Below are 112694 nucleotides of genomic sequence, written 5' to 3' on the forward strand. Positions count from 1 at the left end.
AGCCGTCTGGACCTGGACCGATCACAACTACGTGCGACTCGACGCCTTCGCCGAGCCGGTGCACATCCTGAAGGTGAGGGAGCGATCATGAGCTACACGGAAGACGTCGCCGCATCCACCGAATGGGAGGCGGTCTCATCAGCCACGTACCACGATCCTCACTCCGTTCTCGGAGCGCATGCCCACAAGGATGCGGCCGATCGCACCGTCACCGTGATCCGTGCCAGACGCCCGCTCGCAGAAGCAGTCGCAGCCGTCTTCGACGACGGCAGCAGGCAGGAGCTCGCCCACGTCGCCCACGGCATCTGGGAGGGCGAGCACAGCGGTCCCCCGGTCCCTTACCGCATCGCCACAAGGTACGCAGATCACGATGAGACAGTGTCGGGCGACCCGTATCGGCATCCGCCGACGCTCGGCGACCTCGACCTGCACCTGATCGCCGAGGGGCGTCACGAACGCCTCTGGGAGGCGTTGGGCGCTCATGTGCGCACGTTCGACGGAGAGATCGGCGTCTCGTTCGCGGTCTGGGCGCCCAACGCCACTGCCGTGCGGGTGGTCGGCGACCACAACGACTGGAACGGCGAGCCCCACGCCATGCGCTCGATGGGCGTCAGCGGCGTCTGGGAGCTCTTCGTTCCAGGGCTGCCGATCGGCACCAGATACAAGTACCAGATCCGCACCCGCGAGGGGGCGTGGATCCTCAAGGCCGACCCGATGGCGCTCGCTGCCGAGGTTCCGCCCGACACGGCATCGATCGTGACGGCATCGACGCACAGCTGGTCGGATGGCGCGTGGATGACGCGCCGGGCGGCCACCCACGCCGTGGCGCAGCCGTTGTCGATCTACGAGGTCCACGTCGGCTCATGGCGGGCGGGCCTCGGATACCGCGAGATCGCCGACCCGCTGATCCAGCATGTGACGGAATCGGGCTTCTCCCACGTCGAGTTCATGCCGCTGGCCGAGCATCCGTTCGGTGGATCGTGGGGCTATCAGGTCAGCGGATACTACGCCCCCACGAGCAGGTTCGGCACGCCCGACGACCTGCGCTATCTCATCGACCGTCTCCACCAGGCCGGCATCGGCGTGATCATGGACTGGGTTCCGGGCCACTTCCCCAAGGATGCCTTCGCACTCGCACGCTTCGACGGTCAGCCTCTCTACGAGCACCCGGACCCACGACGCGGAGAGCATCAGGACTGGGGCACACTCATCTTCGATTACGGCCGCCCGGAGGTCCGCGGATTCCTGGTCGCCAACGCCCTGTACTGGCTCCGAGAGTTCCATGTCGATGGGCTTCGTGTCGACGCCGTCGCCTCGATGCTCTACCTCGACTACTCCCGTCAACCGGGCGAATGGGAGCCGAACATCCATGGCGGGCGCGAGAACCTCGAGGCGATCCGTTTCCTGCAGGAGGTGAATGCCACCGCCTACCGGCTGCACCCGGGGATCCTGATGATCGCGGAGGAGTCCACCAGCTTCCCCGGCGTCACCGCTCCCACCGACCACGCAGGCCTGGGTTTCGGGTTCAAGTGGAACATGGGCTGGATGAACGACTCCCTGCAGTACATCTCACGCGACCCGATGTACCGCGGGCATCACGAGGGCGAGATGACCTTCTCCTTCGTCTACGCCTTCGGTGAGAACTATCTGCTTCCCATCAGCCACGACGAAGTCGTCCACGGCAAGGGCAGCCTGGTCGCAAAGATGCCGGGAGACCATTGGCACAAGCTGGCGAACGTGCGTGCGTACCTCGCCTACATGTGGGGGCACCCCGGCAAGAAGCTGCTGTTCATGGGGCAGGAGTTCGGCCAGCTGGCGGAGTGGTCGGAAGGGCGCGAGCTGGATTGGTGGCTCCTCGAGCAGCCCTCACATGCCCAGCTGCAGGACTTCATCGGCGAGATGAACCGTACCTACCGGGCGCAGGCCCCTCTCTGGGAACGCGACAACGACGGTTCGTCGTTCAGCCGCCTCGGTGCACCGAGTTGGGAATCCACGGTGATCGCGTTCGAGCGGCGTGACGCGCACGGCGGGCGCCTGGTCGTCGTGAGCAACTTCGCCGGGGTGGAACGCACCGGGTATCAGCTCACCCTTCCTCGAGAAGGAGTGTGGCAGGAGGTGCTCAACACGGACGCGGCGGACTACGGGGGTCGAGGATCGGGCAACCTCGGGTTGGTCTATGCGAAGCCCTCTGAAGGAGGAGCACCGCTCGCGACCCTGACGTTGCCCGCGCTCTCGACGCTGTGGCTGCGCTACCAGTCCGACCCTCACGTGCCGACGGTCAACCACGGCTGAGCGCGCCGGGGACTCGGCGCGTACCTCCCTAGAACAGCAGCGACGAAAGCCGGTTGCGCGCCGACACGACCCGCGGATCCTCCGCACCGATGAGCCCGAAGAGCTCGACCAGGCGCTCACGAACGGGCGTGCGCTGGTCGGACGGGAGCTGCGCGAACAGATCGAGCAGGCGACCGAAGGCGTCATCGACATGCCCGCCGGCGAGGTCGAGGTCGGCCACATCGAACTGCGCCTGGACGTCGAGCGGGCCCTCGGCCGCTGCGGCCCGTGCCGCCTGCAGATCGAGGCCCTGAACGCGGTCGAGCAGCCGTACCTGGCCGAGACCCGCGAGCGCGTCCGCATCCCGCGGGTTCTCCGCGAGCGCCTTCTCGTACGCCGTGATGGCGGCCGCGTAGTCGCCGACCTCGATCGCCGCGAACGCCTCAGCGTGCAGCGGGGGGAGCTCCGGCTCCACGGGAGGTTCCGGGTCCGCGCCCTCCTCGCCGACCGAGAGCGATCCGGTGACACCGTTCTGCGCCGCCACCTGCAGCAGCTGCGCGAAGACGTCGCGAACCTGCTGCTCCGGCACGGCCCCGGTGAACATCGGCACCGGCTGACCGGCGATCAGTGCCACCACCATCGGGATGGACTGGGCACGGAAGCTCTGCGCGAGCTGCGGATTCGCATCCACATCGACCTTGGCGAGCAGCACGCGTCCGCCGAGCTCGCGCGTCACCTTCTCGATGATCGGGCTCAGCTGCTTGCAGGGCCCGCACCACTCCGCCCAGAGGTCGACGACGACGGGAACGGTGCGCGAGAGCTCGAGGATCTGCCCGAACGTCTCGTCGGTCGCATCCACGACGACATCGGGCAGTCCCGGGGCGGGGGCGCCCTCTGCGGGAGATGCGGGCCGGTTGCGGAGACTCGACAGGTCGACGGCACCGCGCAGGGCGGCAGGAGAGATCTCACTCATTTGATCACCTTCACGGACAGGAGGTCCTGGTGGGCTGCCAGGAGCCGGATCTGCTCCGTCGAGCCCTTTGCCGGGACCGAGAAGAACAGCTGGAACTCGTAGGTCGTCTCGACGCCCTTCGCGGACTCGGTCGCGTCGGTGAGGGCCTTGGCTTGTGCATTGTCGCCGAAACGGATGGAGACGTCGTCTCCCGTCGGCGTCACCGTCTCGGTGTCGGTGAGGGTGACGGCGACGATCGCGCCGCTGTCCAGAGTCGTCATCGAGATGGAGGCATCCGTCGTCGGAGCCATGTCGAAGGCGGCCTTCGACGTGTCGGCGGCGCCCTTGTCGGCGAGAGCCTGGATCACGGCCTGACGGCTGTCGGTGATCGACTTGGCGTAGGTCAACGCCAGATCGTCGAACATGTCGTAGAACTCGCTCTGCTCCCCCTGGTCCACCACATCGGCGAAGGTCGAGGCGAGGTTCGCAGGCGGGATCGTCAGGAACGCGGAATCGGAGGGAACGAGCGATGTCCCGAGCCAGGATGCGGCGACCTCGGGAAAGACGGCGTCAGCAGACATCTCGGCGATGTTCGAGACCTTATAGTTCGACCAGGGGTCGGCCTGCGTCATCGTGAGGACCACCGGCGGCACCGTGTCATCCCCGGTCTTCGACAGCATCAGCACCGTGCGCGGCCACTGATCGGTCGCTTCCGGCAGCACGACCTCGACCTGATCGGTCGGGATCGCCGCGGGCGGAACGGTGTCCGGGAGCTTCGAGCGCAGCGCATATTCCGTGGTCCGTGCTGCGAGAGCGGGTCCCTCGAAGCGGGTAGCGAGCAGGTCGAGGTCGAGTGCCGCGTCGGCTTCGCTCACCGTGCCGGCGAGCGTCTTCAAGATGCGCTTGGCCTGCGCTTCGGTCACCGCAGGGGGCTTCTGGTTCTCCGGCGCGATCACCGTCGGACTCGGAGACGGGGTCGGCGAGGCGTCGCCCAGCTGCGGCCACGAGTCCGACGAGCACCCGGCGGCAAGAAGCGCCGTGAGCCCGAGAGCCGGAAGCGCGAGCATGCGACGACGGCGAGGCCGCGTCGCTGCGCGCATGGAGGTCTTCGCGTCGGGGTCCTTGCTCTCGTCCACGATCTCCGCCTCCTCGACGTCTCCGTCGGCCGGCGCCGCCGTTCCTGCCGAGGGTTCGCTGCGCGGAGTGCCGGACTCCTCGATCGCCGCGCGCTCAGACGGCGGAAGAACCGCGACGTCGATCGGTTCGGTCGCCGGGAGCGGACCCGGGCCCTTGCGCCGGGGGCCGCGGCCGCGGCGCTGATGGCGGATCGCGAGCACGTAGAGGATGAGGCCGAGCAGCAGCACGATTCCCCCGGCGACCATGAGAGGTCCCGCCCACGGCGTCGAGTTGTCCAGCGGCCAGGAGACCACGATGTCATCCGGCGCATCGGCTGTGCCGTCGTAGGCGACGAGCATGCTCGTGCCCTCGGGCAACTGCATGTTCTCGGCCGTGAGACGGTTGTCCTTGACGAACGAGTCGAGCCAGAGATCGGATCCCCGCGGATCACGCCCCGCGGACTCCGCGTCTGCGGAGTCGCCCTCAGCGCCGTCGCTCGGAGCATCGGTCTCGCCGTCGGCGGAGGGCGCCGTGACGTGCTCGACCACCAGATCGCCGTTCTTCTTCAGCGTGACCTGGTTGTAGTCGGAGTCGGCGAGCCAGGCCTCCATGTCGGCGGTGCGACCATAGCTGCCGAAGATCTCGCCCTCTCCCCGGACGATCAGCGTCTGCGCGCCTGGATTCGCCCGAAGCACGTCGCCGTCGATGAGCACGAAGGGTGCCGGTTCATCGATCTCGACCTGGGTCTGCTGAGTGTCCGGCCCCATGAAGATGGTGCGCTGAGCAATCCCCGCGCCGATCAGCACGGCAGCCAGCACGAAGGCCACCACGGCCCATACGAAACGCACGAATAGTCTCCTCACGCATCGCCGGCACTTGCCGGCGACGCAACACTCGACATTTCAGACTAGCGAAATCAGCTGTGTGTTGCCCACGAGCAGGTTCAGTGCGGGCCGGACCGGCACGTCGTCGGCACCGAGCCGGACGCTCTGGATAGCCTGGCTGCATCCGTCCTCGAGGAGCCTCCGAATGAAGATCCACAATCCCTTCCGCACCGCCCTGGTGGCGACGCTCGGCGTGGGATTGGGCATCCTGCTGATCAACAGCGTGCAGAACCTCTCCACGGTGCTGCTCTATCTCGGCACGGCACTCTTCCTCAGTCTCGGACTCGATCCGCTCGTCTCCTTCCTGGAGCGCCGGCGTCTCCCCCGATGGCTCGCTGTCATCGTCACGATTCTCGCGGTGCTCGGCATCTTCGTCGGCATCGTGCTCATCGTCCTTCCCGTGCTGGTCGACCAGATCTCCCAGCTGATCGCCCAGATCACGGCGATCGTGCAACGCGGTACCGCGATCGACGACCTCAAGCAGTGGATGACGGACGCGTTCCCCAACCTGAGGGTCGATGATGTCTTCACCTACGTCGAGGACTGGCTCACCACGAACCTGACCGAGATCGGCGGCTCCATCGGCCAAGGGTTCCTCGTGGCGAGTGGCGCCGTGCTCAGCGGCCTGTTCGGCGCGTTCATCGTCCTCATCCTGACGATCTATCTCACGGCTTCCACGCCGTCCCTCAAGCGGGCGGTCTACCAGCTGGCTCCGGCGTCGAAACGTGACAGGTTCATCGACCTGTCCGAACAGATCACGGATTCGGTCGGCTATTACGTCATGGGGCAGGTGACGCAGGGTGTCATCAACGGCGTGCTGAGCGCGATCTTCCTGTCGATCATCCAAGCACCGTTCCCCGCCGTCCTCGCGGTGATCGCGTTCTTCTTCTCCCTGATCCCGCTCGTCGGCACCCTGACCGGCTCCACGATCATCGTGCTGGTATGTCTCATCCCCGGACTGGGCTCTCCGGCGACAGCGATCGCCGCTGCGATCTACTACCTGATCTACATGCAGATCGAGGCCTACATCATCTCGCCGCGCATCATGAGCCGTGCGGTCTCGGTACCGGGGGCTGTCGTCGTGGTCGCGGCACTCGCCGGAGGAAGCCTTCTCGGTCTGCTGGGCGCGCTGATCGCCATCCCGGTCGCCGCGAGCATCCTGATCATCTACCGGCAGGTGCTCATCCCGCGGATGAACGAGCTCTGAGCCTGCTGCGCGTCAGTCGTCGGCCGGCCAGTGCGTGGTGAGAGGCAGCGCCGCAGGATTGACCGCGGCCACGATCTCCGTCAGCACGCGTCGCGTCTGGGTCTCGCCCACCCAGAGGTGCTTCCCTCCGTCCACCGCGATCAGCTGTGCGTGCGGGATCGCAGCGAACCTTTCGCGGGCCTCGGCGGGGCGCAGGTAGTCATCCAGCTCCGGTACCAGGACGACCACGCGTCGGTCGATCGTCGCCCACGCGGCGACCTCTTCCGGTGTCGCGCGGTGCAAGGGCGGCGAAAGGAGGATGATCCCCTCGATGTCGTGTTCCCGACCGTACTTCAACGCGAGTTCCGTGCCGAAGGACCATCCCAGCAGCCAGGGGCGAGGCAGAGCGCGCTCACGGGCGAAGTCCATCGCTGCCGCGACGTCGAACTGTTCGGACGCCCCGCCGTCGAAGGATCCGTCACTCGTCCCACGAGGTGAGGTGGTCCCCCTCGTGTTGAATCGCAGCACGGCCAGATCCGCCAGGGCCGGAAGACGTGCCGCCGCTTTGCGGATGATGTGCGAATCCATGAACCCGCCGGCCGTAGGCAGGGGATGAAGCGTCACGAGAGTCGCGACAGGCGTCGTGGTCTCCGGCACGGCGAGCTCTCCGACCAACGTGAGACCGTCGGCGGTCTTCAGCTCGATGTCTTCGCGTCGCGCCGGAAGCTCCAGTGGTCCTCGGATCTCGATGCTCATGCAAGCCTCCAACAGTGTGTGTGCCAATGACGCCGTGCGGCGAGGTCGGCCGCGTCGCCGAGCACGCCGTCCGCGCGCCAGGCGACGAGATGCGCGGTTCCGGCGACGATCGATCGACCGCAGCCCGGGCAGAGGTAGTCCTTCTGCGCCTGCGCCCCGGAAACCGGTTGCACGGTCCACTCACCGCCGCGGCGGGTCTCGGTACGCTTCCAGCCCGCGAGGAGGCGATCGAAGGATTCCTCGTGGTCAGGGCGCTCCGAAGGACGTCTGCGAGAGCGGGGCATACTGCCTGCTCACCACCAGTGGTTGTTGACCCAGAAGTTGTACGCACCGGCCCAGCTGCCGTAGCGGCCGGTGGCGTACCCGGTCGCCCAGCGAAGATTGTCGACCGGATTGTAGCCGTTGCCGGGCACCTTGCTGCACGGCAGGGCCTGCACCAGACCGCAGGCACCGGAGGACTTGTTCGTGGCGTTCGGGTTCCAACCGCTCTCGCGGGACACGACGTAGTCGACGTACTGCCAGTCGCTCTGCGCGATGCCGGCTGCCGCCATCCACTCTGCAGGAGCACCGCCTCCCGTGTAGGGAGGAAGGCTACCTCCGGAAGACTTTCCGGAGGATCCCCCACGGGGTGCTGCAGCCACGGTCGGGACCGGAGCCGGCTTCGGCTTCACATAGACCTCGAATCCTCCGCGCACGACGGGTGCGATCTCGGCACCTTCGACGGTGACGGTGAGGTTCTGAGTGTCCGCGAGCGCAAGCGAATAGGCGGAGTCCGGCGACTCCTCAGGGGCGGGTGCGGCCAATGCCACCCCGGTCGGTGCGACCAATGCACCGGCGAAACCCACGACGGCGAGGGCACTGAAGACCCCGACGACACCACGGCTGCGAGACCAGCGTCGTGTGCCCGTGCGCGCCGAACGAGCCTTCACCGCGGGCACCGGCGAGAGGTCGTTTCTTTCGAGATTCATGTCGTTTCGGGAGTTCACGATGAGGGACAGTCTACGCAAGAGTGCCTGGATCGACCATCAGGAACCTCAGCGAACGGCGAGAATCACGTCGATCGTGGCGTCCAGAAGGGCATCCACCTGCTCCTCGCGGTATCCCCCACGCTGCATCCGAAACGCCGCCGAGCGCAACTGCTCGGCGGTCAGCGCTTCGCCGTCACGGAGATACCGCACGATACGCGTCGACACATGATCGACCTCATCGAGACGGTACCCGAAGGTGAGCACTCCGGTACGGGCGAAGCGGTGGCGCCGTGGTCGCGCCAGATGATCCAGGATGACCTGCGCGTCTGCTCTGGCCTGCTCCACCCAGGCACCTGCTCCCGCGGATCGCACCGCGCGTTCGCGTTCTCGAGCGGCGAAGGCGTCTTCGACGCGGCCGAGCGCCGCGTCGACATCCGCGACGACGTATCCGTTCTTCACCAGCGGGAAGGAGGCCGTCCGCACATCATCCGCGCTGAGTTCATCGCCACCCGCCTCGAACGCGCGGCGGGCGGATGCGAGGAACGTGTCGACGGCTGCCCGGTGATAGCCGCGCACCCGACCGGAGGTGAGTGCGAATGCCGGCGGCGTCGACTCCGCCTGTTCGTCGAGCTGATCATCGTTCATCACAGAACCACCCAAGGAGAGAAGAGGAAGTAGAGGCAGAGCGCAGGGATCGTCGAGGGCAGAATGCTGTCGAGTCGATCGAGCAGCCCTCCGTGACCGGGGAGCCAGGAACTCATGTCCTTGATGCCGAGGTCGCGCTTGAGCATCGATTCACCGAGGTCCCCCAGCGTCGCGGAGAGCAGGATCGACGCGCCGAAGATCACGCCGCACCACCACGGCAGCTCCAGGAGGAAGATCGCGAGCAGCACGCCCGCAGCGAGCGAGGCGATGACGGCGCCGCCGAAGCCCTCCCAGGTCTTCTTCGGGCTGATCTTCGGAGCCATCGGGTGACGGCCGAAGGCGAGACCGGCGGCGTACGCGCCCGTGTCGGCCGCTACGGCGATCGCGATGAAGCTGAGGACCCACCATTGACCGCCCTCCTGCTTGAGGAGGATGAGCGCGATTCCCGCGAGGAAGGGGACGTAGACCTGCACGAACCCGCTCGTCACGGCGTCGGCGAGGACGTCCCCGTAGGTGCGGCCGTCCTTCTCCACCATCTGCGCGATGAGCCGCCACACGATGACGAACGCGACGGACACGAAGAGCATCACCCAGCACAACCAGGGCTCGGCGAAGTACGCAGAGAGCACGAGGAACGCGGCGGCGATCAGCTGAGGGACCACGTCGACGCGGCGACCCGAGCTCCGCAGCGCTCGGGAGAGCTCGTAGACACCGAGCAAGGCGGCCGCGAGAGCGAACGGGACGAAGAGCACCTTGAGGAAGAGCAACGATCCCAGGAGCGCAGCGCCGAAGGCGAGACCGATCAGAATGGCCAGGACGAGATCGCGGCCCGTGCGCTCCTTGATACGTTCGTTCGCCTGGTCGAGCTGGTCGCGTGCATGGGAGACATGGCTGCCGAGTTCATCCCGTGCTGCGCGCCACTGTTCCCGGATAGCGTTGTGATCCGCCGTGTCCAGGGGACCGACGCCGCCCGAGGGCATGCGCTCCGAAGCTGCGGGAAGCGGTGGGCGCGGAGGGACGGCAGCCGCGTCGAAAGACGGGAACGCGGCGTCAACGAGCGGGACGCCGTCGGATGGGGTCTTCCCGTTCCCGCCGTGACGCGTGAACGGCCCATCGTCGTCGGCATCTCGCGTTTCGTCAGACATCCCGACTACACCTCGAGGAGTTCTGCCTCTTTGCGCTTCAGCGCGTCATCGATGAGCTCGACGTGCTGACGTGTCAGGACGTCGAGCTCCTTCTCTCCGCGCGCGATCTCGTCCTCACCGAGCTCGCTCTTGAGGGCATCGAGCTCGTCCTTGGCCTTGCGACGGATACCACGGACGTGGACCTTCGCGTCCTCGGCCTTGGTCTTGACGAGCTTGACGTACTCCTTGCGGCGCTCGGCCGTGAGCTCCGGCATCGTCACGCGAACGAGGTTGCCGTCGTTCGTCGGGTTGGCTCCGAGGTTGGGCATGTCACGGATCGCCTGTTCGATCGCCTTCAGCGCCGACTTGTCGTACGGCGTGATGATGAGCGTGCGAGCTTCCTGGTTCGCCAGGGAGGCGAGCTGGGCGATCGGCGTGGGGGTGCCGTAGTAGTCCACGAGGACCTTCTGGAACATCTGCGGGTTCGCACGACCGGTGCGCACCGTGGAGAAGTCCTCCTTGGCAGCTTCGACCGCCCGGTTCATGCGAGTGGTGGTTTCAGCGAGGACGTCCGCGATCACGGTGACTCCTATCGTCGGGGTGTTCTGCAAATTCTATCGGGCGAAGTCGTCTCCGCCGTGTCACACACTCAGGCGGTGACGAGGGTTCCGATCGGCTCGCCGAGGAGCGCACGGGTCACGTTCCCGGCGGGCTCCATGCCGAACACGCGCATGTCCATGCTGTTGTCCATGCACAGGCTGAAGGCGGTCGAGTCGACGACCTTGAGACCACGCTGGAGCGCATCGCGATAGGTGACGCGCTCGATGCGCTCCGCGTCGGCATGCTTGTTGGGGTCGGCGGTGTAGATGGCGTCGACGCCGTTCTTGGCGACGAGGACCTCGTCCGCGCCGATCTCGAGCGCACGCTGTGCCGCGACGGTGTCAGTGGAGAAGTACGGGAGGCCGGCCCCGGCACCGAAGATGACGACCCGCCCCTTCTCGAGATGACGCTCAGCCCGGCGCGGAATGTACGGCTCGGCGACCTGGGTCATCGAGATGGCGGACTGCACACGGGTGGCGGCCCCGGCCTGCTCGAGGAAATCCTGCAGGGCGAGCGCGTTCATGACCGTGCCGAGCATGCCCATGTAGTCGGCGCGACCGCGGTCCATGCCTCGCTGGCTCAGTTCTGCGCCGCGGAAGAAGTTGCCCCCGCCGACGACGATCGCGACCTCGACACGGTCCACCGCAGCGGCGATGTCACGGGCGATCTGCGAGACCACGTCGGGACTGACACCCAGCTGTCCCGCTCCGAATGCCTCTCCGGAGAGCTTGAGAAGGACGCGTCGGCGTCCGGTGCGTTCAGTCATGGGTGGGTGTCCTCTCGTCCCGATTCAAGATAGTGCCTCGTGGGCATGAAGAAGGGGTTCGGATCTTGGCGATCCGAACCCCTTCGACGGTGCTACGCGCCGACCTTGAAGCGCGCGAAGTCCGTCACGGTGATACCGGCGTCCTTCGCCACCTGGGCGACCGACAGCTTGTTGTCCTTGGCATAGTCCTGCTCGAGCAGGGCGACCTGCTTGATGAACGCAGAGACGCGGCCTTCGACGATCTTCGGGAGAGCCGCTTCCGGCTTGCCCTCGTTGCGGGAGATCTCAGTGACGATCTCGCGCTCCTTCTCGACCGCGTCAGCCGGCACGTCTTCACGCGACAGGTAGGACGGGTTGGCGAACGAGATGTGCTGCGCAATGCTGCGCGCGGTCTCGGCATCGTCACCCGAGTAGGCGACGACGACGCCGATCTGCGGCGGAAGGTCCTTGCTCGTGCGGTGCAGGTAGACCTCGACCTTGTCGCCGGTGATCGTGCGCACGCGGCGCAGCTCGACCTTCTCGCCGATGATCGCGGCTTCTTCGGAGATGACCTGCTCGACGCTCTTGTCGCCGGCAGAGGCGGCGAGGGCGGCGTCGACCGAGTCGGCCTTGACCGCTGCTGCGGCGTCGGCGACCTTGTCGGCCAGCGCGATGAAGCGCTCGTTCTTCGCGACGAAGTCGGTCTCGCAGGCGAGCTCGATGAGCGTCACGGCGCCGTCCTGCTCGCGAGCGACGATCAGTCCCTCGCTCGTGGAACGGTCAGCGCGCTTCGCGTTGCCCTTCGCACCCTTGAGACGCAGGATCTCGGTGGCCTTCGCGACGTCTCCGTCGGCCTCCTCGAGCGCCTTCTTGGTGTCGACCATTCCGGTGCCGAGCTGCTCACGCAGCGCCTTGAGGTCAGCGATGGTGAAGTTGGCCATGTGTGGTGGCTCCTTGCTTCGTTAGGTGTGTGTACGAGGGATTACTTGGCGTCAGCAGCCTCGGCGGCGGCGACCTCAGCGGTCTCCTCACCGGAAGCGGCGGCGATCGCCTCGTCGTGCGCCTCAGCACCGGCCTCGTCGGCAGCGGTCTCGTCGGCGGCGGGCGTCTCGACGACGGCAGCGGCGTCGTCTGCCGTGACGACCTCGGCGGCGTCAGCGGACTCCTGAACCTCCTGTGCGGGAGTCTCGAGGAGCTCCTTCTCCCAGTCGGCCAGCGGCTCGGCGTCGCCGGTCTCCGGGTTGTGCTTCTGCTGCAGGCCCTCGGCCGCGGCGTCGGCGATGATGCGCGTCAGCAGCGAGACGGAGCGGATCGCGTCGTCGTTGCCGGGGATCGGGTACTGGAAGTCATCCGGGTCGGCGTTCGTGTCGAGGATGCCGATCACGGGGATGCCGAGCTTCTTGGCCTCATCGATCGCGAGGTGCTCACGCTTGGCGTCGACGACCCAGATGGCCGAGGGCGTCTTGGTGAGGTTGCGGATACCGCCCAGCGACTTGTGCAGCTTGTCGAGCTCGCGCTTCTTGAGCAGGAGCTCCTTCTTGGTGAAGCCGCTGTTCGCGGGGACCTCGTAGTCGAGCTCCTCGAGCTCCTTCATACGAGCGAGACGCTTGGAGATCGTCTGGAAGTTGGTGAGGAGTCCACCGAGCCAGCGCTGGTTGACGAAGGGCTGACCCACACGGGTCGCCTGCTCGGCGAGGATCTCCTGCGCCTGCTTCTTGGTGCCGACGAAGAGGATCGTGCCACCGTGGGCGACGGTCTCCTTGACGAAGTCGTAGGCCTTGTCGATGTAACCCAGCGACTGCTGCAGGTCGATGATGTGGATACCGCTGCGCTCGGTGAGGATGAAGCGCTTGACCTTCGGGTTCCACCGACGGGTCTGGTGTCCGAAGTGCACGCCGCTGTCGAGCAGCTGGCGGATGGTGACCACAGCCATGGTCGTCTCCTGGTTCTGGCGCGGTTCTGCGCCGTTGAGGTTGCAAGCCGATCGGATGATCGGACTTCCTGGTGCCCGGCTCACGCCCGCCTTATCGAGGAGAAGGACCTGTGGGAGTGGATGCCGCGAAGTGAATCGCTTTGGGCACGCGTAGTCACCTCGATTTCGAGGTGCTCCCCCAGCATACAGGATCGCGCGGGCACTCACCCTGCACGTCACGCCGCACGCCGGTCTTGTTCCGGTGTCCCGCGGCGGCCGACCATTCCGGTGCCCGCGACGGAGTGCATCCGACCAGACTCGCACCATGCGCACAGTCCCCCGAGCCCTTTCCGTTCTCGTTGTCGCTCTGCTGCTCGCTCTCACCGCGCCGGCTCCCGTGGCGGCGACGGAAGCTCCCTCGACAACCGAATGGCCTCGCTGGAGCTGGCCGGTGGCCGGGCCTCGCGCTGTCGCGGCTCCGTTTCGCGCGCCCGCGCACGAGTACGGTGCCGGCCATCGCGGCGTCGATCTGGCCGCCGTGGTCGGCGCAGAGGTGTCCGCCCCCGCGGACGGTGTGGTCGCCTTCCGCGGCACCGTGGTGGATCGGCCGCTCCTCACCATCGAGCACACCGGCGGCCTCGTGACGACTCTCGAACCCGTTCGGTCGACGCTCGTCGCGGGTGATGTCGTCACGGCCGGGCAGGCGCTCGGAGTTTTGGATATCGGCGGGCACACCGCCGCGGGTTCCCTCCACCTCGGCGTGCGGCTGGACGGCGACTACATCAATCCCCTGCTGCTCTTCGACGACGTTCCGAGAGCCGTCCTGCTCCCCTGCTGCGAAGCACGCTGAGCGACGGGGGCTTAGCGAGAGATCATGCGCGCGGATGGGCCAGTCGATAGGTCGCCGTCAGACGCTCGGTGGAGACGTGGGTGTATATCTGCGTCGTACCGAGGCTGGCGTGTCCGAGGATCTCCTGGACCGCCCTCAGATCGGCTCCCCCGTCGAGCAGATGAGTGGCCGCGGTGTGCCGCAGAGCGTGAGGACCGATCGTCTCGGCGCCCACGATCGGCGCGAGAACCCGTGCGACGAGTTCGTATACGGCCCGCGGCCCTACCCTGCCACCGCGGCTGCCCAGGATCACGGCAGGGGTGAAGGTTCGGGCGCGCGCGACGAGTACCGGCCTACCGCGCCTCAGGTACGCCGACAATGCGTCGCGCGCCGGAGTGCCGTAGGGCACGATCCGTTCCTTCGCGCCTTTGCCGAGCACTCGCGCCGTACCGCGGTCGAGATCGAGATCGTCGATGTCCAGTCCGCAGAGCTCGGAGACACGGATACCGGAGCCGTACAGCAGCTCGAGGATGGCGTGGTCTCTCAACGCGATCGGGTCGCCCTCTTCGGCGGCGTCGCGGTGAGAATCCAGAAGTGCCGACATCGCGTCCCGCGAGGCGACCGTCGGCAACGTCCTCCCCCTCTTCGGGGCGACCAGGCGCAGGCTCGGATCATGCGTGATGAGCGCCTGCTCCTGAGCCCAATTGAAGAATGAGCGGGCCGTGGCGGCGCGGCGCGCGAGGGTCGATCTGGCGTCGCCACGCTGAGTGGCGCGCCACAGCCAGTCCCGAAGCACCTCGAGGTCGACCGACTCGAGGGGAACACCACCCGCCGCGGCGTCGAGGTCTCGCAGGTCTGAGCGATAGGCCTTGACGGTCGCGGCGGACAGCCGGCGCACCTTCTCCAGGTGTTCGGCGAACGCCTCCGTCGCGGCAGCGAGATCCATGAGTCCAGCTTGCCCCGCGCATGCTCTGTCCGCGGCAGCCTCGCCGTTCATCGTGCACGGGAAGTCGATGCTCTCGCGGGGCGCTGACGATGCCACCCTCCGTCGTCGTGCGCGACGTCGCCCTCGAGATGAAGGAGCCCGAGTACGGCCCGAACCCGATCAGGAGACAGGCCGGAGCGACGCGCCACCTCTTCTATGGACAGACGCGTCCGGGTACCCAACGCATCGAGCACGCGGCTGTGGCTCGAGTCCCGCTCTGACGCGTCTTCCTCGACTCTTTCGTCGATCGCGCCGTACAACTCCCTCACCTCCTGCGCGGAGGTCACACAGTGTGCGTCGTACTCGCGGAGCAGACGATGACACCCCGCCGACGACGCAGACGTCACTGCACCGGGCACGGCGCCGAGTGGGCGACCGAGCGAGGCCGCGTGGCCCGCGGTGTTCAGCGATCCACTTCTCCACCCCGCCTCGACGACGACCGTCGCATGGCCGAGCGCCGCGATCAAACGGTTTCGAGCGAGGAATCGCCACTTGGTGGGCGCCGTCCCACACGGCGGCTCACTCACGAGAGCCCCTCGTTCCGCGATCTGACGCAGGAGACTCTGATGGCCGGCAGGATATGCGCGGTCCACGCCGCCGGCGAGGATCGCGATCGTGGCGCCCTGAACGCCGAGTGCGGCACGATGCGCGGCCCCATCGATCCCGTACGCACCACCGGAGACGATCACGGCGCCGGTGGCCGCGAGGTCACCCGCCAGTTCGGTCGCCACGTGCTCGCCGTACCCGCTGCAGGCTCGAGCCCCGACGATCGAGACTCGGGGCTCGCGGCCGAGCAACTCCACGCGGCCGCGCACCCACAGCACGCTCGGGGCGTGGGGGCCGAGATCCGTGAGACCGCGGGGCCATGCGGCATCTCCCGGGATCACGAGCTGCGTTCGCACGGCGACACCTCCGCGCAGCGCGGCCATGACCGCCCGAGGATCGGCGCGTGGGCGCCAGCGGACTCGACCGTCGACCAGTGCGCGCGTCGCCGTAGCGCTGGCACCGCCCGGAGGGAGAAGCGACGACGAATCTCCCACAGCGAGAGAAAGCGCATCCGCTGCACCGAGCGATTCGATCAACGATCCGGCCACCGCATCGCCGGGCTCGGCGATCACAGACCAGGCGACACGCGCGACGCAATCGGCCAGCTCATCACCGGGATGGAGGGTGCGGGCGAGGGCGAGGATCTCGGAATCAGCGAGGAGGACATCCATCATCGCGGGAGCCCCCTTCGGAGATGCAGCGCCCGTCCGACCTCGTCGATCCCGGGACGATCGAGCTCCGCCAGATCTGCCATCGTCCAAGCCACACGCAGAACGCGATCGTACCCACGGAGCGTGAGGGCGCCGCGCTCGAGGGCTCGATCGAGTGGAGCGCGCACCGCAGGAGCCAGTCGGAGTGCCCCCTGACGCAGACTGGTCCCCGGCGCTTCTGCATTGCGTCGCCACCGCATACTCATCCACCGATGGGCAGCTCGCTCTCGGGCCGCAGCGACGCGTTCTCGAGCCTGCGCCGTCGTCATCGATGGAGAATGATCGCCCATCGCTCGCGATGCCGCGACACGACTCACCTGCAGATCGATGTCGAGACGGTCGCGAAGCGGTCCGGACAAGCGCGTGGAGTATCGCCTGATCGACATGGGTGGGCAGACGCACTCCGCGCCGCGGACACCGTGGTTCCCGCACGGACAGGGATTCATCGCGAGCAGCAGCTGGAATCTCGCGGGAAACGTGGCGGTGAATCCCGCCCGATGCACCTCGATCGCCCCGGATTCGAGTGGCTGTCGGAGCGCATCGAGTGCGACCCGGGAGAACTCGGCAGCCTCGTCCAGGAACAGCACACCGCGGTGGGCACGTGCGATCGCTCCCGGTCGCGCCGTGCGCGAGCCCCCTCCGACCAGCGATGCGACAGACGCGCTGTGATGCGGCGCCTCGATCGGCGGGAGCACATCGAGCGCTGCGACGGGCTCTCCGCTGAGTGATCGCACCGACGCGACCTCTAGTGCCTCCTGCTCCGTGAGGGACGGCATGATGCCCGGAAGCCTGCGCGCGAGCATCGTCTTACCCGCGCCTGGAGGTCCGCTCAACAGCAGATGATGACCGCCGGCAGCGGCGACGACCAACGCTTCCACGGCATCCTCCTGACCGACGACATCGGCGAGGTCGAGCGTGTCACGTGGTCCGCTCTGAGTCGATGCCAGCACGACCGCCTCCACGTCGGGCACTTCGACATCGGCACCGTGCCAGACCGCGACCTCTGCGAGTGAAGCGGCTGCGCGCACATCGACACCCGGTACCAGACGTGCCTCGGCTTCGTTTCCCCGTGGCACGATCACCGATTCGAATCCGGCGCGTGCCGCTGCGAACACCGCCGGCAGAACCCCGAGCACCGGCCGGATCCTGCCGTCCAGACCCAGCTCGCCGATGTGGACCGTCGCCGAGATCGACCGCGGTGAGATGACACCGCCTGCAGCGAGGCAGGCCATGGCAATCCCCAGGTCGAACCCGGCGCCGTGCTTGGGGAGGCTCGCCGGCGACAGATTCACCGTGAGCCGTCGCCGTGGAAGATCCAGCCCGGCGTTCTTGCAGGCGTTGTGCACGCGCTGGACGGCTTCGCCGAGGGACTTGTCGGGGAGCCCGATGATCCGGAACTCCGGTGTCTGGTTCGACATGTCGGCTTCGACCTCGACGAGATGCCCATCGACGCCGGTGAGCGCGACCGCCCAGGTGCGCGAGGTCGTCACGCGATGTCCACGAGGTGCTCGAGCGAGCCGGAGGCCGGATCGGACCCGATGATGCCGATCGCTTCGAGCCGGAGGACGCGCCCTCGCGCCTCCTCCGGATTCTCCGTCGCCCATGCCTGAGCGAGCTGCCAGAGCCGACGTCGCTTGCGAGCGTCGATGGCCTCGAACGGGTGCCCGTAAACGGCGGTCCGTCTCGTCTTGACCTCAACCACCGCGAGGTGGTGGTCGCGCACGGCGACGATATCGATCTCTCCCTGCGCGCACCGCCAGTTCCTGGCGAGCACGGTGTACCCGCGACGCCTCAGATGCTGGGCGGCCCGCTCTTCCCCTGCTCTTCCGAGCTCGTCCTTCGCTGCCATACGGCCAGCTTCACGCGCATGCGGATCGCACGTGGCCGGCGCCGGCGCACAACCCCGGTGGTCGGGGAGAACTCGAACTCGCAGCGCGGGGTGCAGGAACACCGAGATCCGCAACGCGCCGAGAGAGCTCCCCGAGATGCTTCGTCGAGAGGCGCCGTCACTCGCCGTCGAGCGAGAGCTCCTGGGGGAGCTCGAACTCCCGACGCTGCAGTTCCTCGACGTTGACGTCCTTGAACGTCAGCACGCGCACGGCCTTCACGAAGCGGTCGGCTCGGTAGATGTCCCACACCCAGACGTCGGTCATCGAGATCTCGAAATAGAAATCATGCTCGGTGTCACGACGGACGACGTTGACCTCGTTCGCCAGGTAGAACCGCCGCTCGGTCTCGACGACGTACTGGAACTGCGACACCACATCCCGGTACTCCCGGAACAGTGCCAGCTCGAGCTCGCGGTCGTAGTCGTCGAAGGCTTCCTCATCCATGATGTGTCCATCCTAGAGTCGCGGACACCGGGGCGCGTCATCCAGCGGTCGGCCGTGCGCGCCGCGGTCGGCTCAGAAAAGGGTGGGAACGTCGGCGATCGCCCACGACGCGCGGTGGTAGCGGGAGAGCCCGATGGCGCGGATCGCGTCGCGATGCTCGAGGCTGGCATAGCCCTTGTTGCGGTTCCACTGATACGCGGGATACGTCTCGTGGAGCTCCGCCATGTGCTGGTCCCGCGCGACCTTCGCGATCACGGACGCCGCGGAGACGGATGCGCAGTCCCGGTCGGCTTTGATCACCGGGCGCACGTGGAGCGGCACCGGATGCGCCCTCGAAACATAGTCATGGTTGCCGTCAAGCAGGACGAGAGCGTCGTCGAGCGCGACCCCCTGATCCGCGACGGCCTGCACCGCACGCGACGCGGCAAGACCGAGCGCCCGCATGATGCCGACCTCGTCGACCTCCTCCGCACTCGCCCACCCGACGGCCGACGCCTGCACCCATGCGGCGGCGCGTGCTGCGACTTCAGGTCTGCGCTTCTCCGTCACGAGCTTGGAGTCGCGGAGGCCTTCCGGCACGCGCCGACGCGCGCCTGCGGCATTCATCGCGGCCGCGCCCACGGCGACAGGACCCGCGAGTGCCCCTCGGCCGACCTCGTCGAGCGAGATGATCACCTCGCACTCACCGAGGAGGCGCCTCTCGAGAGTGAGTTTCGGTGCGACGACGGTCATTCCGGATCCGGGACGCCGTTGAAGATCTCGTGGTGCCCGTCGATCGGTCCCAGCCTGTTCAACGGCCACGTCGTGAGGAACGCCTTTCCCACGATGTTCTCCATCGGCACGAATCCGCCACTGGGGAGATCCTGGTGCGCACGGGCGTCACGCGAGCGATCGCGGTTGTCTCCGAGCAGCCAGACGGAATCCTCCGGGACCACGACATCGAAGGGCTCGTTGGACGCGGCCGTGTCCCCGGGAGGCAGATTGAGGTAGCTGAGCTCGTCGATGGGCGCGCCGTTGATCGTGATCTGGCCGAGCGCGTTGCAGCACACCACATGATCGCCCGGCAGACCGATCACACGCTTGACGAGGTGGTCCTGCGAGTCCGTCGCGGAGATGCCCACGAAGTTCAGCACCCAGTCGACGGCCTCGACCAGCGGCGGCTGTGCGGGGGTCTGCGGCTGACCGTCGAGCCACCCGCCCGGATCCTTGAAGACGACCACGTCACCTCGCTCGTAGTCGGTCCATCGCGGCGTGAGCTCATCGACCAGGATGCGGTCGTTGATCAACAGGGTACGTTCCATCGATGCGGAGGGGATGTAGAACGAACGCACGACGAAGGTCTTCACCACGAACGAGACCAGCGCGGCGATCACGACGATCACGAGGACGTCGCGAAGGAATACGAGGAACCCGCGACGACGTCTGGACGTGGGCGCGGACGGGGATTCGGTCATCAGGTTCCTTCACGATCATGCACCGTCGTGCGGCGACGGTATCTAGGTTCGCACACCGGTGGGAGAACAAAGCACCCCGGGACATCGTGTCCCGGGGTGCTGTGGAGATGCTGCGACTCAGCGGTCGCGCTTCTCCTTGATCTTCGCCTTCTTGCCGCGCAGCTGGCGGAGGTAGTAGAGCTTCGCGCGACGCACGTCACCGCGGGTGACGACCTCGATGTGGTCGATCACCGGGGAGTGCACCGGGAAGGTACGCTCGACGCCGACCTGGAAGCTGATCTTGCGGACCGTGAAGGTCTCGCGCACGCTGTCGCCCTGGCGGCCGATGACGACGCCCTGGAAGACCTGGATACGAGAGCGGCTGCCCTCGGTGATGTTGACGTGCACCTTGACGGTGTCACCGGGGAAGAAGTCCGGGATGTCCGAACGGAGGGAAGCCGCGTCGACGGCGTCGAGGATCTGCATGATCGTCTCTCTCTGCACCCGCCACAGGTCGCATGCATGTATTCAAAGGAACAAGAAAAGGAGTGAGCTGTACGGAGCAGACGCGTCCGCGGGCTCCCCTGTGGCAGAGCCGGTCACAGCACAAACATTCATTCTGCCACGGATACGGCGCCCGGCCAAAACGACGACGTCAGTCGCGGGAGTCGGTCTCCCGGACCACGATGATCTCGTGCGCGCGCGTCGGGGGCGCCGGCTCATCGACCGTCGGGATCGTGGACCACGTGATGGTCTGGCGCAGTCGGGTACCGCTCCCCTTCGCCTCGTTCCACAGCTGCCACAGCTGCAACCAGATCAGGGCGATCCCCGCCACGATCGCACCGGTGAGCAACCAGGGGAACGCCCCGTCGATGAAGAATCCGACGGCGATCGTGAGCCCGTTCCACACGGTGAATCCCGCCACGTCCCACCAGGAGACGGCACGCTCGATGCGGACGGACGGCCGTGAACGCGTGAGCAGCGTGAGCAGGAGCTGGCCCAGGAAGACGGACGGCATCGCGATGAGCAGCACCCAGAGGATCGACCAGCCGCCCTGGAAGACTCCCCACCCGATCAGCAGCCAGAGCGGCAGCAGGAACGCCGCCGGAAGGAGCCAGCGGAAGAAGGCCTGTCGCAACCACATGCTCAGATCGTACGTCGCTGCGTCCCCGCGCGTCCCGGTGTTCGCTGAGAGCGGTCGGGGATCCACCGGTGCGGGATCAGGGAGAATGGAGATGACGAGAGGACACCCGATGATCGAACTGCGCACCCCCGCCGAGATCGATGAGATGCGCGCCGCCGGGCGTTTCGTGGCTGAGACCCTGGCGACGCTGCGCGACGAGACGAAGGTCGGGACCAATCTCCTCTCGATCGATAGACGCGCACACGACATGATCCGCAAAGCCGGAGCCGAGTCCTGCTACATCGACTACCACCCCTCGTTCGGTGCGAGCCCGTTCGGCAAGGTCATCTGCACCTCGGTCAACGACGCCGTCCTGCACGGGCTCCCCCACGACTACACGCTGCGCGACGGCGACCTCGTCACCCTCGACTTCGCCGTCTCCGTCGACGGATGGGTCGCGGACTCCGCAGTCTCGTTCGTCGTCGGAACCGCGCGCGAAGAAGATCTCCGACTCATCGACACCACCGAGCGCGCCTTGGTGGCAGCGATCGACGCCGCGACGGTCGGTAACCGCATCGGCGACATCTCCTCAGCTGTCGCTGCCGTCGCCCACGGAGACGGCTACTCGATCAACACCGACTTCGGCGGACACGGCGTGGGGCGCACGATGCACGGGGATCCGCATGTCCCGAACGACGGCCGCGCCGGACGGGGCTTCCCCCTGCGTGCGGGCCTGGTACTCGCGCTGGAGCCCTGGTTCCTTGCGACGACCGACGAACTGGTCACGGACCCGGATGGATGGACTCTGCGCAGCGTCGACGGCTCCCGCGGCGCACACTCGGAGCACACGATCGCCATCACCGAGGACGGACCCCTCATCCTCACGGACCGGTCGTTCCTCGGCGTCGACTGATCGAGTGCGGCCGTTCTCTCAGGCGCGGCGATAGACGTACACGTCCGTGACCTGCGGAAGGTCGAGCATCTCTCTTCCACGCGTGTCCGCTGAACTGTCGAGCACCGCCCCGATCTCCCCCAGCATCCGCGCACGCGTCGACTCCTCGGCGACGAGCAGGCTGCTCACCGTCGCCCATCGACGAAGATAGTGTTCGCGCGAGATGCGCTCGGCCCACTGGATCTCCTCCCGACGGACGAGTTCGAAATGGGGAAGCTCTTCAGCCGCACCGTCGGTCGTCGCGTCGGCCTCGGACACCGCCGGATGAGCGATGCGGTGACAAGCCCGGTCCCAGGTGCACGTCGGATCGGAGCGATTCCAGAGCAGCCCGAGCGCCCCTCGGGGGACCAGCACGCGAGCGATCTCGTCGCAGGCCGCGTCACGATCGAACCAGTGGAAGGCCTGGGCAACCGTGACGACGTCCACTGACGCGTCCCCGAGCGGAATCCGCTCCGCTGCTCCGATCTGAGCTTCCACGTCGGGGAGTTTGACTCGCAGCACCTGCAGCATGCGCTCCGACGGCTCCACGGCCACCGTGCGCCGCGCACGATCGACGAGCAGTTCGGTGAACTTGCCGGTCCCGGCACCCAGGTCCAGCCCGACGTCGACGGTTGTCGGAACGATCATGGCCGCCGCTGCCTCCGGGAATCCGGGGCGGTATCTGTCGTAATCGTCACCGATGATCTCGAACGACCTTGCGAGCGCATGTTCAGGCATGAATCGACGTTACCAAGGCTCATCTCACAACCCGCGGGTCCGGGAACTGCGGCGTATGCCATTCTGAATCCATGATTCCGCAGGACCGTCATGTGCCGGAGCGTGTGCTCCTCGCTCGGCACGGGCAGACCGTGTGGAACGTCGAGCACCGACTCCAAGGCCAGCTCGACTCTCCACTGACAGAGGCCGGTGTCGCCCACGCCCACGCGATCGCGGACAGACTCGTGGGCGCTCACGTGCTCACCGTGTGCACCAGCCCTCTCGGCAGAGCTATGCGGACGGCGATCATCATCGCCGATCGGATCGGAGCGGAACTGATCGAGGTGCCGGAGCTCGCAGAGCTCGACCACGGTGAGCTCGCCGGGATGACATGGGAAGAGATCGACGAGGTCTACCCGACCGCCAGAGAGGAACGTGCCGCCAACCGCTATGGCTGGGCATTCCCGGGCGGGGAGAGCTACGCGCAGGCCAGGTCTCGGGCGCGGAAGGCGCTCAGCAACTGCGGGTGGGCGGCCGAGGGCGTCCCCCTGCTCGTGAGCCACGAGATGATCGGACGCATGCTGCGCGCGGAGTTGCGAGGACTGGACGCATCGAGTGCGCTCGGTCTGCGGCATCCGCACGGTGTGGTCTTCGATATCGAACGCCGGTCCGAGCGGATTCTCTGAGGCGGACGTTGACGCCGGGCCCGACGGGATTCAGATCTGCCCGTCGATCACGAGGACGCGGCTTCGCCCTCCGCAAGCAGGTCGGGTCGACGGGTTCGGGTCCGCACGAACTGCTGCTCGCGACGCCAGGCGGCGATCGCGGCATGATTGCCGCTGAGCAGAACGTCCGGCACGGCACGCTCACGCCATGACGCGGGCTTCGTGTAGGACGGATACTCCAGCAGTCCGTCCTCGTGCGACTCCTCGACGAGGCTCTCGGGGTTGCCGACGACACCGGGGATGAGTCGGCCGATCGCCTCGATCATCGCCATGGTCGCGACCTCGCCCCCATTGAGGACGTAGTCGCCGAGGCTGATCAACCGGACCTCGCCGAGATCGGCGGCGAACTCGAACACGCGCTCGTCGATGCCCTCGTAACGACCGCAGCCGAAGACGAGATGCTCACGGGTCGCCAACTCACGTGCGGTCTTCTGGGTGAAGACCTCCCCCGCCGGCGACGGGAAGATGATGGTCGGTCGCTGCCCGTCCTCGGTGTCGGAGGAACCGGCGATCTCGTCGAGCGCGAGCCCCCAGGGCTCCGGCTTCATGACCATGCCGGCGCCGCCGCCGTACGGCGTGTCGTCCACCGTCCGGTGACGATCCGAGGTCCAGTCGCGCAGGTCTCGCACACGCAGGTCGATGAGACCCGTGCTCTGCGCCTTGCCGAGCAGGGACAGCGTCAGGCCGTCGAAGTAGGACGGGAAGATGGAGAGGACGTCGATGCGCACGGAGGAACCGTATCAGCGGTCACTCGGACGCGTCGGCGTCCGGGGCGACCTGCGGCTCGGCGTCCGCGATCTCTGCGACCTCTTCGAAGAGTCCCGGCGGCGGCGTCACGATGACGCGGCCCTCCTGCACATCGACGGTCGGGACGATGGCGGCGACGAACGGAACCATGACCTCGTCTTCGCCGGCCTTGACGATGAGGAGATCCTGTGCCGGGAAGTGCTCGACCCGTATGACCCGCCCGATGACCGTGTCGTCTCGGACGACATCGAGTCCGACGAGCTGATGGTCGAACCATGCGTCGTCCTCGACCTCGTCGGCGTCCTGGTCGATCCACAGGATCGCCCTGACGAGGCTGTCGGCGGCGTCACGGTCGTCGACGTCTTCGAAGAAGACGACGGGATTGCCGTTCATCACGCGGTACTCGCGCACCGTGACCTGCTTGCCGTGCCACGGAGATGCCTCGGGCACCTGCAAGGTGAATCCGGCACCGGGGGTGAAACGACCCTCGGGGTTGTCCGTGTACAGCTCGAGCTTGAGCCCACCCTTGAGTCCGTGCGCCTTGACGAGGCGTCCGACACGCAGCTGGTTCTTGCCCTGATTGCGGTCCTTCGGCACCACGTCAGTCGTCCGCGACATCGACGCGGACCCGACGCCCGTCAGCGAGTGCGCTGACGAGGGTGCGAAGGGCCTTCGCAGTGCGGCCGCCGCGCCCGATCACGCGTCCACGGTCATCGGGGTGCACGCGCACCTCGAGGAGGTCGCCTCGCGGCGACGTGGATTCGTTGATGCGAACATCCTCCGGGTGATCGACGATCCCCTTGACGATGTGTTCGAGCGCGGCGGCGAGCACGACGGATTACTCTGCGTCTGCTGCGGGAGCCTCAGCGGCCTCCGCGTCGGCCGCGGCGGGAGCCTCCTCAGCGGGAGCCTCGGCCTTCTTCTCGACCTTGGGCTTGACGACGGACTTCTTGGACGCGTCGATCTCGAAGGGGACCTTCGGCTCGGCGACCTTGAGCGTGGACTTCGCGTCCTTGTCGCCCTTGAACTTGCCCCAGTCGCCCGTGATCTTGAGGATGGCGGCGACCTGCTCGGTCGGCTGCGCGCCGACGGAGAGCCAGTACTGCGCCCGCTCGGAGTCGACCTCGATGAACGAGGGCTCCTCGGTGGGGTGGTACTTGCCGATCTCCTCGATCACGCGACCATCGCGCTTGGTCTTCGAGTCGGCGACGACGATGCGGTAGTACGGCGCACGGATCTTGCCCAGGCGCTTGAGACGAATCTTGACAGCCACGATTCTCCTGAATTGTGTGGAAGGAAACGAACCGGTCGCCTGGAGAGTGGGGTGCACACCCGGCGGAAGCTCAAATGAGTGTGGACACCTGCTGGATAGAGGGTCGAGCAGGTGGTCCAGCCCTCTATTCTGCCAGATGCGCGCGCCAGGCGCGAAACGTGGCGAAACCGCCGTTGCCGTGTCGCATGCCTCGCGTGCCAGACTGTGCGGGTGAAGCTCGAGTTCGCCTCATCCGCCCGGTCCACCGTCGGCCTCGAATGGGAGATCATGCTCGCGGACCCCGCGAGCGGTGACCTCGTCGGTCGCGCCCCCGAACTTCTCGCCGCGCTCGAGGCCGAGAGCGCCGACGAGCGTCATACGGTCACCGGCGAACTGCTCACCAACACGATCGAGGTCACGAGCGGTATCGGCGATTCCGTGGCTCATGCGGTCGACGACATCGCGAACGCCATCACCGCGGTGCGGGCCGCGACCGATCCGGCGGGTGTCGAGCTGCTCTCGGCCGGAAGCCACCCCTTCGCGCAGTGGTACGACCAACAGGTGACGGACAAGTCGCGCTACCACACCCTGATCGAGCGCACCCAGTGGTGGGGACGCAACATGATGATCTGGGGAATCCACGTGCACATCGGCGTCGAGGACCAGCGCAAGGTCTTCCCCATCATCAACGCTCTCGCCGGGTTCCTCCCGCACCTGCAGTCGCTGGCGGCGTCGAGCCCGTTCTGGGCGGGAGAACGCACCGGATATGCCTCCAACCGCGCACTCGTGTTCCAGCAGCTTCCCACCGCCGGCCTGCCGTGGCCGCTGCACGACTGGTCGCAGTACGAGTCCTACCTCGATGACATGGTGCGCACGGGTGTCATGGCCGACGCGACCGAAGTGCGCTGGGATATCCGTCCCGCTCCACGCTGGGGCACCATCGAGGTCCGCGCGTGCGACGGGCTCTCCACCCTGCCGGAACTTGCATCGGTCGCGGCGCTCGTCCAGGTGCTCGTCGAGGACTTCTCACGACAGCTCGACGAGGGGAAGGCACTTCCGGAGCTTCCCGCCTGGTTCCACCGCGAGAACAAGTGGCGCGCCGCGCGCTACGGGCTGGAGGCCCGCGTGATCGTCGACGCCGACGGCACGCAGCGCCCGGTGCGCGAGCATCTGACGGAGACGCTCGAAGCCCTCACCCCGACAGCCGTCGAGCTCGGCTGCGGTCGCGAGTTCGGCGGCATCGCCACGATCCTGGAGGGAGGCGCAAGCTACGCGCGACAACTCGCGGTGGCGGATGCCGCGGGGGGCGACCTCTCAGCGGTGGTGCACCACCTGATCCGCGAGTTCCGCTCCGGGCCGGAGTCCTCCACCGACGAGCCCTAGCGGTCGAGGGCAGCGAGCTCAGTCCTCGACGAGGCGCCTCGCGAGCCCTTCGTCCAGGACGACATCCGTGATCAGGCCAGCGGCCAGGGCCGCGCGGAGACTCACCAGCTTCGGGATTCCCGAGACGACACACACGCGACGCGGGACGCGACGCAGACGGTCGAGGCCGGGACCCGTGGCTCTGGCATTCACACGGATGTCGCGCCAGGACCCGTCGGACCGGAAGAAAACCGTCGCGACGTCGCCGATGGCATGGTCCTCCCGAAGGCTGCGATAGTCATCGCGTCCGAGATAGCCCCCGACGTAGACCCGACTCGGAACCTCGGCGGCCGGCGAGCCGAGGCTGAATACGGCGACGTCCATCTTCGCCTGCAGATCGAGCACACGACGAGTGCTGCGCTCACGCCACATGGCCTCGCGGGTGGCGGGGTCATCGAAGAACGCGGGAACGGGGAACTGCTGGACCTGTGCGCCGAAGGCGCTGCCGAACCGTTGCAGGATGTCACTGGAGTACTCCACGCCGGTCGTCTGCGTGTTCCCGGCCCCGTTGAGCTGCACGAAGGTCGTATTGTGCGTCTCCTTCTGCGTGAGCCCGCGACTCACCGCACTGATGGTCGAGCCCCATGCGACGCCGATCACCATGTTCGAGTCGACGAACTGCGACAGCAGCCGTCCGGCGGTGAGCGCAACGCGCTCGAGACGTTCGACCTCGCTGAGGATCTCCGGCATCGGCACGACGTGCGCCGCCACCCGATGCCTGTCGCGAATCCGATGCTCGAGCATGCCGAGGCGTTCGAGCGGGGAGTTGATCCGGATGTCGACCAGGCCGCTCTCCCGCGCGAAGCTCAGCAGCCGCGAGACCGAGGACCGGGAGGTGCCGAGCTCTTTCGCGATGACTTCCATCGTCTTGTCCTGCATGTAGTAGAGCTGCGCGGCGGTGAGCGCCGCGATCAGCTTGCTGTCGCGGGATTCCGCGCTTGCACCGGCCATGATGACCTCCTCGCCCTCGATCCTTGCACATATGTGCAGTGGGCTTGCGCGGGATGTCACACAGGTCGATGCTGGTTGGCAAGTAAGGAAGAGAGGGTCGACGATGATCGATTCGACACACTCGTCGGCGGAGCGCGCGGAGATTCGCGCCGTCCGTGAATCCGGACGCACCAGCGTCCTCGTCATCGGCGGGGGGATCAACGGCATCTCCACGTTCCGCGACCTGGCTCTGCAGGGCGTCGATGTCGTGCTCGTCGAGCGAGGGGACTTCGCCTCCGGCGCATCCTCCGCATCGAGCCACATGATCCACGGCGGGATCCGCTACCTCGAGAACGGTGAGTTCCGACTCGTGCGCGAGTCCGTCGAGGAGCGCAACGGCCTGCTCAAGATCGCCCCGCACTACGTCAAGCCGCTGCAGACGACCATCCCGATCTACTCGACATTCTCGGGCATCCTCTCCGCTCCCCTGCGCTTCCTCACGCACAAGAGCGGAAAGCCCCAGGAACGGGGCGCGTTCCTGATCAAGGTCGGCCTCACGATCTACGACACCTTCTCCCGTGACGGAGGGATGGTGCCTCGCCATCGGTTCCTCGGCCGCAAGAAGTCTCTCGCCGAGCTTCCCTCGCTCGACCCGAAGATCAAGTACACCGCCACGTACTACGACGCCTCGATGCACGACCCGGAGCGCCTCGCGCTCGACGTGCTGCAGGACGGACGCACGGCGCACCCGGGAGCCCACGCTCTCAACTACGTCGAGGCCATCGCCCGCGACGGCGACAAGGTCGTCCTCCGCGACCGCGAGAGCGGCACGGAGTTCACTGTGCAGGCTGACGTGGTCGTCAATGCCTCCGGCCCCTGGACCGACCTCACCAATGACGCGCTGGGCGCGGACACCCGCTTCATGGGCGGCACCAAGGGCTCGCACATCGTGCTGGATCACCCAGAGCTGCTCGAGGCGACGCGGGGGCGGGAGATCTTCTTCGAGCACTCCGACGGCCGCATCGTGCTCATCTACCCGCTCAAGGGACGCGTCCTGGTCGGCACCACCGACATCGACGCCGACCCGCGCGAGGTGCCGGTGTGCACCGAGGAGGAGGTCGACTACTTCTTCGACCTGATCCACCACGTCTTCCCGACGATCCCCGTGGCACGCGACCAGATCGTGTACAAGTTCTCTGGTATCCGTCCGCTGCCGCGCCATGAGGACACCGCTCCCGGATTCGTCTCCCGCGACTATCGCATCGAAGTCGACGAGAAGGGCGCAGTCCCCCTCGTGAGCCTCGTCGGCGGAAAGTGGACGACGTTCCGCGCGCTCGGCGAATCGCTCTCCGACGTCGTGCTCGGCCTCATCGACCGCACCAGGACCGTCTCCACCGCGGGACGCGCGATCGGCGGCGGCCGGGAGTTCCCGCGCACCGAGAAGGCCAAGCGCATCTGGATCCAGGAGAACCTTCCCGGCGCCGGTGCCCGCGCCGATCAGCTGCTCGCCCGCTACGGCACCCGGGCCGCCCAGGTCTGGGAGTACGTCGAGCAGGGAACGGACGCTCCGCTTGCCGGCGGCGCCCTCTCCACGCGCGAACTCGAGTGGATGGTGCAGAACGAGATGGTGGCGCGCCTCGAGGATGTCGTCCTGCGTCGCACCAGCATCGCGTTCACTGGTGGCGCCGATGCCGAGGTCCTCGACGAGATCGCCGACGCGCTCGCGCCGATGCTCGGCTGGGATCGCTCGCGTCACGACGCCGAGCTCGAGCAGACGCGCCAGCTGCTGAACGAACGACACGGACTCGATATCCCGTCCCGCACCCGCGGCTGACGGGGTCTCGGACTGCCGCCCTCCTCGCGGCGCAACTCCCATAACGTGTCGGGGCAGAGGGGCCCCGACACACAAGAAAGGTCAAAGAAGACATGGCTGATGTGAATCTCGGTCTCTACTTCCTCTCCGAGCTGGTCGGCACAGCGATGCTCGTGCTGCTCGGATGTGGTGTCGTCGCCAACGTGGCCCTCGCGAAGAACAAGGGCTTCGGCGGCGGCTTCCTGATGGTCAACTGGGGATGGGGCCTCGCGGTCTTCGCCGGTGTGCTCGTCTCCGCCTACTCCGGTGCGATCCTCAACCCGGCCGTCGGCATCGGCCTGCTGCTCGCGGGCAAGATCAGCTTCGTGATGTTCCTGACGGCCACGGCCGCTGAACTCGTCGGAGCGATCCTCGGTGCCATCGTCACGTGGCTCGCATACAAGCAGCACTTCGATGAGGAGCCCGACCCGGCCAACAAGCTCGGCGTGTTCTCGACCGGCCCCGCGATCCGCTCGTACGGCTGGAACCTCGTCACCGAGATCATCGGTACCTTCGTGCTCGTGTTCGTGATCTTCGCGTTCGCCGACTACGGCGACATCGAGGTCGGCACCCCCGGCGGCCTCGGACCGCTCACCGCGCTCCCCGTGGCACTCCTCGTGGTCGCGATCGGCGCCTCCCTCGGTGGCCCGACCGGCTACGCGATCAACCCGGCGCGTGACCTCGGCCCGCGTATCGCTCACGCGATCCTCCCGATCAAGGGCAAGGGCTCCAGCGACTGGTCCTACTCGTGGGTCCCGGTGGTCGGTCCGCTCATCGGTGGTGCGATCGCCGCCGCTGCAGCGCCCGTCCTGCTGCACCTCGCCTGAACGACCTGAATTCAAAGGAGAACACAATGGCTGACTACATCCTCGCCATCGACCAGGGAACCACTTCGAGCCGCGCGATCATCTTCGACAAGAAGGGCAGCATCATCGCGACGGGCCAGAAAGAGCACGAGCAGATCCTGCCGAAGGCCGGCTGGGTCGAGCACGACGCCTCCGAGATCTGGCGCAACGTCCAGGAGGTCATCGGCCTGGCTCTGAGCCGCGCCGACCTCACCCGCCACGACATCGCCGCAGTGGGCATCACCAACCAGCGCGAAACCGCGGTGGTCTGGGACAAGACCACGGGAAAGCCCGCCTACAACGCGATCGTGTGGCAGGACACGCGTACCCAGGCGATCGTGGACCGACTGGCTGCTGACGGCGGCGTCGAGCGGTTCAAGCCGATCGTCGGTCTGCCCCTGGCCACGTACTTCTCGGGTACCAAGATCGCCTGGATCCTGGAGAACGTCGATGGTGCCCGTGAGAAGGCGGAAGCCGGCGACCTGATCTTCGGCACGACCGACAGCTGGGTTCTCTGGAACCTCACCGGTGGCGTCGACGGTGGAGTGCACGTCACCGACGTGACCAACGCCTCGCGCACGATGTTCATGGACCTCGAGACGCTCGAATGGCGCGACGACATCCTCGAGGCCTTCGGTGTGCCGCGGTCGATGATGCCGGAGATCCGCTCGTCCTCGGAGGTCTACGGCGCGGCGGAGGACTCCTCGCTGCTTCGCGAGACCCCGATCGCCGGCATCCTGGGCGACCAGCAGGCGGCGACGTTCGGTCAGGCGGCGTTCCAGAAGGGCGAGAGCAAGAACACCTACGGAACGGGCTGCTTCCTGATCTTCAACACGGGCGAGGAGATCGTCCACTCGAAGAACGGGCTGCTCACCACCGTCGGCTACAAGCTGGGCGACCAGCCCACGCATTACGCCCTCGAAGGCTCGATCGCCGTCACCGGATCGCTGATCCAGTGGCTGCGCGACCAGCTCGGCATCATCTCCTCGGCACCCGAGGTCGAGGAGTTGGCCGACAAGGTCGAGGACAACGGCGGGGTCTACATCGTGCCGGCGTTCTCCGGTCTGTTCGCTCCGTACTGGCGTCCCGACGCCCGAGGCGCGATCGTCGGACTCACCCGGTACGCGAACAAGAACCACATCGCTCGCGCAGCTCTAGAAGCGGTCGCCTTCCAGACGCGTGACGTGCTGGATGCCGTGAACGCGGACGCCGGCGTGGATCTCACCGAGCTCAAGGTCGACGGCGGCATGGTGGCGAATGATGCGCTCATGCAGTTCCAGGCAGACGTCCTCGGCGTGCCGGTCGTTCGCCCGGTGGTCGCGGAGACCACGGCGCTCGGTGCGGCCTACGCGGCCGGACTCGCGGTCGGATTCTGGAACGGTCTCGACGACCTCTCTGCCAACTGGCAGGAGGACAAGCGCTGGGAGCCGTCCATGGAGGAGGCCGAGCGCGACCGCCAGCTCCGCCTGTGGCGCAAGGCGATCACCAAGTCGATGGACTGGGTCGACGACGACGTGAAGTGATCTGACGTGACAGCGAAGCGGGTCCGGAGTCCAACTCCGGACCCGCTTCGTCGTCTCCGCGGCAGCGGCCCGCTGAACCGTCAGAACCCGTTGATCGACGCGAAGAAGGCGCCGGTACCGTCGACCGAGACGCGTCCGCTCTCGTCGCTCGACGTCACCTGCTCGTAGCCGGAGTCGCTCCAGTAGAAGACATCCGTCGCGATCTCGCCGGCGCCCTGTCCGAACATCTGCTGAGCGAATCCGTGCATGTCCTGCACGACATAGATCGCCTCCGGTCCGGTGATCACATGGAACGCGACATGATGACGTGAGGGCACGGCGAACAGGACGCCGTGCGGAGCCGATGAGATACCGGCTGCGGCCAGGAGGGCCGGGAAGTCGAGCACCCGGCTCGCGGTGAACATGGAGTCCGACACGATCGCCTGGAACGCGCCGTTGCCGACGTCGACGGTGTGCACCTCTTCGATCGGCTCCGCCGAAACTGCCGCGAGGGCCGTGGCCCACAGCTGTCCGGCATCGAACCGGCCGACGATCGCGTCAGGGACGGCGGTCGTGGTCTCGGGGTGATCGAGCATGAGGATCGCTTCGAGGCCGCTCACGATCGTGCGCCGGTACGTGTACGCCGCACGGTGGCTCTCCGGGAGATACGACGACGGGATGAGACGTGCTTTCACGAGGGACAGGACCTGATCATCGGAGAGATCTTCGTCGCGAGGGGCGGCCTGACGGCTCAGCAGACCGGAGATGTGACGCTCGACAGCCTCCGGCCAGTTCGACTCCGGTTCGAGCTTCACGGCGCGCGCGAGGTTGTACAGCCCGTACTGCGCGCCGGAGTCCCCCTCGGCGTAGTCGCCGTGCACGGTGATCGCCCCTGCTGTCGTAGGCCACTTCTCCGCGAACAGAGTGCGCAGCAGGGTGGCCTGCGGGACCGTGAGGTCTTCGAGATCCGCATCAGGCTGTGCTGCGTTCGACTTCTTACCGAAATTCAGGAACCCCATGCGGTACTCTCCCCCGGCGATCACCGGCCGAAGGACTTCTTCGGCGCGGACTCAAACGGACTCAGACTAACGCAGGCTGGCCGACGGTCGATTCCGCCGGGAGGTGGTCACGCCGAGTGCGCGACTTCGGTCACGGCGATGAACGCGCGTGCGACGTTCCGTGGCGCGGCAGCGTCCCAGGCGAGGTACTCGAGACGCACAGGGCCACCGCGCACCTCCACCGTGACGACATCGAAACCGGAGCGATCGACGGTCCCCGGCGCCAGCAGGGTCACTGCCAGCCCTGCCTCCACGAGTCCCAGGATGAGGGTCGCGGAGTCGGCTTCGAAGGCGACGTCACGCGTCAGGCCCGCAGCGGCGAACGCCCCGTCGCTCTGCGCACGACCGGAGGTCGCCGTCGGGAAGTCCGCGAACGTCATCCCCGCGACATCGTCGAGCGCGATGCTCTCCGCATCCGCGAGTTCGTGCCCGCGAGGGAAGACGGCGACGAGGGGATCGCGAGAGAGGACACGCGACTCCACCCCCTCTGGATCGACACCCTCTCGCAGTCCGAGCAGCGCGATGTCGAGCTCGTCGTTTCGGAGCCTGCGGGCGAGGACATCGCTGTTTCCGACCTGCAGTTCCACCCTGACGAGCGGGTAGGCCCCACGGTAGGCGACGAGCACCGCGGGGAGGTCGATGGCGGTCACCGTCGGGATGACGCCGATTCGCAGCGTGCCTTCCACGACGCCGTCGACGGCGGCGGCGTCCTCCTTCGCCTGGTCTGCTGACCGAAGCGCGCGCCGCGCGTGTGCGACGAACGCCTGACCTGACTCTGTCAGGCGCACATGGCGACTCGACCGTGCGAACAGTCGGCGGCCGAGTTCACGCTCGAGTGACGCGATCTGGTGGCTCAACGCCGATTGGGTGACGAAACACCGTTCGGCGGCACGGGTGAAGCTCAGCGTCTCGGCGACTTCGACGACATAGCGGAGCTGTTGAAGTTCCATGCTTCCATGATCTCGGTTCATGTATGCGGTGACAACCATGCGTTGGACTCATCCCTGTGTTCCTCGCAGGCTGGAAGCATGAACCGCCTGCCCCTGGTGCTACTGACCGCCCTCGCCCCCATCGCATGGGGCACGACCTACCTCGTCACGACAGAACTGCTCCCGCCCGGGCACCCGCTGTTCGCCGGGCTCCTCCGCTCCCTCCCCGCGGGGCTCCTGGCAGTCCTCATCAGCAGGTGTCTCCCCCGCGGCGGGTGGTGGGGAAAGTCGTTCATCCTGGGAGCGCTCAACATCGGCGCCTTCTTCCCGCTGCTGTTCCTGGCCGCGGAGCGGCTCCCTGGCGGCGTCGCAGCCGCGGTCGCGGGTGCGCAGCCGCTTATCGTCCTCGTCCTCGGAGCACTCGTGCTGCAGGAACGGATCCGGCCGCTCGCCGCCGCCGCTGCCGTCGTCGGCGCTGGCGGAGTGGCCCTGGTGGTCCTGGGTCCCGCCGCCGAGCTGGATCTCTGGGGGATCCTCGCCGCTGTCGGAGGCGTCACCGCCACGGGAGCGGGGATGATCCTGACGAAGCGATGGGGCCGGCCGGTTGGCGTCGGGCCCGTCGCCTACGCCGGGTGGCAGCTCAGCGCGGGAGGGGTTCTGCTGCTGCCGTTGACACTGATCGTCGAAGGCGTGCCCCAGACCATCGACGGGAGCGCCGTGCTCGGATATCTCTGGCTCGGGACGGCGGGCGGGATCGTCGCCTACACGCTCTGGTTCCGCGGCGTCCAGCAGCTCCCGGTCATCGCGCCGGGGCTCCTCGCGCTGCTCTCCCCCATCGTCGCGACGACGCTCGGCGTCGTGGTCGCCGGGGAGCGATTCAGCCCCCTCCAGGCCATCGGCCTCGTCCTGACTCTGGGCGCACTCGTGCTGGGGCAGCTGGCCTCGCGGCCCAATCGGCTCACTGCCGCGCCCGCCCCGCATGCAACGGCCGCGGATGCTCTCACGGCGCCGCGCTGAGGGGAGTCAGCCCTTGCCGAAGAGCTTCTGGATCTCGGCGAGGTCGGCTTCGCTCGGAGCTTGAGCCGCTCCGCCGCCCAAACCGAATCCGGAGCCGGTCGGCGTCGCGGACGATGCGATCCCCGCGTTCTCGGCCGCGCGCTTGGCCGGGTTGCCTGAACGCGATCCACCGGAGGACTTGCCCTTTTTGCCGCGCTTGGAAGACGCGCCGGGACGCCCCATCCCGGGCACCGGCCCCATACCGGGGATGTTCGGGGTGCCGCCGCGCGCCACCGTCTTCATCATCTTCGCGGCCTGCTCGAAGCGCTGCACGAGCTGGTTCACGTCGGTGACGGTCATGCCGGAACCCTTGGCGATGCGCAGACGGCGCGATCCGTTCAGTACCTTGGGGTTGCGGCGCTCCCCCGGCGTCATCGAGCGGATGATGGCCTCCGTGCGGTCGATCTCCCGCTCATCGAAGTCGTCGAGCTGCTGCTTCATCTGGCCCATGCCCGGGAGCATCCCGAGCATTTTCTTCATCGAGCCCATCTTCTTCATCTGCTGAAGCTGGTCGAGGAAGTCCTCGAGGGTGAAGGCCTCGGTCGCGAGCTTCTCGGCCATCTTCATGGCCTCTTCCTCATCGAAGGCCTGCTGGGCCTGCTCGATGAGGGTGAGGATGTCGCCGAGGTCGAGGATGCGGCTCGCCATGCGGTCGGGGTGGAAGGGCTCGAGGTCCTCGAGTCGCTCACCGGTCGAGGCGAAGATGATCGGACGGCCGGTCACGGAGGCCACCGAGAGCGCGGCGCCACCGCGGGCATCGCCGTCGAGCTTGGAGAGCACGACTCCGGTGAAGTCGACGCCGTCCTGGAACGCCTTGGCGGTGTTCACGGCGTCCTGACCGATCATCGCATCGATGACGAACAGGACCTCGTCGGGGTTGACAGCCTTGCGGATGTCCGCCGCCTGCTTCATGAGCTCGGCGTCCACGCCGAGGCGGCCGGCGGTGTCGATGATCACGACGTCGTGCTGCTGACGACGTGCGTAGTCGACACCGTCTCGAGAGACCTTCACGGGATCTCCGACGCCGTTGCCGGGCTCGGGGGCGTAGATCGACGCACCGGCCTGCTCCGCGACGACCTGAAGCTGGTTGACCGCGTTCGGACGTTGGAGGTCGGCGGCGACGAGCAGAGGCGTGTGCCCTTCGCCCTCGAGCTGCTTCGCGAGCTTGCCGGCGAAGGTGGTCTTACCGGAGCCCTGCAGGCCGGCGAGCATGATCACCGTCGGTGCCGTCTTCGCGAACTGCAGACGGCGCTGCTCTCCGCCGAGGATCTGCACGAGCTCTTCATTGACGATCTGGACGACCTGCTGCGCGGGGTTCAGCGCCTTGTTGACCTCATCGCCGAGTGCGCGTTCGCGGACCTTCGCGGTGAACTCCTTGACGACGACGAGCGCGACGTCGGCATCGAGCAGGGCGCGTCGGATCTCGCGGACGGTGCCGTCGACGTCGGCCGCGGTCAGCTTTCCCTTCGTGCGCAGATTGCGGAAGGTCTCGGTGAGCCGATCGGAGAGCGTGCCAAATGTAGCCATGGTGCTCTGATTCTACGCGAGCCGAGGCCGGTCGCTTAGCCCGGCGCGGGAGTCAGGACCAGGGAAGGTCATGGATCGTTCCCAGGGCTTCCCGCAGGACCGTCTCCGGCGTCCCCCGTCCGGCTCCCTGTTCCGCCCACACGCGCAGTGAGGAGAGCACGGCGGCCGCGTGTGCCGCCCCGAGGATGTCGGCACGGATGACGTCGACTCCCGAGGCGGACGCCGCGCGTGACACCGCCGCGGACAGACGGGCGAGGCGGAGACCGGTGTCACGGATGAGCTCGCCCTCCACCCCCATCGCTGCGGCATTGCGCAGCGCCAAGGCCAGGGGGTCCGGTGCGAAATCGTGCACGATCGACAGCAGTATGTCGTGAACCGCGTCGCCCGTCGCCGCCCTGCCGAGCTGTTCCAGCGAGGCGATGGCCTGTCCGATCCGTTCGTCGACGCCCGACCACAGCACGTCGCTCTTGGACGCGAAGTAGTTGAAGAAGCTGGACCGGCTGACGCCAGCGCGCTGCGTGATGTCCGCCACAGATGTCGCGTCGTATCCGCGCTCCAGGAAGAGCTCGCATGCTGCTTCTGCGAGGGTCTCCCGCGACGACGCCTTGGGTCGCCCGGCTCTGCCAGTGGAACTCATGTCCTCACGTTATCGCGGGGGCGGGTCGAGAGCGCCGCCCCGCTCGCCGAGGGGTATTGTTGTCCTCAGTCCATTTACGCAATGAAGGCGGTTCTGTGATGCTCGAGATCCTCACGCCCGGGTTCGCTCCGACGTTCGTGCCGTACATCGACGGGTGGGAGCTTCAGCGTCGCGTCCACGCCGATGTCGTCGACGGCACCCGTCCCGACACGCTGATCCTCCTCGAGCACGAGGCCGTCTACACCGCGGGCAAGCGCACGGAGCCCCAGGAGCGGCCACAGGACGGCACCCCCGTGATCGACGTCGATAGGGGCGGGAAGATCACCTGGCACGGGCCGGGGCAGCTCGTGGGCTATCCGATCGTGCGACTCCCCGAGCCGATCGATGTCGTCGCGCACGTGCGCCGTCTCGAGCGCCTCCTGATCGACGTGCTGCGCCCCTTCGGCGTCGACGGCTATCAGGTCGAGGGCCGCAGCGGGGTCTGGGTACGCCGGCCACTCTCGGAGGACAAGGTGGCGGCGATCGGAGTGCGCGTGCAGCAGGGGGTCACGATGCACGGCTTCGCCATCAACTGCGACAACTCGCTGGCCGGCTTCCGCGGCATCATCCCGTGCGGCATCACCGATGCCGGCGTCACTACGGTGAGCGAGGTCGTGGGGTCCGCCGTCCCGCCCCTCGACCTCGTCGACGCCGTCACCCGCGCCTTCCTCGCCGAATACGCGACCACCGAACTGACAGGAGCCCTCGCATGACCGCCGCCCCCGAGGGTCGCAAGCTCCTCCGCCTCGAGATCCGCAACGCCGAGACACCGATCGAGCGCAAGCCGGAGTGGATCAAGACGAAGGCGAAGATGGGCCCGGAGTACACGGCGCTGCATTCGCTCGTGAAGAGCGAGGACCTGCACACGGTCTGCCAGGAAGCCGGCTGCCCGAACATCTACGAGTGCTGGGAAGACCGAGAGGCGACCTTCCTCATCGGTGGCTCCCAGTGCACCCGCCGCTGCGACTTCTGCCAGATCGACACGGGCAAGCCCGCCGACTACGACACCGACGAGCCACGCCGGGTTGCGGAGAGCGTCGTCCGGATGAACCTCCGGTACGCCACCGTCACGAGCGTGGCCCGCGACGACCTCCCGGACACCGGCGCCTGGCTCAACGCCGAGACGGTGCGCAAGATCCATGAGCTGAACCCGAACACCGGTGTGGAGCTGCTCGCCAACGAGCACAACGCCGATCCGGCGTTCCTGGGGCAGATCTTCGACGCGCGCCCTGAGGTGTTCGCGCACAATGTCGAGACGGTGCCCCGCATCTTCAAGCGCATCCGGCCGGCGTTCCGCTACGCGCGCTCGCTCGACGTCCTGACCCAGGCTCGGGACGCCGGACTGATCACGAAGTCCAACCTCATCCTCGGGATGGGTGAGGAACCCGAAGAGGTGGTGCAGGCGCTCAACGATCTGCACGACGCCGGATGCGACATCATCACGATCACGCAGTACCTGCGGCCGACACCACGCCACCACCCGGTCTCACGCTGGGTGAAGCCGGCCGAGTTCGTCGAGTTCAAGGAGGAGGCCGAGCGCATCGGGTTCCTCGGTGTCCTGGCGGGTCCCCTCGTGCGGTCGTCGTATCGCGCCGGTCGACTCTGGGCGCAGTCCATGACGTCGAAGGGACGCGAGATCCCCGCACACCTCGCGCATATCGCCGAGAGCGCAGACCTCGGATTCGCGCAGGCCGTCTGACCTGAACGCTGCCCGGACCCCGTCCGGGCAGCGTTCAGTCCGCGCTCATGACGGACTGAACGCTGCCGTCCGAGCCGAGATTCACGAGCAGCACGTCGTCCGTCGAGCTGTCGTCGAGCGCATACTCGAGCACCGCGAACGGTTCAGAGCCTCCGTGCTCATCGGCGAGGATCGTCATGCTCATCAACCGGAGCGATCGGATGATGTCAACGGCGGCATCGCCCGAGACATCGACGAGGACATCCGGCAGATCGTCGCCGTACGTCTCCTGCTGCTGGAGGATGTACTCGGTCACCTCGCTCGTGCGGTCATCGACTTCGGCGAGCATGCCACGCCGGGCCGTGTCGTCGACGCTCTCGAGGCCTGCGATGAGCGAGGCGGCGATGTCGAGCGCATCCGCGGAAACGTCGTCCTGATCCGGCGCGGTCAGATCGACGGTGACACTCTGGTCGCCGAGCTCCACTGTCTCCGACCAGAAGATCGAGCCGTCCGGGCCTGAGGACAGGAGTCCGAAGTAGTCGTGTTCGATCGCCATAACGCTATGAAACCAGCCTCGTGCTCACTGCGGTAGTCCCGTCATCAACCGACCAACGACTGGACGAACACATGGGGGGTGAAACCGGTCAGGTCGTCGATCCCCTCGCCCTGTCCGAGCAGCTTCACCGGGATACCGGTGCGCTCCTGCACCGCCAGCACGAACCCGCCCTTGGCCGACCCGTCGAGCTTGGTGAGGACGAGTCCCGTGACGCCGGCGTGCTCGAGGAAGGCCTCGGCCTGCATGACACCGTTCTGGCCCGTGGTGGCGTCCAGCACGAGCAGCACCTCGCTGATCGGCGCCTGCTTCTCGATCACGCGCCGGACCTTCGAGAGCTCGTCCATGAGGCCGCCCTTGGTGTGCAGACGCCCGGCCGTGTCGATGATCGCGATCTCGATGCCCTCGCGCTTGGCATACTCGACCGTCTGGAACGCGACGGATGCCGGATCCTGACCTTCCTGCTGAGGCCGCACGATGGCGGCTCCACCGCGCTGCGCCCAGGTGGCGAGCTGGTCGACGGCGGCCGCGCGGAAGGTGTCGGCCGCGCCGACCACGACACTGCGCTGATAGCCACGGAGGAACTTCGTGAACTTGCCGATGGTCGTCGTCTTCCCGACGCCGTTGACGCCCACGACGAGGACGACGGCTGGACGCTCGGTGAGCTTCAGCGTCGTGTCGAACTTCGCGAAGTGCTCCTCCAACGTCTCCCGCAGCATCCGCTGGAGATCCTTGGGGTCGGTGGTGCGGTACCGGTCGACCTTCGCACGCAGCTCATCCACGACGCGCTCGCTGATGTCCGGGCCGAAGTCGGCCGTCAGGAGAGCGGTCTCCAGGTCCTCCCAGGTCGTCTCATCGATGGTGGGCTTGACGAACATGCCGCGCAGTGCGCGACCAAGAGACCAGGACTTCTCCGCCATCACTCCAGCCTACGGGTTGTGCAGTGGATGCTCCGCGCGCAAGCCCGTGCGCGCCCCTAAACCGCCGCCGCCCGGTCGCCGACACGCTGACCCACGACAGCGGAGACGCCGTCCTGCCGCATCGAGACGCCGTAGAGGGCATCGGCGATCTCCATCGTGCGCTTCTGGTGCGTGATCACCAGCAGCTGAGAACTCTCCCGCAGCTGTTCGAACACCGTCAGCAATCGCCCGAGGTTCGCATCGTCGAGCGCCGCCTCGACCTCGTCCAGGATGTAGAAAGGACTCGGGCGCGCCTTGAAGATCGCGACGAGCAGCGCCACGGCCGCCAGGGATCGTTCGCCGCCCGAGAGCAGTGACAGTCGCTCGATCTTCTTCCCCACAGGGCGGACGGACACTTCGATGCCTGTCGTCAGCATGTTGTCGGGATCCGTCAGGGAGATGCTGCCGGTTCCACCGGGGAACAGCAGAGGGAACACCTGACCGAATGCCTCCTTGGTGTCCTCGAAAGCACTCGCGAAGATCGTCTGCATCCGCTCATCGAGATCCGTGATGATCGTCAGGAGGTCCTGGCGCGTCTGGGTCAGGTCTGCCAGCTGCTCGGTGAGGAAGGCGTGCCGCTGCTCCAGCGCGGCGAACTCCTCGAGCGCCAGCGGGTTGACACGGCCGAGCTGTGCGAGCTTGCGCTCCGCCTCCGCGAGTCGGCGTTGCTGAATCCGGCGGTCGAACGGAATCGCCGTGTCGTCGTCGTGCCCCGCTTCGGCGGGTTCAGCACCGGGATCCCGTGGAACAAGCTGATCAGGGCCATATTCCGCAATGAGAATATCTTCTTCCAGAGCGAGCTCGGAGGAGACGCGCTCGAGCAGGCTGTTCAGATGCAGCTTCTTCTCGTGGATCTGCAGCTCGAGTCCGTGCACGCTCTCGGTGAGCCCGGCGAGGCGCTCTCGCAGGGAACTCTCCTGCGCGCGCAGGCCGACCAGTTCCTGATTCTGCGCCGAGCGCGCGGTCTCGGCCTCGGCCAGGGCGAGACGCGCCTCCGTCACCGATCGATCCAGCGAGTCGAGGATGCGCGGCAGCTCCTCGACCACCCCCGAGGCCGCCTCGCGCTGCGCGCGACGGATGACTGCTCGCCGTGCCGCCTCGGCCGCCGCATCGCGTTCATGCTCACGCTGGCGCTCCAGAGACACCACCCTGGACTGCGCTGCACGCACACGCTCACGCAGCGTCTCGATCTCGAGCCGCGCCCGCACTTCACCCTCGCGAGCGACCTCGAGCGCCTCGAGCAGGCTGTCGCGCGCGGAAGCGTCGAGCACCGGCCTCGGCGTCGCGATGGCATCGTCCAGCGCCGTCTTCGCTGCTTCGGCCTTCGCCTCGGCCTCGGCGACGGCGGATTGCGCCTGTGCCAAACCGGTCTCGAGGCGTTCGCACTCGGCGACGGCGGACTCATGGCGCACCGTGACCCGGTTGAGCTGCTCGGCGTGCGTGGCGAGAGCAGCATCGTGTTCACGGAGTGCGCGCAGGGCGTCCTTCGCGTGACGCCTGGTCGTCTCGACGGCGTCCTCGGCGTCGCGGCGGGCCTCACGAAGCGAGTCGACCACGATCTGAATCTCCGCGAGACGTTCGGCAGCGGCATCCCGCTCGGCGGCGAGTTCCAGACGGGATCGCTCTCCGCCGGAACCGGTGCGCAGGGTATGCGCGGTGAGGACGTCACCGGCCACCGTGACGATCGTCGTCGCCGTGTCACCCGCGACATCGAGCGCTGTCCGCGCCGATCGCGCCGAATCCAGGTCGTCCGCGATCAGGACATGCGAGAGCACGCCGAGGATGCCGTCGGGCGCTGTCACGGTATCGACGGCGGGCGTGACTCCGGCGATCGTCGGAGTCACGACGTCGCCACGGACCGCATTCGCGATGACGAAGTCCACCACTCCCCTGCGTTGCTCCGCCGCTTCCTTCGCCGACGCGAAGGCGTCGTCCACGGAGTCGATCAACACGCCCTCCGCGAGCGGACCGAGGACCGCGGCGATGGCCGCCTCGAAACCCGCTCGGACCTGCACAGCGTCTCCGACGAGTCCCCGCACACCCTTTCCACCCGCTTCGACGATCTCCGCCGCCCCACCGGACAACGCCAGAGCACTGCTCAGCGCCGAAGCCTTGGCCGTGAGCGCATCGACCTCGCGCTCTGCGGCGTGCAGACGTTCGCGCAGGGTCTCACGCTCCGCTTCCGCGGCGGTCGCTGCCCGTTGCGCACTGTCGTACGCGGCGGCATGTTCGACGGCCGTGCCCTCAGGAGCTTCCGCGTCGTCGATCGCGTCGAGTGCGTCGGCGGCTTCGCGCCTGCGTGCGTTGGCGGCCTCGAGCGCGTTCTCCTGGCGGAGCACGGCGCCACGCACTGCGGCGAGGGCTGAGGCTGCGGCATCTGCGGTCCCGCGCAAGGCGGAGAGGCGCATGTCGTACTCGGAGACCAGGGCGCTCTGCTCGGCGATGTCGACGTCGAGCGTGTCGAGTTCCGCTCTGGCGTGCACCACTTCACGGCTGGCAGCCGCCGCGGCGTCCTGAGCATCCCCGAGCCCGGCGGAGATCGCGTCGATCTCGTCCTTCGCCTCGTCGATCGTGGCCTGTGTCACGGTGACGGCAGTGACCGCGGCGTCGTCATCGTCGGTGCCGAGGAGAGCGAGACGCTGATTCGCCAGGGTGTAGAGCCCGCGCATCCGCTCCTGAACCTGCTCGAGCCCGAACGCCACGCTGCGCGCCTGATCGACCGCGACCGAGTTCTGATCCTGTTCGAGCCGCGCGATGTTCGCGCGCACCGTCTCGGCTTGATCCGAGAGCACCAGACGCTCGGTGTGACGCTCCTGTTCGGTGCGTGTGTGGTCCGCGAGCGCGGCGCGCAGTGCGACCACGTCGTCGGCGAAGATACGGGCTTTCGCGTCGCGCACGACGGCGGCGATCGTCTGCGCCTCGCGGGCGATCTCTGCCTGACGGCCCAACGGCTTGAGCTGCCGGCGGATCTCTCCGGCGAGATCGCTCAACCGAGTGAGGTTGGTCTCCATCGCGTCGAGTTTGCGGAGGGTCTTCTCCTTGCGGCGGCGGTGCTTGAGGATTCCCGCGGCTTCCTCGATGAACCCTCGACGATCCTCGGGCGACGCCTGCAGAACCGTGTCGAGGCGACCCTGACCGACGATGACGTGCATCTCCCGGCCCAGTCCGGAATCGCTCAGCAGCTCCTGCACGTCGAGGAGTCGGCATCCCTCGCCGTTGATCGCGTACTCGCTGGAGCCGTTGCGGAACAGCGTGCGGCTGATCGTCACTTCCGCGTACTCGATCGGCAGGGCACCGTCGGCATTGTCGATCGTGAGCTGTACCTCAGCACGACCGAGCGGGCCGCGCGTCGAGGTACCCGCGAAGATGACGTCTTCCATCTTGCCGCCGCGCAGTGTCTTCGCACCCTGCTCACCCATCACCCAGGCCAGCGCGTCCACGACGTTCGACTTGCCCGAGCCGTTCGGTCCGACGATGCAGGTGACGCCGGGTTCGAACACGAAGCTGGTCGGCTGCGCGAACGACTTGAACCCTTTGAGCGTCAGGCTCTTCAGATGCATGGGGGCGCCGCTCGTCCGGGGAGAATCACGCGGCTACGCTACCGGAATTCCGGGCCTGGAGCCTCATCCCGCGCGGACGGTGGGAGAACTCGGGAACCGCGCGACACGCCGAGGAGAACCGCAGGCGCTTGACGTCCGCCGCGCGGATTCGCTACCGTGTCCTCCGGATCGCCACACGAAAGGAGGTTACCGATGATTACGACTCAGCTCAACGCACAGGCCACTGGCCTCGCCGCGCCCGCGCATTTTGCGCCGCGCTTTGCGTTCTCGGTAACCGCCGGCGTCCGCATCAGCGCTCTCTCGTAGAACCGCACCCCGAGATCTCGGGCCCGTAGTGGGCCCTCTCCGGCCGGCTCTTCCGCGCCCCGTCTGCTGATCTGCACCGCAGATCACGACTTCCTCTCCGCGTATGGCGTCCACGCTCCGTGGCATCCGCCGACCCACGCTTCCTCCGCATCGTTCCCGACCGCTCCGCTGTCGGCGTGCGGTGCTTCCGCATCCATCACCACCATCCCTTTCGAAGGAACCATCGTGAACACCACGTTGCATCGCAGCGACATCCACCCGCCCGATACCGAGGACCGCGAGGTCCTCCAGATCCCCCGCCCCGACGAACTGCGCCGCTTGTCGCTCGCCGATCGTCTCTCGCTCCGGATCGGCCTCTGGCTCTTCCAGAGGGCGCAGCGCCCCCGACGTCCGCGTCGCGGCCTGCGCATCGATCCGGCAGACATGTTCCTGCTCGGTGAGCAGCGTCATCGTTCGGCAGCGGAATCTTACGCACTGCTGACGTATGACATGCAGCGCGGAATGCGTTGACGCCGCGATTCAGCGGTCGCCCTCCGCAGCACCGTCCCCCTCTGAGTGCGCCCGCCCGTGTAGTCCGCGGGCGGGCGCACACAGAGGTTCCGTCTCCTCGTGGCGCGAACGCCGCATCCCGTAGACACCCGGCCTCGATCATCACCCTGAGCACCTGCACGAAAGAAGCTGACATGAAGACCACCGAACCGACCATCACACCGCTGATCGTGCCGGTCTCCCTGGATGCCGACGACGCCGCGGAGTTCCGCGCGTACGGAGACCTCAACCGACTCGTGTGCGACGAGCAGGTGGGACTCCCCGATCTCGCCCCGGACGCCGCGCAGATGCTGCCGAACTGGCAGGACGACAGCGACGCGCTCGACCGTGGGTTCGTGGCACGGATCGATGACGAGATCGTCGGCATGGTGACGGTCACACTCGCCCAGGAGACCGAAGCCCATGCGGCCGAGATCGACCTGTTGGTTCCGCAAGCGCACTGGGGGCTCGGCGTCGAGGCCGATCTGCTCGACCGCGCCGAAGAAGAAGCACGCGCTCACGGGCGAACCGTCCTGCAGATCTGGAGTCTCCACCGTCCCGTGGAAGCCGACCGGATGCTCGTGCCTCGAACGGGATGGGGACGCATCCCCGCCACCCCGCTCTCCGAGCTCGCCGAGGACCACGGTTACTCGCTGGAACAGGTCGAGCGCAACAGTGAGTATGACCTGCACAGCGACGTCGGCCCGCTCCGTGATGCTCTGGCGGACGCGAGCGCGTTCGCCGGGCCGGACTACCGCATCGTCGAGTGGAACATGCCGACGCCTCCGGAGTGGCGGGACGGCTTCGCCGCCGTGCTCGCACGTCTTTCCACGGATGCCCCGAGCGGCGACATGGACTTCGCCGAGGAACACTGGGACGCCGACCGCGTCATCCGCCGCGAAGCGCGACTTCTCGGTGCGGGTCAGACGGTGTCCGTGGCCGCCGTGCAACATGTGCCGAGCGGCCAGCTCGTCGCCTACAACGAGTTGCTCATCGCCGCGGATCGCACCGGTGTCACCCATCAGTTCGGAACGTTGGTCAGCAAGGAGCACCGAGGGCACCGCCTCGGCACGATCGTGAAGTGCGCGAACCTGCTCCGATGGCGCGAGCTCATGCCTCTCTCGACCGTCGTCTCCACCTTCAACGCCGAGGAGAACCGACCGATGCTGAGCATCAACGAGGCGATCGGCTTCGTTCCCGTGTCGTACGCGGGCGCGTGGCAGAAGAAGATCTGAGGTACGCGCGGACCCGATCTCATTCTTCGGGATGACGTCGGGCCCGCGCGGTCATCCGCCGGGGCGACGACGGCGGATGATCGCTCAGCGAGGCTGGAACCATGAACATCCCCGTGATCGAAGCCCACGCCCTCATCAAGAACTTCGGGACGACCCGCGCTCTCGCCGGCGTCGACCTCGCGATCCATCGTGGCGAGGCCGTCGCGATCATGGGCGCCTCCGGATCGGGAAAGACCACGCTCCTCCACGTGCTGGCCGGGATCACCGCCCCCGATTCCGGCAGCGTACTGTTCCGCCCCACCGAGGGCGCCCCCATCGAGGTCACCGCGCTCGGCGAGTCCACGCGGTCGCGTCTGCGTCGCGAGAGGTTCGGCTTCGTCTTCCAGCAGGGGCTTCTCATTCCCGAGCTGACCGCCGTCGAGAACGTGGCTCTCGCATCCATGATCAACGGCGTCCGTCGTCAGGATGCCGTACAGCACGCAGCATCCTGGCTCGCGGCCCTCGGACTCGCCGGTATGGAGGAACGCCGCATCGGCGAGCTCTCCGGCGGTCAGGCACAACGCGTCGCGATCGCCCGAGCACAGGCCACCGGCGCAGAGCTCGTCTTCGCCGACGAACCGACCGGTGCGCTCGATTCGACCACCTCCTCCGAGGTGATGGACGCCCTGCTGTGGTCGACGACCGGGCAGGGGCGGACACTCGTCGTGGTCACACACGACCCGGAGGTGGCCGCCCGTTGCTCCCGTACGATCGCCGTGCGCGACGGACGTATCATCTCCTCGGCGGTGGCCGCGTGAATCGCAACGTGCTGGCGCTCCTCCTGCGTCCGGCGCCCGGACAGGCCAGCGTCCTCGCGTTGCCCGTCGTCGCGTTCGGGGTCGTGACCACATTGGTGCTCACGGTCATCGGGGGCGCACAGTCCTTCTGGGGATGGACCGATGAGTTCGCACCCTTGTACCAGGGGCTTGCAGCGATCGCTCTCGTTCTCCTGGTCGTGCCGCTGATGTCCCTCGGCGGGGCAGCGGCTCGTCTCTCCGCGCGTCGACGCGATGAACGGCTCTCCACCCTCCGCCTGCTCGGTGTGTCACCTGGCGGGGTGACGATCGCGACGGTCACGGAGTCCGTCCTCGTCGCGGCGGTCGGCGCCCTCGCCGGCGTCATCGCGCATGTCGCCATCAGTCCGCTCATCGGGCTCATCCCGTTCCGCGGGGAGCCGCTCGGGTTCGCGGCCGTGGTCCTCCCTCCGCTGCAGACCGTCATCGTCGTGGTCGCCGTGCTCGCGCTCGCAGCCACCAGCGCCGTCATCGGCCTTCGTCGTGTCGTCATCTCGCCGCTGGGCGTCCGTACGCGCACCGATGTGCCGAAGGTGCACTGGATTCGAGCCGTACTGGCAGCCGGAGCGATCGCCATCGCGTTCGCACTCATCAAGGTGTTCCCCTCGGTGGGCGGAGTCGTGATGACCATCGTCGTCCTCGCGGGACTGTTCGGTGCCGCACTCGGTGTGTTGAATCTCGTGGGACCGTGGGTGCTCAAGGTCGCGGCATCGCGTCAGCTGCGTCGCGCCGAGCGAGCCGAGCGGCTGCTGGCCGCACGCATCGTGCTGGACTCGCCCAAGGCAGCCTGGCGCCAGGTGGGTGGAATCGCCATGGCGAGCTTCATGGCCGTCTTCGCCGGCACCGGAGTGGCGCTGATGAGCATGATGAGCGATTCCGACGCCGCCGCTGCCGACATCGCGCTCGCCGACGACATCCGCACGGGACTCATCATCACGCTCATCGGCTCCTTCCTGATGGTCGCGGCGTCCGTCGGCGTCAATCAGGCCTCGGACGTTCTCGACCAGAGCGAACTGCACCGCAGCCTGCACCACCTCGGAATGCCGCTCGACACCGTGGACCGGGCACGACGACGCGCGATCATGTCGCCTCTGCTGGTGACGGCGATCGGGTCGGCACTGGTGGCAGCGCTCCTGGTGTTTCCGCTGGTCGGTATCGCGCTGATCACGGCTCCGGTCTCTCTGATGACCATCGCGCTCGTGGTCACCGTCGGGATCGGTGTGGTGTGGGCGACCACATGGGCCACCCGCCCGCTGCTCCAGCGCTCCTTCCAGACGGCGTGACCGCCACTCCGCACCTGCGGCGACTGACGGGCCGGGAGCCTGACGCACACAGCGTTCAGGCTCCCGGCCCGAGCACGCGACTTACTTCGGCAGCCGCTGGCACCGCGGGCAGAAGTGCGAACCGCGATTCATGAAGCTCTCCCGGATGATCGGCGTGCCACATCGCGGGCAGGGCTTTCCCTGCTGTCCGTAGGCATTGAGCGAGTGCGCGAAGTACCCGGCCTGGCCGTTCACATTCACGTACTGCGCATCGAAGCTGGTGCCGCCCTCCGCGAGCGCCTTCGCCAGTACGAGCCGCACCTCGTTCAGCAGTCGGCGCACCGCCTGTGTGGAGAGTCGGTCGGACGGTGTCTCCGGGTGGATGCGCGCCGCCCACAGCGACTCATCGGCATAGATGTTGCCGATCCCGCTCACGACGCCCTGGTCGAGGAGCACGCGCTTGATCGCGCTCCCCCGCCGTGCCAGCGCGGCGCGCAACGCACGATCGTCGAAAGCCGGATCCAGCGGATCGCGGGCGATGTGCGCGACCTGCGTCGGAATCGACGAACCGTCGTCATCCACCAGGGCATCGACCGCGAGCGACCCGAAGGTGCGCTGGTCGGCGAAAACGATCGCGAGTTCGCCGTGGACGGGATGCTCGATGCCGATGCGCACCCGCTCATGCCGCTCGGCACCGGCGTCCGGTGCGCGCAACAGCACCTGTCCGCTCATCCCGAGGTGCGCAATGAGCGCGGAATCCTCATCGTCGAGCGGAAGCCAGAGGAACTTCCCCCGGCGAGAGGCTGCGGTGAAGGTCCGCCCCTCGAGACGAGCGACGAAATCGGCGGCGCCGGCGACGTGCCGCGTGAGCGCTCGCTCGTCGAACACGCTCACCGCGGTGATCAGAGATCCGACCGCGGCCGGGGCGAGGCCCGCCCGGACCACCTCGACCTCGGGAAGCTCAGGCACGCTCGCTGAGGGTGCGCCAGGCACTGAGAGCCGCGGCCATCTCGGCTGTCTTCTTGCTGCTGCCGGCACCGGTCATGCTCACGTCGCCTACGATGACGGTCGCCACGAAACGACGGTCGTGATCCGGGCCGCTCGCCTCCACCGAGTACTGCGGAGGCGTCGCACCGACGCGGGCCGCGAGTTCCTGCAGGCTGGTCTTCGGGTCCATCGCCGCGCCGTAGCGTTCCGGGTCGGCCAGCAGCGGTTTCGTCAGACGCAACACGAGTTCCGTGGCGGCCTCGGGACCTGCGGAAAGGTAGGTGGCTCCGATGACGGCTTCCATCGTGTCGGCGAGGATCGAGTCCTTGTCTCGGCCACCCGTCTGCTCTTCGCCGCGACCGAGCAGCAGATGACTGCCGAGGTCGATCCCTCGAGCGACCTCGGCGAGAGCGACCGTCGACACGACGCTCGCACGCCGCTTCGCCAGCTCGCCCTCATCGAGGTCGGGGTGCGTGGTGAAGAGCATGACGGTCACCGCCTGCCCGAGGACGGAGTCTCCGAGGAACTCCAGTCGCTCGTTGTGCGGGATGCCGCCGTGTTCGTACGCGTAGGAGCGGTGGGTCAGGGCCAACTCCAGAAGCTCCGCGTCGATATCGACGCGGAGCTTATCTGGGAGAGGCCTCGTCCCCCCGGGGACCTCCGTCACGGTACGCGACTCAGACGTCAGCGACCTTGCGGCCCTTGTACTCCAGGAAGAGCTCCGTGCCCTGTGAGTCGGTGACGACCTTCGCCTGGTGGGGACGGCTGTAGACGACCTGGCCGTTCTCGATCGTCTTGACGAGGGCGACGGGCGCCGCCTTCCACTGCGCGCGGCGCGAGCGGGTGTTCGAACGGGATACCTTGCGCTTCGGGGGGTTACCAGCCATGACTAGCTCTCTTCTTTCTCGGCGGCACGAGATTCTTCCGTGCCGTCTTGGTCTGTGATGTTCTGGAGCGCACTCCACCGAGGATCGATGGGAGCGGCCTGCTCCGTTCCGGTGCTCACGGTCAGTCGTTCACCCGTTTTCGGGTCGAGACCCGGGCAATCCGGCTGACACACCGGCTGAAAAGGAAGTGCCAGTACGGCCGCATCCCTGACGAGAGTTTCAAGATCCACGTGGTCGTCTTGAACCTCGAAGTCAGTTTCTTCCTCACCAGGATACGCGAAAAGCTCCTGGAACTCGACTTCGACGGGCCGAGTGATGTCGATGAGGCATCTTCCGCACACACCGACGTACTCGGCGTCAGCGGTTCCCGACACGAGGATGCCCTCGTGGACGGACTCCAGCCGGACGTCGAGATCGAGTTCGGATCCCGCCTCGTAGGACACGATCCCCTCACCCCAGGCTTCGGAGAGAGCGACGGTGAACTCGTGTTCGCGCATCTCTCCCGGGCGCCGGACGATGTCGCGGACGGGGAGGACAAAAGGGCCGTTCATTCGAGAGCGCACCGTTCCATGCTACCGGCCGACGCGAGCGGTCGCCCTGACCGCGCGCTCAGGGAAGGGACTCAGATACCGCGGGAACCGGTGTCGAGGAAATCTGCCACCGCTGCGGGAACGAACGGGGTCACGTCGCCGCCGAGGGAAGCCACCTGGCGAACGAGCGAACTCGACACCATCGCGTGCGACGGGTCGGGCAGAAGGAACACCGTCTCGATACCGGCGAGGTGCCTGTTGACGATCGCCATCGGGGACTCGTACGCGACATCGATCTGCGAGCGGATACCCTTCACCAGCACCCCGGCATCGACATCGCGGGCGTAGTCGACGAGGAGGCCCATGCTCCACGAACCGATCACGATGTTGCCCTGCATGCCGTCATCCGCGATCGACTTCTCCAGCAGGGAGAGCCGCTGCGCGATCGGCAGCATCGCCTCTTTGCCCGGGTTGTGCACGACGAGCACATGCAGTTCGTCGTAAAGGGCGGCCGCACGCCGGATCACATCGAGGTGACCCAGGGTCGGCGGATCGAAGGAACCCGGGACGACGGCGATCCGGCTGCTCATGTTTCCAGCCTAGGGCACGCCGGTTCCGGTTCAGTTCTTCGCCAGCGCCGCTCGATCCTCGTCGCTCACACGTCGTCCGATCGCCTCGCGCAGGCCCGGGTGGTCGGCCAGATCCGGATCGACGGAGAGGATGCCCTCCGCCACCTCGCGCGCACGCGTGATGAGGCCGGCATCCTTGACGACGCGGAGGAGTTTCAGAGAAGAGCGCACACCCGCCTGTGCGGCGCCGAGCACATCGCCCTCCCCGCGCAGCTCCAGATCGACCTCCGCCAGGGCGAACCCGTCCAGCGTGGCGGCGACCGCGTCGACGCGGTCACGGGCGAGCGACCCGGCCTCGGCCTCGGTGACGAGCAGGCAGAGCCCGGGAACACCCCCTCGACCGACGCGCCCTCGAAGCTGGTGCAGCTGCGAGACGCCGAAACGATCGGCATCGAGAACGATCATCGTGGAGGCGTTGGGCACGTCGACGCCGACCTCGATCACCGTGGTGGCGAGCAGCAGATCGATGTCTCCCCGGGCGAACGACTGCATCACCGCGTCCTTCTCGTCCGACGGCATACGACCGTGCAGAACGGCGCGGCGCAATCCGCCCAGAGTGGGATGGGTGGCGAGGGCTTCGTCGAGCTGTACGACGCCCCATCGCGGCCCGGAGGCCCCTTCCGGAGCGAGCGACGGCTGCTCCCCCGCCTCCGTCGTCTTCTTGGTGGTGTCGATCGCTGCACAGACGGCGAAGACCTGTCGTCCCTGAGCGATCTCCTCCGCAGCGCGCTCCCAGACACGGTTGAACCACCCCGGGTGCTCAGCGAGCGGCGCCACGAACGACTCGATACCCGCGCGGCCGGCCGGCATGGTGCGGATGACCGAGGTGTCGAGGTCGCCGAAGACCGTCATCGCGACCGTCCGCGGAATCGGCGTCGCGGTCAGCACGAGGGCATGCGGGCTCGACCCCTTCGCCCGCAGAGCCTCGCGCTGCTCGACACCGAACCGGTGCTGCTCGTCGACCACGACCAGGCCGAGGTCGGCGAACGTGGTCTTCTCCCCCAGCAGCGCGTGTGTTCCGACGACGATCAGCGCCTGACCGGAAGCAACCCGCAGAGCAGCCTTGCGACGCTCCGCCGCCGGCATCTGACCGGTCAACAGCGTCGGCATCAGCTGGGGCGCGAGATCGGGCCCCAGCATCTTCGCGATGGAACGCAGGTGCTGACCCGCCAGCACCTCTGTCGGAGCGATCAGCGCCGCCTGCCCGCCGCTCTCGGCGACCTGCAGCATCGCGCGGAGAGCCACGAGGGTCTTACCCGAACCGACCTCTCCCTGGACGAGCCGGTTCATCGGCCAGGCACCCACGAGATCCTCGGCGATCTGGTGTCCCACCGTCTCCTGATCGGGCGTGAGCGTGTACGGGAGGCTCGCGTCGAAGCGTTCGAGCAGTCCGCCGGCACTCGCAGGCCGTGAGGTGGCGGAGAGGGCACGGATCGCATCGCGCTGCTGGAGCAGCGCGGTCTGCAAGGTGAGCGCCTCGTGCATGCGCAGGGTTCGCACGGCGGGATCGATGTCGTTGCGAGTACGGGGACGGTGCACAAGCTCCAGGGCCTCGCGGGCGGTGAGCAGCTCTTCTCGTTCCCGGATCTCCGCCGTCAACGGGTCCGGCGCGTCGGAGAGATCATCCAGCACGCGTCCGATGAGTCGAGCGATCTGCCAGGTCTGGATCGCCGAGGTAGCCGGGTAGATCGGGATCGGGACGGCGGCCCGCGCATCCGCACTGCGTCGGGCCGAGTCCTCGTCGTCGAACAGCTCGTATTCGGGGTGCGCGAACTGCGTCACACCGTTGAACTCGCCGACCTTTCCCGAGAACACGCCCCTTCGACCCACCGCCAGATCCTTCGATCGCCACTCGGCAGCACCGACGTTCTTCGCGAAGAACGTCAACGACATGCGTCCGATGCCGTCACCGATCACGACATCGACCATGGCTCCCGGACGATTGCGCATGCGACGGAAGCTGGACGACAGCACCTCCGCGACGATGGTCACCGTCTCGCCGAGGGGGAGGTCGCGGATCGGAGTCAGCTCGCCCGGATCGGCGTAGCGCCGAGGATAGTGCGCGAGAAGGTCACCGACGCTCTTCATGCCGAAGGCGCGACCGAGCGTCTTGGCAGACGCCGCACCGAGCGCATCCTCCAACGAGGAATCGAGCGTGAGCGACATGTTCCGAGTCTAGGGAACGCGACGGACACGGCAGACATCCCGCCTGTCGTATCGTGAACGGGTGACGAGGATCATCGCAGGCAGCGCCAGAGGGGCCCGACTCGAGGTGCCGGGCTCGGGCACACGGCCCACGAGCGATCGGGTGCGCGAGTCGTTGTTCGGCGCGCTGGAATCACTGAGCGCGATCGCCGGGGCGCGGGTCCTCGATCTCTACGCCGGATCGGGAGCCCTGGGCTTGGAGTCGCTCAGCCGCGGAGCCGCGAGTGCCGAGTTCGTGGAGCGCGGACGCCCGGCCGCCGCCATCGTCCGACGAAACGCCGGCGTGGTCGCGAAGGCCGGCAGTCTCCCGCTCGGTCGTGTGCACGAGAGCACGGTGCATGCGTTCCTGCAGCGCGCGACGGGACCCTTCGACCTCGTCTTCACCGATCCGCCGTACGACCTCGATGACGTCGCCATGACCGCCGATCTCGTCGCCCTCGCTCCACTCCTGTCGTCGGATGCCGTTGTCGTCGTGGAACGGGCGCGCCGCTCGACGCCCCCGGACTTCGGCGCGGCGAACCTGGCGCAGTTCCGGGAGAAGACCTACGGCGACACCACCATCTGGTGGGCCGAGCCCGCTGCCGACGAGGACGACGAGCCGGTCGATCAGCCTGCGACCGAGTCCCAGTCCCGATAGGGGTCCCACCCACTGAGGTCGACGGGAAGGTCATCGCAGAGCAGATCTTCCGGTCCGGCAGCACGAACGGCGCCGATGACGCGGAACCCGGGCGGGAGCACACCCTCGGGGAATGCGGCGAGCAGGGCGTGATCCTCCCCTCCGGCGATCGCGCGCTCAGGATCGTCCCCGAGAAGATCTCGTTCCAGTGCGATCGTGACGCCGGAAGCCGCGGCCATCCGTCGCGCATCGAGGGCGAGTCCGTCGGACACGTCCATCATCGCCGTCGCCCCCGCCGTCGCGGCGACTGCGCCGAGGCCGATCGGGGGCGCGGGCCGCAGTTGCGCCGTCACCGCCACGCGCTCTCCGGCGGCGAGCTTCGCGGCATCGACAGCCACCGGCACGTCGCCGTCTCGGAATCGACCGAACAGCACCGCGAGTCCACGTGCGGCATGACCGAGTTCACCGGCGACCGCGACGACATCTCCGGGGCGCGCACCGCTCCTGGTCACGGCAGTGCGTCCCTCGAGGTCGCCCAGCGCCGTCACCGCCACGGTCAGCACATCCGACACCGTCAGGTCGCCGCCGACCACGGCGCAGCCGGGGGCGAGCGCGGCACACGCATCGCGGAAGCCGTCGGCGAGCCGCTCCACGAAAGAGAGCCGCAGGTCGCGCGGCACCGCGAGAGCGACCAGCAGCGCGGTCGGGCGCGCCCCCATCGCCGCGACATCCGCGAGGTTCACCGCTGCGGCCTTCCAGCCGAGGTCGTACCCGCTCGACCATGCGAGCCGGAAGTCCGGGCCGTGCACGAGCGTGTCCGTCGTCGCGACCACGGAACCCGACGGCGTGGCGATCACCGCCGCATCGTCTCCCGGCCCGATGAGCGTGTGGGCCCCCGTCGGCGTCCGTGTCAGGATCGCCTGCAGGATGCGCCCTTCGGAGAGATCTCCCAGGCGCGGATCGTCGGCTTCGTGTCGGGAGGGCATGCTGTCAAAGGTAGCCTGGAAGCATGCCCCGTTCCCGTCGCCTCGCTGTCCTCGCCGGGGCAGTGACCCTCACCGCGGTGCTCGCCGGCTGCTCGACCACCGTGCACCTCGAGCCTGCAGCCGATGCGAACAATCCGGCGTGTGCGAACGTCTCGGTGCTGCTGCCGGAGTCCGTCGGCGGACTCGATCGTGTCTTCACCGACGCGCAGGCGACCGGTGCCTGGGGCGACCCCACAGTCGTGCTGCGGTGCGGTGTCGAACCCCCTGCGCCGTCGGCCCTGGTGTGCACGACCCTCGGCGGCGTCGACTGGCTCGTGCTCGACCAGGAAGAGGACCGTCAGCGCCTCGTCACCTTCGGTCGCGACCCCGCGGTGGAAGTGACGATCCGCCGTGGCGAACAGATCGACTTCCAGGCGATCGTCGACAAGATCTCGGCGAGCATCCAGTCCGGGCTCCAGCCGGCGACCGGACAGTGCACGGACCGCGTCGAGTTCCCCGCGGGCTGACCGCCCCCGGGGAACTCCGATCTCAGCGGCGCAGGCCCGCTTCGATGAGCTCGGTGATGAGATCGCCGTAGCTCAGGCCCGATGCGACCCAGCACTTGGGGAACATCGAGATCGGGGTGAATCCCGGCATCGTGTTGAGCTCGTTGACCACGAGTTCACCCGACGGCGTCAGGAACATGTCGACACGAGCGAGGCCTCGTCCGTCGACAGCCTCGAACGCGCGGACGCCGATCTCCTGGATCGCTGCGCACTCCGCATCCGTCACCTCGGCCGGACACACGACGTCCACGCCGTCACCGCCCAGGTACTTGCCCTCGAAATCGTAGAAGCCCCGCGACGTCAAGACGATCTCGCCGGGCAGCGAAGCCTTGACTCCGTCAGCGGTCTCGAGCACCGCCACCTCGATCTCGCGCCCGCTCACCCCGGTTTCGATCAGGACCTTGTCGTCTTCGGCGAACGCCACCGCCAGAGCCGCGTCGAGCTCGTCGGCGGTCTCGACCTTGGACACTCCGACGCTCGAGCCCGCACGGGCGGGCTTCACGAACACCGGGAGGCCGAGTTCCGCAGCACGCGCACGCACGTCTGCGGCACTGCGGTCCCAGTCCTTTCGGCGCACCGTCACCCACGGCGCGACCGCGATGCCGGATGCCTCGAGCGCGATCTTCATGAAGTGCTTGTCCATGCACAGAGCGGAATCGAGGACACCGCCTCCGGCGTAGGGGACCTCGAGGGTGTCGAAGTAGCCCTGGATCGTGCCATCCTCCCCGTGGGGTCCGTGCAGGATGGGCAGGACGACGTCGATCTCCCCCAGCCCCTCGACGGTGCCATCGGCGTGCACGACCCGCAACGTGCGGTCGCCACCGGGCTCCGGCCACAGCACCCGAGTGCCGTTGTCGACGACTTCGGGGAGGTGCGCGGCATCGAGCGGGAACTTCGCCGGATCGTCGTCCTCGAGGACGAACGCTCCTTCACGGGTGATCCCGACGGGGATCACGGCGTAGCGGTCGCGGTCAATCGCGCCCAGCACGCCCCCCGCCGTTGCGGAGCTGATCGAATGCTCGCTGGAGCGCCCGCCGAAGAGCACCACCACCGTCTGCTTGTCCATGGTTGGTCCTCTCACCCTGCGGGGTGTCGTCGTCCGTCGTCAGATGGGGTGCGATGTCTCGCGGATCCATCTTGCCGTCGAGCACCATCTTCACCTGCTCGACGATGGGCATGTCGACCTCGGCTTCGCGAGCGAGCTGCAGGATGGGCGCGACGGAGGCGAGTCCCTCGGCTGTCTGCTGCATCTGCTTCACGACGTCCTGGAAGCTGTATCCCTGACCGAGCAGTCGCCCGGCGGTATTGTTGCGGCTCAGTGGCGACTGGCACGTGGCGATGAGGTCGCCCAGACCGGCGAGGCCCTGAAGCGTCTCCGGGTGCGCGCCGTTCGCGACCGCGAAGTCGGTCATCTCGACCAGTCCACGGGTGATGATCGACGCCTTGGTGTTCTCGCCGTAGCCGACACCGTCCACGATGCCGATGGCCACGGCGATCAGGTTCTTGAGGACGCCACCGAACTCGGTACCGATCACATCGGTGTTCACGAAGGTACGGAAGTAGCTGTTGCGGGCCGCGCGTGCGACGATCTCCGCCGTCTCCTGGCTGCGTGAGGAGATGACGGCGGCGGTCGGCTGCTCCCGGGCGATCTCGAGGGCGAGGTTCGGCCCCGAAGCCACCGCGATGCGATCGGGGTCACACCGCAGCTCCTGCTGGATCACCTGGCTCATGCGCAATCCGGTGCCGCGTTCGACACCCTTCATGAGGCTGATGATCTTCGCGTCGCTGTCCGCGATCAGCGGCCGCAGAGCTTTCAGGTTCTCGCGCAGCGACTGACTCGGTACGGAGAGATAGACCTGGTCCACCCCCTCCAGCGCGGTCGCGAGCTCGTGGGTCGCCGCCATCGTGCGGGGAAGGTTGATCCCTGGCAGGTAGCGCGAATTGCGCTTGGCCTCGTTGATCTCCTGGGCGAGTTCGGCACGACGCGCCCACATCGTCACCTGGGCGCCCCCGTCAGCGAGGATCTTGCCGAAGGTGGTCCCCCAGCTGCCCGAGCCGATGACGGTGGCCCGTGGGCCTGCTGCAACGGTTCTCTTAGGAGTCAAGGCGCCCGGTCTCCTTCTGCCCATGGCTCGCGGGGTTCCACCGCTCCGCCGGTGCCTTCTCGTCCCGCAGCTCCTCGAGGAGCGCGGTGATCGCGTTCATGAGTCGATTGGTGGCCTCGGTGAGGGCCGCCGGCTCTCCGGCACGCTCGCGCAGATCGGAGACGTCGACCGGATCGCCGATGAGCACCTGGACCGGCTTGCGCAGCGGCCAGAGGCTCAGACCCTTCTGGTAGCGCCCCATGATCGCCTGGGTGCCCCACTGGGCCATCGGGATCAGCGGGATGCCATCGGCGAGGGCCAGGCGTACCGCACCCGACTTGCCGCGCATCGGCCACAGGTCGGGATCACGCGTGAGCGTGCCCTCCGGGTAGACGATCACGCCGCGGCCGTGCTCGACGAGCTCCTCCGACTGCTTCATCGTCTGCCGTGCGGAGGCAGCGGACGAGGTGCGCGCGACCGGGATCATCCCGGTGCGGTGCAGGAACCAGCCCAGCACCGGGACCGAGAAGAGGCTCTCCTTCGCCATGAACCGCGGCGCGCGACCGGAGCGCCACACGGCGACGGCGACGATGAGCGGATCGAACTCGGAGTAGTGGTTCGGCGCCAGGACGTACGACCCCTCCTGGGGCAGCTTCTCGGCCCCGCGGACACGGATCTTCGCGATCAGAGAGACCGGCGGGATGATCAGCGCCGCGAGCGGCCAGAAGATGCTCGGACGCTTCGTCTCCGATGATCGGGACGTCACCGCGGTCACCGGATGACGTCGAAGTCGGCGCCGAGCGCGTCGAGCTTGGCGAGGAACTTCTCGTAGCCGCGGCTGAGGATGTCGACACCCGACACCTTCGATTCGCCGGTGGCCGTCAGTGCCGCGATCACATGGCTGTAGCCGCCGCGGAGATCGGGAACCACGATGTCCGCGCCATGCAGAGGCGTCGGGCCGGTGATGACTGCCGCCTGCTCCAGGTCCCGCCGCGGAACGCGGCGCGGGCCGTCCTGGAGACCACGGGGGTGCACGACGATGTCGGCCCCCATCTTGACCAGGGCATCGGTGAACCCCATCCGATTCTCGTACACGGTCTCGTGCACGACGGAGCGGCCGTGTGCCTGCGTGAGAGCGACGACGAGCGGCTGCTGCCAGTCGGTCATGAAGCCGGGGTGCACGTCGGTCTCGATCACGACGGGCTTGATGTCGCCGTCGCGACGGAAGAGGATGCCGTCTTCCTGGATGTCGAACCAGCCGCCCGCCTTGCGGAAGACGTTGAGGAACGTGAGCATCTCCTGCTGCTTGGCGCCGCCGACGAAGATCTCGCCGTCGGTGGCCAGCGCCGCGGATGCCCACGATGCCGCCTCGTTGCGGTCGAAGATCGACCTGTGGTCGTATCCGCGGAGCTTCTCGACGCCCTCGATCACGATGACGCGGTTCGGCTCGTACGAGATGATGGCGCCCATCTTCTGCAGCACGGCGATCAGGTCCATGATCTCGGGCTCGATGGCCGCGTTGCGCAGCTCCGTCACGCCTTCGGCGCGGACGGCGGTGAGCAGCACCTGCTCCGTGGCACCGACGCTCGGGTACGGAAGGTGGATGTTGGCGCCGTGCAGACGGCTTCCCCCCGTCGAGAGGCGGATGCCGCTGGGCAGCTTCTCGACGATCGCGCCGAACTTACGCAGAGCGTCCAGATGGAAGTCGATGGGACGATCCCCGATGCGGCATCCACCCAAGTCGGGGATGAACGCCTGACCGAGACGGTGAAGCAGCGGTCCGCAGAAGAGGATCGGGATACGCGAGGCTCCCGCGTGGGCGTCGATCTCCTCGAAGTGCGCCGACTCCACATCGCTCGGGTCGAACACGAGCGAACCGGGCTCATCGCCCTCGGATACGCGAACGCCGTGCACCTCGAGCAGCGACCGCACGACGGCGACGTCACTGATCGCCGGCACGTCGCGCAGAGTGCTCACGGTCTCGCCCAGGAGCGAGGCGACCATGGCCTTCGTCGCCAGGTTCTTCGCGCCCTTGACATCGACACGGCCGCGAAGCGGACGTCCGCCTCGGATGGCGAGGACGTCTCCGGTGAGGGCAGGGACTCCGTCCGGAAGAGCGTCGCGCACAGGTGTCGTCATTCGGAGCCTCACTTCATTCACGGATTTCGGGGGCGGGTTGCCCCTGGCTCCCCCGCCCCCACCGTCTTACTGAACGGGAAGGGTTCGGGGCCGCCACGACTCGCGACGGGCCTCGAACTGCGCGATCTTGTCTTCGTTGCGCAGCGTGAGCCCGATGTCATCGAGCCCTTCGAGGAGCCGCCATCTAGTGTAATCGTCGATACCGATGTCGGCCTGGACGTCGCCGATGGACGCGGTGCGCGCCTCGAGGTCGACGGTCATCTGGACCCCGGGATTCCGGTCGATCTCAGCCCAGAACCGCTCGAGATCCTCTTCCGAGATCGTCGCGGCGAGCAGACCCTGCTTGCCCGAATTGCCCCGGAAGATGTCGGCGAAGCGCGGGCTGAGCACGACTTTGAAGCCGAAGTCCCGGAGCGCCCAGACCGCGTGCTCGCGGCTGGATCCGGTGCCGAAGTCGGGTCCGGCGAGAAGCACCGATGCCCCCTGGAAAGGCGCCTGGTTGAGAACGAAATCGGGATCCTGACGCCATCCGTGGAACAGAGCGTCCTCGAAACCGGTCTTCGTGACCCGCTTGAGGAAGACGGCGGGGATGATCTGATCGGTGTCGACGTTCGAGCGCTTCAGAGGCGCCGCGATACCCGTGTGAGTGGTGAACTTCTCCATGATTCAGAACCCTTCCGTGAGGTCGCTCGGGCTGGACAGGGTGCCACGGATCGCGGTGGCTGCGGCGACGAGCGGCGAGACGAGGTGCGTGCGCCCTCCCTTGCCCTGCCGGCCCTCGAAGTTCCGGTTGGAGGTGGACGCACAGCGCTCCCCCGGAGCCAGCTGATCGGGGTTCATCCCGAGGCACATCGAGCATCCGGCGAAGCGCCACTCCGCCCCGAAGTCCTTGATGACCTTGTCGAGGCCCTCCGCCTCGGCCTCCAGCCGCACCCTGGCGGATCCGGGGACGACCATGACCCGCACCCCGTCGGCCTTCTTCTTGCCCTCGATGATCGAGGCGAACGCACGCAGGTCCTCGATACGGCTGTTGGTGCACGACCCCATGAAGACCGCGTCGACCGGCACCTCCTTGAGCGGTGTCCCCGGAGTCAGATCCATGTACTCCAGCGCACGCTCGGCGGCGGCGCGCTCGTTCGGATCGTCGATCTCGGCCGGGTCGGGCACCGAGGCCGAGAGCGAGCTGCCCTGACCGGGGTTCGTGCCCCACGTCACGAAGGGCTCGAGCTGGTCGGCGTCGATGAACACCTCGGCGTCGAACGTCGCGCCGTCGTCGGTCGGCAGCGTGCGCCAGTACGCGACGGCCTCTTCCCAGTCCTGTCCCTTCGGCGCATGCGGGCGGCCTTCGAGGTATGCGAACGTCGTCTCGTCGGGAGCGACCATGCCGGCGCGGGCCCCCGCCTCGATGGACATGTTGCAGATGGTCATCCGGCCCTCCATCGACAGGGCGCGGATGGCGCTGCCGCGGTACTCGAGCACGTACCCCTGACCGCCGCCGGTGCCGATCTTCGCGATGACCGCGAGGATGATGTCCTTGGCCGTGACACCGGGGCGGAGCGTCCCCTCGACGTTGATCGCCATCGTCTTGAACGGCTTGAGCGGGAGCGTCTGGGTCGCCATGACATGCTCGACCTCGCTCGTGCCGATGCCGAACGCCATCGCGCCGAATGCGCCGTGGGTCGACGTGTGCGAATCGCCGCACACCACCGTGATGCCGGGCATCGTCAGCCCGAGCTGAGGACCCACCACGTGCACGATGCCCTGTTCGGCATCGCCCAGCGAGTGCAGACGCACCCCGAACTCGGCCGCGTTGCGGCGCAGCGTCTCGATCTGCGTACGGCTGGTGAGATCGGCGATCGGCTTGTCGATCTCCCACGTCGGGGTGTTGTGATCCTCGGTGGCGATCGTGAGATCGAGACGGCGCAGCGGGCGGTCTTCGCTGCGCAGTCCGTCGAAGGCTTGCGGGCTGGTGACCTCGTGCACCAGATGCAGGTCGATGTAGATGAGATCCGGCTCGCCGTTCTCACCCTTCACGACGAGATGGTCGTCCCAGACCTTCTCTGCGAGAGTTCTGCGGCGTGCGGAATCGGCACCGTTTGCGGGGGTGGTCATTGCGTGTCTCCTGTGGCTGGCGGTTCGGCCCACGATGGACTCCGCGACGAGGAGGGGCTCAGAACGAGGTCTCGTCGCGGCGCCTAAGAAGAAGGAGGACGGCCCGCATGACGTCAGATTACCACCGCTGGGACATGCTCCTCCCCGTCATGACACTCTGTTGAGCACCCCGACCGACCGAGAGGCACCGCATGACCGTCGACTCCGCCCGCTTCGCCACACGCGCGGTCCATGCGGCGAGAACCCGCGAGACTGCGGCGTCGCGCGCGACGCCGATCTACCTGACGGCGGGCTTCGAGTTCGACGACTTCGATCACGCAGCCGATCATTTCCGCACAGGGACAGGCTTCGGATACACGCGCACCGGGAACCCCACGGTGCGCGCGGTGGAACGGCAACTGGCCGCCCTCGAATCGGGAGCGGACGCCGTGCTCGTCGCCAGCGGCCAGGCGGCGGTCGCCACTGCCCTGCTGACCGTCGCGGGCGCCGGCGATCACATCGTGTCGTCGACGCACATCTACGAAGGCACCAGAGGCCTGTTCCTCGACAACCTTGCGCGGCTCGACATCGAGACGACGTTCGTCGACGACATCGCCGATCCGGAGGCCTGGCGCTCGGCGATACGCCCGAACACCCGTGCGCTGTTCGCCGAATCGCTCGCCAACGCGCGCAACGACGTGCTCGACATCCGCACCGTCAGCGGCATCGGCGACGAGCACGCCATCCCGCTCATCGTGGACAACACGCTGGCCACGCCTGCGTTGCTGCGGCCTCTCGAGCACGGAGCTGCGATCGTGGTCCACTCCGCGTCGAAGTTCCTCGCCGGTCACGGCTCCGTGCTCGGTGGCGTGCTCGTCGACGACGGACGCTTCGACGCCGAGCTGGCGGGCCACAACGCCCCCCACCTCGTACTTCCCGGTCGGGGCGAGACGCCCAGTGTCTTCGCGCGACACGGCGGTCGTGCCCGCATCGCGTACGCCAGGGAGTCGGTGGCTCCGCGCTTCGGCGCCTCTCCCTCGCCGCTCAACGCCTTCCTGATCGGACAGGGCGTGGAGACGCTCGGACTCCGGGTCGAGCGTCAGTCCCGCAATGCTCTGCAGATCGCCCGGTGGCTGGAGCAGCACGAGGCCATCGAGAGCGTGGACTACGTCGGACTCCCCTCCCACCCCGACCACGCGCTCGGGAAGCGCTACCTCGACGGCGGTTCCGGCTCGATCTTCACCTTCACCCTTCGGGGCGGACTTCCCGCAGCGCGCCGCTTCGTCGAGGATGTCCAGGTCTTCACCCACATGACCCACATCGGAGACGTCCGTTCCCTGGTGCTGCATCCGGGGACAACGAGTCATGCGCAGCGCACCGACGAAGAACGCGAGATCCTCGGCGTCGGACCGGGCACCCTCCGCCTGTCGATCGGCATCGAGGACGTCGACGATCTTCTCTCCGACCTGTCTCGCGTGCTCCAGGGTGTGCGGGAGACGGTGGCATGACCCGCCCTCAGCACTTCGGCTGGTTCCTCGCCCGTGGCTTCGGCCCGCAGGGTTGGGGGTATCCGTCGCTCGACTGGGACTACGACTGGACGCGTCCCGAGATCTATCAGGAAGCCGCGCGGACGCTCGAACAGGCCGGGTTCGATCTGGTCATCATCGAGGACGCACCATCTCTGGGATCGCCTTCGACGATCGACCTGCGGGTGCGGCACGCTTTCGGCGGGCCGAAGCATGATCCGCTCCTCCTCGCGCCGTACCTCTTCCAGGCGACCAGGCATCTCGGCGTGGTCCCGACGGTGAATCCCGCCGCCTCCCTCCCCTACACGGCGGCGCGGCAGTTCGCGACCTTGCAGCACCTCAGCGGTCACCGGCTCGGACTCAACGTCGTCACCGACACCGGCAGCGCCCGCCACTTCTCCGACGCGACGCAGCTGGGACACGACGAAGCGTACGACCGCGCCGAGGAATGGCTCACCGGCATCCGCTCGCTCTGGCGCAGCTGGGATGACGGGGCCCTCGTCGCCGACCGCGAGACCGATGTCTTCGCCGATGGCACGCGGTTGCGGGCCGTCACGCACCGGGGCGAATACTTCGCGTTCGACGGACCGCTGAACGCCGTGCCGTTCACCGAGGGGGAACCCGCGATCGTCTCACCCGGGGGCTCGGGTCGAGGACTCGGCTTCGCCGGCGCGAACTCCGACGTACAGCTGGCGCTCGCCCCGCTGCACGAGAAGTCCGTGCGCGACTACCGCGCCAAGGTGCACGAGGCGGCGGTCGCGAAAGGCCGACGTCCGGACGACATCAAGATCCTCTTCGCCATCCAGCCCGTGATCACGTCGTCGAGCGACGAAGCCGATCGCATCGTCGCGGCCTCTACGCACCCCGACGACGCCGCGCTCGTGCAGATCGCCCGCAAGCAGTCGAGTGATCTCGAGACCGACCTGACGTCACTCGACCTCGACCGGCCGCTCGACCTCTCGATCTTCGGCGCCCATGTCTCGCGGGGCAGCATCCAGCGCCTGATCGGCGACCGCGGGGAGGACGCCCCGCTGCGTGCGCATCTGAGCGCGCTCGCCCGCGCCGGTCGCCTCAAGGATCGCACCGGATTCGTCGGCACCGCTGAGGAGTTCGCAGACCTGATCGACGAGCTCGGCGACTGGGGCAACGACGGCGTGCTGCTGTGGGGCGACTTCCACCCCGTGACGCTGCACCGGACGCTCGATGAGCTCGTACCCGTTCTGCGCCGCCGCGGGATCCTCCGACGCGAATACGCAGAGGGTGGCCTGCAGGCGAACCTGCGCGCGTTCTGATCGGCGGTCACCAGCCCAGGGAACCGGGATCGCCCTTGAAAGGGCCGACGACGGACGAGGTGACCCAGCCGCCGTAGAACCCACCCGGCTGTGGCGTCGCGATCTCGTCGCCCACCGTGCACTCGTCCATCGGGGCCGCGTACACGGCGATCCGATCGGTCAGCGCCTCGAATCCCGGTGTCGGATTCGGATAGTTCCAGGCGGCGCCCCGGCGCACGGTGCCGCCGTTGCGCACGTCGAAGTAGCGGGCCGCGCCCTTGAACTCGCAGAACGATGCGCCATCGGCCTCGACCAGTGCACCGGGGACGAAGTCGGCGATCGGAAGGTAATACACGGGAGGGTGGCTCGTCTCCAGCACGCGCACCGCACGACGGGTATCGGCGATCAGGTCTCCGCCGAGGCGGATCGTGACGCGCTCCGTGACCGGCTCGACGCGCGGGGGCCTCGGGTAGTCCCAGACGGATTCCTGTCCGGCGGCGGGGGCGATGGGGCGAGGTCGACGCATCTGTTCACTTTACGTCTCTCGGTGTTGACTGGTGCCGTGACCGTCATCCCGATGTTCCCCCTCGGCTCCGTGCATTTCCCGCATACGCCGCTCCCCCTCCGCGTGTTCGAGCCGCGCTACCTCACGATGATCGGCCGGCTCCTGGATGAGGAGGACCCTCGATTCGGGGTCGTTCTCATCGAACGCGGTCACGAGGTCGGCGGGGGTGATCGGCGCAGTCCTATCGGGACGATGGCCCGGCTGGTGAACGTATCCGCCGGTGCGGATGCGTTGCTCGCCGTAGCCGTCGGCACCGACCGCTTCACGGTCGAGGAGTGGCTCGATGACGACCCCTTCCCCCGCGCCGAGGTGACGTCGCTGTCCGCGCTCGAATGGAACGACGAGCTCACTCCGCTCCGCACTGAAGCCGAGGCGATCGTGCGCCGCACTCTCGCACGCGCCCCCGGAGCGCAGTGGGACGCCGACACCGAGATCTCGGACGAGCCGGTCGCCGCGGCCTGGCAGCTCGCGGCGATCGCTCCCCTGGGCGAGTACGACAGATATGCACTGCTGAACTCCACCACGATGGGTGGGCTGCTTCGTCAGATCATCGACCTCACCCTAGACGCCGAGCTTCTGTGGTCACGCGGATGAGAGGAGAGGCGTCCGCTGGCGAGCGTGCCGCCGCCGGCGTCACTCCACGGTCGTGGATCGCCTCGCCACGCGCTTCTCACGGGACGACGCGATCAGGCTTGCGACCGTCGCGATGGTCATCGAGGCCAGGATCACGCCGAGCGAGACCATGTTGCTGATGTCGGGCACCCACTCGACGTGCTCGCCGCCGTTGATGAACGGCAGTTCGTTGACGTGCAGGGCGTGCAGGATCAGCTTGATGCCGATGAAACCGAGGATGACGGCGATGCCGTAGTGCAGGTAGCGCAACCGGTCGAGCAGGTCGCCGAGCAGGAAGTAGAGCTGGCGGAGCCCCATCAGCGCGAAGATGTTAGCGGCGAAGACGAGGAAGCCGTTCGTGGTGATCTCGAAGATCGCGGGGATGGAGTCGATCGCGAAGATCAGATCGGTCACGCCGATGGTGATGAAGACGATGACCATCGGCGTCCACATGCGCTTGCCGTCCACCGTGGTGCGGATCTTCGAGCCGTCGTAGGTCTCGCTGATGTCCACCCGGCGACGCAGCAGCCGCACGATGAAGTTCTCACGCTGCACCTCGCCCTCGTGGTCGCCGTCCGGCATGGCCTGGCGGATCGCGGTCCAGATGAGGAAGGCGCCGAAGATGTAGAAGATCGGCGAGAAGTTCTCGACGATCGCGACGCCGGCGAGGATGAAGAGCCCTCGCAGGACGAGCGCGATGATGATGCCGATCATCAAGACCTGCTGCTGCAGCCGTCGCGGAACGGCGAACTGGGCCATGATCAGCACGAAGACGAACAGATTGTCGATGGAGAGGCTGTACTCCAACGCCCATCCGGTGATGAAGTCGCCGGCGTTCTGCCAGCCCCCGACGTTTCCGAGGAGCACGGCGAACAACAGCGCGAGGCCCACGTAGAAGACCACCCAGAGTGTGGATTCCTTCGTCGACGGGATGTGCGGCCGGAGCCGGATGAGGAGCAGGTCGCCGATCAGGATGATCGTGAGGACGATCATCGAGGTGATCTCGAACCAGACGGGAATATCCAAGGGCGCACTGCACCTTTCGCGGAGGGGTCGGGAATGAGTCGAAAGTCTCTCCCCCGCACTGACGTGCGGCGCGCGCCCGGAGCAGCAATGACGGTGCTCGTGATGACGTTACGCGCGGATTCGGGATACTCCCTCTCGCCCGGGCAATGCTACCGGAGCCTCGGCATCAGCGGGAGCGGATGACGCCCGAATCTTCGCGCCCCACCCGACCCCCGGCTCCCGCATCGAATCTGAGACGATGGGGCGTCGATCGACACTCTCCCTGTGAGAGACACCGAACGGAACCGGGATGCCCCTGCAGACAGATGACCAGAGATGGGCGGCGCAGGCCGCGGCGGGCGACGAGAGCGCCTTCCGCGAGCTGTACCGCACACACGTGCGACCTGTGTACTGGATCGCGCACGGCATCCTCGCCTCGCCGGCCGACGCGGAGGATGTGACGCAGGAGACGTTCGTCGTCGCCTGGCGCAAACTCCCCCGTCTGGAGCTCCAAGGTGAGTCGATCCTGCCCTGGTTGGCCACGATCTGTCGCTTCCAGGCAGCGAATCGAGTTCGCCAACGTCGGAGGGATCAGGCGCACACCGCGGAGGCGGTCGATGAGACCCTGTTGCCGGACACGGTGAGCGTCGAGGAACAGGTCATCACGGCGGAGCTGGCTGCGCGGATCGCGCAGGAGGTGGGCACGTTGAGCGAGCTGGACCGCGAGATCTTCCGCCTGTGCGCGTCGGAGGGCTACGCCTATCAGACGGCTGCCGAAGAGCTCGGGGTGACCCACGCGGTCGTTCGGAATCGTCTCTCCCGAGTGCGCACGCAGTTGCGGGGCGCCGTCACGGAAGCGAGAGACGCATGAACGAAAAGACCCCCAGCGGCGACCTGCCCGACCTCTCGGACGAGACGATCGCCCGCATCGAAGACGCGGTCTTCGCCGAGATCGCCACCGAGCGGGCCCCCGCGCACGTCGGGAAAGCGCGATCGCGGACGCGCCAGCGGCGTTGGCTCACCGGCGCAGGCATCGCTGCGGCTTTCGTCGTGGGTGTGCTCGTGACTCCGCCGATCCTCGGCGCCGTCGGCGGGGGCACCTCCGTCACGGCCGACGGTATGAGCACTTCCGGCGGCTCCGTCGCCGATTCCGCTCCCTCCTCCCCCGAGCGGATCACAGGGATCACACCCGAATCGCTGCCCGACGGCGCACTCAGCTCCGGCACGGACGGAACTCTCCCCGGCACGGTGGAGTCCGGCACCGCGGAGGCCGACACCGGACGCCAGATCATCGCCACGGCGCAGGCGACGGTCCAGGTGAAGAGCATTCCCGATGCCGCGACGGCGATCGCCGCCCTGGCGGAGGAGCACGGCGGCTACGTCGAGAGCACGGAGATCGGGAAGTCGATCGCCGCCGACGGCTCCTCCGAGCCGGCCCCCGTTCCCGCCGATTCGGCGTACGGCTGGATCAACATCCGGGTGCCGTCGGCTGATCTGCCCGACGTGATCGCCGCTCTCGATGACACCGGCGACGTGCTCTCGTCGTCGACGTCGAAGCAGGACGTGACATCGGTCGCGATCGACCTCCAGGCGCGCGTCGACTCCACCCGAGCGTCGGTCGAGCGGCTCACGCAGCTGATGGCGCAGTCGGGAACCGTCGCCGAGCTGATCGAAGCCGAGGTGGCGCTGACAGACCGCCAGGCACAGCTCGAATCGTATGAGCAGCAGCTCGCCGCCCTCGACGATCAGGTCGCCATGTCATCGCTGCAGGTGCAGCTGACCAAGGCGAGCACGCCGACCACCGCCGACCCTGCCGGCTTCGTCGACGGGCTGACGGCGGGATGGAACGGGCTCGTCGTGTCGCTGAACGCGCTGGTCATCGCCCTGGGCTTCCTCCTCCCCTGGCTCGTGATCGCGGGCGCCGTCGTGCTCGTCGTCTGGTTCCTCCGCCGCGCACGACGGAACCGACGCCTCGCCGGCGCGACGACATCAGACGAGACGATCGTCGAAGCCTGACGCGGCCGGTGTCAGGAAGAGGCCGTCTCCCTGTGGCGGGAGCCGGCCTTTTCCTGATTTTCCGGCTTATACAAGAGCACTTGTGCATCTTGTGCACCGCGATTAGCGTCGTCTCCCGTGGAAGACATCTCCGTGATCACCGCCGTGCATCACCCGCTGCGCCGTCGCATCTACGACTACCTGCTCCTGTACGGCACGGCGCAGGTCACCGCGATCGCCCGCGCACTCGACAGCCAGGTCGGCAGCATCAGCCATCACCTGCGCATGCTCGAGCGCGCCGGCGTCGTGGAACGCGCCCCGGATCCTGCGGGCGACAGACGCACCAGCTGGTGGAAGGTCGCGCGTCGGGGCCTCACCTGGTCGACCGACGACTACGCCGATTCGCCCGCCGATGCCCTGCTCGCCAGAGAGGCCCAGCGACAGGGCATCCGGATGCAGATCGATCGGCTCCAGCGCTGGCATCGCAGTCGCCACGATCCGGCCTTCGCAGGGTACGACGGCTCGAACACCGAGACCACAGCCTGGGCGTCACCCGAGGAACTGCGGGACCTCTCCGCGCGGATCCTCACGACGATCCGGGAGTGGCAGGACGACATCGACCTCGACGATGGCCAGGACCGCGCTCCCGTCTTCGTGTTCGCGCACGCCTTCCCGACGGCGCCGTGATGTCGACCGTCAGCGACCCTGTCGAGATCGTCGCACCCCCCGCCTTCCGCCGCGATCGCCTGGTGCACGCGTGGATCGGCGTGAAGGCGCTCTCGGATGCCGGCGACGCACTCTGGACCATCGCCCTCGCCTGGACGGCCGTGCAGGTCGCCTCTCCCGCCGTCGCAGGACTGATCGTCGCCGCGGGAACCGTGCCCCGGGCGGTGATCCTGCTGTTCGGAGGCGTGATCGCCGACCGCGCAGACGCCCGTCGCATCATGCTCGTGTTCAACGTGCTCCGGGTCGGCGTCCTGGTCGCCGTCGCGGTCTGGGTGCTCACGACTCCTCCCTCTGTCGCCGTGCTGCTCTTCGCCGCGATCGCGTTCGGCGTCTGCGATGCGTTCTACGAGCCGTCGGCGGGCACGATCGCCCGCCAGCTGGTCAGAGCCGCCGACCTCCCCAGCTACGGCGCTGCAGCGCAGACGGCGTCTCGGCTCGGCACCATGGGCGGCGCGGCGATCGGTGGATTCGTCGTCGCGCACGCCGGTCTCGCCGGAAGCGCATCCGTGAACGCCCTGACCTTCACGCTGGTGGTCGCTTTCATCGCCATCTGGCTGCGCCCCCGCTTCCGTCTCGCCCGTGCGGAGAAGGAGACCGCTCTGCGCGGCATCGCGCGCGGGTTCGCCCATCTCTCCGCGAACCCCACGACCCGCACGCTCGTGATCGCCCTCTCGGGGCTGAACCTGGCCGTCGGACCCGCCGTCGGGATCGGGCTCGCCCTGAGGGCGCATGACGAGGGGTGGGGCGCCCAGGCTGTCGGCCTGTTCGAGGCGCTGCTCGGCCTCGGCGCCGCACTCGGGGCTGTGTCGGTGGCGAAGTGGCGCCCGCGGCACGAGGCACGGGCAGGTTTCTGGGCGCTGGTCGTGCAGGGCGCCGGAATCGTGGCGCTCGGCTTCGGGCCGGCATGGACCGTCGGTACCGCTGCCTTCGTCATCGGCGCCACCGCGGGGTACGCATCGGTGCTGCTGAGTGCGACGTTCTCGGCGACCGTCGACACCGCATATCTCGGTCGCATGGGGTCCCTCACCCGTCTCGGCGACGATTGCCTCATGCCGCTCGCGATGGCCGGGTTCGGCGCACTCGCCTCCGCGACCGCGCTCTGGGTGCCGTTCACCATTTTCGGCGGCGCGATGATGGCGCTGATGATCCTGCCCTTGAGCAATCGGACTTTCCGGGCGATGTCGTTGAAACCCGCGGTCTGAGCGCACGGGCACGGGGCGGCGGAAACAAGAAAGCCCCCGGCGAACCGGAGGCTTTCTCTGTTGTGTGACCCCAGCGGGATTCGAACCCGCGTTACCGCCGTGAGAGGGCAGCGTACTAGGCCGCTATACGATGGGGCCGTCTGGCGAAACGTTTCCGTCGCGCGACAACCGTTCAAGTATGCCACGGCGATTCTCACTGCGCCAAATCGGCGCCGCCCTGAGACGAATCCCGGGCGTGGCGCACCGATTCCGTTTGCCGTGGGCGACCTGAAGGAGTTGACTCATGCCATGCGCGTCACCAAGTTCGAACATGCCGCCCTCCGTCTCGATGCGAACGAGAAGACCCTTCTGATCGATCCCGGATCGTTCACGGCACCCCTGAACGACCTCACCGATCTGGTGGGAATCGTGATCACCCATGAGCATCCGGACCACTGGACGACCGATCACTTCGACCGCCTCCTCCGCGCAGCGCCCGGAACGCCGATCTTCGCGCCCGCGGGTGTCGCCCGCGCGGCCGAGGGATACGACATCACGGTGGTCTCCCCCGGAGACACCGTGGAGATCGGCGGATTCACTCTGCGATTCTTCGGCGGAACGCACGAGGTCATCCACGCCTCTCTCCCGACGGTCGAGAACGTCGGGGTCCTCGTGAACGACGAGCTCTACTACCCCGGCGACTCCTACGCGGTTCCCGAGGGCGTCGCCGTCGGCACTTTGGCCGCGCCGCTCGGCGCCCCCTGGCTGAAGATCGGTGACGCGATGGACTACGTGCTCGCTGTCGCCCCGCGCCGCGCGTTCGGCACCCACGACATGACGCTGTCCGTGATCGGCAGGAACATGCACCGACAGCGACTGCAGTGGGCCACGGAGCAGGGCGGCGGCGAGTTCTTCGTCCTCGAGCCCGGCGAATCCCTCGATCTCTGAACATGGCGGACTCCCCCGCCGCCGAGCTCACCCTCGCCGAGCGTGAGGTGCGAGAGCTCCTCCACGGTGTCGCGCCACAATGGGCAGCGCTTCCCCTGACGCGCGTCGCTGAGGGATGGGACAACGTCACGTGGCGCCTCGGGCCCGACCTCGCGGTGCGCATCCCCCGCCGCGAACGCGCGGCGCCTCTGATCAGGCACGAACAGCGCGCCCTTCCTGCGATCGCCCTCCGCCTCGCCCCCACGAACGTCCGCACCCCTCTTCCGGTGTTCGCCGGCGCACCCACGCCGATGTTCCCCTGGCCGTGGTCGATCGTGCCGTGGCTTCCGGGAAGCCACGCGCTCGGTCGCGCCCGTCGCGACAACACCTCCTGGGCGGCAGACCTCGCCGCGGTGCTCGTCGCCCTGCACCATGACGCGCCCGTCGATGCGCCCCGGAACCCCGTGCGCGGCGTCCCGTTGAGTGCTCGCGATGAGAGCATCCGCTCGCGCCTCGCCGACCTCGCCCCAGCGCTCGCGGAGCCTCTCGACGCCCTCTGGCAGACGGGCCTGGACGCCGCACCAGCAGCCGAGAGCACCTGGATCCACGGTGATCTGCACCCCGGCAACATCCTCGTCGACGGCGACCGCCTCTCCGCACTGATCGATTTCGGTGATGTGACCTCGGGCGATCCCGCCTACGATCTCGCCGCGGGGTGGCTCGTCTTCGACACCGAAGGCCGACACGTGTTCCGGCGCGCGACGGCATCGAGATACGACGACGCCACCTGGATGCGCGCTCGCGCCTGGGCAGCAGCCGTCGCGGCCATCCTCTGCCATTCGAGCGACGATCGCGAGGACCTGCGCGCGCTCGGCCACGACACCGCTCTGGAGCTGTCCGGAGTTTCCTCCTCCTGCTGATGCCGCGCGGGCGGGCGCCCGACGTTCGGGGCTCATCCTTGCCACAGGTTTTCGGACATGGTGTACTGACTGCGCAGTAGCGTGTTACCCATCACTCATCTGAACGGAGATCACCATGACGACCGTACGATCCAGAACGAAGAAGATTCTCGGCGCCGGGATTACCGGCGCCGCCGTCATCTGCGCCAGCCTGCTGATCGGGCCCGCAGCAGGCGCCACGACGAATGACGGCACGACCCCACCGGACCAGGACGAGCGCGCGCTGTCGCGCATCATCGGGGGCCAGGCGGTCCCGAACGACGCCTACCCGTTCATGGCTTCGCTCCAGGCCGGCGGCGAATCCTTCTGCGGGGGCTCGCTCCTGGGCCCGACGCTGGTGATGACCGCAGCGCACTGCGTCACCGGCACGGACTTCCTCACCGGTCTGCCGACGATCGACGTCGACGGCGTCTCGGTGGTCGTGGGGCGTACGGTGTTGTCCGACAGTACGCAGGGACAGGAACGCGGGCTGTCCGAGTCCCCCGGCGCCGAGCCCATCGTCCATCCTCGCTACCTCGCCGGCGACAGTGCCTATGACGTCGCCTTCCTCGTGCTGGACGCGCCCGTCCAGGGCATCGTCCCGGTGAAGCTGCCGACCAAGGGGACGGACGCCCTGCTGCGCCCCGGTCAGAGTGCGACCGTCATCGGCTGGGGGAACACGGACACCGCTCTCGCCAACTTCCCCGACCGTCTTCGTCAGGTACAGGTGCCGATGCTCGCGACTGCCGAGTGCGAGCTCGGCTACGGTGCTTTCCGGCCCGACGTCAACCTGTGCGCCGGGGTCGTCGGCAAGGACTCCTGTCAGGGCGACAGCGGCGGCCCCCTCTTCCGCCAGCCGCCCGCTCGCGAGACCGCCTATCAGATCGGTGTCGTCTCCTACGGGGACGGATGCGGCGGACAAGGAGCGCCTGGGGTATACGTCTCGTTGAGCTCTGCCGACCTGTGGGACACGATGGCGGAGAGCAGCGAAGGCAAGGCCCTGAAGGAGGCCCTCGGACGCTGAGCAGCCGGGGCCGCGCAGGCTCAGTCCTGTGCGGCCCTGACCCGGAGGTCCCGCGCGAGGTGGTCGCGCTGCTCGACCACGAGACGCCGCAATGCCGCCGGCGCCGCTGTGTTGGCAGCCAACCACGCGTCGACGGCATCCAGGGAGTCCCCGGCAGGGAACAGACCGATGACCAGCCGTCGTGCGATCTCGATGCTGCGCTCGTCCCAGGCTTGGACGATCCTGGCGAAGTACTCCGCGTCGAACCCGGCGATCAGGTCGCGCCGCCCGCCGGCCCGGAAGCCGCTGATCTCGGCATCGAGGTGATCGTTGCTGAGCGCGAGATCCTCCCAGGCGGACTGCCACGCGTCGCGACGTACCGCCGCATCCGGGCGCGATGCCCGAGCCCGGCGTGCGGCTGTTCGACCGTCGCCCGTGTCATCCCGCTGCTCTTCGACCGCCACATCGGCCAGGTCGGCATGTCCGGTGGTGACGAGCGCACCGAGCAGCTGCCAGCGCAGGTCGGGATCGATGACGAGTCCCTCCGGCGCATCACCCTCGAGCAGTGCTCGCACCTGTGCATGATGCTCGTCGTCGAAAGCGGATGCGGTCGCGAACGCCCGTGCCCAGGAGAGCTGCGCGTCACTGCCGGCCTCGGCGGATACCAGCGCGCTCCACACGCCGTCGGTCCACGTCCGCTGCTCCTCTTCGCGGCTGGTCGCGGAGACATAATGGCGGATCGTGTAGATCGCGTTCGCGAGGACTCCCGTCAGCAGCCCGATATTGGACTCGTGAGGCGCATGGGAGCGGACGATCGCGAGATAGCGCTGCGCGGCGAGTTCGCCGTCCCGCGTCGCATTCCACAACGACGACCAGACGAGTGCACGGGCCAGCGGATCGTCGATCGCCGAGAGGGATTCCTCGACGGTGATGAGAGAGCCCTCGTCGAGACGCGCCTTGACGTATGTGAGGTCATCGTCATTGAGCAGGACGAGATCGACCCCGGGCAGGTCGAGCTCCGTGCGCTCTCCGACCACGTCGAGCTCGCGCTGCTCACGGCGGACGATACGACCGTCCGCGCGCTCGTACAGTCCGATCCGGAGTCGATGCGGCCGTGGGTCGGTCTGCACGAGGATCTGTCGTCCCTCGGGGTCGGTCTCCGTCCAGAGCGTCGACACGCCGGACGTCTGCAGCCATGCCCTGGACCAGTCGCTCATATCGCGCCCCGACACGGCGCTCAGCTGCACCAGGAAGTCGTCGAGGGTGGTGTTGCCGAACGCGTTGACGGCGAAGTAGCGCCGCGCCCCCTCGAAGAAGGCCTCGTCCCCGACGAAGGCGACGAGCTGCTTGAGCACGGCGGCACCCTTGGCGTAAGTGATCCCGTCGAAGTTCAGCTTGGCGGCCTCGAGATCGGTGATGTCCGCCACGATGGGGTGCGTCGTCGGCAGTTGGTCCTGCTGGTACGCCCATGCCTTGCGACTCGCGGCGAACTTGACCCACGCATCGTGATAGCGCGTCGCGACCGCTGAGGCGTGCGCTCCCATGTAGTCGGCGAAAGACTCCTTGAGCCACAGATCGTCCCACCACGTCATCGTGACGAGATCGCCGAACCACATGTGGGCCATCTCGTGCAGGATCGTGTTGGCGCGAGCCGCGCGCTGCGCATCGGTCGCCGCGCCGCGGGAGAGGTACGACTCCGTGAACGTGACCAGACCGGGGTTCTCCATGGCACCGAGGTTGTATTCCGGCACGAAGATCTGGTCGTACTTGCCCCACGGATACGGGGAGGCGAAGGCGTCGATGAAGAAGTCGAGACCCTGGCGTGTGACCTCGAGGATCTCCTCGGCCTCGAGGTGCGGAGCGAGCGACCTCCGGACGAACACCCCGAGCGTGACGCTCTGCTCGCCGCGCTGCCACTCCCCATCCACGCGGGAGTACGGTCCCGCAGCGACGGCGGTGATGTAGCTCGAGATCGGCAGCGTGGGGGCGAACTCCACACGTTGCACACCGACGCCGAGGTCGGTATGCGTCGGAGACTGGTTGGAGAGCACCTCCCATCCGGTCGGCGCGTCCACCACGAACGTGTACTCGGCCTTCATGTCGGGCTGCTCGAAGCATGCCATGACGCGTCGCGAATCCGCCGGCTCGTACTGCGTGTACAGATAGGTCTCATCGTCGACGGGGTCGTGGAAGCGATGCAGTCCCTCACCGGAACGGCTGTACGTTCCGACCGCTTCGACCCGCACGAGGTTGGACGCGGCGAGCCCGGAGAGCGAGATGCGTGCCCCGTCGTAGACGATCTCCCGGTCGACCCCGTTCACGGAGACCCGCTGAACGCCCTCGCCGATGAAGTCGAGCCACGTCGTGTCGGTGGTCGCGTCGAACTCGAGCGTCGTCACGCTGGGGAACCCGGTCCGAGCACGCTCCGGCGCTCCGGTCAGATCGAGCTCGACGCGGATGCGGTGCACGGTGACGGCAGCGGATCGCGCTGCGGTCTCCTCGCGGGTGAGGTTGGCTGTGTCCATGCTTCCATCCTGGCATCCGGAGGCGAGGCGGACAGACCCTCGTGCGACGGATCAGGCGTTCTGGAGACGATGCCCGATCTCGGCGTAGACCTGTGCCGAAGCGTGAGCGCGTGCCTCGGCGGACTTCTCGTCTTCTCGCACCCGCGCGATGGACGAGAGGATCGCATCGCTTCGTGCCACTTCGGCACGATCACCGGTCGCCTCTGCGATGCTCCGGGCCTCCTGCGCGTGTCGTTCAGCCTCGTGCAGGACCGCGCCCGCATCCGCCAGGTCTTCCGTGTTCGCAGACAGCAGGATCTCGGCGAGGGAGTTCGCAGCCTCTGTCGCGATCAACGGCGAGCCCGCGCGCTCCGCCTCACGGAGGATCTGTTCCGCGGCAGCCGTCGCCTTCCGGACATCTCCCGCTCGTCCGTCGATACGCGCGTGCAGGAGCACGAGGTCGGCAGAGGTCGCATACTCGCCCGCGGTCGCCAGCGTCTGCATCGCAGTCGCACAGAGCTCGCGGGCGCGCACATCATCGCCTCGTGCCTCTGCGACGAGGGCCAGAGTACGCCGGACGAAGGGCAGCGGCTCGCCATTCGACTCGTCCAACAGCCCGTGCAGCTCCACCTCCGCGTCATCGAGTCGACCGATGGCGAGGAGCAGCAGCGGGCGGTTGCCACGGACGACGGCGATGTTGAGCTCATCGCCTTCGGCCTGCGCCATGGACAGGGCACTCGCGTAGCGCTCCAGCGCCTCCGGATAGCGGGCGAGGATACGAAGGGTGTCGGCGTGATTCCCGGTGGCACGGCCCTCGACGATCCGGTCCCCCGCGTCCCGTGCGTGCGCGATCGCTCGTTCGTACGATTCCACAGCCTCATCGAGGTGACTCATCCAGCGCTGCACGTTGCCTATCTGATTCCACGTGCGCGCCAGCGCCGCACCCGAGGCGATGCGGCGCACGCGATTGAGGGTCACCAGCGCTTCGTCGAGGCGCCCGAGCTTCTCGGCGCAGTGCGCGATGCCGAGGGCGATGTCCGGGACCAGGTCGAGCCCGTCTCCTCGCGACGCGAGGTCGTGCAGCCGCAGCGACTCGTTCCAGAACGACCAGCGTGAGAGCGCGGGATGCGCCTCGATCGCCAGCCGCTCCACCGAGGAGTCGAGGCCGTGCTCGCGGGCCGCCGCCGCGACCGCGAGCACCGTCGTGACCGCACGTGCGGCGAAGTCGGGATCTTCGTGGATCCGCGCGAGCACCGCAGACGCGGACCTCTCCACGAACCCTCTGCGGGTGGACGACGGGCGCAGTGATCGTGACCGAGACGCAGCGAAGGCGAAGACCGTGTCGTGCATGCGCACTCGGCCGTCGCGCAGTTCGACCAGATGGCGGGCGTGCAGCCGGTGCAGATCGAGGGCGGACGACGCCCCGCCCGCGGCCAGGAGCACTCCTTCGTCGATGTCCCTGTCCAACAGCGCGGCGTCCGCGAGCAGGGCTTCCTCGGAGGGGGACAGCGACCGGGTCGCCGCCTCCAGGACGGAGCGGATGCGCAGATCACGAGGCTCGTGCTCGAACCGCGATGCGAGATCCTGGAACGACCAGCCCTCGTGCTCCCGCACGATCCCCGCCAGCATCGCGAGATCGAGAGGGAGACCCCCGCCGACGGCGACGATGCGGCGCAGCGCATCCGCGTGCACGTTCACGTCGGCGTCGGCATCGGCGTCGGCCCCTGACGACGCGTCGTCCCCCCGGAGGAGATGGGTGAGGAGTCGGAGGGCTTCGGCGCTCGTCATCGGTGGGACGAGGACCCGCGCCACGCGTGCACCCATCGCCGAGATCCGCTCCTCCAGGTCGGCAAGGTCGACGCGCGTCGTCACGATGAATCGCACACCGGGGACGAGCAGCGCGGCGAGACGCCTGGCATCGCTCGCGTCCTCGATGATCACGGTCATGCCTCGCGCCGCGGACTGCAGCCCTTCGCGCAGCCGCGACAGCTCGTAAGGAAGAGAGCGGACGCCGAGGGCTCCCAGCATCCGCCGGAGGACATCGATCGGGTCGGCTCGGGGACGATCCACGTCCGATTCGCGCAGATGCACGGTGAGCACGGGTGACGGACCGGCCAGCGCCGTCGCGAGAGTGGTCTTCCCCGCTCCCGGCAGACCGGTGAGGAGGAGGATATCGGCCTCGGGGAGCGAGGCCAGCAGCTCTTCCCGTCCGACGTCCGCTCCCGCCGCGTCCCGAACATCGAGCGTCACCTCGACGTGCACACCCGCTCTCTCACCGTTGAGGAGACGCGCGTTCTCCCGCCAGATGCCGGCTTCGGCATCGTCACCGCCGAGGGCGAGCACGATGTCGCCGACCAGGCGTTCATCGAGTCGCCTCCGCCCCGGGCGGAAGCAGTCGTACACGGTCACCTTGGGCGGCTCTGCGCCGTCGCGCAGGCCGCCGATGCGACGGGCGATCTCGGCATACGACGGTGATCCCGCGTTCGCGCGCATCCGTCCGAGCCCCAGACAGAGCTCGTCGAGGGTGCGCGGGGCGGGCATGAGTCGAGCCTATGGCACGCCGTCGCGGCGACGGACGGCGGCCGTTCGGGCTCGTTCGGAGTCGGACGGCCCTGTGCTCATCGCCCCTATGCTCGCTCGACGGAGAGGCCGACCGCGACCTCCCGGACGAGGAGACGAACCCCATGACGACACGTGCAGCGATCGCAGCGAAACTCGACGACTTCTCCTTTCAGAAGATGAACTTCGGCGGGTTCCTGATGAACAAGCGGGCCAAGAGCTCGCACGCACTGTGGACCCGCACCTCCGACAAGGGCGTCACGGAGCTGACGCTGCTCACCACACGGGACTACGGCGAGGGGAACGTGTACGACGTCGCGGCCTTCACCCTCGACGGAACCGTGCCCGCGGAGGTCGTCTCCGAACTCCGGCAGCAAGCGGATGCCCTCGCCGACCAGGTCAACCTGCGCGCGCACGGCTATGTGTACACCTGCCTCGAGCCCTGGGACGGGGGCGGCACCATCTGGATCTCGAAGAAGCCCGAGTTCCGCGCTCTGAGCCGCCTGGACCAGGGCATCTACGTGATCCCGATCCAGCGACTCACCGGTACGGTCGAGCCGCGTTGGCTCGCGTGGGCACGTGAGGGCGATCAGCTGAACATCGCCATCGTGTACAAGCCCTGACGGTGGCGACGCTCCTGGAAGGCGAGTCCGCCCCGCACGCCGACGAGCGCGTGCCGGGCGGCCTCGCCCTCATCGGGTCGTCGCTGGCAACGGTCGGCATCGCCGCCGTGATCGCGTTCTACCTGCTGCCCGTGGGCTTCGGCCTGACCGGCGCGACGCTCGTGCTCGCGCAGGTCGCCGCGATGCTTCTCTGCGCGGCGATCGTCGCCTCGTCGACGATCGCCGTTCGCCGGCATCATCGACATCGGGCCGCTCTCGCCGCCGTCGCAGAGACACTCGGCTGGGAGTTCCGCACGGATATCGGCGACCGCGTGTGGGGTGGCTCCATCGATGAGCAGATCGATCGCGGCGCCCGAACCGCACGGGATCATCTGGACGCGCGACACGCGGCCCTCCCCTTCGACAGCATCGAGCGCACGTTCGTCGTCGGCGACCGCGAGGGGGCGACGATGCACACGGTGCGGGCGGTGCGGATCCCCCTTCCTTCCGAAGCGCCGCGTATCACGCTCCGATCACGGCGCGGCGGCGGCGCACTCAGCGTGCTCCCCCGACGTCCGACGGGCGCGTCCCGGATTCGACTCGAGGGCGACTTCAGCGACGTCTTCGAGGTTTCGGTGCCGACGGGCTACGAGACGGATGCGCTCTACGTGCTCACACCCGACCTGATGGTCGTGCTCCTCGACCAGAGCGCCGACCTCGATCTGGAGATCATTGACAGCACGCTCCACGTGTACTTCCCCGCCGTCGACCTGACCGACGATGAAGAGCTGCGCGCCTTCCTCGCCGTGATCGCTGCCTTGTACGACCGCTTCGGACGCCGCACCATGCTCTATCGCGACGAGGCCGCCGAACCGCTGGACCCGGCGTCCTACCGCCGCGACGGCGACACTCTCGCCGATCGGGCACGCGGGGTCGACACGCGCGTGCGATGGTGGCCCGTTCTCCTGGCAGTGGCCACGCCCCTGGTGCCGATGCTCATCGCCGTCGTCTGGCTGCACTTCGTCGGGTGACCTTACGTGAGATCTGCGGTCCGCCGAGAAGACGCCGGATGGCCGTCTCAGGGGTCACCGAGAGATCGAGTGTCCGTCCGCGCGCGTACTGACTGAACACCCGTGGATCGATGTAGCTTCCGCGTGCGACGGCGGTCGTGTTGCCCAGCGCCGTCGCCGCCGCCTGCACGGCGAGGCGCTCCGCCTGGCTCCGGTGGTTGCGGCTGTCGAGCTCACCGATCCGAGCGAGGGCGTCGGCCGCGATGATCGTGCCGTGAAGAGTGCGGAAGTCCTTCGCCGTGAAAGCGGCACCCGTGACATCTCGGAGGTACGCATTGACCTCGGCGGGTGTGATGCGTACCCGCCGACGCCCTCGGCGGTACGCAAGCAGGAAGGCCGCAGACTTCCCCGCGGCGAAGTCGGTCAACGCCTCGGCGAGCGTCTCGTCGGTGATCTCGATCGACGCCGTACGGCCGCTCTTGGCAGGGAACGAGAGCGCCAGTTCGCTCCCCTCCACCCGCACATCCCGCCTCCGCAGTGTGGTGAGACCGCGGCTCCCGTGGCGGACGAGATACCGTTCCGACCCGATGCGGAGGGCCGCATCGTCGAGAAGCCGGAAGGCGACGGCGAGGGCGCGCTCCTTCGTCTGCCCCTCCTGCGCGAGCGCACGGGTGACCTGGGCCCTCGCTCGAGGAAGCGCGGCCGCGAGATCCAGCGCCCGCACGAACTTCCGGCGATCCCGGGTGACTCGCCATAGGGGGTGATAGAGGTACTGCTTGCGTCCCGCGCCATCGACGCCGACCGCCTGGATGTGCGCGAGCGGGTCGGCCGCGATCCACACGTCATGCCACGCGGGTGGGATCACGAGGTCGTGGATCCGCTCCCGATCGGCCTCGGGCGCCGTCTCACCGGCCGGGTCGACGTAGCGGAATCCGGATCCGGATCGCACACGTCGGAAGCCCGGGTCCTCCCCCGGAACCACACGGATCAGTCTCGCCATGCTGCTGCCTCCCTCGAATGCCTTCGATCGAGGATGGCGGCGCCGTGGGATACGCGGAAGGGAGTGGCGTCGCGGCGACTACCGTGCTATTCCGCGGTCGGCTCGACGTCCGGTGCCGCGAACGTGCTGCGCATGTGATCGCTCGTCAGGAAGTCGGCGATACCGATCATGATCAGGCTGAAGACGATCTGCTCCGACACCATCCAGAGCGGATAGAGGCCGGGGATCGCCGCCATGACCAGCGTGATCACGGGGAAGATCTGGGCGAACAGGCGCAGGCGCTGGTACGCCCACCGCCACCCGCGCTGCGCTCGCCACGCGAAGTAGAACAACGTCGCGGTCATCGCGAGCACGACGAGGGTGCGCATCCAGACCGCGAACGACACCGACTCGCCATCGACCGCCAGCACCAATGCGACGATGACCGCACCGACGCCGATGACGAGTTCGACCACCAGGAGCCAGAGAATCCAGGTGAATGCCCGGACGGTCTTGGGATGCGTGCGGTCCGCCTCGCTGATCGCGACGCCGGCCTTTCGTCCACCGGCGATCCGGTCCAAACGGAGGAAGAGAGACTCCAGAGCCATGAGGGGAGCCTATTGCGTCCGCGCGTCGTCGACGTCGACCGTTCGATGGATGTCGGGTGCGCCGTTCGCAGCCGGTGGTACCGCCCGCTCCAGCACGAGCGCCAGCACACCGACCGCCAGGCTTCCCGCGATCATGACGCCGATGAACCCGATGTCCAGTCCCGCACCGAGCATCACACCCGCCACGAGCGGGCCCGTGATCGCACCGCCCTGGAACGCCGCGGAATTGATCGCGTTGTACCGGCCGCGCGTGCGGTCGGACGCGAGATCGTTGTAGATCGCGGGAACGGTGGGCTGCAGCATCGTCTCTCCGAACGCGAAGACTCCCATGTAGGCGATGACGCCGATGGCGGCGGCGACTGTGTCCGGCAGGAAGCCCGTCGCCCCGAGCACCACCCACGACAGGGCCCAGATGAGGGCCATCACCTGCATCACCCGCGTGCGCCTCTTGCCGGAGATGACCCGGAGCACGGCGAACTGCAGAAGCACGATCACCGCGGTGTTCACGGCGAATGCGATGCCGACGACCTGCGTCGACACCTGTGACACCTGGCGGGCGAACGCCGGGAAGCCCGCCTCCATCTGGCCGTATCCGATGAAGACCGAAAGGAAGGTCAGAAGAGTCAGCCAGAGCACGGCCCGCCGCCGCAGGATCTCTCGATACCCGCCCACCGGAGGGGCGTCGGCCTCGGCGTCGTGCTGCGTGCGCACACGGCGGAGCGGTCCGAGGAGGAGCGCGAGCGGGATGAGGCTGCTCGCGGCGTCGACGAGGAAGATCGTCGTGAAGGTGGCGGTATCGCTCACGTCCACGAAGAAGCCGCCGATCACGCCTCCGACGCCAATCCCCAGGTTGACGAGCGCGAAGTTCACACCGAAGTACTGCTGACGTACCTCTCCCTCGACCACCGTGGCGATGAGGGCGTTGAAGCCGGGCCAGGAGACGCCGAAGTTCACCCCGATCAGTATGACCGCGACGGCGGCGACAACCGGATGGGTGGCGTAGGCCAGCAGCGCGCATCCCGCGATCATCGACAGCAGCCCGACGATCAGCACCCGCCGTGCGCCGAAGCGATCGATGAGAGTCCCTCCGGGGCCTGTGACGATCAGCCCGGTGATCGCGATGAGACTCATCAGCGCTCCGGAGATGCCGAGGTCGAAGCCGCGCACCTCATGGAAATAGATGATCGTGAACGGCAGGGTCATACCGCGACCGAGCGTCTGGATCGCGACCGTCGACAGCAACCACCGCCCCTCCGTGGGTAGGGCGTTCCAGAAGCTCCTCATACCGATCACCTCGATATTCTTGCGGATGCCGGAGACATCGCGTTCGCGAGCGGATTGTCGGACGAGGCGGCTTTCTGCCATCATCACGAACATGGCGCTGTCACTCGAGGAGTTCTGTTCCGCACTGGTGGACGCCGGTTCCCGGCAGGGGCTGGGCATCCGGCTCTCGGACACCGAAGCCCAGCAGGTCGCGGCCGACCCGCACGCCGCCCGGAGCTGGTACGCGTACTGGCAGTCCATGAACCCGCAGACGGAGCCTGCCGCTCCCGCGTTCCCCGCACCCGAGACGCCCCCGGCCGCCGAGACGGTGCCGCTCGGCGGACACGACTTCGCCCAGACCGCGGCGTTCGCATCCGCTCCGCCGGCGTACGCCGGTACGCCGACCACAGCGATCCCTTCTCCCGGTGCCCCGGTGCCCGGCGGACCTGAGAAGAAGAGCCGGGTCGGTCTCTGGGTCGCGCTGTCCATCGTCGGTGCCCTGCTGCTGCTCGCGATCATCGTCGTGGTGGTGGCGTTCACCACCGCCCGGCACTGGACGAAGGTCGATGCGCCCGAGAAGCCCGAGACCTTCCACAGCGAGGAGTACGAGACCGGTCTGTACCTGGTGGCGGACGACGGCGTGAGCCCGTGCGCCGTCGATCAGGACTGGACCGACTGCATCGACGCGATGGAGGCCCAGTATGCGGGAGCCTGCGCCGGCGTCGAGCTCGTTCCCGCCGCGGCGATGCTCTGCGAACAGCATCGCGCCGAGATCGATCGCATGCGCGCGGAGGACTCCGAAGGATCGGTCGTCGCCTCGCTCGGAGACTTCGGCCACCTCACCCGCACGCCGGAGGTCGCGACGCGACAGGTCTCGAACAACGACTACGAAGCAGCAGTCACTCACGAGGCCGTCTGCTACCTCGGGTTCCTCGGGGAGTGCGACTGACGATACGGCTGCTCGCCCGTCGACGACCGACGGTCAGACCCCCGCTTCCGGCAGACCCACCTTCGCCTTGGCCCAAGACCGACCGCGCGTGTCCTTGAGGATGTCGTACTCGACGTCCACATGCGGCTCGATCGCGCTGTACTTGTCGTTCGGCGCACCGATGACGAGCTGGAAGCCGAGCCCGCGCCACGCACCGATCGCGCGCTTGGTGAAGTGGGCGTCGGCCTTGATCAGCGCCTCGTCCATGAACACCGGCGCATAGCGAGGTCGAGCGGCGCCCGCGTCTCCGAGCTGGTACCGGAGGGCGGCCCCGACGATGAACGCGACGAGTTCCTGCGACTCGCCTCCGGACTTCTCACCGATGTGATCGTAGAGGGCGACGTGCTCTCGCGTGGCGGCTGTGACGCGCTCCGCGCTCACCCGCACATGGTTTCGCACATCGATGAGCTCCGCGAAGTCGGGGGCGGTGCGGCGCATGCGCGCGATGAGGCGACTCATCTTGCGGTACACGGTCTCCCGCTCCGCATCCGTCGCCGCCGCATCGATGAGTCCGCGCACCTCACGGAGCTCACGGCGGAAACGCTTGCGAGCCTCCGTCTGGTTCTCGCGGGGGGTGATCTGCAGACGATGATCGTCGTCGTAGAACGGCAGCTCCTCCATGATCCGGTTGATCGGATCGATCCGGTCCTTGATCTCACGAAGCGAACGGCTGAGCGTCGAGTCGAGACTCGTCAGGTCGTTTCCCGACAGTTTGAGCAGGCTGTCGCGCCACTCGGTCTCCAGCTCGTGGAGCCCGTTGGTCTGGAGAGCCTCCAGGATGCTCTCGAACTCCCCGACCGAAGCGTCGGGATCCGGAAGGATCGTGAGGGTGTCCCAGCGCTCGAGGAACCCCGTCATGAGTCGGCGCATGCTCTCGCGCTGCTGCTCGTGCGCCTCGGCCGCCTCGCGGCGGTCATCGAGAAGGCGCTGCGCTGCCGTCCTGAGGGCGGTGTCCAGATGGGTCAGGCGCTGCGCCGCCGTCGCGGATCCTCCGGTCTCGGCGTGCAGGAATCGGCTGTCGAGGAACGAGGCGTGCCCGTCCCCGAGCACGAGTCCGGATGCCGCGGCCGAGTCGATGACCGACTGACAGCTGTCGACGTCGTCGGTGACCCGACCCCACTGCTCCTGGGTCTGAGCGAGCTCGTTGCCGAGACGCGCCTCTTCATCGCGGAGCCGCGCCGCCCGCGCCCGCAGTTCTTCGGCCTGGCGTTTGAGCTGCGCGATCTCGGGGCTGGCCGTGGTGACCTCCGCTTCGACCGCGAGCCAGCGCTCCCGCTCGGCCTCCACCGTGACGACATCGATCTGCTCCCACGTGAGGTCCTCGATCTTCGCGAAGGATGTCGACCGCGCCTCGATATGGTCGAGGGCGGCCTCGGCCTCGTGCGCAGCGGACGCGCACTCCTCGTGCTGCGCCGTCAGCCGCCGCAGCTGTTCGTCGATCTCGCGCAGGCGACGGTCGTTGGTGAAGCCCAGGACGTTGCTGCGCCCCTGCCCTCCGTGGGCACCTCGACTCCCCTGCGACACCTGGCCGCTGATCGTGAGGGCCTTCTGGTGTGCGCCCAACTGCGACGACGAGTCGACACAGACGTATCCGAAGCGATCCTGAAGTCGCTGCTGAAGCCAACCGGTGAAGGGCGTCGGGAGGTACTCGAGCCGCCCGGGAAGCGTCTTCGGGTCGGCGTTCCGCACCTCGGGGATGCCGGTATGGACGCCTTCGTAGTTCAGACGTTCCGGGGTGCGCACGGAGTTGATGGCCGTGCGGAACGAAGCGAGGTGCTCGACGTCGATCAGAAGCGTCCTGGCGAAGCCTCCGAGCGCGAGGTTGAATGCCTCCCGCCACGGCTCGAACTCGGTCCGCAGCTCGATGAGCTCGCCGACGAACGGAAGATCGGCCGTGTCGAGCCCGACCGCCTCTGCGAGCAGGCTGCGCGACTCGTCGAGATGCGCGGGGATGCTTCCGCGTACGCGACTCGTCTTCTCACGCTCCTCGCGCAGGCGGCGGATCTCGGCCTCCGTCGTCCGGCGTGCGCTCTCGGCATCGGCGAAAGCGGCACGGGCAGCACGGATCTCGGACTTCGGAGACGACCCCCGAACGCCGGCGGCGAAGGCGTCGAACTGCGCGGCGGTCTCCACCTCCGCTCCCAGCTCGCGGACGATGATGTCGAACTTCGCCCGCTCCCGCCGGACGTCGTCCACTCGGCGCTCGGCGACGCGGAGTTCGCGCTGAGCTGTCTCGAGACGGTCGCCGCCGGACTGGCGCAGCACGTCGAGAAGCCCTTCGCGCTCGACATCCGCGGCATCGACGAGAGCACGTTTCTCGCGCACGGCAAGACTCAGCGCGCGGGAACGATCCCCCAGCTCGACCTCCACGTCGCGCAGGAGATCGAGGCGTCGCTGCGCGTTCCAGAGGGCGGCCAGAGAGGTCGGATCCGTGAACACGCCGACCTCGTCGATCACGCGCACACGCTCGGACGCCGAGACGATGCGGTCTTTGATGCCCCGGATCGGCTCGAGCGCGTTCACCTGCTGCTTCGCCGTGAGCATCCTCATGCGCGTGCTCTCGAGCTCGTCGAAATGCGCCACGACGGCATCTGCGGTGGCCATGGTCTCGGGCTCTTCGAGGACGAGCTTCTTGTACAGATCGTCGACCGTCGTGATCTGCTGCCCGGCCTGGATCCTCGCCAGAAGACTGATGGCCTTGGCGCCGGAGCCGGCCGCACCGATCCCGAGCACCGCCTGCAGGCGCGCCGAGAACTCACGGTCCGTCGCGAGGGTCTCCAGCCCCGTCGCCCGCACCGACGCATCCGAGAGCCGCTGCGTCGCCGCGCGCTCCAGCAGTCCCAGATCGAACGCCCCGTTCACGGTGGCCCTGACCCGCGTCGTGTCCTCGAGGACGCGCGCATCCGCGGGTATGTACCACGCACGCACGGCCGTGAACCGCGACCCGTCGTGGTCGATCCACGTCGTCGCGATCGCACTCCACGTGTCCTCCCCGTCTCCGCGGAGCACACGCAGCTTCGTGCCCTCCTCGGTGCGGGATTCGTCGATCTTCCCTCGCCCGTAGGAGAGGATGTTCCGCTGCTCCTCGCCGCGCGGGCGACCCGTCACACCACCGTTCGACGCTCCGTTGAACGGCGTCGTGTGCGGCATCATCAAGGCGATGTACGCATCCATCAACGTCGACTTGCCGGAGCCCGAGCCTCCGCAGAGCAGGGTCGCGTGCGGCGAGAAGCGCACACGATGGGGTCCGCCGTCGTACCCGCCCCAGTTGATCAGCTGCAGCTCCTCCGCCACCCACTGCTGCCCGCGCGAACCCGCCGGGATGAGGCCGAAGAGCGTGTCGACCATGGTCATCGTTCCACCGCTTCCTGCGACCGCAGCCAGTCGCGGAGTTCTTTCAGGGTCTCGGCGCTCAGGACGACCTCGACGAGCGCGCTGATGCGATAGCGCCCGCTGGTCTCCTCCTGCACGATGCCCTCTCGATCCAGGCGATCCATCGCGTTCCGGATCGCCTTCTGCTGCCGGGCTGTGCCGCCGTCGACGTCACTGAAGTAGCTCAGCACGGTCTGCTCGAGATCCTCGATGTCGATGCGCACGGATGCCTCGCCGGCGGCGGACTCGCGCTGATAGACCGTGCGCAGATGCACGAGAACCAGGGTCTCGGCGCGTGTGTACGGCGCGTCCTTCAGCAACACCGGCATGTCGATCTCGTCGGAGCGCAGCTGCTGCTTGTATGCGAACCCGCGGCCGTGGTCGACGACCAGGCGGAGGTAGAGGTCGTTCAGGCGCGACTCGATCACGTGCTGATGGTCGAGCAGCAGGGCCCATTCCCGGCGGTTGCGCTCCGCGGCGATGAAACGGCGCTGGAGGATGTGCGCGAGCAGGCGCCGGATCTCGGGGTCCAGCGTGCCGCGGTCACCCGCGAAGTGCTCCTCGGTGTCGTCTTCCATCGGGACCGGGGCGATGAACGGATCCTCGACCGGCGTCTCCGTCACGAGGCTCTCTTCAGGCATGTGATTCTTCCTTCGGGTTGCGCGCCGTGACGGCGCCGAAAGCGAAACGTCGCGTCGATCCGTCCGGACGCCGCGCTTCGACCACCGAGACCTCCTCGCCCTCGGTCATGCCGTTGCGGTGCGCGATCTCGAGCAGTCCGACGAGGTCGACAGGACGACGGGTATCGTCGGCTCCCTGGGTGAAGGCCGCGGCGAGGTCGAACTCCGGGCCGAGACCCGACACGTACTCCTCGAGCTCCGCATACCGTGGACCGCCCCACGCGCGGGAGTCGACGTCGGCGAACTCGACGTCGTCGGCGTCCGCGAGAGGTGCGGGGACGGCCGGCGGGCGGATGCTGCTCACCGTCTGCCTGAGGTGCCCCAGATCCGCGAGCGGGAGACTGCGCACCGGCGAGTCGCTCGCCCCCGCACCGTCCCAGATGTGGAGAGCGGCGATGACGTCGCGCAGCAGATCGTCGATCTGACGGTCCCGCAGCGGATCGTGGGTCTTCACCTGGCCGGTGATGACGTGCGACGCTCGACGCTGTGCGGCGAGGACCTCTTCGACGCCGAGCTCGACCCGACGTCCGATGGCGTCGAGTTCGGCACGCTGCGTGCTGTCGAGCATGCGGGCGAACGGCTGCCGGAGCAGGCCGTGCAGCTGTTCGGTGAGCGCGTCGATGCGATCCGGATCGCCGATCAGCCGCAGGGCGCCGGAGAACGCGCGCCCCTCCGGGGTCGAGTTCATCACGTCCTGCGCGCGTCGCAGATACTCGCGGAGCACCTCGCCGGTCGGGCGCTCGTCACGCCGCAGATGGGCGACGACGTCGCGCTGCATGAGCTTGAGCGACTCGGCGACGCGGGTGAAGTCGGCGGGGAGCTCCCGTGCCAGGTGCAGCACGTTCTCCGCTTCTTCGAACAGCTCTTCATCGTCGAGCGGATCCGCCCTGCCCGATTCCTCGATCCGATCGATCTCGGCGTCGAGTGCCGCCCGCTCCTTGCGAAGACGAGCCAGGCGACGCTCGGGATCGGCCTCGGCGCTGTCGGAGAGGTGCTCCACGGCGTCGAGGAGCGTTCGCACACGGGAGTTGGATACACGTGTGCGCCCCCCGCCCGTGCGTCCGGCGATCTCCAGCGCCTCGACGGCGTGCGCGGAGAGTCGGTACACCTCGATGTCCTCGTCGATCTGCTGCACCAGCCAGCCCAGTCGCACCCAGTTCCGCGCGACGTCGCGGCCGGTCCCTGCGGGAACCCGGCGGTCGTCATCGTCGTAGCCCGCTCCCCTCAGCTCATCGAGGATCTCGGCGAGCTCGGCCTGGGCGTCGGCGATCGGGATGGACGCCCGGTCTGCCGTGAACAGCAGCGAGAGGGACGCGACGACGAAGGGCGCGAAACGTCCGTGAAGGAGGTCGAGAGTCGGCGTGCTGAATGCGGTGACAGCGCGCGAGAATGCCGCTTCTGCTCGTGTTCCTGTCACGTATTCACATTACTCGGCGCCCTCGACATCGCCGGACGCGACGCGGGGTGACGACGCGAGCTGATCCGCTACCGCGAGAACTCGGTGCGCGTGAGGGGTGTGCTCTCCCGCGATGCCGTGACGAGGAACGTGACGGTGTCGGGCAGGTAGCGGTCCTCGCCGTACTCGATCGGCTCGCCTGCCGCGGTGTAGCTCACGCGGCGCACCCGCAGCAGCGCGCTCGCCCGACGCACGCCGAGCAGCTCGGCGTCGGCGCTGGACACGGGGACGGCATCGATGGCGTGCTCGGCGAACGCGGTCACGATCCCGAAGTCACGCGAGAGCGCCTCGACGACGGAGGCCTCGTCATCGGCGATCGAGGCCAGCCGATCGGCGATCCAGTCCGGGTAGCTGGTGCGCTCCAGCATCACGTCGCGGCCGTCGATGCTACGCGTCCTGGTCACGCGCAGCACACGCGTCCGCGGGCTCACCCACAGGCGACGCGCCTCCGCCGCGGTCGCCTCCCCGAACTCCTTGCGACGCACCTGCCCGCCCGGCGCCAGCCCCTTGGACCGCGCCCACTGCGCGAACGAACGCAGCTCTTCGAACGACTGACTCTGTCGGCCCGAACGAACGGTCCAGCCCGCGCCTTGAACCGGGGATACCAGCCCTCGGTCCTCGAGACCCGCGAGAGCCCGTCGGATCGTGCCACGGGTCGAGCCGTAATGCAGACTCAACTTCGTCTCCGATGGAAGACGGGAGCCCGGAGAGAACTCCCCATCGATGATCCTGGTCATCAGATCGCTCATGATCTCGCGATGGGAGCGCGGGGTCGCCGGTAGCACCGTCTCAGACTAGGTGAGCCGCGATACCGTCGATCGCGCGATCAGGACAGCAGTTCACAGTTGTCCCCCGCTGCGCGACCGCCGGCGGCTATCGTTCAGACGTCGTTCATCTGCACGCCGCCCCGTGCACACCACGGAGCGGGGTAATCGTCCCGTGACCTCGTCGACGCCCGCTTCCGATCGCTCCGCTTCTGATCGCTCCGCCTCTGATCGCTCCGCCTCCCCTCGTTCCACCCCCGCGCGGCCCGCCGCGGCTCGACCCGCCGCCGTGCTCTTCGACCTCGACGGCACACTCGTCGACAGTGAACGGGCGTGGCTCGACGTGATCAGCGCCCACCTCGCACACCTCGGCACAACGGTGTCGTCGGCGCAGCTCGCCGGGTTCGAAGGGCTGTCCGGCATCGATGCCGCCCACGCTCTGATCGGGCTCGGGAGTACGCGTGCGAGTGCGAGCGCGCTCGCGGCGGAGCTGGAGCTCGTCACGATCGATTCCTTCGCGGGGCGTCTGGAATGGGTCGCCGGTGCCGAGGAAGCACTCGCGCACCTGCGGCGCGAGGGAACCCGGATCGGTCTCGTGACCAGCTCGACCAGGGCATGGGTCGATGCGGTCGCCGAGAACGTGAGCCTCGGTGTATTCGACGTCGTCGTGACCGCGGACGATGTGCGACGCACGAAGCCGAGCCCAGAACCCTATCTGCGGGCGACCGGCCTGCTCGACGTCGATCCGGCCGCGTGCCTGGTGTTCGAGGACTCCGAGGTCGGCGTGCGTGCTGCCGTCGCTGCCGGATGCCGCGTCGTGCAGGTCCGGGCCGACCGGAGGGAGGCGAGCGGCACGACGGCCTGCATCCCCGACTTCCGCGCCGTGACGGCACCCTGGGTCGCTTCACTGATGCCCTCCCTGCCCGCGCTTCCCTGACGTCCCCACACTTCTCGACCGCCTTCCGAACCCCGACGACACCTGCGAGGAACCCCATGCTGACCCCTGATCGCCCGAAGACGACACGCCCCCGTCCGCAGGCGGCCCTACGCCGCGCACTCGGTGGAGGGATGATCGCGGCCACGACGGCGCTCACGCTCCTGGTCCCCGTTCTCCCGGCGGCGGCGGTCGCGCCGACGGCCATCCCGACCTCTTCGTCTGCCGTGGAACCGATGACGCAACAGCGCATCGACGCCGCGAACGACGCCTACAACGGCGCCGACGCCACACTCGAGTTCATCACGATGTCCGATACCGAGCTCGGGGGCGCCGCCACGGCGGACAAGACATCCGAGCAGGTGGCCTACGAGGGCGCGAAGCCGCACTTCCAGGCCCTCCGCTCCTGGGCGGACGCCAAGGGCTTCGACCCGCGCGTCGTGGTCGACAACGGCGATGTCGTCGGCGCGAACGACCCGGAGTACTCCGCCCACCTCGCCGGCGACAGCGAGAAGGTCGCCGGCTGGTATCGCGCGGTCGAACGGGTCATGCGCGAGAGTTTCCCCGAGTCGCAGGTCCTGCTCACCCAGGGCAACCACGACATCGCCGATCTGATGGGCACGACCTTCGACTCCGCGCGGAAGAATGCACCGGCCGACGCGCCCGCGTGGCACTACCCGAACGCCGACAGCGCATACGTGAGCAACTTCCACACGACCATCGAGGGCATCGACTTCATCGGTCTCGACTACAACGGCACCAGCACGTTCGGCTACGGCGGGCAGCGCACCGGTTACCAGGCCTTCCTCACCACCACGCTGCAGGACATCGCTGCGAAGCCCGACTACGACCCCGCCAAGCCGATCTTCGTCTCGATCCACAGCGGCTACGCGGGCACGTCGCTCGGGGGGCCCTTCCACGCCGACTACGACATGGCAGGTCCCGACCTGCAGCGGATCCTCGCGTCCTATCCGCAGGTGATGCTCGGCTCGGCGCACACGCACTTCTCCTCGAACCCGGAGACGAGCATCTTCCAGAAAGACTTCACGGTCTACGAGAACGCCTCGATGAACTACATCTACCAGGACGTGCCGAGCGACTTCCTCGGCGGCGGCTACTTCGGGGGCAATCAGGGAGACCCTGCTGCCGGGGTGTCGCAGAAGTACGCGAACTTCATCTCCGTGCTCACCGACGGCTCCACCGTCATCCGTCGATTCGACGTCACCCATCAGCGCTGGGTCGGCATGCCCTGGGTGGTCGACACGACCAAAGGCAAGAGCGGGTTCAGCTACACGGCCGATCAGCGCAGCAAGATCGCACCCTGGTGGGATGCCGCGGCAATCACCGCGACGGACGTCGCCGAGGAGTCCCTCACGCTGCGCTTCGACCAGGCCAAGGACGACGAGCTCGTGAACTACTACGAAGTCGAGATCCGTGATCAGGCCGGCAACCCGGTCGCGTACACGGCGAACCAGGTGCCGGACTTCGGCAAGAACGCGTCAAAGTCCGTCACCGGATCGTTCAAGGCGTACTCGCGGTTCTACATGACCCCGAACACGATGGGCTTCGACGTCCGCGGTCTGAAACCGGCGAAGAACTACACCGTCACGGTTACCGGGTACGACGACTTCCAGAACGCGTCGGAGCCGCTCACCGGCCTCGTGCGCACGGCCGGCGAGCTCGTCTTCCCCGATTTCCCCGAGACCCCGGCACCCGCACCGGACGGCGAGTTCCTGCATCTCGCCTTCGAGGGCGACCTCGGTGACACCGGAACGCATGCGGCATCCGAGCCCACGGCGAAGCCGGTCGGCTCGGTCTCCTACATCGCGACCGATCGCCCGGGGGCCTCCGGAACAGCGGTGCGGATCGGCGGAGGCGAGGGCAGCTACGTCGATCTCGGCTCCCGCCCCGAATTCGACCTCGGCACGGATAAGGACCTCACGATCAGCTTCTGGACCAAGGTCACCGGCGTCGACGGGTACGGTGCGATCATCAGCAACAAGAACTGGGCGAACTGGTACCGCTCCGGCATCAACCTCGCCCCGGAGGGCACGAACACCGGCAAGCTCGAGTTCACGCTCGGCGACGGCACCGACGGCGTCTATGCGACCGGCGACGTCGGCGAGTACCGCGGCTCCTGGCACCACATGACCGTGACCGTCGACCGCACGCGCAACATCGCGAGCACCTACATGGACGGCATGCTGGCGAGGGAGACGAGCATCGCGGGGATCGGGAGCATGACCAGCGGCCTGAACATGCTCGTGGGCGTCGACGGGAGCAAGAGCTACGGCATCGGTCTCGACATGGACGACCTGCGGATGTGGGACACGGCTCTGTCCACGACCGAGGTCGCCGCCCTCTTCGCCGCCGATGATTCGACCACAGAGACTGCCGCACTCGCCCAGGCCGTCGAATACGCGACCGAGCTGATGAACGTCAACGAGATCGAGGCGGCGAACGGACGCGTCTTCGATGAGACGCTCGGCGATGCTCTCGCCGCGGCGACAGCCCACAGTGCGGCTCTGCTCGCGGGATCTCCGGGAGCGCGGGATGGCTCGACCGATGGTACGGTCGCGACAGTCGCCGCCGTCGCACCGACGAAGGCACAGCTGCGGACGAGCTTCGAGTCGCTGAAGGCCGCCGTCGACGCGGTGGAGGCCCAGGCCGTGCGCTTCAGCTATCGCACCGAGGTGCGCGGCGGCACCGTTTCGCCCGCAGAGGGCGTTGCGGATCGCGGCGGCCAGGTGCGCCTGACGCTCACGCCGGCTGCCGGTTTCGGGATCGCGGGTTCAACGGTCACGGTCAGCGGCGTCGACAGCTTCGCCATCGAAGGTGCGGAACTGGTGCTGACAGGCGTCGAGAGCCGCGTGCTCGCCTCGATCGACTTCGCCACGGCCGACACCGGCACCCCCGGCGAGGGCGGCACGCCCGGCGAGGGCGGCACCGGGAACGGCGGCACGGGACGCGGAGACGGCACCGTGGCGAAACCTGGAACCGACGGCTCCGCTGCTCCGCTCGCGACGACCGGAGCAGACGTGGCGATCCTCTGGGTGTGGGCGGGATTGGCTGCCACCCTGCTGGGGGCTGGCGCGTGGCTGGCCCGCCTGCGCCGCCGCGCGGCCTGACGACCGATGGCGAAGGCCCCCTGCTTTCCGTGCTGACACGGATGGCCGGGGGCCGCCGCCGAACGCGTCATTCTCGCGGCGGACGACTCCGACGCATCACCTAACGAAGAAACCCCCGCCTGAGCGGGGGTTTTCATCTTGCTGGGGTACCTGGACTCGAACCAAGAATAACGGAACCAGAAACCGTCGTGTTGCCAATTACACCATACCCCAAGGGCGAAACCGGAGCCTCGCACCGAGAATCAAGCCTACCCGAGCGGCGGCGGAACACCAAAACCGGTGCCGTGCGCCGCCGCCCGGGCGCGTCGCGACTCAGTTCGCGAGGAACGCCGACAGGGAACGCAGACGACGCAGCGACTCGTCCTTACCCAGCAGCTCCATCGACTCGAACAGCGGCGGCGAGATCCGGCGGCCGGTGATCGCCACACGCGGAGGGCCGTAGGCGATGCGCGGCTTGAGCTCGAGCTTGTCCACCAGCTCCGCGGCCAGAGCCTCCTGGATCTTCTCGGGCGTGAACTCCTCCAGCGGCTCGAGAGCGACGACGCAGGCATCGAGCACCTCGGCAGCATTCGCCGGCAGTCCCTTGAGCGCGTCCTCGGCGTATGAGACCTCGTCGGTGAAGAGGAAGCCCACCATCCCGGGGACCTCGCCCAACAGCTGCACGCGCTCCTGCACGAGAGGCGCCACGCGGAACGCCGTCACCAACTGCTCATGTGTGGGCTCATCGAAGAGCCCGGCCGCGGCGAGGTACGGGATCGTCCGCTCGGCGAAGTCCTTCTCCCCCAGCATCCGGATGTGGTCGCCGTTGATCGATTCGGCCTTCTTCTGGTCGAAGCGGGCCGGGTTCGGGTTGACGTTGACGATGTCGAATGCCGCGGTGAACTCGTCGAGCGAGAACACGTCGCGGTCGGGGCCGATCGACCAGCCGAGGAGCGCGAGATAGTTCAGCAGTCCCTCAGGGATGAAGCCGCGGTCGCGGTGCAGGAACAGATCGGCCTGCGGGTCGCGCTTGGAGAGCTTCTTGTTGCCCGTCTCCCCCAGCACCAGCGGCATGTGGGCGAATCGCGGCACGAACGTCGTGACGCCCGCATCGATGAGAGCCGCGTACAGCGAGAGCTGGCGCGCGGTCGACGGCATTAGATCCTCACCGCGCAGGACGTGCGTGATGCCCATCAGTGCGTCGTCGACCGGGTTCACGAACGTGTACAGGGGCACGCCGTTCGGACGCACGACCACGAAGTCGGGGAATGAACCGGCGGGGAAGGTGACCTCGCCACGGATCAGGTCGACGTACGTGACGTCCTCGTCCGGCACGCGCAGGCGCAGAGCGGGCTGTCGACCCTCGGCCCGGAAGGCCGCCTTCTGCTCGTCGGTGAGGTCGCGGTCGAAGTTGTCATAGCCGAGCTGCGTGGCGCGGCCTGCGGCCTCGTTGCGCGCGTCGATCTCCTCGGCCGTCGAGTAGCTCTCGTAGAGGGCGCCCGTCGCGATGAGCTTGTCGATCACCTCGCGATAGATGTCGTGACGCTCCGACTGCCGGTAGGGCGCATGCGGTCCGCCGACCTCGACGCCCTCGTCCCAGTCGATCTTGAGCCAGGTGAGCGCGTCGACCAGTTGGCGGAAGCTCTCCTCGCTGTCACGGGCGGCGTCGGTGTCCTCGATGCGGAACACCATCTTCCCGCCGTTGTGTCGGGCGTAGGCCCAGTTGTAGAGAGCCGTGCGGACCATGCCGACGTGCGGCAGACCGGTCGGTGAGGGGCAGAAGCGGACGCGGACGTCGGCACCACTGACAGTCGTGGTGAGGGGGTGAGGGGTAGCCATAGCCCTTCGATTCTACGGGGACGGGTGACCGCACCGCTGGAGGATCGAAGCGCTCAGCGAGCGGCGCTCACGGCGACCGCGGCACGATGCGCCAGCGGTAGGAAGCCGTTCGCACTCCGCTCGTCGACCATATGGTCGAAAGCGATCCGAAACCGCTGCCGGTCGACCTCGTCGAGACCGGCGTAGAGCGCACCGGCACCGGCCACTCCCCCTTCGACAGACCGCCAGAGGGCTCGCGGATTCGCGCTCCAGGTCCAGTCGAGCTCGGTGACCTCTACGCGCTGTAGCCCGGCCTCCTGCAGCATCCGCCCGAACCCGTCGGCCGTGCGCTCGAAGTCCTCGTCATCCGGGAGCCTCGGCCCCGCGAAGGGCGCGATACCGGCACGCTCGGTGATCTCGGCCCAGAACCACGAGGGAGAGAGCGTCCAGGTCGTCGCCACGACCGCACCCCGGCTGACCCGTCGCAGCTCTGCGGCGGCCGAACGCGGTGACGGGACGTGATTCAACACGAAGTTCGCGATGGCGACGTCGAACGCGCCGTCTGCGAACGGAAGCGCCGGCAAGGTGCCGTCGATGGTGTCGATCCGAGGATGCCGGCGACGCGAGACCGCGCGCATGGTCGACTCCGGCTCGCACGCGGTCACCGTCCATCCCTCGGCGGTCCACATCGCAGCCAGGGTGCCGTCTCCGGCGCCTACGTCGACCAGGCTGCGGCCGTGCGGCTCGCCCAGAGCCTCCCGCATCGCGACGAAGGTCCCGGCGCACAGCGCCGAGTAGGAGGCGGAGTACGCTTCGCCGACCCCGGACCAGTCCTTCACCGTGCTCCCGCGCGAGCCAGCGGAGACAGCGCCACGATCGCGACGACCAGGATGAAGGCTGCGATCCCGAGTCCCGAGTACTGGAAGTTCGACAGCACTACTCCGGCCAGCACCGAGCCGGCCGCAGCCGAGAGGCTCATGAGCGAATCGCTGCGACCCTGTCTGCGCGTGCGGAGCTCGGGCGCGGAGGCCTCGGTGAGCAGCGCCGCCCCGGCGACCGTCGCCGCGCTCCACCCCAGCCCCAGCAGGATGAGCGCGACCATGACACCCCAGGCCTCGGTACCCGTGAACACGGCGAACGCCAGAGCACCGGCGAGCAGCACCTGGCCGAGCAGCACGACCTTGAGTCGGCCCCACCTGTCGGCGAGCACACCGAAGACCGGCGACAGGGCGTACATCCCGCCCACGTGCAGGGCGATCGTGATCCCCACCAGAGCCGAGACATCCGCCGGGGTCGCCGCCATGCCTCCGGCGCCGTGCGCCATGTGCGACAGGTGCACCGGGGTCATGGCCATGACCGACGCCATCACCACGTGAGACCCCGCGATCGCGAAGATCGCATAGCGCGCCACCCGCGGCCGGTCCACTGCCACCGCTCCGGCGGCAGCCGCCGACGCCGTGGCGAGCCGCTGCGCCGCGAGAAGCGGATCAGGGCGCAGCGCGACGATGTAGAGCAGGAGTGCCGCGCACTGCGCAACGAACGAGAACAGATAGGAACCCGTCTGCGGAGGCATCCCGACCGCCTGCCCGACGATCTCTCCCGGTCCCAGCAGGAGGGGCCCGGCAACCCCTCCGATCGTCGTCGACCAGACGACGATCGACAGATCCCGGCCACGGTGCTGCGGGTCGGCGAGATCCGTCGCGGCAAAGCGAGACTGCAGGTTTCCCGCGTTGCCCGCGCCGATCATGAGGATGCCGGCGAGCAGCAGCGGGAAGATGCGCAGGGAGGCGGCGAGGATGACGACCGCGATGCCGACCAGTGCGAACAGGTTGCCGAGCGTGAGCGCACGACGCCGACCGACACGAGCGGCGAGGCGGGCCAGCGGGATCGCGCACGCCGCCGCTCCGAGCGTGACCGAGGCGGTCGCCAGACCGGAGAGCGCGTCGTTCCCCGAGATGTCCGCCGCCAGGAGCGCTCCGAGCGACACCGTGGCACCGAAGGCGATGCCGCCGAGCACCTGCCCGAGCGACAGCACCAGCACGGTGCGTCGCTGGACCGCCGTCTGCTGCGCCGCCGTCAGGGCCACATCGGTCATGACGCGGGTGCGGCGTCCCGCGCGGTGTTGCGAAGGATGCCCAGCCCCGTGATCTCGACCTCGACGACGTCTCCTGCGCCGAAGGTTCCGACGCCCGCCGGCGTGCCCGTCATGATGACATCACCCGGGAGCAGGGTGAACACGGCCGAGGCGTACTCGATGATCGCCGGTACCGAGTGGATCATGTCGGTGAGCGGAGCGTGCTGGCGCACCTCGCCGTTCACCCGCGTCTCGATCGTGGCGGTCGCGGGATCGAAGTCGGTCTCGATCACGGGTCCGAGCGGGCAGAACGTGTCGAAGCCCTTCGCGCGCGCCCACTGTCCGTCCTTGCGCTGCAGATCGCGCGCGGTCACGTCGTTGCCGATCGTGTAGCCCAGCACGTAGTCGAGCGCGTTCTCGGCCTTCACGTTCTTGGCGATCTTGCCGATGACCACGACGAGCTCACCCTCGTACTCGGTGCGATCGGAGAGGGGCGGACGCACGATCGCGTCACCAGGTCCGATCACCGCGGTGTTCGGTTTGAGGAACAGCAGCGGTTCCTCGGGAGCCTCTCCCCCCATCTCGGCCGCGTGGTCGTGATAGTTCTTGCCCACGCAGACGACCTTCGACCGCGGGATCACCGGAGCGAGCAGCGCGGCGTCCGCGAGCGGCACACGGGCGCCGGTGGTCTCGTACCCGGTGAACATCGGGTCTCCGGCGAGCACGACGAGCTCACGCTCGTCGATGATCCCGTACATGATGGCTTCGTCGTGGCTGAACCGGGCGATCTTCATGGGATCCAGCCTAGCGAGGCGTCCCACCCCGCCGAGACGCACCGCAGACACCGAGACCCACACGTGCGCAGGCGGCAGGCGTGGGTCTCGGTGGTGGGCGCGGGTATCGTCCGCGCGGTCAGGCGTCGAGGCGCAGAAGCCAGCCGTGCTTGTCCTCGCGGCGGCCGTACTGGATGTCCGTGAGCTCCTCACGCAGCGAGAGTGCGAGCTCGCCCAGCGGCTGCGGTTCGTCGAACCCGTCTCCGACGAGTGCGCCGATCGGGGTGACGACCGCGGCGGTGCCGCACGCGAACACCTCGACGATGTCGCCGGAGGCCACGCCTTCGCGCCACTCGTCGATCGAGATCGGGCGCTTCTCGACCGTGTAGCCGCGGTCTTCCGCCAGCTGCAGGAGCGAGTCACGCGTGATGCCCTCGAGGATGCTGTCCGACTCGGGGGTGACCACACGTCCGTCCTTGAAGACGAAGACGACGTTCATGCCGCCGAGCTCCTCGACATCGCGCTTCTCGTTGAGGAACACGACCTGGTCGCACCCCTTCGCGCTCGCCTCGCTCTGTGCGAGCAGGCTCGAGGCATAGTTGCCTCCGGTCTTGGCCTTGCCGGTTCCGCCCTTGCCGGCGCGGGCGTACTCCTCGGAGAGCCAGATGCGCACCGGCTTCACCCCGCCGGAGAAGTAGGCGCCTGCGGGGCTCGCGATCACGTAGTAGGCGACCTTCTGCGCGGCGCGCACGCCGAGGAACGCCTCCTTCGCGAACATGAACGGGCGCAGGTACAGGCTCTGGTCAGCGCCGTCCGGAACCCAGCGGCCATCCACGGCGATGAGCTCGCGCAGCGACTGGATGAAGTACTCGGTCGGCAGCTCCGGCAGAGCGAGACGACGAGCGCTGGCCTGCAGACGCGCAGCATTGCGGTCGGGGCGGAACGTGTGGATCGAACCGTCCGCGTGACGGTAGGCCTTGATACCCTCGAAGATCTCCTGCGCGTAGTGCAGCACCGATGCCGCGGGGTCGAGCGGGATCGGACCGTACGGCTGCACGCGAGGACGGTGCCAGCCGCCCTTGGCGGACCAGCAGATGTCGACCATGTGATCGGTGAAGACCACGCCGAAGCCCGGATTCTCCAGCACCTCGGCGAGCCGTGCGGGAGACGCAGCGGTCAGGTTCTTCGTGACGGCGAACTCCAGGGGAGCCACGGTCGCCTCGGCATCGATGGTCGTCATCTCATCATCCATTCCTCGTGGGTGGGCGCATCCTCGCGCCCGTTCAGCCTACGCCTGCAGTCAGAGGCGTGCAGTGATCGCGGAGCCGATCTCCGCCGTGGTGCGAGCCACCGTCCGTGCCGCGATGTCCGCCTCGACCGCGGCACCGACCCGTGCGGATTCCTCGGTGAGTCCGAGGTGGTCGAGCAGCAGCGCGATCGAGAGGATCGCCGCCGTCGGGTCGGCTTTCTGCTGTCCGGCGATGTCGGGCGCTGAGCCGTGGACCGGCTCGAACATCGACGGGAACGCGCCGTCGGGGTTGATGTTCCCCGAGGCGGCGAGGCCGATGCCACCCGTGACCGCGCCCGCGAGGTCGGTGAGGATGTCGCCGAACAGGTTGTCGGTGACGATCACGTCGAAGCGCGAGGGGTCGGTGACCAGGAAGATCGTGGCGGCGTCGACGTGCAGGTAGTCGACCTCGACGTCGGGGTGCTCGGCCGCCACCTCGTTCACGACGCGCTGCCAGATGGCACCGGCGTGCACGAGCACGTTGGTCTTGTGCACCAGCGTGACCTTCTTATGACGACGCTCGGCGAGGTCGAACGCGTAGCGCACGACGCGCTCGACGCCGAAGGCGGTGTTCACCGAGGTCTCGTTCGCGACCTCCTGCGGGGTGCCCTTGCGGATGGCCCCGCCGTTGCCGACGTACGGCCCCTCGGTGCCTTCACGCACCACGACGAAGTCGATGTCGCCGGGCTCGGCCAACGGGCCCGAGGCACCGACGAACAGCTTCGACGGCCGCAGGTTCACGTAGTGGTCGAGGGTGAAACGCAGCTTCAGCAGCAGGCCCCGCTCGATGTTGGCGTCCTTGAGGCGCGGGTCGCCCGGGGTGCCGCCGACCGCGCCGAGCAGGATCGCATCGTTCGCGGAGATCGCGGCGAGGTCATCGTCCGTGAGGGTGTCGCCGGTCTCGAGGAAGCGTCCGGCGCCGAGCGAGAAACGGGTCTTGTCGAAGACCACACCGCTGTCGGCGGTGACGGCGTCGAGCACCTTCTCCGCTTCGGCGATGACCTCGGGACCGATGCCGTCTCCGGGGATGACGGCCAGCTTCACGACACGCGACATGAGACTCCTTGCGCACTGCACGGGGATGGACCGGCTCGGGCTCACCGCAGGGCGAGCGAGCCGGTCCTCCCAGCGTACTGGTCAGTGCGTGGGGGCTTTGCGCAGTGTGACGGCGGCGATCACGCCCGCGACGACGACGAGACCAGCGCCGATCAGCGAGGTCACCATCACCCCGGAGCCGAATGCGGCCGCCGCTGCCTCCCACAGCGCGGTGCCGAGCTGGCCCGGCAGCGCCTGCGCCGCCGTGTAGGCCCCGGCGAGAGTCTCCCCCGCCGCGTGCGCCACGTCTGCCGGCAGGCCCTCCGGAAGCACGAGAGCCCCGCGGTAGAAGGCCGTGATGATGCCACCGAGCACCGCGGTGCCGAGCACCGCACCGAGTTCATAGGCGGTCTCGGAGACCGCACTCGCCGCTCCCGCCTTCGCGGCGGGGGCGCTGGAGAGGATCAGTTCGTTGGAGATCGTCTCGGCGGCACCGATGCCGATGCCGAGCACCACGAATGCGACGACCAGCGGCAGGACGCCGTGCTCGTGCGTCGTGAACGCCACGATCAGGTAGCCGGCCACGGAGAACGCGAGCCCGACGGGGATCACGATGTGCGGCGGGATACGACGGGAGATCGGGACGACCGAGAGTCCGGCCACGATCATCGCGAGCATTCCGGGCACGAGCGCGAGCCCGGCCATCATCGGGGACAGCCCGAGGACGAGCTGCAGGTGCTGCGAGACGAAATAGAGGAAACCGACCAGAGCCACGACGCTCAGCAGGTTGACCAGGATCGCACCGGAGAAGGAGCCCCGACGGAAGAGCGCCATGTCGAGCATCGGCGTCTTGGCACGCAGCTGGCGACGGACGAACAGGTAGCCCATCACGAAGCCGAGCAGCGCCCAGGCTCCGGCCTTGAGACTCGGCCCGTCGACGGCCAGCGACTTGATCGCGTAGACGACCGGGATCATCGTCGCCATCGACAGCGCGATGCTGATCAGATCGATGCGCCCGGGGTTCGGGTCGCGGCTCTCGGGCACCAGCAGCGGCGCGGCGACGAGCAGCGGGATCAACACGGGCACGGCGATGAGGAAGACCGAACCCCATGCGAAGTGCTCGAGGAGAAAGCCGCCGACGATCGGTCCGAGCGCGGAGCCCGCGGAGAACGCCGACGCCCACACGGCGATCGCCATGCGGCGCTGATCGCGATTCTGGAAGATCGAGCGCAGGAGGGAAAGGGTCGACGGCATCAGCATGGCGCCGAAGAAGCCGAGGAGCGCCCGGGCGGCGATCAGCAGCCCGGCAGTGGGCGCGAAGGCGGCCAGTGCGGAGACGGCGGCGAAGCCGGTCGCACCGATCAGCAGCATCTTCCGGCGCCCGAAACGGTCGCCCAGCGTCCCCATCGTGACCAGGAGGCCGGCGAGCACCAGGGGGTACACGTCGATGATCCACAGCTGCTCCGCCCCCGTGGGAGCGAGCGCGATCGAGATCTCGGGGAGCGCGAAGCTCAGCACCGTGTTGTCCACCGACACCAGCAGCACCGGCAGCATGAGGACGACGAGTGCCGCCCAGCCGCGGGCTCCGACGCGGGGAGCGTCCGTCTCTGTCGTCGGGATCGACGCAGTACGGTTCATGGAACACCTCTCAGAATCATGACGGCACGGTTAGTGAACCGTCCAGATGGTATAGTAACAGAATTCCCGCCCCTCCCCTGTGCAGAGGATCCACGATGCCCCGACCTCCCCTCGCCCGCGAGAAGGTGCTCGACGCCTTCGAAGCGATCCTCATCGAAGACGGCGAACGTGCAGCGACGCTCGATGCGACCGCGAAGGCGGCCGGCGTCTCCAAGGGTGGCCTCCTCTACCACTTCGGGTCGAAGGATGAACTGGAGGCAGGGCTCGTCGAGCGGCTCGACCGGCTCACGACGCTCGACCTCGAACGCATGACCGCAGCCGACGAGGGGCCGGTCGCCTACTACGTGCGCACCTCGGTCATGGAGGACGACGCCCTCGATCGCGTGCTGATCGCCACGACGCGGCTGGCCCAGGGCGGATCGATCCCTGCCGCCGACATGCTCCGCGACACGCGACGACGCTGGGCGGAGACGATCCGCCCGCATGTGCGCGACAATGCGAGCCTCGACCTCGTGATGCTCGTGAGCGACGGGCTCTACTTCAACAACTCGCTAGACGTGCACGGCCCCGAGCGGCTCGTCCCCCGCAGCGACGAACTCGCCGAGCTGATCGCCCTCGTCCTCAGAGCCACGGCCTGACCCGCCGAGAGATGAGAAGAGGGCGGGAGCATCACGCTCCCGCCCTCTTCTGCACTTGCGCACTGGCACCGGTGCAGCCAGACCTGTGCGATCAGACCTCGGTGATCTCGATCTGACGGAAGAGGTCGGCGTCGATCGCGTCGCGCACGTCGTCGAGCAGTTCGTCCGAGACCGGCGAGTCCAGGGTCAGCACGCTGAGCGCCTGGGCCCCGGCGGCCTGACGGGCGATCTGCATGCCGGCGATGTTGATGCCGGCCTCCCCGAACTTCTGGCCGTACACGGCGACGATGCCGGGGCGGTCGGTGTAGAGCATCACGACATGGTGCTTCTCGATCGGCAGCTCGAGCCGGTGGTCGTTGATGCCGACGAGCTTCTCGGTCTGCTTCGGACCGGTGAGCGTGCCGGACACCGAGAGCTGCGAGCCGTCGGACAACGCGCCCGCGAGGGTGATGACGTTGCGGTACTCGTCGCTGACGTCATCCTTGAGCAGACGCACCGCGATTCCCCGCTGTTCGGCGAGGAGCGGCGCGTTGACGTAAGAGACCGTCTCGCTGACGATGTTCGTGAAAACGCCCTTGAGCGCAGCGAGCTTGAGCACGCTGACGTCGTAGTCGTTCAGCTCTCCGTGCACCTCGACATCGAGGCTGGTGAGCGGCGACGTCGCGAGTGCCGCGAAGATCTGGCCGAGCTTCTCGACGAGCGAGATGCCGGGACGCACGTAGGGATCGATGACGCCACCCGCGACGTTCACCGCGTCGGGGACGAGGTCGCCGCCGAGCGCGAGGCGCACGGAGCGGGCGACCGAGACGCCGGCCTTCTCCTGTGCCTCTTCGGTGCTGGCACCGAGGTGAGGGGTGACCACGACGTTGGGCAGGTCGAGGAGCGGCCGCGCGGTGCCTCCCTCTGCCGGGGGCTCGGAGGTGAACACGTCGAGTCCGGCACCCGCGATCTCGCCCGCGACGAGGGCCGCGTGCAGCGCCTCCTCGTCGATCAGCCCACCGCGTGCGACGTTGACCACGAAGGCGGTCGGCTTCATGGCCGCGAACTGCTCGGCACCGATCATGCCGGTCGTCTCCGGCGTCTTCGGCATGTGGATCGTCAGGAAGTCCGACTCCGCCACGAGCTCGTCGAGCGAGAGCAGCTGCACGCCGAGCTGCTGTGCGCGGGCAGACGTGACATAGGGGTCGTAGGCGACGACCCGCATGTCGAAAGCCGCGAGGCGCGCGGCGACGAGGGCGCCGATGCGGCCGAGACCGACGATGCCGACCGTCTTCTCGAACAGCTCGGCGCCGGTGAAGGAGCTGCGCTTCCAGGCACCGGCAGACAGTGAGGCATGCGCCGCCGGGATGCGGCGGGCGAGGCTCAGGATGTGGCCCACCGTGAGCTCGGCGGCGGAGACGATGTTCGAGGTCGGCGCGTTGACGACCATGACGCCGGCAGCCGTGGCCGCCTTGATGTCGACGTTGTCGAGGCCCACTCCGGCGCGGGCGACCACCTTCAGCTTCGGGGCGTGCCCCAGCGCTTCCTCATCGATGCGCGTCGCCGAGCGGACCAGCACGGCATCGGCATCCGCGAGCGCCGCGAACAGCGCCTCGCGGTCGGTGCCGTCGACGTCACGGACGTCGAAGTCGGGACCGAGAGCGTCGATCGTGGCGGGAGAGAGTACTTCGGCGATAAGCACGACAGGCTTCGGCACAGTGGATCCTTCGGGGCAGCGCGGCAGGGGCCGATGCGCCGCACACCATGGGGGCGCGATCGCGTCAACTCTACCGGAGCAGACGCAGCCCTCCGTGCCGTGTGACGCGGCACGGCAGGCCGCTCACGCGCTGGGCATCGTGAGGCTCAGCGCGATCAGACTCATCCAGAACACCGCGACGACGCCGAGTCCGGCGAGGAACACGAGCGCCAGTTCGCCGACACGGCGCCGCCGGCCGATCACATAGGCGAAGACGAACACGATCGCGGGGAAGGCGACGCCGAACAGCAGCGTCGCCCACCCGCCGCCACTCAGTCCGGTCTGGGCCATCGTGATGAGGTGCGCGACGGCATTCCAGACCGCGTAGGCGTAGAAGAGTCCTGCCAGGCCGATGACGAGCCCGACGAGCCAACGCGGAGAATCCGCGGATGCCTGCGCTTCGTTCGACGACGTGGTCATGATCCGATCACCCCCACGGTGACGAAGGGCCAGGGGACGAGGAGCACGACCCCCGCGAACAGCACGGCGACGCGGATCCAGGCCGCACTCCCCCGTGTGAGCACCCAGGTCGCCAGGAACCACAGCGCGGGCGCAGCGATCGCGAGGAAGAACCACGGCAGGAACATCACGTCGGAGACGAGGAAGGATGCCAGCGGCTGCAACCGGAGCCCTCCGACGATCCAGCCGATCGTGTAGAGGAGGTAGACGCCGCCGACGACACCGACGAGCAGCAGCATCGGGGTGCTCAGCCCCGAGGGCTCGTCGTCGGTCGCCGGTGTGACGGTGCCGTCGTCCTCGATCGTCCCGACGTCGTCGCTGCCCTTGCCGACGGCGTTCCAGCCGTGCGGAAGCGCGCGATCCTTCGGTGTCGAGGCCTCGTCGCCGTCCCAGCTGAGCGCGTCGTCGGAATCGGAAGTCATGTCCCCAGCGTAGGACACCCGGTCCACTAGGATCGGGGTTGCCTTGAGCCGGAACGGCGGGCACCGGAGGGGAAGGGAACACCGTGGCTGCGAGCGAGAACGCCGAGACCGGGAACAGCGACGCCCGCGTCGCCCAGTCCGCGAAGAGCACGGCGACCGAACCGCCTGCCGGTTGGGTCCCCACCCCCGAAGCCAAGGCCAAGGCGACGCGCTTCCGCTGGATCGCCGCCATCCTCTGGGCTGTCGCGATCATCGGCGAAGGCGTCGGCATCTTCTGGCTCCTGCGCCAGCGTGTGTTCGTCGGCGAAGACGGCACCCTCGTCCGCAACCCCGACACCGGCCTGCTCGAGGAGCAGGGTGTCACCGCGACGTTCCCGCAGTGGGCGTTCATCACGCTCCTCGTGCTGCTCGTCGTGATCGCGGCCCTGTCCATCACCGGCTCGGTGCTGTGGAAGAAGGCCAACCGCCTCGACCCCGCGCTCAGGGCGGACAAGACGCGGTTCTTCGTACAGAACCAGCTCGGTGCGATCGTCGCAGTCGTGGCGTTCCTCCCGCTGGTCATCCTGATCTTCCTCAACAAGGACATGGACAAGGGCCAGAAGACCACGGCTGGAATCGTCGGCGTCGTCCTCGCGGCCCTGGCCGTCTTCATCGGCGTCGACTTCGCTCCGGCGTCCGTCGAGCAGTACACGGCCGACCAGTCGGCCGTGATCCAGCTCCTGGGCAAGGACGAGGTGGTCTGGGTCGACGGCGGCAAGGTCTACCACGTCTGCGATGACGTCCCGGCGATCCAGACCGGGAGCGAGATCCGCACCGGCACGACCGCACAGGCCGTCGAGGCGGGCAAGATCCGGCTGACCCTGCAGTTCGCTTCGGAACTGCGCGCCTGCGACCTTCCCGTCCCCGAGAACGACGAGCAGATCACCGAGGCGCTGCGATCGATCCAGGCAGGCCAGACCGACACCATGCTCCCCGCACCGGTGTGGGCTGATCCGGCCGAAGCCCCGATCGTGGTCGAGGAAGCTCCGGCGGAGTGACGGCCCGCTCGACGCTACTCCGCGTCGAGTGCCTCCACCAGCCGCTGCTCGGCCGACGACAGGTGCGCGTCGAGAAGAGCCGCTGCCCGTTCTCCGTCGCCTGAAGCGACCGCGTCGAGGATCTCGGCATGCTGCGACGCGATCACCGAGGCGTCGAGAAGCCGGCGCCCCTGCACCTGCGCCATGCACAGCCGCACTTCGTCGAGCACGCTGCGGTACATGCGCCCGGTGCGTTCGCTGTCGAGTGCATCGATGATGGCGGTGTGGAACCGCAGATCGGGGTTCACGGTCGCCGGGTCGGGACCCGGGGGCATCGCGAGGATCTCCGCATTCGCATCGCGCGCCGCGCTCGGCACGGTGCTGGTCTTCGCGAGCTCGCGAAGCGCCGCGCTCTCGAGTCGGGCCCTGGTGCGGTAGACGTCACGCACTGTCGCGGGGTCGATCCCGACCACACGCGCGCTTCGATGCGCGGTGCGCACGAGCAGGCCACTGGCGACGAGCTGTTCGATCGCCGCTTTCGCGCTGGGACGCGCAACTCCGAAGGTCTGCGACACGGCCGCTTCCGTGATTGGATCCCCCGAGCGGATCTCGCCGCCGAGGATACGACCGCGCAGCTGGGCGGTGACGGCATCCACGACGCCGACGATCCCCAGCGGTGCGTCCGAAGTGGTGGTCATGTGGGTCAGCCTATCGAAGCGCCGCACGCTCGGTACACTTGTCTGACAATCTCGTTGATCACCTTCCGACGGAGCAGAGGAGCACCGTGCCGACCACCCTCGCCGAACCGCTGGACCCCGCCCTGCTGGGCCCCGCGACTCAGGTCCATTCGCGCTCCATCGACCGCTTCGCCCGCGCCCACGACGCCTCCCACTACCTGCTGATCCCGGATGCGGTGCTCTCCCCCGCGGATGCCGAAGGGGTGGCACGCGCCTTCGGAGCCGTTCGCGCCGCCGGCCGCACGATGACGTTCCGCTCCGGGGGCACCAGCCTCTCCGGGCAGAGCGTGAGCGGGGACATCCTCGTCGACACCCGCAGCAGCTTCCGCGAGATCCGCGTGGAAGACGACGGCGCGACCGTGCGCGTCGGCCCCGGCGCCACCGTGCGCCAGGTCAACACCAGACTCACGCGCTATCGCCGCAAGCTCGGCCCCGACCCCGCCAGCGAGATCGCCTGCACGATCGGCGGAGTCGTCGCGAACAACTCCAGTGGAATGGCCTGCGGCATCACCGAGAACTCATACCGGACGATCGAGTCGATGACGATCGTGCTCCCGAGCGGAACGATCCTCGACACCGGCCGTCCGGATGCGAACGAACTGCTGCACGCCGCGGAACCCGCGATCGCCGAGGGCCTGCTCGATCTGCGGGCACGTCTGCTCGCCTCGCCCGAGCGCGTCGCCTTCCTGCGCCAGCAGTTCTCCATGAAGAACACCATGGGTTACGGGCTGAACGCGCTCCTCGACTTCGATGACCCCGTGCGCATCCTGGAGCACCTCATCATCGGCTCCGAGGGCACACTCGCCTTCGTTGCCGAGGCCCGCTTCCGCACGATCGAGGTACGCCCGTCGATCGCGACGGGGCTGCTCGTGTTCGAGACGCTGTCCGCCGCGATGACGGCACTTCCCGACCTCACCCGACTCGGACTCGCCACCATCGAGCTCATGGACGCCGCCTCCCTCCGGGTCGCGCAGGGGTTGAGCGACGTCCCGGCATCGATCGCGGAGATCGAGGTGCAGGGGCACGCCGCTCTCCTGGTGGAGGTGCACGCCTCCGACGACGATGCGCTCAGGGAGGCGAGTGCGACGGCACAGGCGCATTTCGAGGCACTGCCGCTCGCCGTGGCACCGCGCCTCACCACGGACTCCGGAGAACGCGCTTCACTGTGGCACGTGCGCAAAGGTCTCTACACCGCGGTCGCCGGCGCCCGCGCCTCGGGAACGACGGCTCTCCTCGAGGACATCGTGGTGCCGGTGCCGCGTCTTCTCCACACGTGCGAGCGACTCATCGAGCTGTTCGCCGCGCACGGGTACGAGGGCTCGGTGATCTTCGGGCACGCCAAGGACGGCAACGTCCACTTCCTCCTCAACGAGCGTTTCGACGATGCCGACAGCATCGCGCGCTATCGGCGCTTCACCGATGATCTGGTGGACCTCGTGCTGTCCCAGCAGGGATCGCTGAAGGCCGAGCACGGGACCGGGCGCATCATGGCGCCGTTCGTACGCCGCCAGTACGGTGACGAGCTCACCGACATGATGTGGGAGATCAAGGGCCTCCTCGACCCCGACGGCATCCTGAATCCGGGGGTGGTCCTCTCCGACGACCCGGACTCCTACCTGCATGACCTCAAGCGGGTGCCGACGGTCGAGGGCGAGGTCGACCGCTGCGTCGAATGCGGGTACTGCGAACCGACCTGTCCGAGCAAGAGCATCACCCTCACGCCTCGACAGCGCATCGTGATCCGCCGCGACATGGCGTGGGCCGAGGAGCAGGGCGACACCGAGCTGCTGCGCGACCTGCAGAAGGACTACGACTACGACGGCGTCCAGACGTGTGCGGTCGACGGCATGTGCGGCGTGGCCTGTCCGGTCGACATCAACACCGGCGACCTCGTGCGTCGGCTTCGTGCGGAGCAGTCGAACGCGATCGAAGGCGCGGTGTGGGGCGTGGCCGCGAAGCACTGGGGCACGGTCACCCGGGCCGGAGGGGTCGCGCTCACCGTCGCCGATGCCCTCCCCGCTCCGCTCGTGCGCGGCGTCACGCAGCTCGGCCGCGCGGTCCTCGGCACCGACACCGTGCCCCTCTACGACGGCGGGCTCCCCCACGGCGGCTCGAAGCCCCCGCGCCCGGAGTCGCCGACCGATGCGCAGGCCGTCTTCTTCGGCGCCTGCATCGGGACGATGTTCGGTGCGGAGGGCGAGGGCGAGGGATCTCGGGATGCCCTGCGTGCACTGCTCGACCGGGCGGGGATCCCCGTCGTGATCCCCGAGGAGAACGGCGGACTCTGCTGCGGCACACCGTGGAAGTCGAAGGGCCATCTCGACGGATACGCACGCATGTCGGACCGGGTCCTGGAGTCGTTGTGGGTCGCGAGCCGGCACGGCGAGCTTCCCGTGGTGTGCGATGCGGCGTCCTGCACCGAGGGCCTGGACGTGATGCTCGCACAGTCGGTCGCGAAGAACCCCCGGTACGCCGGGCTGCGTATCGAGGACGCCACGACCTTCGTGGCCCGCGAGGTGCTGCCGAAGCTGACCGTCACGGCGAAGCTGCCCACCATCGCGGTGCATCCGACCTGTTCCACGACGGCGCTCGGGGCGACCGGGGCGCTGACCGCGATCGCCGGAGCCGTCGCCGACGACGTGTTCGTCCCCGAGGGGTGGGGCTGCTGCGCCTTCGCCGGGGACCGCGGCATGCTGCACCCCGAGCTCACGGCCAGCGCGACCGCTCAGGAGTCGGCGGAGATCGCGGAGGCCGAGAGCACGCGCGGCGACTTCGATGCGTTCGTGTCGGCCAACCGCACCTGCGAGATCGGGATGACACGTGCCACAGGGCGACCGTATCGGCATGTGGTCGAGGTGCTCGAGGAGCTCACCCGCCCCTGAGCGCGGGCGCACACAGCGAGGGCCCTCCCGACTCGTGGTCGGGAGGGCCCTCGCCTCGTCGCGATCCGATCCGTCTCAGCCTGCGGACAGGACCGCGACAGCCTCTTCGCGCAGACCGGCCGGGATCACGACGACCGCGCTGTCCTGCGCCGACCGCTCGGCGACGGACCCGTCCGACCAGCGCAGATCGCGCGTGCGCAGTTCATCGGGCAACCCGATCGTGCCGACGCTCGGGTCGAGCGCGTGCATGTGCACCGTCGCCCCTGTGGTCGTGTAGCGACGCGGAGCGCCGCTCCGCTCCCCCATCCGGATCCACGGTCGTGTGCCGTAGATCGCGTGCCCGTTCGCCTGCAGCCACGCACCCAGCTCGCGCATCGCGCTCCGCTGCAGTTCCGGGATCGAGCCGTCGGCCGCAGGGCCCACGTTGATCAGCAGATTGCCGTTCTTGGCCACGACGTCGACGAGCAGGCGGATGAGCGCCGCACCGGACAGCGAGTGCCGCTCGTCCTCCGCCTGGTTGAAGCCGAACGAGTAGCCGAGGCCGCGGGTCGACTCCCATGGCTCCGGGATGATCTCGGGGATGTCCGTGTATTCGCGGGTGAGGAAGCCGTGGTACGGCACACCCCAGCGGTCGTTGACGACACCATCCGGTACGGCATCGAAGTACCGCTCCAGGAGCGCGGCGACCGCGTACTCGTCACGCCCCTTGCCACCGTCCGGCCACTCGATGTCGTTCCAGAGCACGTCGGGCGAGAAGCGCGCCACGAGCTCGTCGAGTTGTGCGGCGGAGTAGCGGGCGAAGTGCGCGTCGTTGCGACGGAACCGGAACAGATCGGTGTCCGATTCGATCGCCGGGAAGTCGCTCACGTGCCAGTCGAGCGCGCCCGAGTAGTAGACGCCGAACTTCGCACCCGCCCGGCGGGTGGCATCGTGGAACTCGGAGATCAGGTCACGGCGCGGACCACGAGCCACCGCGTTGAAGCCGGTCGTCGCGGTGTCCCACAGACAGAACCCCTCGTGGTGCTTCGTCGTGGGGATGACGTACCGGGCTCCCGCGCCGACGAGCTCGCCCACGAAGGCATCCGCGTCGAACGCCGAGGCATCCCACCGATCGGCGAGGTCCTCGTACGAGGTGCCCGGCCCGAACAGCTGCTGGTGCCGCTCCCACGTGGGGCTGCCGGCGATGCGCACGGTGTTGCCGTACCACTCGGCGTACTGGTGCCAGGCGTACGCGTCCTCGGTCGGGATGTTCACGCCCTCGCCGTGCTGCACGGCCCACGCCGGCACCGAGTAGAGACCCCAGTGCACGAAGAAGCCGAGCTTCGCGTCGCGGTACCAGTCGGGCACACCCTGCGTGGGGTACGTCGGAGCGTCCGCGCCGAGGTCCGGTCCGGTGCGCTTCTCGAAGTTCATCATGCGCTCTGCTCCTCAGGGGTTCCGCGACGGACGACGACCGCGGTGAGATCGGGATTCCCGTTCGGGTCGAAGGGGTAGACGCCGGGCCGCAGGCGGTGGTGGCCCAGACGCAGCAGGTCCTGATCGACACCTCCGGGCGTCAATGCGAGGGTCCAGCCCACGGCGAGCTTGTACAGCTCCGGTTCGAGGTAGCCGATCTTCACCACGACGATGTCGGCGCTCGTGGGCTCGAGCCCCAGCATCCGGAAATCCGAGAGGTGGTGGAACGGCTTGCGGCGCTCGGTGATG

The 112694-nt window shown here is 67.9% G+C and carries 107 protein-coding genes and 2 tRNA genes (2 of these 109 cut by a window edge); 37 read left to right on the forward strand and 72 right to left on the reverse strand.

Going from position 1 to position 112694, the window contains the following annotated elements; genetic code table 11:
- Window positions 1–91 carry the end of an alpha-1,4-glucan--maltose-1-phosphate maltosyltransferase gene (locus tag GZ64_RS0105470; protein WP_401121569.1) on the forward strand. 2051 nt of this gene lie to the left of the window's left edge, so only the last 91 of its 2142 coding nucleotides appear in the window; its start codon lies off the left edge, out of view; it ends in the stop codon at window positions 89–91.
- Complete coding sequence (gene glgB / locus GZ64_RS0105475) at window positions 88–2292, forward strand: 1,4-alpha-glucan branching protein GlgB (protein WP_029265438.1); 2205 nt, start codon at window positions 88–90, stop codon at window positions 2290–2292. Before GZ64_RS0105470 ends, glgB begins: the two co-directional genes overlap by 4 nt.
- 28 nt (window positions 2293–2320) lie before the next feature.
- Here the strand turns inward: glgB and GZ64_RS0105480 are convergent, their stop codons facing one another.
- Together GZ64_RS0105480 and GZ64_RS19985 are read right to left on the reverse strand one after the other, a co-directional pair.
- Window positions 2321–3244, reverse strand: a complete 924-nt coding sequence (locus tag GZ64_RS0105480; protein WP_029265439.1) for a tetratricopeptide repeat protein — start codon at window positions 3242–3244, stop codon at window positions 2321–2323.
- Entirely contained in the window at window positions 3241–5187 is a 1947-nt protein-coding gene (locus tag GZ64_RS19985) for a hypothetical protein (RefSeq protein WP_051667858.1), read from the reverse strand. Before GZ64_RS19985 ends, GZ64_RS0105480 begins: the two co-directional genes overlap by 4 nt.
- 181 nt (window positions 5188–5368) lie before the next feature.
- On the opposite strand from GZ64_RS19985, the gene GZ64_RS0105490 reads away from it, so the two are divergent.
- On the forward strand, window positions 5369–6430 hold the full coding sequence (locus tag GZ64_RS0105490) for an AI-2E family transporter (RefSeq protein ID WP_021200487.1): 1062 nt from the start codon (window positions 5369–5371) through the stop codon (window positions 6428–6430).
- A 12-nt stretch (window positions 6431–6442) separates the two neighbouring features.
- Here the strand turns inward: GZ64_RS0105490 and GZ64_RS0105495 are convergent, their stop codons facing one another.
- The 9 genes from GZ64_RS0105495 to rpsB form a co-directional block, all read right to left on the reverse strand.
- Entirely contained in the window at window positions 6443–7165 is a 723-nt protein-coding gene (locus tag GZ64_RS0105495; RefSeq protein ID WP_029265441.1) for an alpha/beta hydrolase, read from the reverse strand.
- Entirely contained in the window at window positions 7162–7449 is a 288-nt protein-coding gene (locus tag GZ64_RS20150) for a hypothetical protein (RefSeq protein ID WP_029265442.1), read from the reverse strand. The genes GZ64_RS0105495 and GZ64_RS20150 overlap by 4 nt, the downstream gene beginning before the upstream one ends.
- A 9-nt stretch (window positions 7450–7458) precedes the next feature.
- Entirely contained in the window at window positions 7459–8133 is a 675-nt protein-coding gene (locus tag GZ64_RS0105505; RefSeq protein ID WP_231479828.1) for a transglycosylase SLT domain-containing protein, read from the reverse strand.
- 66 nt (window positions 8134–8199) lie between these two features.
- A complete protein-coding gene (locus tag GZ64_RS0105510; RefSeq protein WP_029265445.1) occupies window positions 8200–8778 on the reverse strand; it encodes a DivIVA domain-containing protein in 579 nt (192 codons plus the stop codon).
- The gene (locus tag GZ64_RS0105515; RefSeq protein ID WP_029259164.1) at window positions 8778–9923 is read right to left on the reverse strand and encodes a phosphatidate cytidylyltransferase; all 1146 of its coding nucleotides are present in this window, start codon (window positions 9921–9923) and stop codon (window positions 8778–8780) included. The genes GZ64_RS0105510 and GZ64_RS0105515 overlap by 1 nt, the downstream gene beginning before the upstream one ends.
- 5 nt (window positions 9924–9928) lie before the next feature.
- On the reverse strand, window positions 9929–10483 hold the full coding sequence (gene frr, locus GZ64_RS0105520; RefSeq protein WP_021200482.1) for a ribosome recycling factor: 555 nt from the start codon (window positions 10481–10483) through the stop codon (window positions 9929–9931).
- Between the two features lie 68 nt (window positions 10484–10551).
- On the reverse strand, window positions 10552–11268 hold the full coding sequence (pyrH, locus tag GZ64_RS0105525) for a UMP kinase (RefSeq protein WP_017830711.1): 717 nt from the start codon (window positions 11266–11268) through the stop codon (window positions 10552–10554).
- Between the two features lie 92 nt (window positions 11269–11360).
- Window positions 11361–12188, reverse strand: coding sequence for a translation elongation factor Ts (tsf, locus tag GZ64_RS0105530; protein WP_029259163.1), 828 nt, complete (start codon window positions 12186–12188; stop codon window positions 11361–11363).
- Window positions 12189–12229: 41 nt separating this feature from the next.
- Window positions 12230–13180, reverse strand: a complete 951-nt coding sequence (gene rpsB, locus GZ64_RS0105535) for a 30S ribosomal protein S2 (protein WP_029265446.1) — start codon at window positions 13178–13180, stop codon at window positions 12230–12232.
- Between the two features lie 304 nt (window positions 13181–13484).
- Here rpsB and GZ64_RS0105540 point away from each other — a divergent pair, with 304 nt between their 5' ends.
- Complete coding sequence (locus GZ64_RS0105540; protein ID WP_029265447.1) at window positions 13485–14009, forward strand: murein hydrolase activator EnvC family protein; 525 nt, start codon at window positions 13485–13487, stop codon at window positions 14007–14009.
- Window positions 14010–14031: 22 nt separating this feature from the next.
- On the opposite strand, the gene GZ64_RS0105545 is transcribed toward GZ64_RS0105540, so the two are convergent.
- The 9 genes from GZ64_RS0105545 to GZ64_RS0105585 all read right to left on the reverse strand — a co-directional run bounded on the left by GZ64_RS0105545 (window position 14032) and on the right by GZ64_RS0105585 (window position 21139).
- Window positions 14032–14934, reverse strand: a complete 903-nt coding sequence (locus GZ64_RS0105545; RefSeq protein WP_021200478.1) for a tyrosine recombinase XerC — start codon at window positions 14932–14934, stop codon at window positions 14032–14034.
- A gap of 47 nt (window positions 14935–14981) precedes the next feature.
- Window positions 14982–16193 (reverse strand): DNA-processing protein DprA, encoded by a 1212-nt coding sequence (dprA, locus tag GZ64_RS0105550; RefSeq protein ID WP_051667859.1) that lies wholly within the window; start codon window positions 16191–16193, stop codon window positions 14982–14984.
- Window positions 16190–17719, reverse strand: a complete 1530-nt coding sequence (locus tag GZ64_RS0105555; protein ID WP_021200476.1) for a YifB family Mg chelatase-like AAA ATPase — start codon at window positions 17717–17719, stop codon at window positions 16190–16192. The genes dprA and GZ64_RS0105555 overlap by 4 nt, the downstream gene beginning before the upstream one ends.
- Window positions 17716–18078 carry a YraN family protein gene (locus GZ64_RS0105560; RefSeq protein WP_021200475.1) on the reverse strand — a complete coding sequence of 121 codons (363 nt, stop codon included), beginning with the start codon at window positions 18076–18078 and terminating at the stop codon, window positions 17716–17718. Before GZ64_RS0105560 ends, GZ64_RS0105555 begins: the two co-directional genes overlap by 4 nt.
- Before the next feature lie 157 nt (window positions 18079–18235).
- Entirely contained in the window at window positions 18236–18562 is a 327-nt protein-coding gene (locus GZ64_RS0105565) for a DUF2469 family protein (RefSeq protein ID WP_017830719.1), read from the reverse strand.
- A 72-nt stretch (window positions 18563–18634) separates the two neighbouring features.
- Window positions 18635–19294, reverse strand: a complete 660-nt coding sequence (locus GZ64_RS0105570; RefSeq protein ID WP_021200474.1) for a ribonuclease HII — start codon at window positions 19292–19294, stop codon at window positions 18635–18637.
- Window positions 19291–20016 (reverse strand): signal peptidase I, encoded by a 726-nt coding sequence (lepB, locus tag GZ64_RS0105575; protein ID WP_021200473.1) that lies wholly within the window; start codon window positions 20014–20016, stop codon window positions 19291–19293. The genes GZ64_RS0105570 and lepB overlap by 4 nt, the downstream gene beginning before the upstream one ends.
- 117 nt (window positions 20017–20133) lie before the next feature.
- Window positions 20134–20481 carry a 50S ribosomal protein L19 gene (gene rplS / locus GZ64_RS0105580; protein WP_017830722.1) on the reverse strand — a complete coding sequence of 116 codons (348 nt, stop codon included), beginning with the start codon at window positions 20479–20481 and terminating at the stop codon, window positions 20134–20136.
- 169 nt (window positions 20482–20650) lie between these two features.
- Entirely contained in the window at window positions 20651–21139 is a 489-nt protein-coding gene (locus tag GZ64_RS0105585) for a hypothetical protein (RefSeq protein ID WP_029265451.1), read from the reverse strand.
- 109 nt (window positions 21140–21248) lie between these two features.
- On the opposite strand from GZ64_RS0105585, the gene map reads away from it, so the two are divergent.
- On the forward strand, window positions 21249–22031 hold the full coding sequence (gene map, locus GZ64_RS0105590) for a type I methionyl aminopeptidase (RefSeq protein WP_021200465.1): 783 nt from the start codon (window positions 21249–21251) through the stop codon (window positions 22029–22031).
- Window positions 22032–22049: 18 nt separating this feature from the next.
- Here map and GZ64_RS0105595 read toward each other — a convergent pair whose 3' ends face one another.
- Entirely contained in the window at window positions 22050–22787 is a 738-nt protein-coding gene (locus tag GZ64_RS0105595) for a class I SAM-dependent methyltransferase (protein WP_021200464.1), read from the reverse strand.
- A gap of 71 nt (window positions 22788–22858) precedes the next feature.
- Here GZ64_RS0105595 and GZ64_RS19400 point away from each other — a divergent pair, with 71 nt between their 5' ends.
- Complete coding sequence (locus tag GZ64_RS19400; RefSeq protein ID WP_021200463.1) at window positions 22859–23452, forward strand: histidine phosphatase family protein; 594 nt, start codon at window positions 22859–22861, stop codon at window positions 23450–23452.
- 47 nt (window positions 23453–23499) lie between these two features.
- Here the strand turns inward: GZ64_RS19400 and trmD are convergent, their stop codons facing one another.
- The 4 genes from trmD to rpsP are packed head-to-tail and all read right to left on the reverse strand — an operon-like array spanning window position 23500 to window position 25511.
- Window positions 23500–24219 carry a tRNA (guanosine(37)-N1)-methyltransferase TrmD gene (gene trmD / locus GZ64_RS0105605; RefSeq protein ID WP_021200462.1) on the reverse strand — a complete coding sequence of 240 codons (720 nt, stop codon included), beginning with the start codon at window positions 24217–24219 and terminating at the stop codon, window positions 23500–23502.
- A gap of 19 nt (window positions 24220–24238) precedes the next feature.
- Window positions 24239–24856 carry a ribosome maturation factor RimM gene (gene rimM, locus GZ64_RS0105610; protein ID WP_051667861.1) on the reverse strand — a complete coding sequence of 206 codons (618 nt, stop codon included), beginning with the start codon at window positions 24854–24856 and terminating at the stop codon, window positions 24239–24241.
- Window positions 24840–25070: an RNA-binding protein gene (locus GZ64_RS0105615; RefSeq protein ID WP_017830729.1), complete on the reverse strand. Its 231-nt coding sequence runs from the start codon at window positions 25068–25070 to the stop codon at window positions 24840–24842. The genes rimM and GZ64_RS0105615 overlap by 17 nt, the downstream gene beginning before the upstream one ends.
- Window positions 25071–25076: 6 nt before the next feature.
- Window positions 25077–25511: a 30S ribosomal protein S16 gene (rpsP, locus tag GZ64_RS0105620; RefSeq protein ID WP_021200460.1), complete on the reverse strand. Its 435-nt coding sequence runs from the start codon at window positions 25509–25511 to the stop codon at window positions 25077–25079.
- Window positions 25512–25721: 210 nt separating this feature from the next.
- On the opposite strand from rpsP, the gene GZ64_RS0105625 reads away from it, so the two are divergent.
- Complete coding sequence (locus tag GZ64_RS0105625) at window positions 25722–26873, forward strand: glutamate--cysteine ligase (protein ID WP_029265454.1); 1152 nt, start codon at window positions 25722–25724, stop codon at window positions 26871–26873.
- A gap of 18 nt (window positions 26874–26891) precedes the next feature.
- On the opposite strand, the gene GZ64_RS0105630 is transcribed toward GZ64_RS0105625, so the two are convergent.
- Window positions 26892–27863 (reverse strand): sugar-binding transcriptional regulator, encoded by a 972-nt coding sequence (locus GZ64_RS0105630; protein ID WP_021200458.1) that lies wholly within the window; start codon window positions 27861–27863, stop codon window positions 26892–26894.
- 103 nt (window positions 27864–27966) lie between these two features.
- Here GZ64_RS0105630 and GZ64_RS0105635 point away from each other — a divergent pair, with 103 nt between their 5' ends.
- From GZ64_RS0105635 to glpK, 3 genes are all read left to right on the forward strand, one after another.
- Window positions 27967–29676 carry a glycerol-3-phosphate dehydrogenase/oxidase gene (locus GZ64_RS0105635; RefSeq protein ID WP_029265455.1) on the forward strand — a complete coding sequence of 570 codons (1710 nt, stop codon included), beginning with the start codon at window positions 27967–27969 and terminating at the stop codon, window positions 29674–29676.
- A 92-nt stretch (window positions 29677–29768) separates the two neighbouring features.
- Window positions 29769–30521, forward strand: coding sequence for an MIP/aquaporin family protein (locus tag GZ64_RS0105640; RefSeq protein WP_021200456.1), 753 nt, complete (start codon window positions 29769–29771; stop codon window positions 30519–30521).
- Between the two features lie 26 nt (window positions 30522–30547).
- Window positions 30548–32062: a glycerol kinase GlpK gene (glpK, locus tag GZ64_RS0105645; RefSeq protein ID WP_021200455.1), complete on the forward strand. Its 1515-nt coding sequence runs from the start codon at window positions 30548–30550 to the stop codon at window positions 32060–32062.
- Between the two features lie 80 nt (window positions 32063–32142).
- On the opposite strand, the gene GZ64_RS0105650 is transcribed toward glpK, so the two are convergent.
- Window positions 32143–33060 carry a hypothetical protein gene (locus GZ64_RS0105650; protein WP_136024837.1) on the reverse strand — a complete coding sequence of 306 codons (918 nt, stop codon included), beginning with the start codon at window positions 33058–33060 and terminating at the stop codon, window positions 32143–32145.
- Window positions 33061–33167: 107 nt separating this feature from the next.
- Window positions 33168–34049 (reverse strand): LysR family transcriptional regulator, encoded by an 882-nt coding sequence (locus GZ64_RS0105655; RefSeq protein WP_029259102.1) that lies wholly within the window; start codon window positions 34047–34049, stop codon window positions 33168–33170.
- A gap of 78 nt (window positions 34050–34127) precedes the next feature.
- Between GZ64_RS0105655 and GZ64_RS0105660 the strand changes: the two genes are divergently transcribed.
- Window positions 34128–35045: an EamA family transporter gene (locus GZ64_RS0105660; protein WP_029259101.1), complete on the forward strand. Its 918-nt coding sequence runs from the start codon at window positions 34128–34130 to the stop codon at window positions 35043–35045.
- Between the two features lie 6 nt (window positions 35046–35051).
- On the opposite strand, the gene ffh is transcribed toward GZ64_RS0105660, so the two are convergent.
- Together ffh and GZ64_RS0105670 are read right to left on the reverse strand one after the other, a co-directional pair.
- Window positions 35052–36611, reverse strand: coding sequence for a signal recognition particle protein (gene ffh, locus GZ64_RS0105665; RefSeq protein ID WP_021200451.1), 1560 nt, complete (start codon window positions 36609–36611; stop codon window positions 35052–35054).
- A gap of 52 nt (window positions 36612–36663) precedes the next feature.
- Window positions 36664–37248 carry a TetR/AcrR family transcriptional regulator gene (locus GZ64_RS0105670; protein ID WP_029259099.1) on the reverse strand — a complete coding sequence of 195 codons (585 nt, stop codon included), beginning with the start codon at window positions 37246–37248 and terminating at the stop codon, window positions 36664–36666.
- A 98-nt stretch (window positions 37249–37346) separates the two neighbouring features.
- Here GZ64_RS0105670 and lipB point away from each other — a divergent pair, with 98 nt between their 5' ends.
- On the forward strand, window positions 37347–38000 hold the full coding sequence (lipB, locus tag GZ64_RS0105675) for a lipoyl(octanoyl) transferase LipB (RefSeq protein ID WP_029265459.1): 654 nt from the start codon (window positions 37347–37349) through the stop codon (window positions 37998–38000).
- Complete coding sequence (lipA, locus tag GZ64_RS0105680) at window positions 37997–38986, forward strand: lipoyl synthase (RefSeq protein ID WP_029265460.1); 990 nt, start codon at window positions 37997–37999, stop codon at window positions 38984–38986. The genes lipB and lipA overlap by 4 nt, the downstream gene beginning before the upstream one ends.
- A gap of 34 nt (window positions 38987–39020) precedes the next feature.
- Here lipA and GZ64_RS0105685 read toward each other — a convergent pair whose 3' ends face one another.
- Genes GZ64_RS0105685 through smc form a run of 3 tightly spaced genes read right to left on the reverse strand, consistent with a single transcriptional unit; the run spans window position 39021 to window position 44037 of the window.
- Window positions 39021–39521 carry a DUF2004 domain-containing protein gene (locus tag GZ64_RS0105685; protein WP_017830742.1) on the reverse strand — a complete coding sequence of 167 codons (501 nt, stop codon included), beginning with the start codon at window positions 39519–39521 and terminating at the stop codon, window positions 39021–39023.
- Between the two features lie 44 nt (window positions 39522–39565).
- Entirely contained in the window at window positions 39566–40438 is an 873-nt protein-coding gene (gene ftsY / locus GZ64_RS0105690; protein ID WP_029259096.1) for a signal recognition particle-docking protein FtsY, read from the reverse strand.
- A gap of 56 nt (window positions 40439–40494) precedes the next feature.
- Complete coding sequence (gene smc, locus GZ64_RS0105695; protein ID WP_029265462.1) at window positions 40495–44037, reverse strand: chromosome segregation protein SMC; 3543 nt, start codon at window positions 44035–44037, stop codon at window positions 40495–40497.
- Between the two features lie 531 nt (window positions 44038–44568).
- On the opposite strand from smc, the gene GZ64_RS0105710 reads away from it, so the two are divergent.
- The 4 genes from GZ64_RS0105710 (at window position 44569) to GZ64_RS0105725 (ending at window position 48222) form a co-directional block, all read left to right on the forward strand.
- On the forward strand, window positions 44569–44853 hold the full coding sequence (locus GZ64_RS0105710; RefSeq protein ID WP_021200443.1) for a hypothetical protein: 285 nt from the start codon (window positions 44569–44571) through the stop codon (window positions 44851–44853).
- 173 nt (window positions 44854–45026) lie between these two features.
- Entirely contained in the window at window positions 45027–46106 is a 1080-nt protein-coding gene (locus tag GZ64_RS0105715) for a GNAT family N-acetyltransferase (protein ID WP_029265463.1), read from the forward strand.
- 101 nt (window positions 46107–46207) lie between these two features.
- A complete protein-coding gene (locus tag GZ64_RS0105720) occupies window positions 46208–46903 on the forward strand; it encodes an ABC transporter ATP-binding protein (RefSeq protein ID WP_029265464.1) in 696 nt (231 codons plus the stop codon).
- Window positions 46900–48222: an FtsX-like permease family protein gene (locus GZ64_RS0105725; protein ID WP_029265465.1), complete on the forward strand. Its 1323-nt coding sequence runs from the start codon at window positions 46900–46902 to the stop codon at window positions 48220–48222. Before GZ64_RS0105720 ends, GZ64_RS0105725 begins: the two co-directional genes overlap by 4 nt.
- Window positions 48223–48303: 81 nt before the next feature.
- On the opposite strand, the gene mutM is transcribed toward GZ64_RS0105725, so the two are convergent.
- From mutM to GZ64_RS0105755, 6 genes are all read right to left on the reverse strand, one after another.
- Complete coding sequence (gene mutM, locus GZ64_RS0105730) at window positions 48304–49170, reverse strand: bifunctional DNA-formamidopyrimidine glycosylase/DNA-(apurinic or apyrimidinic site) lyase (protein WP_029265466.1); 867 nt, start codon at window positions 49168–49170, stop codon at window positions 48304–48306.
- Window positions 49163–49855 (reverse strand): ribonuclease III, encoded by a 693-nt coding sequence (gene rnc / locus GZ64_RS0105735; RefSeq protein WP_029265467.1) that lies wholly within the window; start codon window positions 49853–49855, stop codon window positions 49163–49165. Before rnc ends, mutM begins: the two co-directional genes overlap by 8 nt.
- A 10-nt stretch (window positions 49856–49865) precedes the next feature.
- Window positions 49866–50075, reverse strand: a complete 210-nt coding sequence (gene rpmF / locus GZ64_RS0105740; protein ID WP_017830754.1) for a 50S ribosomal protein L32 — start codon at window positions 50073–50075, stop codon at window positions 49866–49868.
- A 2-nt stretch (window positions 50076–50077) separates the two neighbouring features.
- A complete protein-coding gene (locus GZ64_RS0105745; protein ID WP_021200437.1) occupies window positions 50078–50626 on the reverse strand; it encodes a YceD family protein in 549 nt (182 codons plus the stop codon).
- A 71-nt stretch (window positions 50627–50697) separates the two neighbouring features.
- Window positions 50698–51195, reverse strand: coding sequence for a pantetheine-phosphate adenylyltransferase (gene coaD, locus GZ64_RS0105750; protein WP_021200436.1), 498 nt, complete (start codon window positions 51193–51195; stop codon window positions 50698–50700).
- A 30-nt stretch (window positions 51196–51225) separates the two neighbouring features.
- Complete coding sequence (locus GZ64_RS0105755) at window positions 51226–53400, reverse strand: ATP-dependent DNA helicase RecG (protein ID WP_029265468.1); 2175 nt, start codon at window positions 53398–53400, stop codon at window positions 51226–51228.
- Window positions 53401–53461: 61 nt separating this feature from the next.
- Between GZ64_RS0105755 and rsmD the strand changes: the two genes are divergently transcribed.
- Window positions 53462–54076, forward strand: coding sequence for a 16S rRNA (guanine(966)-N(2))-methyltransferase RsmD (rsmD, locus tag GZ64_RS0105760; protein ID WP_029265469.1), 615 nt, complete (start codon window positions 53462–53464; stop codon window positions 54074–54076).
- On the opposite strand, the gene thiL is transcribed toward rsmD, so the two are convergent.
- Window positions 54046–55041 carry a thiamine-phosphate kinase gene (thiL, locus tag GZ64_RS0105765; RefSeq protein WP_029265470.1) on the reverse strand — a complete coding sequence of 332 codons (996 nt, stop codon included), beginning with the start codon at window positions 55039–55041 and terminating at the stop codon, window positions 54046–54048. The genes rsmD and thiL overlap by 31 nt on opposite strands.
- A gap of 23 nt (window positions 55042–55064) precedes the next feature.
- Between thiL and GZ64_RS0105770 the strand changes: the two genes are divergently transcribed.
- Window positions 55065–55547: a DUF3515 domain-containing protein gene (locus GZ64_RS0105770; protein ID WP_021200432.1), complete on the forward strand. Its 483-nt coding sequence runs from the start codon at window positions 55065–55067 to the stop codon at window positions 55545–55547.
- A 22-nt stretch (window positions 55548–55569) separates the two neighbouring features.
- Here the strand turns inward: GZ64_RS0105770 and GZ64_RS0105775 are convergent, their stop codons facing one another.
- The 6 genes from GZ64_RS0105775 to leuC all read right to left on the reverse strand — a co-directional run bounded on the left by GZ64_RS0105775 (window position 55570) and on the right by leuC (window position 61921).
- Window positions 55570–56652, reverse strand: a complete 1083-nt coding sequence (locus GZ64_RS0105775) for a D-alanine--D-alanine ligase family protein (RefSeq protein WP_036271561.1) — start codon at window positions 56650–56652, stop codon at window positions 55570–55572.
- Complete coding sequence (locus GZ64_RS0105780) at window positions 56558–57715, reverse strand: NAD(P)H-dependent glycerol-3-phosphate dehydrogenase (RefSeq protein WP_373695366.1); 1158 nt, start codon at window positions 57713–57715, stop codon at window positions 56558–56560. The genes GZ64_RS0105775 and GZ64_RS0105780 overlap by 95 nt, the downstream gene beginning before the upstream one ends.
- Window positions 57681–58445 (reverse strand): lysophospholipid acyltransferase family protein, encoded by a 765-nt coding sequence (locus GZ64_RS0105785; protein WP_029259084.1) that lies wholly within the window; start codon window positions 58443–58445, stop codon window positions 57681–57683. The genes GZ64_RS0105780 and GZ64_RS0105785 overlap by 35 nt, the downstream gene beginning before the upstream one ends.
- Complete coding sequence (murA, locus tag GZ64_RS0105790; protein WP_021200428.1) at window positions 58442–59809, reverse strand: UDP-N-acetylglucosamine 1-carboxyvinyltransferase; 1368 nt, start codon at window positions 59807–59809, stop codon at window positions 58442–58444. Before murA ends, GZ64_RS0105785 begins: the two co-directional genes overlap by 4 nt.
- 66 nt (window positions 59810–59875) lie before the next feature.
- Window positions 59876–60472, reverse strand: a complete 597-nt coding sequence (leuD, locus tag GZ64_RS0105795; protein WP_021200427.1) for a 3-isopropylmalate dehydratase small subunit — start codon at window positions 60470–60472, stop codon at window positions 59876–59878.
- Window positions 60473–60475: 3 nt separating this feature from the next.
- Window positions 60476–61921 carry a 3-isopropylmalate dehydratase large subunit gene (leuC, locus tag GZ64_RS0105800; protein WP_021200426.1) on the reverse strand — a complete coding sequence of 482 codons (1446 nt, stop codon included), beginning with the start codon at window positions 61919–61921 and terminating at the stop codon, window positions 60476–60478.
- 191 nt (window positions 61922–62112) lie between these two features.
- Here leuC and GZ64_RS0105805 point away from each other — a divergent pair, with 191 nt between their 5' ends.
- Both GZ64_RS0105805 and GZ64_RS0105810 read left to right on the forward strand, forming a co-directional pair.
- Window positions 62113–63408 carry an O-acetylhomoserine aminocarboxypropyltransferase/cysteine synthase family protein gene (locus GZ64_RS0105805; protein WP_029265471.1) on the forward strand — a complete coding sequence of 432 codons (1296 nt, stop codon included), beginning with the start codon at window positions 62113–62115 and terminating at the stop codon, window positions 63406–63408.
- The gene (locus GZ64_RS0105810) at window positions 63405–64718 is read left to right on the forward strand and encodes an LLM class flavin-dependent oxidoreductase (protein WP_029265472.1); all 1314 of its coding nucleotides are present in this window, start codon (window positions 63405–63407) and stop codon (window positions 64716–64718) included. Before GZ64_RS0105805 ends, GZ64_RS0105810 begins: the two co-directional genes overlap by 4 nt.
- A gap of 7 nt (window positions 64719–64725) precedes the next feature.
- On the opposite strand, the gene GZ64_RS0105815 is transcribed toward GZ64_RS0105810, so the two are convergent.
- Window positions 64726–65223, reverse strand: coding sequence for a DUF427 domain-containing protein (locus tag GZ64_RS0105815; protein ID WP_029259080.1), 498 nt, complete (start codon window positions 65221–65223; stop codon window positions 64726–64728).
- Window positions 65224–65259: 36 nt separating this feature from the next.
- Between GZ64_RS0105815 and GZ64_RS0105820 the strand changes: the two genes are divergently transcribed.
- Window positions 65260–65856 carry an LON peptidase substrate-binding domain-containing protein gene (locus tag GZ64_RS0105820; protein ID WP_136024828.1) on the forward strand — a complete coding sequence of 199 codons (597 nt, stop codon included), beginning with the start codon at window positions 65260–65262 and terminating at the stop codon, window positions 65854–65856.
- A gap of 39 nt (window positions 65857–65895) precedes the next feature.
- On the opposite strand, the gene GZ64_RS0105825 is transcribed toward GZ64_RS0105820, so the two are convergent.
- A complete protein-coding gene (locus tag GZ64_RS0105825) occupies window positions 65896–66900 on the reverse strand; it encodes a TerC/Alx family metal homeostasis membrane protein (RefSeq protein ID WP_021200421.1) in 1005 nt (334 codons plus the stop codon).
- Window positions 66901–67189: 289 nt separating this feature from the next.
- Here GZ64_RS0105825 and GZ64_RS0105830 point away from each other — a divergent pair, with 289 nt between their 5' ends.
- The 4 genes from GZ64_RS0105830 to GZ64_RS0105845 all read left to right on the forward strand — a co-directional run bounded on the left by GZ64_RS0105830 (window position 67190) and on the right by GZ64_RS0105845 (window position 70802).
- A complete protein-coding gene (locus GZ64_RS0105830) occupies window positions 67190–67750 on the forward strand; it encodes an RNA polymerase sigma factor (protein WP_029265475.1) in 561 nt (186 codons plus the stop codon).
- On the forward strand, window positions 67747–68895 hold the full coding sequence (locus GZ64_RS0105835; RefSeq protein ID WP_029265476.1) for a DUF4349 domain-containing protein: 1149 nt from the start codon (window positions 67747–67749) through the stop codon (window positions 68893–68895). Before GZ64_RS0105830 ends, GZ64_RS0105835 begins: the two co-directional genes overlap by 4 nt.
- A 117-nt stretch (window positions 68896–69012) precedes the next feature.
- Entirely contained in the window at window positions 69013–69561 is a 549-nt protein-coding gene (locus GZ64_RS0105840) for a helix-turn-helix domain-containing protein (RefSeq protein WP_029259076.1), read from the forward strand.
- Window positions 69561–70802: an MFS transporter gene (locus GZ64_RS0105845; protein ID WP_029265477.1), complete on the forward strand. Its 1242-nt coding sequence runs from the start codon at window positions 69561–69563 to the stop codon at window positions 70800–70802. The genes GZ64_RS0105840 and GZ64_RS0105845 overlap by 1 nt, the downstream gene beginning before the upstream one ends.
- Before the next feature lie 65 nt (window positions 70803–70867).
- Here the strand turns inward: GZ64_RS0105845 and GZ64_RS0105850 are convergent.
- A tRNA-Glu gene (locus tag GZ64_RS0105850) sits at window positions 70868–70940 on the reverse strand.
- A gap of 150 nt (window positions 70941–71090) precedes the next feature.
- On the opposite strand from GZ64_RS0105850, the gene GZ64_RS0105855 reads away from it, so the two are divergent.
- The 3 genes from GZ64_RS0105855 (at window position 71091) to GZ64_RS0105865 (ending at window position 73670) form a co-directional block, all read left to right on the forward strand.
- Window positions 71091–71729 carry an MBL fold metallo-hydrolase gene (locus GZ64_RS0105855; RefSeq protein ID WP_029265478.1) on the forward strand — a complete coding sequence of 213 codons (639 nt, stop codon included), beginning with the start codon at window positions 71091–71093 and terminating at the stop codon, window positions 71727–71729.
- Between the two features lie 2 nt (window positions 71730–71731).
- On the forward strand, window positions 71732–72628 hold the full coding sequence (locus GZ64_RS0105860) for an aminoglycoside phosphotransferase family protein (RefSeq protein ID WP_029265479.1): 897 nt from the start codon (window positions 71732–71734) through the stop codon (window positions 72626–72628).
- Window positions 72629–72743: 115 nt separating this feature from the next.
- Window positions 72744–73670, forward strand: a complete 927-nt coding sequence (locus GZ64_RS0105865) for a S1 family peptidase (RefSeq protein ID WP_197020506.1) — start codon at window positions 72744–72746, stop codon at window positions 73668–73670.
- Window positions 73671–73690: 20 nt separating this feature from the next.
- On the opposite strand, the gene pepN is transcribed toward GZ64_RS0105865, so the two are convergent.
- Both pepN and GZ64_RS0105875 read right to left on the reverse strand, forming a co-directional pair.
- The gene (gene pepN / locus GZ64_RS0105870) at window positions 73691–76174 is read right to left on the reverse strand and encodes an aminopeptidase N (RefSeq protein WP_029265481.1); all 2484 of its coding nucleotides are present in this window, start codon (window positions 76172–76174) and stop codon (window positions 73691–73693) included.
- Window positions 76175–76225: 51 nt separating this feature from the next.
- Entirely contained in the window at window positions 76226–78694 is a 2469-nt protein-coding gene (locus GZ64_RS0105875; protein ID WP_029265482.1) for a tetratricopeptide repeat protein, read from the reverse strand.
- 143 nt (window positions 78695–78837) lie between these two features.
- Between GZ64_RS0105875 and GZ64_RS0105880 the strand changes: the two genes are divergently transcribed.
- Window positions 78838–79335 (forward strand): hypothetical protein, encoded by a 498-nt coding sequence (locus GZ64_RS0105880; protein WP_029265483.1) that lies wholly within the window; start codon window positions 78838–78840, stop codon window positions 79333–79335.
- 2 nt (window positions 79336–79337) lie between these two features.
- A complete protein-coding gene (locus GZ64_RS0105885) occupies window positions 79338–80345 on the forward strand; it encodes a hypothetical protein (RefSeq protein WP_029265484.1) in 1008 nt (335 codons plus the stop codon).
- Here GZ64_RS0105885 and GZ64_RS0105890 read toward each other — a convergent pair.
- The 3 genes from GZ64_RS0105890 to GZ64_RS0105900 form a co-directional block, all read right to left on the reverse strand.
- A complete protein-coding gene (locus tag GZ64_RS0105890; RefSeq protein WP_021200409.1) occupies window positions 80311–81324 on the reverse strand; it encodes a DNA topoisomerase IB in 1014 nt (337 codons plus the stop codon). The genes GZ64_RS0105885 and GZ64_RS0105890 overlap by 35 nt on opposite strands.
- 86 nt (window positions 81325–81410) lie before the next feature.
- Window positions 81411–81911, reverse strand: coding sequence for a hypothetical protein (locus tag GZ64_RS0105895; protein WP_021200408.1), 501 nt, complete (start codon window positions 81909–81911; stop codon window positions 81411–81413).
- Window positions 81912–81920: 9 nt separating this feature from the next.
- Window positions 81921–83288 carry an MFS transporter gene (locus GZ64_RS0105900; protein WP_051667863.1) on the reverse strand — a complete coding sequence of 456 codons (1368 nt, stop codon included), beginning with the start codon at window positions 83286–83288 and terminating at the stop codon, window positions 81921–81923.
- On the opposite strand from GZ64_RS0105900, the gene GZ64_RS0105905 reads away from it, so the two are divergent.
- Window positions 83287–84123, forward strand: a complete 837-nt coding sequence (locus tag GZ64_RS0105905) for a hypothetical protein (protein ID WP_029265486.1) — start codon at window positions 83287–83289, stop codon at window positions 84121–84123. The genes GZ64_RS0105900 and GZ64_RS0105905 overlap by 2 nt on opposite strands.
- Before the next feature lie 33 nt (window positions 84124–84156).
- On the opposite strand, the gene GZ64_RS0105910 is transcribed toward GZ64_RS0105905, so the two are convergent.
- The 4 genes from GZ64_RS0105910 to GZ64_RS0105925 form a co-directional block, all read right to left on the reverse strand.
- Window positions 84157–87516 carry an ATP-binding protein gene (locus GZ64_RS0105910; RefSeq protein WP_029265487.1) on the reverse strand — a complete coding sequence of 1120 codons (3360 nt, stop codon included), beginning with the start codon at window positions 87514–87516 and terminating at the stop codon, window positions 84157–84159.
- Window positions 87513–88175 (reverse strand): DUF4194 domain-containing protein, encoded by a 663-nt coding sequence (locus tag GZ64_RS0105915; protein ID WP_029265488.1) that lies wholly within the window; start codon window positions 88173–88175, stop codon window positions 87513–87515. The genes GZ64_RS0105910 and GZ64_RS0105915 overlap by 4 nt, the downstream gene beginning before the upstream one ends.
- On the reverse strand, window positions 88168–89631 hold the full coding sequence (locus tag GZ64_RS0105920; protein WP_029259063.1) for a DUF3375 domain-containing protein: 1464 nt from the start codon (window positions 89629–89631) through the stop codon (window positions 88168–88170). Before GZ64_RS0105920 ends, GZ64_RS0105915 begins: the two co-directional genes overlap by 8 nt.
- A 68-nt stretch (window positions 89632–89699) precedes the next feature.
- Entirely contained in the window at window positions 89700–90419 is a 720-nt protein-coding gene (locus GZ64_RS0105925; protein ID WP_029265489.1) for a GntR family transcriptional regulator, read from the reverse strand.
- Window positions 90420–90723: 304 nt separating this feature from the next.
- Here GZ64_RS0105925 and GZ64_RS0105930 point away from each other — a divergent pair, with 304 nt between their 5' ends.
- Both GZ64_RS0105930 and GZ64_RS0105935 read left to right on the forward strand, forming a co-directional pair.
- Complete coding sequence (locus tag GZ64_RS0105930; RefSeq protein ID WP_036331098.1) at window positions 90724–91371, forward strand: HAD family hydrolase; 648 nt, start codon at window positions 90724–90726, stop codon at window positions 91369–91371.
- Window positions 91372–91427: 56 nt separating this feature from the next.
- Window positions 91428–94496, forward strand: coding sequence for a LamG domain-containing protein (locus tag GZ64_RS0105935; RefSeq protein ID WP_029265492.1), 3069 nt, complete (start codon window positions 91428–91430; stop codon window positions 94494–94496).
- A 141-nt stretch (window positions 94497–94637) separates the two neighbouring features.
- On the opposite strand, the gene GZ64_RS0105940 is transcribed toward GZ64_RS0105935, so the two are convergent.
- The 8 genes from GZ64_RS0105940 to GZ64_RS0105975 form a co-directional block, all read right to left on the reverse strand.
- Window positions 94638–94709 (reverse strand) — tRNA-Gln (locus GZ64_RS0105940).
- 99 nt (window positions 94710–94808) lie between these two features.
- A complete protein-coding gene (gltX, locus tag GZ64_RS0105945; protein WP_029265493.1) occupies window positions 94809–96314 on the reverse strand; it encodes a glutamate--tRNA ligase in 1506 nt (501 codons plus the stop codon).
- A 53-nt stretch (window positions 96315–96367) separates the two neighbouring features.
- Window positions 96368–97132 carry a class I SAM-dependent methyltransferase gene (locus GZ64_RS0105950; protein WP_029265494.1) on the reverse strand — a complete coding sequence of 255 codons (765 nt, stop codon included), beginning with the start codon at window positions 97130–97132 and terminating at the stop codon, window positions 96368–96370.
- Window positions 97129–98388 (reverse strand): MFS transporter, encoded by a 1260-nt coding sequence (locus GZ64_RS0105955; RefSeq protein WP_029265495.1) that lies wholly within the window; start codon window positions 98386–98388, stop codon window positions 97129–97131. Before GZ64_RS0105955 ends, GZ64_RS0105950 begins: the two co-directional genes overlap by 4 nt.
- A complete protein-coding gene (locus GZ64_RS0105960) occupies window positions 98385–99161 on the reverse strand; it encodes a fumarylacetoacetate hydrolase family protein (protein ID WP_029259056.1) in 777 nt (258 codons plus the stop codon). Before GZ64_RS0105960 ends, GZ64_RS0105955 begins: the two co-directional genes overlap by 4 nt.
- Before the next feature lie 118 nt (window positions 99162–99279).
- Window positions 99280–100380, reverse strand: coding sequence for a branched-chain amino acid aminotransferase (locus GZ64_RS0105965; RefSeq protein WP_029265497.1), 1101 nt, complete (start codon window positions 100378–100380; stop codon window positions 99280–99282).
- A gap of 60 nt (window positions 100381–100440) precedes the next feature.
- Complete coding sequence (locus GZ64_RS0105970; protein WP_021200394.1) at window positions 100441–101484, reverse strand: 3-isopropylmalate dehydrogenase; 1044 nt, start codon at window positions 101482–101484, stop codon at window positions 100441–100443.
- A gap of 81 nt (window positions 101485–101565) precedes the next feature.
- Complete coding sequence (locus GZ64_RS0105975; RefSeq protein ID WP_021200393.1) at window positions 101566–103101, reverse strand: MFS transporter; 1536 nt, start codon at window positions 103099–103101, stop codon at window positions 101566–101568.
- Window positions 103102–103196: 95 nt separating this feature from the next.
- Between GZ64_RS0105975 and GZ64_RS0105980 the strand changes: the two genes are divergently transcribed.
- A complete protein-coding gene (locus GZ64_RS0105980; RefSeq protein WP_021200392.1) occupies window positions 103197–103739 on the forward strand; it encodes a TetR/AcrR family transcriptional regulator in 543 nt (180 codons plus the stop codon).
- A gap of 91 nt (window positions 103740–103830) precedes the next feature.
- On the opposite strand, the gene serA is transcribed toward GZ64_RS0105980, so the two are convergent.
- The 3 genes from serA to GZ64_RS0105995 form a co-directional block, all read right to left on the reverse strand.
- Window positions 103831–105435 carry a phosphoglycerate dehydrogenase gene (serA, locus tag GZ64_RS0105985; protein ID WP_029259053.1) on the reverse strand — a complete coding sequence of 535 codons (1605 nt, stop codon included), beginning with the start codon at window positions 105433–105435 and terminating at the stop codon, window positions 103831–103833.
- 123 nt (window positions 105436–105558) lie between these two features.
- Window positions 105559–105894 carry a hypothetical protein gene (locus GZ64_RS0105990; RefSeq protein ID WP_029265498.1) on the reverse strand — a complete coding sequence of 112 codons (336 nt, stop codon included), beginning with the start codon at window positions 105892–105894 and terminating at the stop codon, window positions 105559–105561.
- Window positions 105891–106355, reverse strand: a complete 465-nt coding sequence (locus GZ64_RS0105995) for a hypothetical protein (RefSeq protein WP_021200389.1) — start codon at window positions 106353–106355, stop codon at window positions 105891–105893. Before GZ64_RS0105995 ends, GZ64_RS0105990 begins: the two co-directional genes overlap by 4 nt.
- Before the next feature lie 83 nt (window positions 106356–106438).
- Here GZ64_RS0105995 and GZ64_RS0106000 point away from each other — a divergent pair, with 83 nt between their 5' ends.
- Entirely contained in the window at window positions 106439–107392 is a 954-nt protein-coding gene (locus GZ64_RS0106000) for a hypothetical protein (protein WP_029265499.1), read from the forward strand.
- A 14-nt stretch (window positions 107393–107406) separates the two neighbouring features.
- On the opposite strand, the gene GZ64_RS0106005 is transcribed toward GZ64_RS0106000, so the two are convergent.
- Window positions 107407–108069: a GntR family transcriptional regulator gene (locus GZ64_RS0106005; protein WP_029265500.1), complete on the reverse strand. Its 663-nt coding sequence runs from the start codon at window positions 108067–108069 to the stop codon at window positions 107407–107409.
- Window positions 108070–108155: 86 nt separating this feature from the next.
- On the opposite strand from GZ64_RS0106005, the gene GZ64_RS0106010 reads away from it, so the two are divergent.
- A complete protein-coding gene (locus GZ64_RS0106010) occupies window positions 108156–110990 on the forward strand; it encodes an FAD-binding and (Fe-S)-binding domain-containing protein (protein ID WP_029265501.1) in 2835 nt (944 codons plus the stop codon).
- Between the two features lie 75 nt (window positions 110991–111065).
- On the opposite strand, the gene GZ64_RS0106015 is transcribed toward GZ64_RS0106010, so the two are convergent.
- Both GZ64_RS0106015 and GZ64_RS0106020 read right to left on the reverse strand, forming a co-directional pair.
- Window positions 111066–112406: an alpha-L-fucosidase gene (locus tag GZ64_RS0106015; protein WP_029265503.1), complete on the reverse strand. Its 1341-nt coding sequence runs from the start codon at window positions 112404–112406 to the stop codon at window positions 111066–111068.
- On the reverse strand, window positions 112403–112694 hold the 3' portion of the coding sequence (locus tag GZ64_RS0106020; protein ID WP_331280732.1) for a M81 family metallopeptidase. The gene runs 1253 nt beyond the window's last position; the window shows 292 of its 1545 coding nt (coding positions 1254–1545); its start codon lies off the right edge, out of view — the gene reads right to left on this strand; it ends in the stop codon at window positions 112403–112405. The genes GZ64_RS0106015 and GZ64_RS0106020 overlap by 4 nt, the downstream gene beginning before the upstream one ends.

The organism is Microbacterium sp. Cr-K32 (assembly GCF_000708345.1).
Taxonomy (GTDB): Bacteria; Actinomycetota; Actinomycetes; order Actinomycetales; family Microbacteriaceae; genus Microbacterium; species Microbacterium maritypicum_A.

What these genes read in the sequence shown, in the direction of transcription:
- glgB (WP_029265438.1), top strand. Translation starts at nt 88, where the DNA reads ATGAGCTACACGGAAGACGTCGCCGCATCCACCGAATGGGAGGCGGTC.
- GZ64_RS0105480 (WP_029265439.1), bottom strand. Translation starts at nt 3,244, where the DNA reads ATGAGTGAGATCTCTCCTGCCGCCCTGCGCGGTGCCGTCGACCTGTCG.
- GZ64_RS0105490 (WP_021200487.1), top strand. Translation starts at nt 5,369, where the DNA reads ATGAAGATCCACAATCCCTTCCGCACCGCCCTGGTGGCGACGCTCGGC.
- GZ64_RS0105495 (WP_029265441.1), bottom strand. Translation starts at nt 7,165, where the DNA reads ATGAGCATCGAGATCCGAGGACCACTGGAGCTTCCGGCGCGACGCGAA.
- GZ64_RS20150 (WP_029265442.1), bottom strand. Translation starts at nt 7,449, where the DNA reads ATGCCCCGCTCTCGCAGACGTCCTTCGGAGCGCCCTGACCACGAGGAA.
- GZ64_RS0105505 (WP_231479828.1), bottom strand. Translation starts at nt 8,133, where the DNA reads ATGAATCTCGAAAGAAACGACCTCTCGCCGGTGCCCGCGGTGAAGGCT.
- GZ64_RS0105510 (WP_029265445.1), bottom strand. Translation starts at nt 8,778, where the DNA reads ATGAACGATGATCAGCTCGACGAACAGGCGGAGTCGACGCCGCCGGCA.
- GZ64_RS0105515 (WP_029259164.1), bottom strand. Translation starts at nt 9,923, where the DNA reads ATGTCTGACGAAACGCGAGATGCCGACGACGATGGGCCGTTCACGCGT.
- pyrH (WP_017830711.1), bottom strand. Translation starts at nt 11,268, where the DNA reads ATGACTGAACGCACCGGACGCCGACGCGTCCTTCTCAAGCTCTCCGGA.
- tsf (WP_029259163.1), bottom strand. Translation starts at nt 12,188, where the DNA reads ATGGCCAACTTCACCATCGCTGACCTCAAGGCGCTGCGTGAGCAGCTC.
- rpsB (WP_029265446.1), bottom strand. Translation starts at nt 13,180, where the DNA reads ATGGCTGTGGTCACCATCCGCCAGCTGCTCGACAGCGGCGTGCACTTC.
- GZ64_RS0105540 (WP_029265447.1), top strand. Translation starts at nt 13,485, where the DNA reads ATGCGCACAGTCCCCCGAGCCCTTTCCGTTCTCGTTGTCGCTCTGCTG.
- GZ64_RS0105545 (WP_021200478.1), bottom strand. Translation starts at nt 14,934, where the DNA reads ATGGATCTCGCTGCCGCGACGGAGGCGTTCGCCGAACACCTGGAGAAG.
- dprA (WP_051667859.1), bottom strand. Translation starts at nt 16,193, where the DNA reads ATGATGGATGTCCTCCTCGCTGATTCCGAGATCCTCGCCCTCGCCCGC.
- GZ64_RS0105560 (WP_021200475.1), bottom strand. Translation starts at nt 18,078, where the DNA reads ATGGCAGCGAAGGACGAGCTCGGAAGAGCAGGGGAAGAGCGGGCCGCC.
- GZ64_RS0105565 (WP_017830719.1), bottom strand. Translation starts at nt 18,562, where the DNA reads ATGGATGAGGAAGCCTTCGACGACTACGACCGCGAGCTCGAGCTGGCA.
- GZ64_RS0105570 (WP_021200474.1), bottom strand. Translation starts at nt 19,294, where the DNA reads ATGACCGTCGTCGCACCGAAACTCACTCTCGAGAGGCGCCTCCTCGGT.
- lepB (WP_021200473.1), bottom strand. Translation starts at nt 20,016, where the DNA reads ATGACCGAATCCCCGTCCGCGCCCACGTCCAGACGTCGTCGCGGGTTC.
- rplS (WP_017830722.1), bottom strand. Translation starts at nt 20,481, where the DNA reads ATGCAGATCCTCGACGCCGTCGACGCGGCTTCCCTCCGTTCGGACATC.
- GZ64_RS0105585 (WP_029265451.1), bottom strand. Translation starts at nt 21,139, where the DNA reads ATGTGGTTGCGACAGGCCTTCTTCCGCTGGCTCCTTCCGGCGGCGTTC.
- map (WP_021200465.1), top strand. Translation starts at nt 21,249, where the DNA reads ATGATCGAACTGCGCACCCCCGCCGAGATCGATGAGATGCGCGCCGCC.
- GZ64_RS0105595 (WP_021200464.1), bottom strand. Translation starts at nt 22,787, where the DNA reads ATGCCTGAACATGCGCTCGCAAGGTCGTTCGAGATCATCGGTGACGAT.
- GZ64_RS19400 (WP_021200463.1), top strand. Translation starts at nt 22,859, where the DNA reads ATGATTCCGCAGGACCGTCATGTGCCGGAGCGTGTGCTCCTCGCTCGG.
- rimM (WP_051667861.1), bottom strand. Translation starts at nt 24,856, where the DNA reads ATGTCGCGGACGACTGACGTGGTGCCGAAGGACCGCAATCAGGGCAAG.
- GZ64_RS0105630 (WP_021200458.1), bottom strand. Translation starts at nt 27,863, where the DNA reads ATGGCCGGTGCAAGCGCGGAATCCCGCGACAGCAAGCTGATCGCGGCG.
- GZ64_RS0105635 (WP_029265455.1), top strand. Translation starts at nt 27,967, where the DNA reads ATGATCGATTCGACACACTCGTCGGCGGAGCGCGCGGAGATTCGCGCC.
- GZ64_RS0105640 (WP_021200456.1), top strand. Translation starts at nt 29,769, where the DNA reads ATGGCTGATGTGAATCTCGGTCTCTACTTCCTCTCCGAGCTGGTCGGC.
- glpK (WP_021200455.1), top strand. Translation starts at nt 30,548, where the DNA reads ATGGCTGACTACATCCTCGCCATCGACCAGGGAACCACTTCGAGCCGC.
- GZ64_RS0105650 (WP_136024837.1), bottom strand. Translation starts at nt 33,060, where the DNA reads ATGGGGTTCCTGAATTTCGGTAAGAAGTCGAACGCAGCACAGCCTGAT.
- GZ64_RS0105655 (WP_029259102.1), bottom strand. Translation starts at nt 34,049, where the DNA reads ATGGAACTTCAACAGCTCCGCTATGTCGTCGAAGTCGCCGAGACGCTG.
- GZ64_RS0105660 (WP_029259101.1), top strand. Translation starts at nt 34,128, where the DNA reads ATGAACCGCCTGCCCCTGGTGCTACTGACCGCCCTCGCCCCCATCGCA.
- ffh (WP_021200451.1), bottom strand. Translation starts at nt 36,611, where the DNA reads ATGGCTACATTTGGCACGCTCTCCGATCGGCTCACCGAGACCTTCCGC.
- GZ64_RS0105670 (WP_029259099.1), bottom strand. Translation starts at nt 37,248, where the DNA reads ATGAGTTCCACTGGCAGAGCCGGGCGACCCAAGGCGTCGTCGCGGGAG.
- lipB (WP_029265459.1), top strand. Translation starts at nt 37,347, where the DNA reads ATGCTCGAGATCCTCACGCCCGGGTTCGCTCCGACGTTCGTGCCGTAC.
- lipA (WP_029265460.1), top strand. Translation starts at nt 37,997, where the DNA reads ATGACCGCCGCCCCCGAGGGTCGCAAGCTCCTCCGCCTCGAGATCCGC.
- GZ64_RS0105685 (WP_017830742.1), bottom strand. Translation starts at nt 39,521, where the DNA reads ATGGCGATCGAACACGACTACTTCGGACTCCTGTCCTCAGGCCCGGAC.
- ftsY (WP_029259096.1), bottom strand. Translation starts at nt 40,438, where the DNA reads ATGGCGGAGAAGTCCTGGTCTCTTGGTCGCGCACTGCGCGGCATGTTC.
- smc (WP_029265462.1), bottom strand. Translation starts at nt 44,037, where the DNA reads ATGCATCTGAAGAGCCTGACGCTCAAAGGGTTCAAGTCGTTCGCGCAG.
- GZ64_RS0105715 (WP_029265463.1), top strand. Translation starts at nt 45,027, where the DNA reads ATGAAGACCACCGAACCGACCATCACACCGCTGATCGTGCCGGTCTCC.
- GZ64_RS0105720 (WP_029265464.1), top strand. Translation starts at nt 46,208, where the DNA reads ATGAACATCCCCGTGATCGAAGCCCACGCCCTCATCAAGAACTTCGGG.
- rpmF (WP_017830754.1), bottom strand. Translation starts at nt 50,075, where the DNA reads ATGGCTGGTAACCCCCCGAAGCGCAAGGTATCCCGTTCGAACACCCGC.
- GZ64_RS0105745 (WP_021200437.1), bottom strand. Translation starts at nt 50,626, where the DNA reads ATGAACGGCCCTTTTGTCCTCCCCGTCCGCGACATCGTCCGGCGCCCG.
- coaD (WP_021200436.1), bottom strand. Translation starts at nt 51,195, where the DNA reads ATGAGCAGCCGGATCGCCGTCGTCCCGGGTTCCTTCGATCCGCCGACC.
- GZ64_RS0105755 (WP_029265468.1), bottom strand. Translation starts at nt 53,400, where the DNA reads ATGTCGCTCACGCTCGATTCCTCGTTGGAGGATGCGCTCGGTGCGGCG.
- thiL (WP_029265470.1), bottom strand. Translation starts at nt 55,041, where the DNA reads ATGCCCTCCCGACACGAAGCCGACGATCCGCGCCTGGGAGATCTCTCC.
- GZ64_RS0105770 (WP_021200432.1), top strand. Translation starts at nt 55,065, where the DNA reads ATGCCCCGTTCCCGTCGCCTCGCTGTCCTCGCCGGGGCAGTGACCCTC.
- GZ64_RS0105775 (WP_036271561.1), bottom strand. Translation starts at nt 56,652, where the DNA reads ATGGACAAGCAGACGGTGGTGGTGCTCTTCGGCGGGCGCTCCAGCGAG.
- GZ64_RS0105780 (WP_373695366.1), bottom strand. Translation starts at nt 57,715, where the DNA reads ATGGGCAGAAGGAGACCGGGCGCCTTGACTCCTAAGAGAACCGTTGCA.
- murA (WP_021200428.1), bottom strand. Translation starts at nt 59,809, where the DNA reads ATGACGACACCTGTGCGCGACGCTCTTCCGGACGGAGTCCCTGCCCTC.
- leuD (WP_021200427.1), bottom strand. Translation starts at nt 60,472, where the DNA reads ATGGAGAAGTTCACCACTCACACGGGTATCGCGGCGCCTCTGAAGCGC.
- leuC (WP_021200426.1), bottom strand. Translation starts at nt 61,921, where the DNA reads ATGACCACCCCCGCAAACGGTGCCGATTCCGCACGCCGCAGAACTCTC.
- GZ64_RS0105805 (WP_029265471.1), top strand. Translation starts at nt 62,113, where the DNA reads ATGACCGTCGACTCCGCCCGCTTCGCCACACGCGCGGTCCATGCGGCG.
- GZ64_RS0105810 (WP_029265472.1), top strand. Translation starts at nt 63,405, where the DNA reads ATGACCCGCCCTCAGCACTTCGGCTGGTTCCTCGCCCGTGGCTTCGGC.
- GZ64_RS0105815 (WP_029259080.1), bottom strand. Translation starts at nt 65,223, where the DNA reads ATGCGTCGACCTCGCCCCATCGCCCCCGCCGCCGGACAGGAATCCGTC.
- GZ64_RS0105830 (WP_029265475.1), top strand. Translation starts at nt 67,190, where the DNA reads ATGCCCCTGCAGACAGATGACCAGAGATGGGCGGCGCAGGCCGCGGCG.
- GZ64_RS0105835 (WP_029265476.1), top strand. Translation starts at nt 67,747, where the DNA reads ATGAACGAAAAGACCCCCAGCGGCGACCTGCCCGACCTCTCGGACGAG.
- GZ64_RS0105845 (WP_029265477.1), top strand. Translation starts at nt 69,561, where the DNA reads ATGTCGACCGTCAGCGACCCTGTCGAGATCGTCGCACCCCCCGCCTTC.
- GZ64_RS0105855 (WP_029265478.1), top strand. Translation starts at nt 71,091, where the DNA reads ATGCGCGTCACCAAGTTCGAACATGCCGCCCTCCGTCTCGATGCGAAC.
- GZ64_RS0105860 (WP_029265479.1), top strand. Translation starts at nt 71,732, where the DNA reads ATGGCGGACTCCCCCGCCGCCGAGCTCACCCTCGCCGAGCGTGAGGTG.
- GZ64_RS0105865 (WP_197020506.1), top strand. Translation starts at nt 72,744, where the DNA reads ATGACGACCGTACGATCCAGAACGAAGAAGATTCTCGGCGCCGGGATT.
- pepN (WP_029265481.1), bottom strand. Translation starts at nt 76,174, where the DNA reads ATGGACACAGCCAACCTCACCCGCGAGGAGACCGCAGCGCGATCCGCT.
- GZ64_RS0105875 (WP_029265482.1), bottom strand. Translation starts at nt 78,694, where the DNA reads ATGCCCGCCCCGCGCACCCTCGACGAGCTCTGTCTGGGGCTCGGACGG.
- GZ64_RS0105880 (WP_029265483.1), top strand. Translation starts at nt 78,838, where the DNA reads ATGACGACACGTGCAGCGATCGCAGCGAAACTCGACGACTTCTCCTTT.
- GZ64_RS0105890 (WP_021200409.1), bottom strand. Translation starts at nt 81,324, where the DNA reads ATGGCGAGACTGATCCGTGTGGTTCCGGGGGAGGACCCGGGCTTCCGA.
- GZ64_RS0105895 (WP_021200408.1), bottom strand. Translation starts at nt 81,911, where the DNA reads ATGGCTCTGGAGTCTCTCTTCCTCCGTTTGGACCGGATCGCCGGTGGA.
- GZ64_RS0105905 (WP_029265486.1), top strand. Translation starts at nt 83,287, where the DNA reads ATGGCGCTGTCACTCGAGGAGTTCTGTTCCGCACTGGTGGACGCCGGT.
- GZ64_RS0105900 (WP_051667863.1), bottom strand. Translation starts at nt 83,288, where the DNA reads ATGTTCGTGATGATGGCAGAAAGCCGCCTCGTCCGACAATCCGCTCGC.
- GZ64_RS0105910 (WP_029265487.1), bottom strand. Translation starts at nt 87,516, where the DNA reads ATGACCATGGTCGACACGCTCTTCGGCCTCATCCCGGCGGGTTCGCGC.
- GZ64_RS0105915 (WP_029265488.1), bottom strand. Translation starts at nt 88,175, where the DNA reads ATGCCTGAAGAGAGCCTCGTGACGGAGACGCCGGTCGAGGATCCGTTC.
- GZ64_RS0105925 (WP_029265489.1), bottom strand. Translation starts at nt 90,419, where the DNA reads ATGAGCGATCTGATGACCAGGATCATCGATGGGGAGTTCTCTCCGGGC.
- GZ64_RS0105935 (WP_029265492.1), top strand. Translation starts at nt 91,428, where the DNA reads ATGCTGACCCCTGATCGCCCGAAGACGACACGCCCCCGTCCGCAGGCG.
- gltX (WP_029265493.1), bottom strand. Translation starts at nt 96,314, where the DNA reads ATGGCTACCCCTCACCCCCTCACCACGACTGTCAGTGGTGCCGACGTC.
- GZ64_RS0105955 (WP_029265495.1), bottom strand. Translation starts at nt 98,388, where the DNA reads ATGACCGATGTGGCCCTGACGGCGGCGCAGCAGACGGCGGTCCAGCGA.
- GZ64_RS0105960 (WP_029259056.1), bottom strand. Translation starts at nt 99,161, where the DNA reads ATGAAGATCGCCCGGTTCAGCCACGACGAAGCCATCATGTACGGGATC.
- GZ64_RS0105965 (WP_029265497.1), bottom strand. Translation starts at nt 100,380, where the DNA reads ATGACGACCATCGATGCCGAGGCGACCGTGGCTCCCCTGGAGTTCGCC.
- GZ64_RS0105970 (WP_021200394.1), bottom strand. Translation starts at nt 101,484, where the DNA reads ATGTCGCGTGTCGTGAAGCTGGCCGTCATCCCCGGAGACGGCATCGGT.
- GZ64_RS0105975 (WP_021200393.1), bottom strand. Translation starts at nt 103,101, where the DNA reads ATGAACCGTACTGCGTCGATCCCGACGACAGAGACGGACGCTCCCCGC.
- GZ64_RS0105980 (WP_021200392.1), top strand. Translation starts at nt 103,197, where the DNA reads ATGCCCCGACCTCCCCTCGCCCGCGAGAAGGTGCTCGACGCCTTCGAA.
- GZ64_RS0105990 (WP_029265498.1), bottom strand. Translation starts at nt 105,894, where the DNA reads ATGACCACGTCGTCGAACGAAGCGCAGGCATCCGCGGATTCTCCGCGT.
- GZ64_RS0105995 (WP_021200389.1), bottom strand. Translation starts at nt 106,355, where the DNA reads ATGACTTCCGATTCCGACGACGCGCTCAGCTGGGACGGCGACGAGGCC.
- GZ64_RS0106005 (WP_029265500.1), bottom strand. Translation starts at nt 108,069, where the DNA reads ATGACCACCACTTCGGACGCACCGCTGGGGATCGTCGGCGTCGTGGAT.
- GZ64_RS0106015 (WP_029265503.1), bottom strand. Translation starts at nt 112,406, where the DNA reads ATGATGAACTTCGAGAAGCGCACCGGACCGGACCTCGGCGCGGACGCT.